The sequence below is a fragment of the Actinocorallia sp. B10E7 genome, assembly GCF_039871655.1.
GTDB lineage: Bacteria > Actinomycetota > Actinomycetes > Streptosporangiales > Streptosporangiaceae > Actinocorallia.
The window spans coordinates 621,041-732,218 of record NZ_JBDPLZ010000004.1 but is presented as its reverse complement, the minus strand read 5'-3'; the positions used below and the strand labels follow the sequence as shown (position 1 = coordinate 732,218).

General features: G+C 71.0%; 109 protein-coding genes, 8 tRNA genes and 1 riboswitch (2 of these 118 cut by a window edge). Of the genes, 68 read left to right on the top strand and 49 right to left on the bottom strand.

Going from position 1 to position 111,178, the window contains the following annotated elements; all coding sequences use genetic code 11:
• From ABGB12_RS17260 to ABGB12_RS17230, 7 genes are all read left to right on the top strand, one after another.
• Positions 1-553 carry the 3' portion of a cytochrome c oxidase assembly protein gene (locus ABGB12_RS17260; protein ID WP_347679001.1) on the top strand. Its footprint begins 242 nt before the window's first position, so the window shows 553 of its 795 coding nt (coding positions 243-795); its start codon lies beyond the left edge, outside the window; the stop codon is at positions 551-553.
• Between the two features lie 115 nt (positions 554-668).
• The gene (locus ABGB12_RS17255; RefSeq protein ID WP_347679195.1) at positions 669-1,853 is read left to right on the top strand and encodes a zinc-dependent alcohol dehydrogenase; all 1,185 of its coding nucleotides are present in this window, start codon (positions 669-671) and stop codon (positions 1,851-1,853) included.
• Positions 1,854-2,036: 183 nt separating this feature from the next.
• Complete coding sequence (locus ABGB12_RS17250; protein WP_347678999.1) at positions 2,037-2,486, top strand: DUF6234 family protein; 450 nt, start codon at positions 2,037-2,039, stop codon at positions 2,484-2,486.
• Between the two features lie 100 nt (positions 2,487-2,586).
• A complete protein-coding gene (locus tag ABGB12_RS17245; RefSeq protein ID WP_347678997.1) occupies positions 2,587-3,597 on the top strand; it encodes a permease in 1,011 nt (336 codons plus the stop codon).
• Positions 3,594-4,340, top strand: coding sequence for a TIGR03943 family protein (locus ABGB12_RS17240; protein WP_347678995.1), 747 nt, complete (start codon positions 3,594-3,596; stop codon positions 4,338-4,340). The genes ABGB12_RS17245 and ABGB12_RS17240 overlap by 4 nt, the downstream gene beginning before the upstream one ends.
• A gap of 85 nt (positions 4,341-4,425) precedes the next feature.
• Complete coding sequence (locus ABGB12_RS17235; protein ID WP_347678993.1) at positions 4,426-5,052, top strand: hypothetical protein; 627 nt, start codon at positions 4,426-4,428, stop codon at positions 5,050-5,052.
• 47 nt (positions 5,053-5,099) lie between these two features.
• Positions 5,100-5,990 (top strand): oxidoreductase, encoded by an 891-nt coding sequence (locus ABGB12_RS17230; protein ID WP_347678991.1) that lies wholly within the window; start codon positions 5,100-5,102, stop codon positions 5,988-5,990.
• A gap of 1 nt (position 5,991) precedes the next feature.
• Here ABGB12_RS17230 and ABGB12_RS17225 read toward each other — a convergent pair whose 3' ends face one another.
• Positions 5,992-7,125 carry a helix-turn-helix domain-containing protein gene (locus ABGB12_RS17225; protein ID WP_347678989.1) on the bottom strand — a complete coding sequence of 378 codons (1,134 nt, stop codon included), beginning with the start codon at positions 7,123-7,125 and terminating at the stop codon, positions 5,992-5,994.
• Between the two features lie 171 nt (positions 7,126-7,296).
• On the opposite strand from ABGB12_RS17225, the gene ABGB12_RS17220 reads away from it, so the two are divergent.
• The 7 genes from ABGB12_RS17220 to ABGB12_RS17190 all read left to right on the top strand — a co-directional run bounded on the left by ABGB12_RS17220 (position 7,297) and on the right by ABGB12_RS17190 (position 14,225).
• Positions 7,297-8,667: an NAD(P)-binding domain-containing protein gene (locus tag ABGB12_RS17220; protein WP_347678987.1), complete on the top strand. Its 1,371-nt coding sequence runs from the start codon at positions 7,297-7,299 to the stop codon at positions 8,665-8,667.
• A complete protein-coding gene (locus tag ABGB12_RS17215; RefSeq protein WP_347678985.1) occupies positions 8,664-9,512 on the top strand; it encodes an SDR family NAD(P)-dependent oxidoreductase in 849 nt (282 codons plus the stop codon). Before ABGB12_RS17220 ends, ABGB12_RS17215 begins: the two co-directional genes overlap by 4 nt.
• On the top strand, positions 9,509-10,840 hold the full coding sequence (locus ABGB12_RS17210; RefSeq protein ID WP_347678983.1) for an MFS transporter: 1,332 nt from the start codon (positions 9,509-9,511) through the stop codon (positions 10,838-10,840). Before ABGB12_RS17215 ends, ABGB12_RS17210 begins: the two co-directional genes overlap by 4 nt.
• Positions 10,837-11,553, top strand: a complete 717-nt coding sequence (locus tag ABGB12_RS17205; protein WP_347678981.1) for a TSUP family transporter — start codon at positions 10,837-10,839, stop codon at positions 11,551-11,553. The genes ABGB12_RS17210 and ABGB12_RS17205 overlap by 4 nt, the downstream gene beginning before the upstream one ends.
• A gap of 130 nt (positions 11,554-11,683) precedes the next feature.
• On the top strand, positions 11,684-12,571 hold the full coding sequence (locus ABGB12_RS17200) for a MerR family transcriptional regulator (RefSeq protein WP_347678979.1): 888 nt from the start codon (positions 11,684-11,686) through the stop codon (positions 12,569-12,571).
• A 127-nt stretch (positions 12,572-12,698) separates the two neighbouring features.
• Positions 12,699-13,691 (top strand): DUF523 and DUF1722 domain-containing protein, encoded by a 993-nt coding sequence (locus ABGB12_RS17195; RefSeq protein WP_347678977.1) that lies wholly within the window; start codon positions 12,699-12,701, stop codon positions 13,689-13,691.
• A 39-nt stretch (positions 13,692-13,730) separates the two neighbouring features.
• Positions 13,731-14,225 (top strand): flavin reductase family protein, encoded by a 495-nt coding sequence (locus ABGB12_RS17190; protein ID WP_347678975.1) that lies wholly within the window; start codon positions 13,731-13,733, stop codon positions 14,223-14,225.
• Between the two features lie 8 nt (positions 14,226-14,233).
• Here ABGB12_RS17190 and ABGB12_RS17185 read toward each other — a convergent pair whose 3' ends face one another.
• The 3 genes from ABGB12_RS17185 to ABGB12_RS17175 all read right to left on the bottom strand — a co-directional run bounded on the left by ABGB12_RS17185 (position 14,234) and on the right by ABGB12_RS17175 (position 23,016).
• Positions 14,234-16,579 carry a SpoIIE family protein phosphatase gene (locus ABGB12_RS17185; RefSeq protein ID WP_347678973.1) on the bottom strand — a complete coding sequence of 782 codons (2,346 nt, stop codon included), beginning with the start codon at positions 16,577-16,579 and terminating at the stop codon, positions 14,234-14,236.
• A gap of 4 nt (positions 16,580-16,583) precedes the next feature.
• The gene (locus ABGB12_RS17180) at positions 16,584-20,270 is read right to left on the bottom strand and encodes a HAMP domain-containing protein (RefSeq protein WP_347678971.1); all 3,687 of its coding nucleotides are present in this window, start codon (positions 20,268-20,270) and stop codon (positions 16,584-16,586) included.
• A gap of 217 nt (positions 20,271-20,487) precedes the next feature.
• Positions 20,488-23,016, bottom strand: a complete 2,529-nt coding sequence (locus tag ABGB12_RS17175) for a PEP/pyruvate-binding domain-containing protein (RefSeq protein WP_347678969.1) — start codon at positions 23,014-23,016, stop codon at positions 20,488-20,490.
• Positions 23,017-23,208: 192 nt separating this feature from the next.
• Between ABGB12_RS17175 and ABGB12_RS17170 the strand changes: the two genes are divergently transcribed.
• Both ABGB12_RS17170 and ABGB12_RS17165 read left to right on the top strand, forming a co-directional pair.
• Positions 23,209-24,204 (top strand): amidohydrolase family protein, encoded by a 996-nt coding sequence (locus tag ABGB12_RS17170; protein ID WP_347678967.1) that lies wholly within the window; start codon positions 23,209-23,211, stop codon positions 24,202-24,204.
• A complete protein-coding gene (locus tag ABGB12_RS17165; RefSeq protein WP_347678965.1) occupies positions 24,201-24,776 on the top strand; it encodes a TetR family transcriptional regulator in 576 nt (191 codons plus the stop codon). The genes ABGB12_RS17170 and ABGB12_RS17165 overlap by 4 nt, the downstream gene beginning before the upstream one ends.
• A gap of 149 nt (positions 24,777-24,925) precedes the next feature.
• Here the strand turns inward: ABGB12_RS17165 and ABGB12_RS17160 are convergent, their stop codons facing one another.
• From ABGB12_RS17160 to ABGB12_RS17140, 5 genes are all read right to left on the bottom strand, one after another.
• Complete coding sequence (locus ABGB12_RS17160; RefSeq protein ID WP_347678963.1) at positions 24,926-25,846, bottom strand: LysR family transcriptional regulator; 921 nt, start codon at positions 25,844-25,846, stop codon at positions 24,926-24,928.
• A gap of 12 nt (positions 25,847-25,858) precedes the next feature.
• Positions 25,859-26,995 (bottom strand): FAD-dependent oxidoreductase, encoded by a 1,137-nt coding sequence (locus ABGB12_RS17155; protein ID WP_347678961.1) that lies wholly within the window; start codon positions 26,993-26,995, stop codon positions 25,859-25,861.
• On the bottom strand, positions 26,992-27,180 hold the full coding sequence (locus tag ABGB12_RS17150) for a ferredoxin (protein ID WP_347678959.1): 189 nt from the start codon (positions 27,178-27,180) through the stop codon (positions 26,992-26,994). Before ABGB12_RS17150 ends, ABGB12_RS17155 begins: the two co-directional genes overlap by 4 nt.
• Complete coding sequence (locus ABGB12_RS17145) at positions 27,177-28,358, bottom strand: cytochrome P450 (protein ID WP_347678957.1); 1,182 nt, start codon at positions 28,356-28,358, stop codon at positions 27,177-27,179. The genes ABGB12_RS17150 and ABGB12_RS17145 overlap by 4 nt, the downstream gene beginning before the upstream one ends.
• 632 nt (positions 28,359-28,990) lie before the next feature.
• Positions 28,991-29,725: a hypothetical protein gene (locus ABGB12_RS17140; protein WP_347678955.1), complete on the bottom strand. Its 735-nt coding sequence runs from the start codon at positions 29,723-29,725 to the stop codon at positions 28,991-28,993.
• 760 nt (positions 29,726-30,485) lie between these two features.
• Between ABGB12_RS17140 and ABGB12_RS17135 the strand changes: the two genes are divergently transcribed.
• Entirely contained in the window at positions 30,486-31,058 is a 573-nt protein-coding gene (locus ABGB12_RS17135) for an HD domain-containing protein (protein WP_347678953.1), read from the top strand.
• Here ABGB12_RS17135 and ABGB12_RS17130 read toward each other — a convergent pair.
• Positions 31,046-31,516: an NUDIX domain-containing protein gene (locus ABGB12_RS17130; protein WP_347678951.1), complete on the bottom strand. Its 471-nt coding sequence runs from the start codon at positions 31,514-31,516 to the stop codon at positions 31,046-31,048. The two genes, ABGB12_RS17135 and ABGB12_RS17130, sit on opposite strands and share 13 nt — an antisense overlap.
• A gap of 4 nt (positions 31,517-31,520) precedes the next feature.
• Positions 31,521-32,261 (bottom strand): DUF5919 domain-containing protein, encoded by a 741-nt coding sequence (locus tag ABGB12_RS17125; protein ID WP_347678950.1) that lies wholly within the window; start codon positions 32,259-32,261, stop codon positions 31,521-31,523.
• A gap of 168 nt (positions 32,262-32,429) precedes the next feature.
• Here ABGB12_RS17125 and ABGB12_RS17120 point away from each other — a divergent pair, with 168 nt between their 5' ends.
• From ABGB12_RS17120 to ABGB12_RS17075, 10 genes are all read left to right on the top strand, one after another.
• Positions 32,430-32,744, top strand: a complete 315-nt coding sequence (locus tag ABGB12_RS17120; protein WP_347678948.1) for a hypothetical protein — start codon at positions 32,430-32,432, stop codon at positions 32,742-32,744.
• Positions 32,745-33,054: 310 nt separating this feature from the next.
• On the top strand, positions 33,055-33,231 hold the full coding sequence (locus ABGB12_RS17115) for a hypothetical protein (protein WP_347678946.1): 177 nt from the start codon (positions 33,055-33,057) through the stop codon (positions 33,229-33,231).
• A gap of 82 nt (positions 33,232-33,313) precedes the next feature.
• Positions 33,314-34,243 carry a hypothetical protein gene (locus ABGB12_RS17110; RefSeq protein ID WP_347678944.1) on the top strand — a complete coding sequence of 310 codons (930 nt, stop codon included), beginning with the start codon at positions 33,314-33,316 and terminating at the stop codon, positions 34,241-34,243.
• Positions 34,244-34,324: 81 nt separating this feature from the next.
• On the top strand, positions 34,325-35,170 hold the full coding sequence (locus ABGB12_RS17105; RefSeq protein ID WP_347678942.1) for an FtsK/SpoIIIE domain-containing protein: 846 nt from the start codon (positions 34,325-34,327) through the stop codon (positions 35,168-35,170).
• A 14-nt stretch (positions 35,171-35,184) separates the two neighbouring features.
• Positions 35,185-35,523: a hypothetical protein gene (locus tag ABGB12_RS17100; RefSeq protein WP_347678940.1), complete on the top strand. Its 339-nt coding sequence runs from the start codon at positions 35,185-35,187 to the stop codon at positions 35,521-35,523.
• A 78-nt stretch (positions 35,524-35,601) separates the two neighbouring features.
• A complete protein-coding gene (locus tag ABGB12_RS17095) occupies positions 35,602-35,910 on the top strand; it encodes a hypothetical protein (protein WP_347678938.1) in 309 nt (102 codons plus the stop codon).
• Positions 35,907-36,626 carry a hypothetical protein gene (locus tag ABGB12_RS17090; protein ID WP_347678936.1) on the top strand — a complete coding sequence of 240 codons (720 nt, stop codon included), beginning with the start codon at positions 35,907-35,909 and terminating at the stop codon, positions 36,624-36,626. The genes ABGB12_RS17095 and ABGB12_RS17090 overlap by 4 nt, the downstream gene beginning before the upstream one ends.
• Positions 36,623-38,188, top strand: coding sequence for a replication initiator (locus tag ABGB12_RS17085; protein WP_347678934.1), 1,566 nt, complete (start codon positions 36,623-36,625; stop codon positions 38,186-38,188). The genes ABGB12_RS17090 and ABGB12_RS17085 overlap by 4 nt, the downstream gene beginning before the upstream one ends.
• A 33-nt stretch (positions 38,189-38,221) precedes the next feature.
• Entirely contained in the window at positions 38,222-38,440 is a 219-nt protein-coding gene (locus tag ABGB12_RS17080) for a helix-turn-helix domain-containing protein (protein ID WP_347678932.1), read from the top strand.
• The gene (locus tag ABGB12_RS17075) at positions 38,440-39,633 is read left to right on the top strand and encodes a site-specific integrase (RefSeq protein ID WP_347678930.1); all 1,194 of its coding nucleotides are present in this window, start codon (positions 38,440-38,442) and stop codon (positions 39,631-39,633) included. Before ABGB12_RS17080 ends, ABGB12_RS17075 begins: the two co-directional genes overlap by 1 nt.
• A gap of 68 nt (positions 39,634-39,701) precedes the next feature.
• Here ABGB12_RS17075 and ABGB12_RS17070 read toward each other — a convergent pair.
• Both ABGB12_RS17070 and ABGB12_RS17065 read right to left on the bottom strand, forming a co-directional pair.
• A tRNA-Val gene (locus ABGB12_RS17070) sits at positions 39,702-39,773 on the bottom strand.
• A gap of 86 nt (positions 39,774-39,859) precedes the next feature.
• Positions 39,860-40,282: a TIGR02611 family protein gene (locus ABGB12_RS17065; protein WP_347678928.1), complete on the bottom strand. Its 423-nt coding sequence runs from the start codon at positions 40,280-40,282 to the stop codon at positions 39,860-39,862.
• A 280-nt stretch (positions 40,283-40,562) separates the two neighbouring features.
• Between ABGB12_RS17065 and ABGB12_RS17060 the strand changes: the two genes are divergently transcribed.
• Positions 40,563-40,982, top strand: coding sequence for an SsgA family sporulation/cell division regulator (locus tag ABGB12_RS17060; protein WP_347678926.1), 420 nt, complete (start codon positions 40,563-40,565; stop codon positions 40,980-40,982).
• 24 nt (positions 40,983-41,006) lie between these two features.
• Here the strand turns inward: ABGB12_RS17060 and sthA are convergent, their stop codons facing one another.
• From sthA to ABGB12_RS17045, 3 genes are all read right to left on the bottom strand, one after another.
• A complete protein-coding gene (sthA, locus tag ABGB12_RS17055; protein WP_347678924.1) occupies positions 41,007-42,416 on the bottom strand; it encodes a Si-specific NAD(P)(+) transhydrogenase in 1,410 nt (469 codons plus the stop codon).
• Positions 42,417-42,484: 68 nt separating this feature from the next.
• Positions 42,485-43,294, bottom strand: coding sequence for an aminodeoxychorismate lyase (locus tag ABGB12_RS17050; protein WP_347678922.1), 810 nt, complete (start codon positions 43,292-43,294; stop codon positions 42,485-42,487).
• Entirely contained in the window at positions 43,272-44,252 is a 981-nt protein-coding gene (locus ABGB12_RS17045) for an anthranilate synthase component I family protein (protein WP_347678920.1), read from the bottom strand. Before ABGB12_RS17045 ends, ABGB12_RS17050 begins: the two co-directional genes overlap by 23 nt.
• 128 nt (positions 44,253-44,380) lie before the next feature.
• On the opposite strand from ABGB12_RS17045, the gene ABGB12_RS17040 reads away from it, so the two are divergent.
• The 3 genes from ABGB12_RS17040 (at position 44,381) to ABGB12_RS17030 (ending at position 44,640) form a co-directional block, all read left to right on the top strand.
• Positions 44,381-44,452, top strand: a tRNA-Gly gene (locus ABGB12_RS17040).
• Positions 44,453-44,477: 25 nt separating this feature from the next.
• A tRNA-Cys gene (locus ABGB12_RS17035) sits at positions 44,478-44,548 on the top strand.
• Between the two features lie 20 nt (positions 44,549-44,568).
• Positions 44,569-44,640, top strand: a tRNA-Val gene (locus ABGB12_RS17030).
• A 355-nt stretch (positions 44,641-44,995) separates the two neighbouring features.
• Here the strand turns inward: ABGB12_RS17030 and ABGB12_RS17025 are convergent.
• On the bottom strand, positions 44,996-48,145 hold the full coding sequence (locus tag ABGB12_RS17025) for an efflux RND transporter permease subunit (RefSeq protein ID WP_347678918.1): 3,150 nt from the start codon (positions 48,143-48,145) through the stop codon (positions 44,996-44,998).
• A 333-nt stretch (positions 48,146-48,478) separates the two neighbouring features.
• On the opposite strand from ABGB12_RS17025, the gene ABGB12_RS17020 reads away from it, so the two are divergent.
• The 3 genes from ABGB12_RS17020 to def all read left to right on the top strand — a co-directional run bounded on the left by ABGB12_RS17020 (position 48,479) and on the right by def (position 50,611).
• On the top strand, positions 48,479-48,964 hold the full coding sequence (locus ABGB12_RS17020) for a MarR family transcriptional regulator (protein WP_347678916.1): 486 nt from the start codon (positions 48,479-48,481) through the stop codon (positions 48,962-48,964).
• 103 nt (positions 48,965-49,067) lie between these two features.
• Positions 49,068-49,919 (top strand): SDR family NAD(P)-dependent oxidoreductase, encoded by an 852-nt coding sequence (locus ABGB12_RS17015; RefSeq protein ID WP_347678914.1) that lies wholly within the window; start codon positions 49,068-49,070, stop codon positions 49,917-49,919.
• Between the two features lie 128 nt (positions 49,920-50,047).
• Positions 50,048-50,611 (top strand): peptide deformylase, encoded by a 564-nt coding sequence (gene def, locus ABGB12_RS17010; RefSeq protein ID WP_347678912.1) that lies wholly within the window; start codon positions 50,048-50,050, stop codon positions 50,609-50,611.
• Positions 50,612-50,655: 44 nt separating this feature from the next.
• On the opposite strand, the gene ABGB12_RS17005 is transcribed toward def, so the two are convergent.
• Positions 50,656-51,126 (bottom strand): hypothetical protein, encoded by a 471-nt coding sequence (locus tag ABGB12_RS17005; RefSeq protein ID WP_347678910.1) that lies wholly within the window; start codon positions 51,124-51,126, stop codon positions 50,656-50,658.
• Positions 51,127-51,321: 195 nt separating this feature from the next.
• On the opposite strand from ABGB12_RS17005, the gene ABGB12_RS17000 reads away from it, so the two are divergent.
• Together ABGB12_RS17000 and ABGB12_RS16995 are read left to right on the top strand one after the other, a co-directional pair.
• Complete coding sequence (locus ABGB12_RS17000; protein ID WP_347679194.1) at positions 51,322-51,684, top strand: PPOX class F420-dependent oxidoreductase; 363 nt, start codon at positions 51,322-51,324, stop codon at positions 51,682-51,684.
• A gap of 118 nt (positions 51,685-51,802) precedes the next feature.
• Positions 51,803-52,870 (top strand): MBL fold metallo-hydrolase, encoded by a 1,068-nt coding sequence (locus ABGB12_RS16995; RefSeq protein ID WP_347678908.1) that lies wholly within the window; start codon positions 51,803-51,805, stop codon positions 52,868-52,870.
• 8 nt (positions 52,871-52,878) lie between these two features.
• Here ABGB12_RS16995 and ABGB12_RS16990 read toward each other — a convergent pair whose 3' ends face one another.
• Complete coding sequence (locus tag ABGB12_RS16990) at positions 52,879-54,480, bottom strand: MFS transporter (protein ID WP_347678906.1); 1,602 nt, start codon at positions 54,478-54,480, stop codon at positions 52,879-52,881.
• A gap of 26 nt (positions 54,481-54,506) precedes the next feature.
• A complete protein-coding gene (locus tag ABGB12_RS16985) occupies positions 54,507-55,073 on the bottom strand; it encodes a pentapeptide repeat-containing protein (RefSeq protein WP_347678904.1) in 567 nt (188 codons plus the stop codon).
• 55 nt (positions 55,074-55,128) lie between these two features.
• On the opposite strand from ABGB12_RS16985, the gene ABGB12_RS16980 reads away from it, so the two are divergent.
• Positions 55,129-55,710: a class I SAM-dependent methyltransferase gene (locus tag ABGB12_RS16980; RefSeq protein WP_347678902.1), complete on the top strand. Its 582-nt coding sequence runs from the start codon at positions 55,129-55,131 to the stop codon at positions 55,708-55,710.
• A gap of 3 nt (positions 55,711-55,713) precedes the next feature.
• On the opposite strand, the gene ABGB12_RS16975 is transcribed toward ABGB12_RS16980, so the two are convergent.
• Positions 55,714-58,611: an AMP-binding protein gene (locus tag ABGB12_RS16975; RefSeq protein ID WP_347678900.1), complete on the bottom strand. Its 2,898-nt coding sequence runs from the start codon at positions 58,609-58,611 to the stop codon at positions 55,714-55,716.
• Positions 58,612-58,733: 122 nt separating this feature from the next.
• Here ABGB12_RS16975 and ABGB12_RS16970 point away from each other — a divergent pair, with 122 nt between their 5' ends.
• The 9 genes from ABGB12_RS16970 (at position 58,734) to ABGB12_RS16930 (ending at position 63,539) form a co-directional block, all read left to right on the top strand.
• On the top strand, positions 58,734-59,540 hold the full coding sequence (locus ABGB12_RS16970; RefSeq protein WP_347678898.1) for a lysophospholipid acyltransferase family protein: 807 nt from the start codon (positions 58,734-58,736) through the stop codon (positions 59,538-59,540).
• Between the two features lie 70 nt (positions 59,541-59,610).
• A complete protein-coding gene (locus ABGB12_RS16965) occupies positions 59,611-60,585 on the top strand; it encodes an alpha/beta hydrolase (protein ID WP_347678896.1) in 975 nt (324 codons plus the stop codon).
• On the top strand, positions 60,585-61,373 hold the full coding sequence (locus tag ABGB12_RS16960) for a TIGR03084 family metal-binding protein (protein ID WP_347678894.1): 789 nt from the start codon (positions 60,585-60,587) through the stop codon (positions 61,371-61,373). The genes ABGB12_RS16965 and ABGB12_RS16960 overlap by 1 nt, the downstream gene beginning before the upstream one ends.
• A gap of 71 nt (positions 61,374-61,444) precedes the next feature.
• A tRNA-Gly gene (locus ABGB12_RS16955) sits at positions 61,445-61,516 on the top strand.
• Positions 61,517-61,536: 20 nt separating this feature from the next.
• Positions 61,537-61,610: transfer RNA gene (locus tag ABGB12_RS16950), tRNA-Cys, on the top strand.
• A 1-nt stretch (position 61,611) separates the two neighbouring features.
• Positions 61,612-61,683, top strand: a tRNA-Val gene (locus tag ABGB12_RS16945).
• Positions 61,684-61,760: 77 nt separating this feature from the next.
• Positions 61,761-61,835: transfer RNA gene (locus ABGB12_RS16940), tRNA-Gly, on the top strand.
• A gap of 75 nt (positions 61,836-61,910) precedes the next feature.
• The gene (locus ABGB12_RS16935) at positions 61,911-62,951 is read left to right on the top strand and encodes an AI-2E family transporter (protein WP_347678892.1); all 1,041 of its coding nucleotides are present in this window, start codon (positions 61,911-61,913) and stop codon (positions 62,949-62,951) included.
• A 96-nt stretch (positions 62,952-63,047) separates the two neighbouring features.
• Positions 63,048-63,539, top strand: a complete 492-nt coding sequence (locus tag ABGB12_RS16930) for a DUF1269 domain-containing protein (RefSeq protein WP_347678890.1) — start codon at positions 63,048-63,050, stop codon at positions 63,537-63,539.
• 32 nt (positions 63,540-63,571) lie between these two features.
• Here the strand turns inward: ABGB12_RS16930 and ABGB12_RS16925 are convergent, their stop codons facing one another.
• From ABGB12_RS16925 to ABGB12_RS16915, 3 genes are all read right to left on the bottom strand, one after another.
• Positions 63,572-64,060 (bottom strand): potassium channel family protein, encoded by a 489-nt coding sequence (locus tag ABGB12_RS16925; protein ID WP_347678888.1) that lies wholly within the window; start codon positions 64,058-64,060, stop codon positions 63,572-63,574.
• Entirely contained in the window at positions 64,057-64,548 is a 492-nt protein-coding gene (locus tag ABGB12_RS16920) for an LURP-one-related family protein (protein WP_347678887.1), read from the bottom strand. Before ABGB12_RS16920 ends, ABGB12_RS16925 begins: the two co-directional genes overlap by 4 nt.
• Positions 64,549-64,649: 101 nt before the next feature.
• The gene (locus ABGB12_RS16915; protein WP_347678886.1) at positions 64,650-65,843 is read right to left on the bottom strand and encodes a helix-turn-helix domain-containing protein; all 1,194 of its coding nucleotides are present in this window, start codon (positions 65,841-65,843) and stop codon (positions 64,650-64,652) included.
• Positions 65,844-66,008: 165 nt separating this feature from the next.
• On the opposite strand from ABGB12_RS16915, the gene ABGB12_RS16910 reads away from it, so the two are divergent.
• Genes ABGB12_RS16910 through ABGB12_RS16900 form a run of 3 tightly spaced genes read left to right on the top strand, consistent with a single transcriptional unit; the run spans position 66,009 to position 68,654 of the window.
• Positions 66,009-67,304, top strand: a complete 1,296-nt coding sequence (locus tag ABGB12_RS16910; protein ID WP_347678885.1) for a HAMP domain-containing sensor histidine kinase — start codon at positions 66,009-66,011, stop codon at positions 67,302-67,304.
• Positions 67,305-67,359: 55 nt separating this feature from the next.
• On the top strand, positions 67,360-67,962 hold the full coding sequence (locus ABGB12_RS16905; protein WP_347678883.1) for an RNA polymerase sigma factor: 603 nt from the start codon (positions 67,360-67,362) through the stop codon (positions 67,960-67,962).
• A complete protein-coding gene (locus ABGB12_RS16900; RefSeq protein WP_347678881.1) occupies positions 67,959-68,654 on the top strand; it encodes a hypothetical protein in 696 nt (231 codons plus the stop codon). Before ABGB12_RS16905 ends, ABGB12_RS16900 begins: the two co-directional genes overlap by 4 nt.
• 38 nt (positions 68,655-68,692) lie before the next feature.
• Here the strand turns inward: ABGB12_RS16900 and ABGB12_RS16895 are convergent, their stop codons facing one another.
• The 9 genes from ABGB12_RS16895 to ABGB12_RS16855 form a co-directional block, all read right to left on the bottom strand.
• Complete coding sequence (locus tag ABGB12_RS16895; protein WP_347678879.1) at positions 68,693-69,805, bottom strand: ABC transporter substrate-binding protein; 1,113 nt, start codon at positions 69,803-69,805, stop codon at positions 68,693-68,695.
• A 40-nt stretch (positions 69,806-69,845) separates the two neighbouring features.
• On the bottom strand, positions 69,846-70,604 hold the full coding sequence (locus ABGB12_RS16890) for an ABC transporter permease (RefSeq protein WP_347678877.1): 759 nt from the start codon (positions 70,602-70,604) through the stop codon (positions 69,846-69,848).
• Entirely contained in the window at positions 70,601-71,392 is a 792-nt protein-coding gene (locus ABGB12_RS16885; protein WP_347678875.1) for an ABC transporter ATP-binding protein, read from the bottom strand. Before ABGB12_RS16885 ends, ABGB12_RS16890 begins: the two co-directional genes overlap by 4 nt.
• The gene (locus ABGB12_RS16880; protein ID WP_347678873.1) at positions 71,389-72,213 is read right to left on the bottom strand and encodes an ABC transporter permease subunit; all 825 of its coding nucleotides are present in this window, start codon (positions 72,211-72,213) and stop codon (positions 71,389-71,391) included. The genes ABGB12_RS16885 and ABGB12_RS16880 overlap by 4 nt, the downstream gene beginning before the upstream one ends.
• On the bottom strand, positions 72,210-73,214 hold the full coding sequence (locus ABGB12_RS16875; RefSeq protein WP_347678871.1) for a TIGR03842 family LLM class F420-dependent oxidoreductase: 1,005 nt from the start codon (positions 73,212-73,214) through the stop codon (positions 72,210-72,212). Before ABGB12_RS16875 ends, ABGB12_RS16880 begins: the two co-directional genes overlap by 4 nt.
• Before the next feature lie 11 nt (positions 73,215-73,225).
• Entirely contained in the window at positions 73,226-74,632 is a 1,407-nt protein-coding gene (gene hydA, locus ABGB12_RS16870; RefSeq protein WP_347678869.1) for a dihydropyrimidinase, read from the bottom strand.
• Between the two features lie 22 nt (positions 74,633-74,654).
• A complete protein-coding gene (locus tag ABGB12_RS16865) occupies positions 74,655-75,494 on the bottom strand; it encodes a nitrilase-related carbon-nitrogen hydrolase (RefSeq protein ID WP_347678867.1) in 840 nt (279 codons plus the stop codon).
• Positions 75,495-75,626: 132 nt separating this feature from the next.
• Positions 75,627-76,499, bottom strand: coding sequence for a 3-methyladenine DNA glycosylase (locus ABGB12_RS16860; RefSeq protein ID WP_347678865.1), 873 nt, complete (start codon positions 76,497-76,499; stop codon positions 75,627-75,629).
• 44 nt (positions 76,500-76,543) lie between these two features.
• Positions 76,544-76,753: a hypothetical protein gene (locus ABGB12_RS16855; protein WP_347678863.1), complete on the bottom strand. Its 210-nt coding sequence runs from the start codon at positions 76,751-76,753 to the stop codon at positions 76,544-76,546.
• Positions 76,754-76,941: 188 nt separating this feature from the next.
• On the opposite strand from ABGB12_RS16855, the gene ABGB12_RS16850 reads away from it, so the two are divergent.
• From ABGB12_RS16850 to ABGB12_RS16830, 5 genes are all read left to right on the top strand, one after another.
• Positions 76,942-77,226 carry a DUF397 domain-containing protein gene (locus tag ABGB12_RS16850; protein WP_347678861.1) on the top strand — a complete coding sequence of 95 codons (285 nt, stop codon included), beginning with the start codon at positions 76,942-76,944 and terminating at the stop codon, positions 77,224-77,226.
• A 128-nt stretch (positions 77,227-77,354) separates the two neighbouring features.
• Complete coding sequence (locus ABGB12_RS16845) at positions 77,355-78,179, top strand: helix-turn-helix transcriptional regulator (RefSeq protein ID WP_347679193.1); 825 nt, start codon at positions 77,355-77,357, stop codon at positions 78,177-78,179.
• A gap of 110 nt (positions 78,180-78,289) precedes the next feature.
• Positions 78,290-78,706, top strand: a complete 417-nt coding sequence (locus tag ABGB12_RS16840) for a hypothetical protein (RefSeq protein ID WP_347678859.1) — start codon at positions 78,290-78,292, stop codon at positions 78,704-78,706.
• A 124-nt stretch (positions 78,707-78,830) separates the two neighbouring features.
• A complete protein-coding gene (locus tag ABGB12_RS16835) occupies positions 78,831-80,945 on the top strand; it encodes an ATPase (protein ID WP_347678857.1) in 2,115 nt (704 codons plus the stop codon).
• A 37-nt stretch (positions 80,946-80,982) separates the two neighbouring features.
• Positions 80,983-83,289 carry a SpoIIE family protein phosphatase gene (locus ABGB12_RS16830; RefSeq protein ID WP_347678855.1) on the top strand — a complete coding sequence of 769 codons (2,307 nt, stop codon included), beginning with the start codon at positions 80,983-80,985 and terminating at the stop codon, positions 83,287-83,289.
• 23 nt (positions 83,290-83,312) lie between these two features.
• Here the strand turns inward: ABGB12_RS16830 and ABGB12_RS16825 are convergent, their stop codons facing one another.
• The 3 genes from ABGB12_RS16825 to ABGB12_RS16815 all read right to left on the bottom strand — a co-directional run bounded on the left by ABGB12_RS16825 (position 83,313) and on the right by ABGB12_RS16815 (position 85,510).
• Positions 83,313-84,584 (bottom strand): cytochrome P450, encoded by a 1,272-nt coding sequence (locus tag ABGB12_RS16825; protein WP_347678853.1) that lies wholly within the window; start codon positions 84,582-84,584, stop codon positions 83,313-83,315.
• A gap of 99 nt (positions 84,585-84,683) precedes the next feature.
• A complete protein-coding gene (locus ABGB12_RS16820) occupies positions 84,684-84,962 on the bottom strand; it encodes a hypothetical protein (protein ID WP_347678851.1) in 279 nt (92 codons plus the stop codon).
• Complete coding sequence (locus tag ABGB12_RS16815; RefSeq protein ID WP_347678849.1) at positions 84,959-85,510, bottom strand: hypothetical protein; 552 nt, start codon at positions 85,508-85,510, stop codon at positions 84,959-84,961. The genes ABGB12_RS16820 and ABGB12_RS16815 overlap by 4 nt, the downstream gene beginning before the upstream one ends.
• Positions 85,511-85,652: 142 nt before the next feature.
• Here ABGB12_RS16815 and ABGB12_RS16810 point away from each other — a divergent pair, with 142 nt between their 5' ends.
• A complete protein-coding gene (locus tag ABGB12_RS16810) occupies positions 85,653-87,623 on the top strand; it encodes a hypothetical protein (RefSeq protein WP_347678847.1) in 1,971 nt (656 codons plus the stop codon).
• A gap of 17 nt (positions 87,624-87,640) precedes the next feature.
• Positions 87,641-88,699, top strand: a complete 1,059-nt coding sequence (locus ABGB12_RS16805; protein WP_347678845.1) for a Swt1 family HEPN domain-containing protein — start codon at positions 87,641-87,643, stop codon at positions 88,697-88,699.
• 13 nt (positions 88,700-88,712) lie between these two features.
• Here the strand turns inward: ABGB12_RS16805 and ABGB12_RS16800 are convergent, their stop codons facing one another.
• The 3 genes from ABGB12_RS16800 to ABGB12_RS16790 form a co-directional block, all read right to left on the bottom strand.
• Positions 88,713-89,645, bottom strand: coding sequence for a hypothetical protein (locus tag ABGB12_RS16800; RefSeq protein ID WP_347678843.1), 933 nt, complete (start codon positions 89,643-89,645; stop codon positions 88,713-88,715).
• Positions 89,646-89,722: 77 nt separating this feature from the next.
• Positions 89,723-90,166 carry an NUDIX hydrolase gene (locus tag ABGB12_RS16795; protein ID WP_347678841.1) on the bottom strand — a complete coding sequence of 148 codons (444 nt, stop codon included), beginning with the start codon at positions 90,164-90,166 and terminating at the stop codon, positions 89,723-89,725.
• 49 nt (positions 90,167-90,215) lie between these two features.
• Positions 90,216-91,826, bottom strand: coding sequence for an alkaline phosphatase D family protein (locus ABGB12_RS16790; protein WP_347678839.1), 1,611 nt, complete (start codon positions 91,824-91,826; stop codon positions 90,216-90,218).
• A gap of 179 nt (positions 91,827-92,005) precedes the next feature.
• On the opposite strand from ABGB12_RS16790, the gene ABGB12_RS16785 reads away from it, so the two are divergent.
• The 9 genes from ABGB12_RS16785 (at position 92,006) to ABGB12_RS16745 (ending at position 101,448) form a co-directional block, all read left to right on the top strand.
• The gene (locus ABGB12_RS16785; RefSeq protein WP_347678838.1) at positions 92,006-92,779 is read left to right on the top strand and encodes a hypothetical protein; all 774 of its coding nucleotides are present in this window, start codon (positions 92,006-92,008) and stop codon (positions 92,777-92,779) included.
• Positions 92,776-93,867 carry a hypothetical protein gene (locus tag ABGB12_RS16780; RefSeq protein WP_347678836.1) on the top strand — a complete coding sequence of 364 codons (1,092 nt, stop codon included), beginning with the start codon at positions 92,776-92,778 and terminating at the stop codon, positions 93,865-93,867. Before ABGB12_RS16785 ends, ABGB12_RS16780 begins: the two co-directional genes overlap by 4 nt.
• On the top strand, positions 93,864-95,357 hold the full coding sequence (locus ABGB12_RS16775; protein WP_347678834.1) for a hypothetical protein: 1,494 nt from the start codon (positions 93,864-93,866) through the stop codon (positions 95,355-95,357). The genes ABGB12_RS16780 and ABGB12_RS16775 overlap by 4 nt, the downstream gene beginning before the upstream one ends.
• On the top strand, positions 95,344-96,645 hold the full coding sequence (locus tag ABGB12_RS16770) for an AAA family ATPase (protein ID WP_347678832.1): 1,302 nt from the start codon (positions 95,344-95,346) through the stop codon (positions 96,643-96,645). Before ABGB12_RS16775 ends, ABGB12_RS16770 begins: the two co-directional genes overlap by 14 nt.
• A gap of 3 nt (positions 96,646-96,648) precedes the next feature.
• Positions 96,649-96,776: riboswitch (cobalamin riboswitch) on the top strand.
• Positions 96,777-96,854: 78 nt separating this feature from the next.
• Positions 96,855-97,763 (top strand): ABC transporter substrate-binding protein, encoded by a 909-nt coding sequence (locus ABGB12_RS16765; protein WP_347678830.1) that lies wholly within the window; start codon positions 96,855-96,857, stop codon positions 97,761-97,763.
• A gap of 5 nt (positions 97,764-97,768) precedes the next feature.
• Complete coding sequence (locus tag ABGB12_RS16760) at positions 97,769-98,815, top strand: iron ABC transporter permease (RefSeq protein WP_347678828.1); 1,047 nt, start codon at positions 97,769-97,771, stop codon at positions 98,813-98,815.
• Positions 98,812-99,573, top strand: a complete 762-nt coding sequence (locus tag ABGB12_RS16755; RefSeq protein ID WP_347678826.1) for an ABC transporter ATP-binding protein — start codon at positions 98,812-98,814, stop codon at positions 99,571-99,573. Before ABGB12_RS16760 ends, ABGB12_RS16755 begins: the two co-directional genes overlap by 4 nt.
• Positions 99,570-100,253, top strand: a complete 684-nt coding sequence (locus ABGB12_RS16750) for an adenosylcobinamide amidohydrolase (RefSeq protein ID WP_347678824.1) — start codon at positions 99,570-99,572, stop codon at positions 100,251-100,253. Before ABGB12_RS16755 ends, ABGB12_RS16750 begins: the two co-directional genes overlap by 4 nt.
• An 82-nt stretch (positions 100,254-100,335) precedes the next feature.
• Positions 100,336-101,448 carry a hypothetical protein gene (locus ABGB12_RS16745; RefSeq protein ID WP_347678822.1) on the top strand — a complete coding sequence of 371 codons (1,113 nt, stop codon included), beginning with the start codon at positions 100,336-100,338 and terminating at the stop codon, positions 101,446-101,448.
• Here ABGB12_RS16745 and ABGB12_RS16740 read toward each other — a convergent pair.
• Both ABGB12_RS16740 and ABGB12_RS16735 read right to left on the bottom strand, forming a co-directional pair.
• Positions 101,400-102,017: a hypothetical protein gene (locus tag ABGB12_RS16740; RefSeq protein ID WP_347678820.1), complete on the bottom strand. Its 618-nt coding sequence runs from the start codon at positions 102,015-102,017 to the stop codon at positions 101,400-101,402. The genes ABGB12_RS16745 and ABGB12_RS16740 overlap by 49 nt on opposite strands.
• Before the next feature lie 143 nt (positions 102,018-102,160).
• Entirely contained in the window at positions 102,161-102,373 is a 213-nt protein-coding gene (locus ABGB12_RS16735) for a DUF2277 domain-containing protein (RefSeq protein WP_347678818.1), read from the bottom strand.
• A 57-nt stretch (positions 102,374-102,430) separates the two neighbouring features.
• Here ABGB12_RS16735 and ABGB12_RS16730 point away from each other — a divergent pair, with 57 nt between their 5' ends.
• Positions 102,431-103,177 carry a GNAT family N-acetyltransferase gene (locus tag ABGB12_RS16730; protein ID WP_347678816.1) on the top strand — a complete coding sequence of 249 codons (747 nt, stop codon included), beginning with the start codon at positions 102,431-102,433 and terminating at the stop codon, positions 103,175-103,177.
• A 7-nt stretch (positions 103,178-103,184) separates the two neighbouring features.
• On the opposite strand, the gene ABGB12_RS16725 is transcribed toward ABGB12_RS16730, so the two are convergent.
• The gene (locus tag ABGB12_RS16725; protein WP_347678814.1) at positions 103,185-103,904 is read right to left on the bottom strand and encodes an integrase; all 720 of its coding nucleotides are present in this window, start codon (positions 103,902-103,904) and stop codon (positions 103,185-103,187) included.
• 88 nt (positions 103,905-103,992) lie between these two features.
• Here ABGB12_RS16725 and ABGB12_RS16720 point away from each other — a divergent pair, with 88 nt between their 5' ends.
• Complete coding sequence (locus ABGB12_RS16720) at positions 103,993-104,325, top strand: PLD nuclease N-terminal domain-containing protein (RefSeq protein WP_347678812.1); 333 nt, start codon at positions 103,993-103,995, stop codon at positions 104,323-104,325.
• A gap of 7 nt (positions 104,326-104,332) precedes the next feature.
• Here the strand turns inward: ABGB12_RS16720 and ABGB12_RS16715 are convergent, their stop codons facing one another.
• Positions 104,333-105,976, bottom strand: coding sequence for a CocE/NonD family hydrolase (locus ABGB12_RS16715; protein ID WP_347678810.1), 1,644 nt, complete (start codon positions 105,974-105,976; stop codon positions 104,333-104,335).
• A 193-nt stretch (positions 105,977-106,169) separates the two neighbouring features.
• Here ABGB12_RS16715 and ABGB12_RS16710 point away from each other — a divergent pair, with 193 nt between their 5' ends.
• Entirely contained in the window at positions 106,170-106,976 is an 807-nt protein-coding gene (locus ABGB12_RS16710; protein ID WP_347678808.1) for an SAM-dependent methyltransferase, read from the top strand.
• Between the two features lie 3 nt (positions 106,977-106,979).
• On the opposite strand, the gene ABGB12_RS16705 is transcribed toward ABGB12_RS16710, so the two are convergent.
• The 6 genes from ABGB12_RS16705 to ABGB12_RS16680 form a co-directional block, all read right to left on the bottom strand.
• Positions 106,980-107,486 carry a hypothetical protein gene (locus ABGB12_RS16705; protein ID WP_347678806.1) on the bottom strand — a complete coding sequence of 169 codons (507 nt, stop codon included), beginning with the start codon at positions 107,484-107,486 and terminating at the stop codon, positions 106,980-106,982.
• 62 nt (positions 107,487-107,548) lie between these two features.
• Entirely contained in the window at positions 107,549-108,517 is a 969-nt protein-coding gene (locus tag ABGB12_RS16700) for an efflux RND transporter periplasmic adaptor subunit (protein WP_347678804.1), read from the bottom strand.
• Positions 108,518-108,523: 6 nt separating this feature from the next.
• Positions 108,524-108,931 carry a PT domain-containing protein gene (locus ABGB12_RS16695; protein ID WP_347678802.1) on the bottom strand — a complete coding sequence of 136 codons (408 nt, stop codon included), beginning with the start codon at positions 108,929-108,931 and terminating at the stop codon, positions 108,524-108,526.
• 10 nt (positions 108,932-108,941) lie between these two features.
• Positions 108,942-109,502 (bottom strand): hypothetical protein, encoded by a 561-nt coding sequence (locus tag ABGB12_RS16690; RefSeq protein WP_347678800.1) that lies wholly within the window; start codon positions 109,500-109,502, stop codon positions 108,942-108,944.
• A gap of 10 nt (positions 109,503-109,512) precedes the next feature.
• On the bottom strand, positions 109,513-110,781 hold the full coding sequence (locus tag ABGB12_RS16685; RefSeq protein WP_347678798.1) for an ABC transporter permease: 1,269 nt from the start codon (positions 110,779-110,781) through the stop codon (positions 109,513-109,515).
• Positions 110,778-111,178, bottom strand: partial view of an ABC transporter ATP-binding protein gene (locus tag ABGB12_RS16680; RefSeq protein WP_347678796.1) — the 3' portion only. It continues 346 nt past the right edge of the window; only the last 401 of its 747 coding nucleotides appear in the window; its start codon lies off the right edge, out of view — the gene reads right to left on this strand; its stop codon occupies positions 110,778-110,780. The genes ABGB12_RS16685 and ABGB12_RS16680 overlap by 4 nt, the downstream gene beginning before the upstream one ends.

The window sequence follows — 111,178 nt, the reverse complement described above, 5'->3', positions numbered from 1 at the left end:
GCCTCTGCTGCTCGTCCTGGCCCGTCCCGTCACCCTGGTGCTGCGGGTGCTGCCGCCCGGACGGACGCGCCGGACGCTGCTGGCCGTGGTGCAGTCACGGCTCGCGGCGGTGCTGGTGTGCCCGCCGGTCGCGGCGCTCATCGACTTCGGCGGGCTGTGGATGATGTACCGGACGCCACTGCTGGCCGCAACGCACGACCGGCCGTGGGTGCACGCGCTGCTGCACCTGCGGGTGTTCGCGGCGGGGATGCTGTTCACCACCGCGCTCTGCCGCCTGGACCCGATGCGGCACCGCTACTCCCTGGCGCTGCGGGCGGGGACGCTGGTCGTCGCGAGCGCCGCCCATGCCGTCCTGGCCAAGTCGCTGTGGGCCTCTCCGCCGCCCGGGCTCGTGTTCCCCGCGGCCGACCTGCGGACGGGCGCGCTGCTGATGTACTACGGCGGCGACCTGGTGGAGGTGGGGCTTGCCCTTGTCATCGTGCTGGGCTGGTACGCCGAAACGGGGCGGAGCCTCAGTCGGGAGCGGCGGCGGATGGACGCGGTGCCGGGCTGAACCCGCTGTGATCTGCGGCAAATTGGCGGATTGTAGAGATTGGCGAGGGCAACCCAGGGCAAAGGGGCCATAACGGGGCAAATATCCCAACAGTTATCGGACAACCGGGGGAATGATGAAGGCAGTGACCTGGCATGGCCGTCGCGACATCCGAGTCGACCAGGTGCCCGACCCGATCATCAAGGAGCCCAACGACGCGGTCGTCCGGGTCACTTCCACTGCGGTCTGCGGCTCGGACCTGCACCTCTACGAAACGCTCGGGCCCTTCCTCCAGGAGGGGGACATCCTCGGGCACGAGCCCATGGGCATCGTCGAGGAGGTCGGCCCCGAGGTCACGCACATCAAGCCCGGGGACCGGGTGGTGATCCCGTTCAACATCTCCTGCGGCCATTGCCCCATGTGCGACCGGCGGTACTACGCCCAGTGCGAGACGACCCAGGTGCGCGAGTACGACATGGGCGCCGCGCTCTTCGGCTACACCAAGCTCTACGGAGAGGTCGCGGGCGGCCAGGCCGAGTACCTGCGGGTCCCGCAGGCCCAGTTCGGCCCGATCCCGGTGCCGCACGGCACTCCGGACGAGCGGTTCCTGTTCCTCTCCGACGTGCTGCCGACGGCCTGGCAGGCGGTCGAGTACGCCGAGGTCCCGGACGGCGGCAGCGTCACCGTCCTCGGACTCGGGCCCATCGGCCAGATGTGCTGCCGTATGGCCCGGCACCGGGGCTACCGGGTCATCGGCGTGGACCTCGTCCCCGAACGGCTGGAGATGGCCCGCCGGCACGGCGCCGAGACCATCGACCCGAGGAGCGCCGACATCGTCGCCGCCGTCCGCGACCTCACCGGGGGTCGCGGCACCGACTCGGTGATCGACGCCGTCGGCATGGAGGCGCACGGCTCGCCCTTCGCCAAAGCCGCCCAGACCTTCACCTCCCTCCTCCCGGACCGGATCTCCGCACCGCTCATGACCCGCGCCGGAGTGGACCGCCTCTCCGCCCTCCACCTGGCGATCGAGGTGGTCGCCCGGTGCGGGGTCATCTCCCTGTCCGGCGTCTACGGCGGCATGTCCGATCCGATGCCCATGCTCCGCCTCTTCGACAAGGGCGTCACCCTCCGCATGGGCCAGGCCCATGTCCGCCGCTGGCTGGACGACCTGATGCCGCTGGTCACCGACGAGTCCGACCCGCTGGGCGTCCTGGACCTCGCCACCCACCGCGTCTCCCTGGACCGCGCGCCGCAGGCCTACGAGGCCTTCCAGAAGAAGCTCGACGGGGCCATCAAGGTCATCCTCGACCCGGCCCTCTGACCGCCGGCCGCTTCCGCGAGGACCGGGCCCCGGGCGTCCGTCACGCCCGGGGCCTTTACGTCGTAGATCTCTGAATTCCCCATTCCATCCGTCTTCGACGTTTGAGAGACCCGACCTCATGCCGATACCAAGAGTGATCAGAAATATCCGTCGGGTAGCGAGCAGAAGAGGGAGTGGTTCCGTGTGCCGACGCCCCGATCCCACCCTGGACACATCGAGGCCCGCTCCCCCGGATCCTCCGACCGGACACCCGTGAACTCCGCCGCCGGCCCCCCGGGGCGACCACGCCTTCCCTGGCGCGCCGACCTCCTCACCGCCCTCACCGGCCTGGCCCTGGAGTCCGTCGCCGTCTTCTTCGTGATCATCGCCTCCGGCCTGGCCAACAGCGTCGATCCCCACCGGTCCAACGGCGGGGCCGACCGCGCCGACCAGCTCCTCGTCCTCGGCCTCGGCATCCTGCTCTGCCTCGCCCTCCTGGTGGCCCTCCTCCTGCGCACCAAGGCCCCCATCACCTCCCTCCTCCATCTCCTCCTGGCCGGAGCCCTCCTCCTGGCCGTCCTCACCGTCCCCTCCTCCGACCCCTCCCCGCGCGGTCCCACGCCCGCCCCGTCGCCCGTCACCCGCACGCCGTAGCAGGACGGCCCCCATCGGGGCGGCACCCGGCGGAACCGGGCGGTTGAAATGAAAATAATTTTCATTATGATGTCCCGTCGTCGGTGTGAAGGAGGACGGGGTGACGGCTGGAACGCAGCGGGAGCAGGAACTGCCGCCCGCCGGGTGGGGGGTTCGGCGGACGGAGCCGGGGGCCGACGCGGCCTGGTGGTCCATCTCGATCGTCTCCCTGCTGGTGATCGGACGGATCTGGGTGGCCCCGTGGGTGACCCAGGAGGGGGTGCTGGCCTGGACGACGATCTTCATCGCGATCTGCGTGCAGGCGCTGCCGTTCCTGGTGTTCGGGGTGGTGCTGTCCGCCGGGATCACGGCGTTCGTCCCCGCGGAGGTGTGGAGCCGCGTGCTGCCCCGCCGGGGCGCGGCGGCGGTGCCCGTGGCGGGGATGGCGGGAGCCGTCCTGCCCGGGTGCGAGTGCGCGTCCGTGCCGGTGGCGGGGAGCCTGATGGCCCGGGGAGTCGCACCGGCCGCGGCCCTCACGTTCCTGCTGGCGGCGCCCGCGATCAACCCGGTCGTCATGGTCGCGACGGCGGTGGCGTTCCCCGGGCGGCCGGAGATGGTGGCGGCGCGGTTCGGGGCCTCGCTGGTGGTGGCGGTGCTCGCCGGATGGGTGTGGCTGCGCTTCGGCAAGGGCGAATGGCTGCGGATCCCGGGACGGCCCGAGCACGAAGGCGGACGCTGGGACGCGTTCCGGGTGGCGGTGCGGCACGACTTCATGCACGCCGGAGGATTCCTGGTGGTCGGCGGGATGGCCGCGGCCACGATCAATGTGGTGGTCCCCTCCGAGTGGGTGAACGGGGTGGCCGGGATTCCGTGGGCCGCGGTGCTGACGCTGGCCGTGCTGGCCGTGCTGATGTCGATCTGCTCGGAGGCCGACGCCTTCGTGGCGGCCAGCCTCACCTCGTTCTCCCCCACCGCGAAGCTGGCCTTCCTCGTCGTGGGGCCTATGGTCGACCTCAAGCTCATCGCACTGCAGACGGGGATGTTCGGACGGCGGTTCGCGATCCGGTTCATCCCGTTGACGTTCGTCCTGGCCGTCGCGGTCAGCGCTCTCGTGGGAGGGGTGTTCCTGTGAGCAGAGCCATGCAGAACCTGCTGATGGTGCTCGTCGGCGGGGCGGTCCTGTGGATCACCCTGGTCACCGGGGAGATCGTCAACTTCGTCAAGGAGGGGCTGCGCTGGCCGCTGGTCGCGGCCGCGCTCGTCCTGATCGTCCTCGGCCTGGCCGGGATGCGCCGCGACTGGCACGAACGACCCGGCGAGCACGACGGGCACGACGGGCACGAGGGCCACTCCCACGGTCCGGGCGGGCCGCGGGTCGCCTGGCTGCTGTGCCTGCCCCTCTTGGCGATCTTCGCCGTCGCCCCGCCCGAACTCGGGGTCTTCACCGCCACCCGCGCCGACGAGGCCCGGACGGCGGCGCCCCCGAAGATCCCGGTCAAGGAGGACGACTACGCGCTGCCCCCGGGCCCGGACCCGCTGCCCATGTCGATCGGCGAGTTCATGGGCCGGTCCTTCGAGGCCCAGATCGGCGGGCAGGTCACCCTCGCCGACCGCAGGCTCGAACTCACGGGCTTCGTCACCCCGGACAAGAAGAGCGGCGCCTGGTACCTCACCCGGCTCCAGATGAGCTGCTGCGCCGCCGACGCCCTGGCGCTGCGCGTCAAGATCCTGAACGCGCCGGCCCCGAAGAAGGGCGCGTGGGTGAAGGTCGTCGGGCTCTGGCGTCCCGCCGGGAAGCCGGGCGGCCAGGGCGTGTACGAGTTCACCGCCGAGACCGTCTCCCCGGCCGACAAACCAGACAACCCCTATGAATAACCTGCGGTTTCCCTCGAATGAGGAGAACCGATAACCCCATCAATCGGTACGGTAAGGGAGTACGCGCTCAGCAAGGAGACCGAAGATGTTCCTCCAGATCATCCAGGCACCGGCCGGAGACGCCGACGCCCTGCGCGCGGCGAGCTACCGGTGGGCCGACAAGCTGGGATCCACCTCCGTCGGCTGGCTGGGCTGCACCGGCGGGGTGACCGAGGAGGGCGTGTTCTTCACCGCCGAGCGGTTCGAGTCCGAACAGAAGATGTGGGTGGAGTCCGGGCGTCCCGGACGGCGGCGCTGGTTCTCCGAGATCCGCGCGGCCCTCACCGGCGACCCGGTCTTCACCAACTGCCGGGAGGTCGAGGTCTTCGCTCCCGACCCGACCGCCATCGACAAGGCGGGCCTCGTCCAGATCGTCCAGGGCCGGGTGCGGGACGCCGCGCTGATGCGGACCCTGATGCGCAGCATGGAGAAGGAGATGTTCCTGCACCGCCAGGACATGCTCGGCTCCACCCTCGCCTTCCACCCCGACGACGGCTACACCCATCTGCTGTACTTCACCTCGGAGGACGACGTCGCGGACGCGGAGCTGCGCGAGACCCCTCCCCGCATCAAGTCGGTGATGGACGCCGTCTACGAGCTCAACATCACGATGCCCTCGTACCATGTGCTGACCTCACCCTGGATGCACTCCCGCCGCGAGACCGACCGTTAGCGGAACGGGAGTATCGGGATCGGCCGCGCCGGGGCATGCTGAGCCTCATGACGAAATGGACGACCGACGACATCCCCCAGCAGAGCGGGCGGACCTATGTGGTCACCGGCGCCAACAGCGGGCTCGGTCTGGAGACCACCAGGGAACTGGCGGCCCGGGGCGCGCATGTGATCATGGCCTGCCGGGACCTCGCCAAAGGGCGGAAGGCGTGCGCGGAGCTGCACGGCGGGCAGGTGGAGGTCCGGCGGCTGGACCTGGCCGACCTGGACTCCGTGCGCGAGTTCGCCGGCACCGTGGAGAAGGCCGACGTCCTGGTCAACAACGCCGGGATCATGATGCCGCCCCTCCGGCGCACCAGGCAGGGCTTCGAGCTGCAGTTCGGCACCAACCACCTCGGGCACTTCGCCCTCACCGGCCTGCTGCTGGACCGGTTGTCCGAGGGGGACGCGCCCCGCGTCGTGACGGTCACCTCCGCCCTGCACCGCCGGGGCTCGATCGACTTCGACGACCTGAACGCCGAGAGGTCCTACTCCCCGACCGGGCACTACGCCAACTCCAAGTTCGCCAACGTCCTGTTCGGCCTGGAGCTGGACCGCAGGCTGCGCGCGGCGGGCAGCCCGGTCCTCAGCCTCCTGGCCCACCCCGGTTACGCGGCGACCAACCTGCAGTCCAGCGGCCCCACCGGCCTGCTCGGCCTGATCATGAAGCCCGGCAACCTGCTGCTGGCCCAGTCCGCCGCCCGCGGGGCGATCCCCCAGCTCTACGCCGCCACCGCCGCCGAGGCGGAGCCCGGAGGGTTCTACGGGCCCGACGGGCTCCAGGAGTCCCGAGGACGCCACCCGAAGCCCGTCCGGCCGGTGCGCTCCGCCACCGACCCGGAGCTCGCACGCCGGCTCTGGTCGGTCTCCGAGGAGCTCACCGGCGTCCGCTACCTCTGACTCAGGCCTGGGCCAGCCAGGTGCGGCACAGCCACCAGGCGTCCGCCGCGCCGAACGTGGTGGCCGGGTCCACGCCGGTGACGTCCGTGAACCGCTGGACCCGGTTGCGCACGGTGTTGGGGTGCACGAACAGCCTCCCGGCCGCCGCGTTGACGTCCCGGTCGGCCTCCAGCCAGGTGGAGACGGCCAGGGCGACGGACGCGGCGTTCGCGCCCAGGGTGTTCCAGTCCTGCCGGTGACGCTCCAGAAGCACCGCGGCGAGATCGGGCCTGCCCACCAGCGCGACCAGGGACGCCACCTCCGCGACATGCACCACACCCGACCGTCCCGAGGACTCGGCGGCGGCCAGCGCGTCGAGTGCCAGCCTCCGGGCCGCGGCCAGTTCCTCCGCTTCGACGGGTCCTGCCAGCCCCGCCGTCAGGCCGGACCGTACGGCGCGGGGCGCGGGGGCCCGGGCGAGCACCGCGACGAGCAATCCGTCGAGCCTGGCGCACAGCACCGGAGGGTACTCGCGGAGCGCCCGTTCCAGGGCCGCGGCGGCCGCCAGGTCGTCGGCGCGGGCGACCAGGGCCCACAGGCCGCCCGCGGTCGGCAGCCCCGCCTCGACGGCGGCCAGCGCGGCGGCCGAGCCGCCTTCCAGGAGCCGGCGCAGGATCACCGCGTCCCGCGCGTCCGTCCGCGGGTGCGGGTCGGCCTTCGCGACCCGGTGGGCGGTGATCAGCCGGGATCGCACGGCCTCCGCCCAGTCGTCGTAAAGCTCGCGGGCGTCCAGCAGGAGATCGGGGGTGACCCCGGCGGAGGGGGCCGTCTCCCTGGCCCGCGACCAGATCGTGCGTTCGGCGATGTGGATGGCTCCGAGCACCGCCTCGATCGGCACGCCCTGCCGGGCCCGGGTGACCGCCAGGTCCTCCACGAAGGACAGCTCCGCCTCGCTGGGACCGCGCCGGGCGGCGAGCGCCCTGGTCGCGGCGAAGAGCAGGGCGCGGGTGTGGCCGGTGATGTCGGCGGACGACAGCGAGGCGGCCTCGCGCACCATCGTGCGCACTCCGATCACCACGGACGGCAGCAGGTCGTCCTCGCCGACGATCCGCTCGATGAGATCGACGACGGACGTCCACTCTTCCCGGGAGCGCACTCCACCATCATGCTCCAGGTTGTGGGCCACCACAATCTACGCAGCAAAACAGGTGATAAGCGCCATATTCCAAGCCGGGATCAAGACCTAGATTGGTGCGAACCACAACTTCCAGCGGCCGGCCCTGACGCCGTCCCATCCCCACCCCATCCCTCGAGGAGCACGAGCGCCATGACCCCTCCTTGCCGTGTCGCCGTCATCGGCGCCGGAGCGGCCGGTCTCACCGCCGTCAAGGCACTGCTGGACGTCGGCGCCGAGGTCGTCGCCTATGAGAAGGGCGACCGGCCGGGCGGGCTGTGGGCTCGGGACAACGGCAGCGGCCTCTCCCCCGCCTACGCCTCCCTGCACCTCAACACCAGCAAGGGGCGCACCCAGTTCGCCGACTTCCCGATGCCCCGCGAGTGGCCGGACTACCCGTCGGCCGACCACATCGCCGGGTATCTCGCCGACTACGCCGAGAAATTCGGGATCACCCCCCATCTGCGCTTCCACCACACCGTCACCTCCGTCGAACGGGAGAACGGCAGGTGGAAGGTGACCGCGTCCGCGCCCAGCCGGGAGACCGGCTACACCGAGCGGTACGACGCCGTAGTCGTCGCCAACGGCCACAACTGGGACCCCCGCCTGCCCGACCCCGCCTACCCCGGCGAGTTCACCGGCGAGCAGATGCACGCCCACGACTACCGCGACGCCGAGATCTTCCGGGACAAGCGGGTGCTCGTGGTCGGCATGGGAAACTCCGCCATGGACATCACCGTGGACGCCTCGTACGTGTCGCGGGGGCCCGTACTCCTGTCCGCCCGCCACGGCGTCCACATCGTGCCCAAATACCTCTTCGGCCGTCCCTCGGACGCCACCGGCGGCGCCCTGGCCGCCCTGCCGTGGCGGCTGCGCCAGGCCCTGGCCGAGACCATGCTCCGGGTCGCCGTCGGCACCCCCCAGAGCTACGGCCTGCCCGCGCCCGCGGGCGGGCTCTTCCAGAACCACCCGACGATCAGCGACACGATCCTGCACCGGCTCACCCACGGCGAGGTGGCCCCGCGGCCCGGCGTCGAGCGCTTCGACGGGGACCGGGTCGTCTTCACCGACGGCACGTCCGACGCCGTCGACGTGATCGTCTGGGCCACCGGCTACCGGGTGAGCATCCCCTTCCTGTCCGAGCGCTGGCTGGGCGGCGACCCCGAGGAACTGCCGCTGTACAAGCGGGTGTTCCACCTGGACGACCCGAGCCTGGTCTTCGTCGGGCTGATGCAGTCCACCGGCGCGGCACTGCCCGTCGTGGAGGCCCAGTCGAAGCTCGCCGCCGCCTACCTGTCGGGCTCCTACGCGCTGCCCGACCCTCCGGAACGGCTGCGCTCGGTGGCCCGCGCCCTGCGGTACTCCACCGCCAGGTGGGGCCGGGACCGGCGCCCCCAGATGCGCATCGACTTCGACGACTACGTCGCCGACGTGCCCCAAGAGATCCAGGCCGGGCGGGACAGGCTCCTGCGCGGCGAGACCCGGCCGTTCGCCCCGACCCGCGGCAAGGAGACCTCCGCGTGAACCTCCCCCTCTCCATCCTCGACGGCGGCCACCGCGACGCGCACGGTCTGCGAGTGATCGTCACGGGCGCCTCCGGCACGTTCGGGCGGGCGATCTGCGCCCGCCTGAGCGGGCTCGGCGCCCGCGTCATCGGCCTGGACGTGGCCCCCCGCGAGGACGACCCCGTCGAGGTCGTCGCCTGCGACCTCACCGACGACGAGCAGGTCCCCGAGGCCGTGGCCGAGGCCATCGGAAGGCTCGGCGGGCTCGACCTGCTCATCAACAACGCCGGGATCGGCGGGCCCGCCCCCGCCGAACTCCCGCCCGGAGACGAGGTGCGCCGACAGCTCGACATCAACCTGCTGGGCGTCTGGCGGGTGACGGCCGCGTGTGTGGACTCGCTCGTCGCGTCCCGCGGCCGGGTCGTCATGCTGTCCTCCCGGATGGCGGTCATGCAGCTGCCGCTGGCGGCGGCGTACGGGGCGTCCAAGCGGGCGCTCGTGGCGTACGCGGACGCGCTGCGCATGGAGATCGGCACGCACGTCGGCGTCACCTGCGTCTACCCGTCGATGGTGCGCAGCCCGATCCACGACTCCACCGCCTCGGCGGGCCTCTCTCTGGAGGGCATGAGCCGCTACGAGCCGCTGGAGGGCGTCGTGGACACGGTGCTGCGGGCGGCCCTCAGCCGCCGGGTCCACCGCGACCTGCCGACCACGACCCGCGGGTCCGTCGAGTTCTTCCTCGCCCGCCACCTGCCCTCGGTGACCGACCGGATCATCTCCCGGACGCTCGCCGAACGCGTCCGCTCCGGAGCGTTCAAGGGTGTCGAGCTGGCCGCCGGGGTCGTCAGAAGGTTCGGCTCGTGAGTGTCGCGACCGAGGCCTCCCCTCGGACCGGTGACCTCGTCGAGTACTCCACCGGCTCCCTGGGCATGGGGGTGTGGGTCACCGTCCCCGGGCTGCTCCTGCTGTACTTCCTCACCCACACGCTCGGTGTCTCCCCCTTCCTCGCCGGCCTGGTCCTGCTGCTGCCCAAGGTCATCGACGCCGTCGTGCACCCGCTGTTCGGCACGCTGTCGGACCGGCAGGCGCGGCGGTCGGGGAACCGGCGCGGCCTGCTCCGCTGGGGGCTGCTGCTGGCCGTGGCGATGACCGCGATGTTCACCGTCCCGGCCGGATTCTCCGGAACGGCGGCCGCGCTGTGGGTCGGCGCCTGGTACATCGCCGGAAACCTGCTCTTCGCGTGCTTCCAGGTGCCCTACCTGACCACCCCGTCCGACCTGAAGATCGGCTACCACGAGCGCACCCGGGTGTTCATGTTCCGGATGCTCTTCCTCACCCTTGGCCTCCTCGGGGCGGGCGTCGTCGCACCGGCCATGGTCTCGGCGGGCGGGCGCGGCGACTACGTCAAGATGGCGCTGGTGCTGTCCGTCGGCATGGTCGTCACCGGGTTCGTCGCGCTGAAAGGCGTGCGCGACCTGACCACGCGGTGCGGGTTCCGCGCACCCGACGCGCGCGACCACTCGTTCCTGGAGGACATCAAGGTCGCCTGGCGGGACCGCGAGTTCCGGACGCTGGTGCTGTCGTACCTGTTCACCAGCACCACCACGCACCTCTTCCTCGCCGCGGTGCCCTTCTACACCGAGTACGTCTTCGAGAACAGCGGGCTCACCGCGGTGTTCATGGGAGCGTTCCTGGGCCCCGCACTGATCGCCGGACCCGTCTGGCAGCGGATCTCCCGCCGGATCGGCAAGCAGCGCGGCCTGCTGGTCTCCCAGGGGGTCTTCATCGCGGGCTCGCTGGCGCTGCTGGCGGGCGAGCGGCTCGGGGTCGCCGCCACCGTCGTCGTCATCGTGGCGCTCGGCTCGGCGTTCGCCGGGCTGCAGCTCTTCGCTTTCTCCATGGTGCCCGACGCGGTGGCCGCCGCCGAAGCGCAGGGCTCCTCCCGCGCCGGCGCCTACACCGGGGTGTGGACGGCGACCGACGCGACCGGCACCGCCATCGGCCCCTACGTCTACTCGGCGGTCCTGACCGTCGGCGGCTTCGTCTCCACCACGGACGGGCAGGACGTGGCGCAGGCGGGCTCGGCGCTCACGGCGCTGGTCATCGGCTTCACCCTGGTCCCCGCCGTCCTCATGGCCGTCGCGATCCTCTTCCAGCGCCGCTACTCCCTGGACGGATCCGCACCCCGGTGATCCAGGAGCTCCTCACCGGCACGCAACTCCTCGCGCTCGCCGGCATCTGGCTCGGTGCCACCGTCCAGGCCGCCACCGGCATGGGCTTCTCCCTGGCGGCCGCCCCCGTCCTCGTCCTCCATCTGGGCCCCCGCGACGGCGTCGCCGTCACCCTGGCGCTGGCGGTGCTCGCGTCGGTGGTCCCGCTCTTGCGCGACGGCCGCCACGCCCGGCCCTCCGACGTGTCCCGCCTGCTCGTGCCGACGCTGCTGTGCACCCCGCTCATCGCCCTGCTGGTCCGCGGCGCCGACACCCGCTGGCCGGCCCTGGCGTCCGGCATCGGCATCGTCGTCGCCGTGGGCATCCTGGCCCGCGGCGTGCGATGGTCCTGGCTGGCCCGCCCGGCGGGGGCCGTGGCCGTCGGCGCCACCAGCGCCCTGCTCAACGTCGTCGGCGGGGTCGGCGGCCCCCCGATCGGCATCTACGCCGCCAACTCCGGGTGGGCCGCCCGGACCAGCCGCGCCAACCTCTCGTTCTTCTTCCTCCTTCAGAACCTCGTGACGGCACTGGCCCTGGGCGTCGTCCTCCCCGGCCTCCCCGAACTGGCGGCCCTCGCCGGAGGCACCGTCTGCGGAACCCTCCTCGCCTCCCGGATGCCCGCCCGTACCCTGCGCGCCATCGTTCTCGGCGTCGCCTTCGCCGGTGGCGTAGGCCTCCTCGCAGGCTCCCTGTGACCTCCGCCCTCTGAGCCGTCTTCCGGCGCGGGCGGGGCTCCGCCGGTCCGCTCCATCCGTCCGTTCGGCCAAGATAGGAGAGGCCGAACGGACGGACACGTTGCTGGGGGGTTCCGTGGAGACGCCGGGGTTGAGCGTCGGTGCGGTGGCGAGGCGGCTGGGAGTGTCGGCCTCCACGTTGCGCACCTGGGACCGGCGTTACGGGATCGGCCCGAGCCGCCGCAGCGAGGGGTCGCACCGGCGTTACGACCCGGCCGACGTGGCGCGGCTCGAGGTGATGAACCGGCTGATCCTGCAGGGGGCTCCTCCCGGGGAGGCGGCGCGGGCCGCGCTGGGCGGGATGGAGGTGCGGGAGCGGGACCCGCGGGCGCACGGGGCCGGGGGGAACCGGCTGGCGCTGAGCACCGTTCCCGCGCGGACGCGCGGGCTGGCGCGGGCGGTGATGGCGTTGAACGGGCCGGTGGTCGCCGAGACGGTGCGCGAGGCCGTGGCGCGGGACGGGGTGGTGTCCGCGTGGGAGGAGCTGATCGCCCCGGTGCTGCGGAGCATCGGTGAACGCCACGCCGCGACGGGGGAGGCGGTGGAGATCGAGCATTTCCTCTCCGGGACGGCCCTGGCGGTCCTGGCCGCGGTGACGCCGCCCTCGCCGGGAGCGGGGGGCAGGCCCGTGCTGCTGGCCTGCGCGCCCGAGGACCAGCACAGTCTGCCCTTGTACGCGCTAGGGGCGGCGCTCGCCGAGCGGGGGATCTCCAGCCGGATGCTGGGGGCCCGGGTTCCGGAGAGGGCCCTGGGCGACGCGGTGGAGAAGATCGGTCCCGGTGCGGTGTTCCTGTGGTCCCAGATGCACCGCACGGGGGACGTGGGGGTGCTGGAGCGGATCCCCGGGAGGCGTCCGGCGCTGCGCGTGATCGCGGGCGGTCCGGGCTGGGGCGGGCCCCTTCCCGAGGGGGTCCGGTTCACCGAGTCGCTGCCGGACGCCGTGGAGGCCGTGGCCGAGGCCCTGGGAGTTCCGGGCTGACGGGTCCGGCTGATCCTTCGTCTGGCGGGCCGAGAGATCTGTCCGGTTTTTAACTCCCGGGCTTGCTCCGACCTCCCTCTCGCGACTATGAATAAGTTTTGAATAGGTTTTCGGAGGGGGAATCAGGATGATCACTTCGTACGAGCCGGCGCCGCCGACCCGCGCGACCCGCCCGCGGCTCGGCGCCTCCGCCTGCCTGCTCGGCGAACCGGTGCGCCATGACGGAGGGCACAGCCGCTGCAGGTTCCTCACCGACTCCCTGGCCGGGACGGTCGACTGGGTGACCGTCTGCCCCGAGGTCGAAGCCGGACTCGGCACACCGCGGCGACCCATCCGGAGGCTGACCGACGGAAGGGTGGTCGGCCGCGACACCGGGGCCGACCACTCGGCGGCGTTCGAGGAGGCGGCCCGCCGGCTCCTGCCCGGCCTGGACGGGCTCGACGGGTTCGTCCTGAAGTCCCGCTCCCCCTCGTGCGCGCTGTTCGGCCTTCCCCGCTACAGCGCGGGACTGCCCGGAGAGCGCACCGACGGGCAGCCCGTCGACCGCCGGGGCCGCGGCTTCTTCGCCGAGGCGCTGACCGCCGCCCACCCCCACCTGCCGGTGGAGGAGGAGGGGCGGCTGAACGACCCGACGCTGCGCGAGCACTTCGTGGAGCGGGTGTTCGCGCACGCCCGGCTGCGGGAGCTGCTGGACGGCCCGTGGCGCCCCCGCGACCTGGTGGCCTTCCACAGCCGCCACAAGCTGCAGATCCTGGCGCACGACCCCGTGCGCTACCGCGAGCTCGGCCGGATCGTCGCCCGGGCCGGCGTCGGCGACCGCGAGGCCCTCGCCGCGGAGTACCGGCGGGTGTTCGCCGAGGCGCTGGCCGTCCTGCCTGCGCGGGGCCGCCAGGTCAACGCGCTGCAGCATGTGCTGGGCCCGCTCGGGCACCGGCTGAGCCGCGAGCGCAGGCACGGGATCGCCGAGTCCATCGAGTCCTTCAGGGCCGGGCACGCGCCGCTGAGCGTGCCGGTCGCGCTGCTGCGGCACGACGCGCGGGCCGAGGACGTGCCCTACGTGGTCGACCAGACGTTCCTGGAGCCCTTCCCCGCAGCGCTGCCCCTGCGGCACCACCTCTGACGCGAGTGCACGGCCGGGGGCGGCGGGTATGACCCGGACATGGGTGATGAGCCGATCAGCAGGTTCACGGCGGGATTCGACACGCCGATGCTGGTGGTGACGGCGGCGTCCGGCGGGGAGCGCTCGGGCTGCCTGGTGGGGTTCTGGACGCAGTGCAGCATCCACCCGGCGCGTTTCCTGGTCTGCCTGTCCCGGGTCAACCACACCTTCGGGGTCGCGGCGCGGGCCGACTTCCTGGGCGTCCATGTGCTCGAACAGGGGGATCCCGGACAAATCGCCCTGGCCAGGCTGTTCGGCGAGCGGACCGGCGACGAGATCGACAAGTTCACCCGGTGCGCGTGGACCGAAGGAGCCGACGGGGTCCCCCTGCTCTCGGACGCCCGCCGGCGCATGGTGGGCCGCGTCCTGGACCGCGTCGACCTCGGGGACCACGTCGGCCACCTCCTGGAACCCGTCCACATGGAGGTGGACGGCCGGGGCGCCCCCCTCGGTCTGGCCGAGGTGCTCGGCATGGACGCCGGGCACCCGGCCTGAAGAAGCGGTTACGGCTTGACCTCCAGGGCGACCACACAGGTGTCGTCGTCCGTGTCGGACGCCCCCTTGCGCAGCAGGTCGTCCAGGTGCGGTTCGAGCTCCGCGTCGCGGACGGCGGCGATCATCAGGAGGTGGTCGAGCGCCTCCTCCACCGTGCTGTCGCGTCGCTCGATGAGGCCGTCGGTGTACAGCAGGATCCGGTCGCCCGGGGACAGCGGGACCACGCCCTCGCTGAAGTCCAGATCCGCCAGGACGCCCAGGACCACGCCGTCGACCGGTGGGAGCGGCACGGCCTCCCCGTCTCGCAGCAGGATCGGCAGGGGATGCCCGGCCCTGGCCCAGCGCAGCATGCCGTCCTCCGGGTCGAAGATGCCGCAGACCGCGGTGGCCGTGACGTTGTCGGTCAGATGGACGGTGACGTTGTTCAGCCAGTACAGCAGCTGGGCCGGGCCCGCGCCGGTCGCGGACAGGCCGCGCAACGCGTTGCGCAGCACCACCATGTCGGTGGCCGACTGGATGCCGTGGCCCGCCACGTCGCCGATCGACACCAGGACCTTGCCGTTCGGCAGCGTCAGCACGTCGTACCAGTCGCCGCCGACGAGCGCCTCGTTGCCGGCGGGCCGGTAGCGCACCCCGACCCGCAGCCGCGGGGTCTCCAGCGGGCCCTGGCTCGGCGGCATGATCGCGTGCTGGAGGCGGAGCGTGAGCCTGGCCTGCTCGGCCGCCTGCCGCTGGGTGTGGCTGAGCTCGTCCCGGGTCGCCTCCAGCGCGATCTCCGTCCAGTGCTGGGAGGAGACGTCCTGGTAGGCGCCGCGGATCGCGACGGGCCTGACCCCGCCGTCCAGGACGGGCTCGGCGGCCACCCTCATATGCCGGTAGGACCCGTCCTGGCGCTGCAGCCGGAACGACGCCGTCGCCGGATGCCCGTGGTCCAGGAGCGCGCGCAGGAACGCTCTGACGTCCGCCGCGTCGTCCGGGTGGGCGTAGGCGGGCAGCTCTCCCAGCGCGAGCGGGCCGGACTCGGGAGGCAGCCCGTGCAGCTCGAACAGGTGGTCGTTCCAGATGATCTCGCCGGTGACGAGGTTCTCCTCGAAACCGCCGATCCGGCCCAGCCGCTGGGCGTGCTGGAGCAGCTCGGCGAGCCTCGTGGACTCGTCGTGCAGCCGCCAGGTCACCAGCAGGTCCTCGCCTTGGCGCAACATGCTGTAGGTGGTGGGTCCCGCGAACGTCAGCTCGTCCACGCGCACGATCACATGGTCGCCGACGTGCCGCAGCGAATCACCCGTCGCGTGCACGTAGACGAGCTTTTCGAACAGCCCGCCGGCCCGCGCCGACATCGGGTACGTCTCCAGGAACCGGGTGCCGAGGATGGACGAGCGGGGCCGCCCGGCCAGATCGGTGAACCGCTCGTTCGCATGGTGGATGGCGAAGTCCGTGACGGCGTCCTCCTCCACCACGGGCTTGAGCACCATGGCCGAGTCCAGCATCGCGTCCGCGATCTCGACGAGCGGGGAGGTCTCCTCCGGCTCGGACCCGGGCCGGTGGTCCAGGGTGTAGGCGCACAGCTCGGCGAGGGACTCCAGTTGCCGGTGCACCGCGGGAGGCTGGGACTCCAGCCGGTGCGGCCAGCAGATCTCCAGCACGCCGAGCAGCCTGCCGCCGGTGCCCGCGGGCACCGCGACCCTGCCGCCGGGCGGCAGCTCGGCGCGGCCGATCGACGGCGGGTTCCGCTCCGTGCCCGGCAGCCACACGGGCCGCCGGTCGGTGAGCGCCTGGCGGGCGAGGGTCGCGACGGCCGGCGGGACATGCCTCCAGCGCCGTGCCTCCGCCGGGGTGAACCCGGCCGATCCGGCGAGCCGCAGCGAACCGTCCGCGTCGGCCGCCCACACCGCGACCGCGTTCGCCTCCAGCGGCGCCAGCGCGTACTCCAGCAGCGAGGCCGCCATCGCCTGGGTGTCGTCGGCGGCCAGCGCCGCGTTCTCGGCGGCCTTCAGCCTGTCCTCGGGCGCCGCCTCCCCGGCCCCGGCCTCGGCCGAGGAGAGGAAGGCGCGGGTGACGGCCGAGAGCTCGCCCTTGGCCGCCTGTCCCACGATGTCCGCCGCGATCTCCAGCTGGGTGCTGTCGGCGCGTTCGGCCAGCGTCTCCAGCTGCTGGTGTGCGGCGGCCAGGCCGCAGCCGAGCCGGTCGGCGAGCAGCCCGGCGGCCAGTTCGACCAGAGCCCGGCCGCCGGCGGAGTTCTGCGCCTCCCGCACCTCGCGGCGCAGCCGTTCGACGGTCGCGGCGAGTCTGCCGACCGCCTCGTCGACGGGAGGACGGGCCGGGTCCGGCCCCATGGCCGGGGTTTTCCCGATCATCGGCTCACCGGTCCAGCAGCCGCTGGATGGCGGCGATGAGGACCGTCGCGTCCACCGGCTTGGTCACGTAGTCGCTGGCGCCCGCCGCGAGGCTCTTCTCGCGGTCGCCCTGCATCGCCTTGGCGGTGACCGCGATGATCGGCAGCTCGGCGTAGCGCGGCATGTTCCGGATCGCGGTCGTCGCGGCGTACCCGTCCATCTCCGGCATCATCACGTCCATCAGGACGAGGTCGACCTCGTCGTGCGCCTGGAGGGTCTCGATGCCCGAACGGCCGTTGTCGGCGTGCAGGACCCGGATGCCGTGCAACTCCAGCATGCCGGTCAGCGCGAAGACGTTGCGGGCGTCGTCGTCGACGACCAGGACCGTCCTGCCGGTCAGGCCCGCCTCCGCCCCGACGGGCTGGTCCGGCAGCTCCCGTTCGGCCGGCAGCAGCGGCAGGACGTCGCCGGGAGCCGCCGCGGTGAGGTGCAGCGCGATGCGCTCGCGCAGCTCGTCCAGGCTCGGCAGCACCTCCAGCGGACGGCTGCGGGCGTGCCGCTGCAGGGCCCGTTCGCTCCCCGGATCCAGGCGGCGGTTGTTGTGCACCAGCACCGGCACCCCCGCCAGCGCGCTGTCGCCGTCGAACGCCTCCAGCAGGCGCAGCGCCTCCCCGCCGGGCATGTCGAGTCCGAGCACCACGCAGTGGCAGGGCTCGGCCGCCAGCAGCGACGCCGCCTGGGCGGAGCTGACCGCGGTGAGGACCCGGACCCCGCCGAGGTCCCGGCCCGCCAGCTCGGCGACCGCGCTCTCGGCGACGAGGGTCAGCAGGCCGCGCGGCTGCTCCTCCACCACCAGCAGCCGGCGGACCGGCTGGTCCGCCTCGGCCGCGCCGTGGTCGGCGGACGGGGCGCCGCCCGAGGACGGGCCCGGCACCGCGGGCGCCCGCTCCTCCGCGGCGGACGGGGACTCCAGGCCCGCCTCCGCGACCGGAAGGTACAGCGTGAACGTGCTGCCCTTGCCGGGGACGCTCTGCGCGGTGATCGCGCCGCGGAGCAGGTAGGCGATCTCCCGGCTGATCGACAGACCGAGGCCGGTGCCGCCGTACTTGCGGCTGGTCGTGCCGTCCGCCTGCTGGAACGCGCCGAAGATCGACTCCAGCTGGTGCTCGGGGATGCCGATGCCGGTGTCGGTGACCCGGAAGGCCACGGCGGGGCCGTCCCGGTCCATGTCCGGGGGCAGCTCCTTGCCCGACGCCGGTTCGATCCGCAGCTCGACGCTGCCCGACTCGGTGAACTTCACCGCGTTGGACAGCAGGTTGCCCAGGACCTGGCGCAGCCGGGCGTCGTCGGTGACGATCTCCTCCGGCACGCCCGGGGCGCTGGTGACCCCGAAGTCGAGGCTCTTCTGCACCACCAGCGGGCGGAACGTGGCCTCGACGTAGTCGGCGACCCGGCCCAGCGAGACCCGCTCGATGTTGACGTCCATCTTGCCCGCCTCGACCTTCGACAGGTCGAGGATGTCGTTGATCAGCTGGAGCAGGTCCGAGCCGGCCGAGTGGATGACGCCCGCGTACTCCACCTGCTTGGGGGTGAGGTTGCGGGTCGGGTTCTGGGCCAGCAACTGGGCCAGGATGAGCAGGCTGTTCAGCGGGGTGCGCAGCTCGTGGCTCATGTTCGCCAGGAACTCGGACTTGTACTTCGACGCCAGCGCCAGCTGCTGGGCGCGGGCCTCCAGCTCCTGCCTGGCCTGCTCGATCTCCAGGTTCTTGGTCTCGATGTCGCGGTTCTGGCTGGCCAGCAGCGCCGCCTTCTCCTCCAGCTCCGCGTTCGAGCGCTGCAGCTCCTCCTGGCGGATCTGCAGCTCGTGCGAGCGGGCCTGGAGCTCGGCGGTGAGCCGCTGGGACTCGCCCAGCAGCTCGTCGGTGCGGGCGTTGGCCACGATGGTGTTGACGTTGACGCCGATCGTGCCGGTCAGCTGCTCCAGAAGGGCGCGCTGCACGCCGGTGAACCGGTGCAGCGAGGCCAGCTCGATGACGCCGAGGACCTGGTCCTCGACGGTGATCGGCAGCACGATCAGATTGACCGGGGCGGTACCGCCGAGCGCCGAGGAGATCAGGTACCCGGCGGGCACGTCGTCCACGGCGATGACGCGGCGCCCGCGCGCGGCCTGACCCACCAGGGACTGTCCGAACTTCAGCGTCCGGGGCGCGCCCGGCTCGCCGGCCAGCCCGTAGGAGGCGATGAGGCGCAGCTCCGGCTCGTCGGCGGTCTCCTCTGCGAGGTAGAACGCGCCGTACTGGGCGGAGACGAGCGGCACCAGCTCGTCCATGACCAGGTCGGCGACGATGGGGAGGTCGCGGCGGCCCTGCATCAGCCCGGAGATGGCGGCGAGGTTGGTCTTCAGCCAGTCCTGCTCCTGGTTGGCGCGGGTCGTCTCGCGCAGGGAGCGGACCATCGAGTTGATGTTGTCCTTCAGCTCGGCGACCTCGCCGGACGCCTCCACGGTGATGGAGCGGGTGAGGTCGCCCTGGGTCACGGCACTGGTGACCTCGGCGATCGCGCGGACCTGGCGGGTGAGGTTCCCGGCGAGCCCGTTGACGTTCTCCGTCAGCCGCTTCCAGGTGCCGGACACGCCCTCGACCTCGGCCTGGCCGCCGAGCCTGCCCTCCGAGCCCACCTCGCGGGCCACGCGGGTGACCTCGGCGGCGAACGAGGAGAGCTGGTCGACCATGGTGTTGATGGTCGTCTTCAGCTCGAGGATCTCGCCCCGCGCGTCGACGTCGATCTTGCGGGTGAGGTCGCCCTGGGCGACGGCGGTGGTGACCTGGGCGATGTTGCGGACCTGGTTGGTCAGGTTGTTCGCCATCGAGTTGACGTTGTCGGTGAGGTCCTTCCAGGTGCCGGCGACGTTCGGCACCCGGGCCTGGCCGCCGAGGTTGCCCTCGGTGCCCACCTCGCGGGCCACCCGCGTCACCTCGTCGGCGAAGACCGACAGCGTGTCGACCATCGTGTTGATCGCCCCGGCGAGCGCGGCGACCTCGCCCTCCGCCTCGATGGTGATCTTCTGCGACAGGTCGCCCTTGGCGACGGCCGTCGCGACCTGGGCGATGGAGCGCACCTGGCCGGTCAGGTTCGAGGCCATGACATTGACGTTGTCGGTGAGGTCCTTCCAGGTGCCCGAGACGCCCCGGACCCGGGCCTGGCCGCCGAGTTTGCCCTCGCTTCCCACCTCGCGGGCCACCCTCGTGACCTCGTCGGCGAACGCCCCCAACTGGTCGACCATCGTGTTGATGGTCTCCTTCAACTCGAGGATCTCGCCCCGCGCGTCGACGTTGATCTTCTGTGTGAGGTCGCCTTTGGCGACCGCGGTGGTCACCTGCGCGATGGACCGCACCTGGGTGGTGAGGTTGCCGGCCATGGCGTTGACGGAATCGGTGAGGTCCGCCCAGGTCCCCGACACCCCCGGAACCTCGGCCTGCCCGCCCAGCCGCCCCTCGGTGCCGACCTCGCGCGAGACGCGCGTCACCTCGGAGGTGAACAGCGACAACTGGTCGACCATGCCGTTGAAGACGAGTGCGATCTCGCCGAGCAACCCGTCCCCGTCGCTCGGCAGCCGGGTGCCGAAGTCGCCGTCCCGCACCGCCGTCAGTCCCGCGAGCAGTTGCCGCAGTTCGGTCTCCGCGACGCCGGCCACACTGGTGGTAGTGCTCATACGGCACCTGCTGTCATACCTGGTATTCCGTCTCCGCCCAGTCCCCGGGTGAGCCACAGCGGCATCACCGTCCTGGGCCTTTCTCAGCTTAGGGGAGGCTTATTCATCCCGAACCCGACATTCATCTGAGAGGCTCTCTTCGGGTTGATATGCATTTCAGACCGTGGAGAAAACAAACGGGTCAAGGTCCTGGATCGTTCCCACGGCGTCCCTCGCCTCACCTTTTCCTCTCCGCCCGCACCTCTCCGGACTCTGCCGGATCCGTCCGGCCCGCGGCCGTCGGCCGCTCGGTCAGGACGGTGCCCGCGGCGCCGTCCAAAGTGATCCGACGGCCGGTGCGGATCACCTGAGTGGCCCCGGCGACGCCGATCACGGCGGGAATGCCGTACTCCCTGGCCACGGTGGGGCCGTGGGAGTTGGGACCTCCCGTCTCGGTGACCAGCCCCCCGGCCGTCATGAACAGCGGCGTCCAGCCGGGGTCGGTGGACGGCGCCACCAGGATCTCTCCCGGCTCCAGCCTGGCGCCCGAAGGGTCGAAGATCACTCGGGCGGGGCCGGTGACGGTGCCGGCGGCTCCGGGCATCCCGACGAGAGTCCCGTCCCCCGGAGAAGCGCTCCGGATGAGCGTCCCCACATCCGTGCCGTCGGACAGCAGGACGTCGGGGACGCGGCGCCGCCGGCTCTCCCGCTCGTACACCGCGCGCCGTGAGGCGACCAGTTCCTTCATCCCGGTGCCGGCCGCGGCCGCCCGCGCCTCACGGAAGTCCAGGAACATGATGTCGTCGGGGCGTTCGAGAAGACCGAGCCCGGCGAGTTCCGAGCCGGCCAGCAGGAGCTGGCGCCGCGTCTCCCGCAACGCGTAGGTCCAGACGAACTTGGGCAGCTCCCGCAGCCCGCTCACGGCCCGGGCCCGCCCCAGCAGGAACCCGGCGAGCCGGGCCCGGACCGGCCTCCGCGGGCGCGCACGCCGCACCAGTTCGTCGATCTTCTCCTCGGCCGCGCGCGCCGCCGCGGCGAAGCGCCGATCGGGGTCCTGTTCGGGATCGGTGACGCGCAGGTAGTTGGCGATCGCCGTGAAGACCGGTTCCGGATCCTCGTCCCAACGGGGAAGACCGACGTCGATCTCGGCTGCCGCGCGCTGCCCGTATTCGCCGAGGAATCCGTCCAGCCCGATGTCGGGCAGCTCTCCCCGGCGGTACATGGCGGCCAGTTCGGCGGGCGGTGTGTCCACCAGGAGGTCACGGTGCTCGCGCGCGCCCGCCGCCAGCCGCCACAGCTTCAGATCCATCTCGGTGGTGACGTTGTACGGCATGCCGCGGAGCACCGTCTTCACCTCGCCTTCGGAGGCGATCCCCCTGAGCAGACGTACGGGCATCTCACCGGCGAGGATGCCCGCGTAGACGGGCCAGAGCATCGTGTCCACCAGCGTGCGGTTCACCAGCACCGCGTGGGCCCGCCCCACGAACCGCAGCCGCTCGTCCACCGTGGCCGAACCGGCGGGCGGCCGCACGTCCAGCCTCATCCTCTCCGCCGTCTGGAACGCCCGGGCCCGGGCGGCGTCCGGACGTGCGAGCGTCCGCGCGATCCCGGCGACCACGGACGGGCACAACCTGACCATGAACCTCACCACCGAACGCGGACTGACCGGGAGACCGAGCCGCGGGCGGAAACGCGGATCGCGCAGCACCCGGTCGAGGGCCGCCTCGACCCCCGGCCCTTCGATCCGCATCGTCTTGACCAGGTACCCGCGGGCGGCCCGGCTGCGCACGTAGCGGGTCGCGTCGGCGAAGATACGGCCACCCACCTCGACGATCCCCTCGGGGCCGTCGATCGGATCGATCCCGTCCCCGATCCCCAGCGCCTCCCACCACGCGGCCATCGTCATCTTCATCACGGACATGCCCATGGGGGTGAACGGCCGGTGCATGCCCTGAGCGGGGCTGAAGTTGAGATACACCCTGGGCAGCGGCCGTCCGGCATCCGGCGGGAGGGGGAACAGGCCGGTGACCGGCCGGGACTGCAGTATCCAGAGCACGCCGTCGGAGTCGATCGCCCACTCGATGTCCTGCGGCGAACCGAAGTGCCGCTCTATCCGCAGCCCCGCCGCGCGAAGCTCCTCCAGGTGCGCCGTGCCGAGGCAGCCGCCCCCGGACACCGTCGGCACCTGCTTGTCCATCACGTAGTGATCGGGCACGACGGTGCCGCTGACGACGGCGGTGCCCGGGCCCGGAGCCGCGTCGACGGTCATCCGGCTCCGGCTTCCGGTCACCGGATCGGCCGTGAACAGGACCCCGGCCACCTTCGCGTCGATCATGCGCTGCACGACCACCGCCATCCGGACGGACGCGTGGTCGACGCCGTGGGCCTCCCGGTAGGCGACCGCGCGCTCGTTCCACAGCGACTCCCAGCAGCGCCGGACCGCGTCGATCACCTCGTCGGCGCCGCTCACGTCGAGGAAGGTCTCCTGCTGCCCGGCGAAACTGAGGTCGGGCAGGTCCTCGGCGGTGGCGCTGGACCGCACCGCCACCGCCCCCGCGCCCAGCTCCCCGTAGGCGTCGGCGATCTCCGCCCGCAGCCCGGCGGTCATCCCGCCCCCGTCCCGCCCCGAGTCCTGGACGTCGGTCGTGACGCAGAACCCCTCGGGCACCCGCTCACCCGCCCCGATCAGCTCCCCGAGCCCCGCGGCCTTGCCCCCCACCAGCCCGATCATGCCCAGACCGACACGCCCCAGCCCGATCACGTTCATCCCGCAATCCCCCCGCGGCCTCACCGAACGGCCTTTCGATCCCGCCCCTCCCCTACCCGGGCACAGCACAGGTGTCCCGCCCGCGAGAACACTTCTTCCGCTGCTGCCCGCCCGCGCCTCGGGTCTTGCCCTTCTTCCAAATATGACAGTAACCTCCAAAAGAAAGCTACCGTCACGTTGGAGGGGATGGTCGTGCGTACGATCGCGGTCGAGGAGCACTACGCCACCACGGCGTTCTTGGAGGGTCCCGGACACACCCTCCGGGAACAGGCCGCCGCCGCGAGCGAGCACCCCGAGGTCTCAGCCGGGTTCATCGCGCTCATCGCGCAGCTCCGCGATCTGGGCGACGGCAGGATCGCGGCCATGGACGCCGCGGGGATCGACCTGCAGGTGCTCTCCCTGACCTCCCCCGGCTTGGAACAGGCCGACCCCGACGAGGCGGTCTCGATGGCCAGGGAGGCCAATGACGCGCTCTCCAAGGCGATCCGCAGCCACCCGGACCGGCTCGCCGGGTTCGCCGCCCTCCCCACCGCCGTCCCCGACCTCGCTGCCGACGAACTACAGCGGGCGGTCGAGGAGCGCGGTCTCGTCGGCGCTCTGATCAACGGCCACGTCCGGGGCCGCTACCTCGACGATGAGTTCTTCTGGCCGATCCTGGCCCGTGCGGAAGCCCTCGGCCGCCCGCTGTACCTTCACCCCACGCCGCCGCCGTCCTCGGTCATCGCGGGCATGTATCGCGGAAACTACCCCGAAAGCGTGACCGCCACGCTGGCCACAGCGGCCTGGGGCTGGCACATCGACACCGCGACGCACCTGCTGCGGCTCATCCTCAGCGGCGCCTTCGACCGCTTCCCCGGCCTGCAACTGGTGGTCGGTCATCTGGGTGAGGCCCTGCCCTTCCTGCTCCCCCGCATCGACCGCAGCCTGCCCCCGCAGATGACCGGGCTCGACCGGACCGTCGGCGACTACCTGAGGACCCACGTCCACTACGCGATCAGCGGATTCAACTGGACCCCGGCCTTCCTCGATCTCCTGCTCCAGGTGGGAGCCGACAGAATCCTGTTCTCGACCGACCATCCGTACAGTTCGATGGCGCAGGCACGCGCCTTCCTCGACCGGCTTCCCGTCAGCGCGACCGACCGCGAGCGGATCGCGCACGACAACGCAGAAAGGTTGTTCGCGCTGTGAGCGGACTACGCGAGCGCAAAAAGGCCCTGACACGGGCGTCGATCCAGCGCAACGCATTGCGGCTGTTCCGTGAGCGGGGGTATGAGGCGACGACGGTCGCCCAGATCGTTACGGCGTCGGAAATCTCCGAAAGCACCTTCTTTCGCTACTTCCCCACAAAGGAGGACGTGCTGCTGTGGGACCGGTTCGACCCCATCATCTATGAGGCGCTGCAGGACCAGCCCGCTCAGACCCGGATCATCCCCGCCCTGCGTGCGGCGATCCGGGAATCCCTGGACAGGGTCCCGGAGGCCGAACGAAGGGAGATACGGGAGCGGACCGAGCTGATCCTCTCGACTCCGGCCCTACGGGCGATGATGGTGGACCGCCTCGAGGAACCGATGCGGACGCTGATGGAGATCGTGGCCGCCAGGAGCGGACGTGCGGCCACCGATCCGGAAGTACGCGCCGTCGTGGGCGCGATCATCGGCGTCGGCCTCACGGTGCTTCTGACCGCCCCGCAAACGGGCGGCGACCTCGTCGCACTCCTGGACGAGGGATTGGCCGCACTGGAAACGGGCCTCCGCCTGTAGGCGAACGAATGCCCGCCGCCAGGCCAGGACAAGAAGATCAGCGACCGGATGGCCGACGGGGCGGCTACGGCCGATGACCTCGGCGATGGCGCGGATGGTCACGTCCTTACCACCTCACTCGCGCCCTCGCGAGCCTGCGCTGAGGCGTGTCAGGGCCTCGCCGCGTCGAACAGGAGCTGGCGCAGCCAGGAGATGAAGTAGTGGTCGCCCAGATGCGGGTTCCATACCATGTCGATGCCCAGTCCCGGGAGCGGGAACGGGAACTCCTCGATCCGCAGGTCGACGAGCGTCCGCATCTCGGCGGCGACTCGGTGGCGCAGGAGCGCGACACCGCCGGCGCGTCCGACCAGGTACGGGACGAGCAGGAAGTCGGAGATCAGCAGGCCGACACGGTAGGCGACCTGCTTCTCGTCGAGCACCGAGTACGGGAAGACCCGCCGCTCGGTGTCGACGACGATGTGCGGCTGCGTGGTCAGCAGGTCGAACGCGCTCGCCTCCGGTGGTGTGTCCGCCGAGGCCACCACCACGATGCGGTCGTCGTACAGGCGCTCCCGCGGGTACGGCGACGTGGACCCCTCAGAGAGCAGCACGACGTCGACACCGTGCTCTGTGAAGGTGGCCTCGGTCGGCACGGTGATGGTGCGCACGCGGAGGGTCGTATTCGGGGCTCGTTCCGCCATGAGTCGGGCCAGCCGCGCCCCGAGGACGAAGGCCGTGCTGGTGGTCATCGCGACGGTGATGACACGGCGATCCGTCGCCGGATCGAAGCCGGGGAAGTCGACCACGTCCACGGCCTGCTGGAGCGTCGCCCGCAGCGGCCCGATCAGCTCGAGCGCGCGCGGGGTCAGCGTGGCGCCGCTCCCCTGCCGGACGAGGAGGTCGTCGCCGAAGAGGCGCCGCATGCGGCCCAACGCGTGGCTCATCGCCGACTGCGTCAGACCGACGCGCTCAGCCGCCTTCGTCACCGAGCGCTCCTCCAAGAGCGCGAGGAGAGGCACCAGCAGGTTGAGGTTGACCGACGCCAATCGATCCAACCGGGAACCCGCCGCGCCCTCTCCGTCGTCGCTCATCGCGACGGAACCCTACACGGCTTCCCGGCTCACGCGACGCAGCCGCGGGATCGGGATCCGGTAGTTCAGCGCCGCGGCCGCTCCGGAGCCGTCGCCGTGCGACCAGCGCATCAGCGCCGGACCGCCGGGCCCTCCCTCGACGTACGTCGGCTCTCCGTCCAAAGGGAGATAGCCGACGGCTTTGAGGTTGAGCCCGAACTGCTCGGTCCAGAAGTACGGCTGGAACTGGAGCGGTGGCGTGTCGTCCCCCCGGACGAGGGCGGCCGCCGCCACCTTCGCCTGCTCGATCGCGCTGCTCCACAGCGGGACGCGGCGCAGGCCGTAGGGCGTCGGGAACGCCGCCAGGTCGCCGACGGCCGCGATGTCGGGGCGCACCAGTCCACGCGAGTCGACCTGGACGACGCCCTGGTCGGCCAGGCCTGTGCCCGCGAGCCACTCCGTGTTGGGGACGTCGCCGACCGCGGACACCATCAGTTCGGCCTCGACGACGGCGCCACCGTCCAGAACGACGCGGGTTTCTCCCGCACGCTCCTCGATCCGCGCAAATCCGGTCTCTACGATGGTGAGCCCACGCTCCAGCGCCGCCTTGACGAAGATTTCGGCCAGGTATGGGCCCAGCTGCTGGATCAGCGGCACGCCTTGGGAGACGAGGGTGACCTGGCAGCCCGCGGCCAGACAGCCCGACGCGATCTCCATGCCGAGCGGGCCTCCACCGACCACGGCGACCGATGGCCGTCCGGCGAGGCGCTTGCGCAGGGCGAGCGCATCGTCGAGGCCTCGCAGGGTGAACTCCTCAGGAGCGTCGGACAACCGCCGCGCACGGGATCCGGTGGCGAGGACGACACGGTCGTAGGAGAGCGCCGAGCCGTCGTCGAGCTTGACGAGCCGGCGGTCGACGTCGAGTCCGGTCGCGCGTACGCCCAGGAGTTCGGTGGCGCCATGGGTGGTCGGCGCGAGCTCGTGGGACGACATGTCGGCGTCGTCGAGCAGCAGCGCCTTCGACAGAGCCGGACGGCTGTACGCCGCGTGCGTCTCGTCGCCGACGACGGTGAGCTCGCCGTCGAAGCAGGCCTCACGGAGCGTGTCGGCCGCCGTGAGGCCGGCGATGCCGTTGCCGACGATGACGACCCGCTGGATCGGCGTGCTCATGCGAGGCGCAGGGCCGCGACCGGGCAGACCCGGACAGCGGCGTTGGCCGACGCGACCTCGGCATCGCCGATCTCCTCGCGGTCGAGGACCAGCTCGCCTTCGTCGTCGAGGTGCATCAGGTCGGGCGCGGCCTCCTCGCACAGGCCGTGCCCCTCACAGCGCGGACGGTCCAGGACGATCTTCATGCCGACGCCACCTCCAGGACGGGCAGTTCTTCGATGCTGCGGGTGATGTTGCTGGGGACCCGGACCTCCGGGCCGACGACCAGGCGACCGACACGGCGGGCCAGCGCGCCGATGACGGCTTGCCCCTCGAGGCGGGCCAGCCCCTGTCCGGCGCAGCCGTGCGGGCCGTACCCGAAGGAGAGGTGGTCGACCGGGTTGCGCTCGACCAGGAACTCGTCGGGGTTCTCGTAGTGGCGGGGATCCCTGTTGCCGGCGCCGAGCAGGACCGCGACCTTCGCGCCCTGCGGGACCAGGACGCCGTCGATCTCCACGTCCCGGGTCGCGCGACGTCCCCAGACGTGGAGCGACGACCAGTAGCGGAGCACCTCGTTGAACGCGGCCGGCACCAGCGACGGGTTCTCCCGGACCAGCGCGAGCTGGTCGGGATGCGCCGCGAACAGGGCGACGACGTTGCCGATGGCGGCGATCGTGGTGTCGACGCCCGCACCGAGGTATTGGTGGATGATGTGGCCCGCCGAGCCGGACGGGATCTCGCCGCGCGCCTCGGCCTCGAAGATCCCCCGTCCGACGGAGCCGGGCGCCAGGTCCTCGGCGGTGACTGTCGAGCACCAGGCGTACAGCTCCCCGGCGATCGGGAAGCTCTCCGCGGTGCGCTGGTTCATGGGGCCGATGACCTGCATCGCGGCCTGGCCCCAGCGCAGCATGTTGTCGCGGACGTCGCCGGTGAACCCGATGAGATCCGAGACGACCTCGAGCGGCAGCGCGCGGGCCAGTTCGTCGATGGCCTCGAACGAGCCCTTGCCGACCAGCCTCTCGACGAGGGCGTCGGCCTTGGCGTCGATGCCGCCCTTGAGGCCGCGGAGCGCCCGCGGCGACAGGTTCGCGGTCAGAGCCGCCCGCAGCCGCGTGTGGACCGGCGGGTCCGACGCGAGAGACGTGCCGGTCAGCGCCTCGTTGACCATCGGGTTGAACCCGATCGCCCCTTCGGAGGAGAAGCTCTCCCAGTCACCCAGGGCATTGCGGATGACCTCGTACCTCGTGAGTGCGTAGACGCCGTTCGCCGGGAGGTGGACGACGCCTCCGAGGTCGCGCAGCGCCGCGTACGAGGGGTACGGGTCGATGAGCACCTCGTCGTCGAACAGGTCGAGATCGGAGACAGGGGGGACTGAGTCGGTCATCGGCTCACCTCAGGTCGGTAATTCGGTGAACCCATTGAAGTGACCGCATTCACATTAAGCAAACACATGTTCTACATGACTCGACATGCATGTGATGCATATAAAGCTCGATCGCCGCCGCCTGCTCGGGGGTCCGGCCGACCACTGAAATGCGGCAGCGGGTCACGTCCAGCGGCCCGGAGTCGCGACCCGCGCGACAACGCCTCACCGTCGCGCCCGCACGGGACCAGGCTTCGGTCCGGGGCAGCGGCCCGGTCAGGTACTCGTCAGAGGTCGAGCAGAAGACACCGGCAGCGGAGAGACGGTGGCGTCCGGCCCTCCGGGCGCTCACCGCAGGCGCGGATGCGGCCAGGCCTTCGAGGAGCCGCCGCTGCACTTCATAGCCGTACGAAGATCAAAAAGGCCGGTTCCCGTAAGGGGAACCGGCCTTTGAGCTGGTGGGCGATACTGGGTTCGAACCAGTGACCTCTTCGGTGTGAAGCACCCGCCGCACTCGCCAGACCTGCGCCCATCCCCAGCTCAGAGGGCTTGAACCGTGCGTAGACGTGCAGTGCTGAGATTGTCCGAGCAGGTTGATTGTCACCCAGTTAGTCACTCAACCGGCAGCCCTAGCTCCCGATCAGGGACAGGGTCTACTCTGGCAAATATTCTTCAATTTCCACTAGCAGATCAATTGCACATTTTGGAGCAGTAAGCACTCTGGCGAGCACTCCAAGACTGCGGGATGCTTGATGAATATTGGCAGGATGAGAATCTTTCAGGTCATCCGAGACGCGACCGCCCATATACATTTCTTCTTCAAGGAAATATAGCCCACTACCCTCACTTACTTCATTGAAAGAGTTCAGCGTTTCCATCATCTTGTCAAATTTGTTCACCAGGGAAACTGGTATCCAGTCTATTTCAGACTCCATACTTCTTGTATAGATTTCCTGATTAAAGTAGGTCCACTTCTGTTGCATTTCATTAATTATATGAGCGGCAGAATTTCCTGGCATTACAGAGAGGTCCGACCAGCTATCAACAATCTCTTGGCATTCAATTCTAATTTTCTGCATATCGATATCCGTCGCCCTATCAAGGGCGTACCGTTCAAGCTCTTCGGAATGCTTGCGAACTTGAACACCTTTTTCTTCCGCTATCAGCATTCCGGATGGACTAAGACTCTCGACTGCCACTTTAAGATTATTTATCACCTTTCGGGCAAGTGCTACAGTTCTACGTTTTTCAATCAAGAGTGCTTGCTGCGTTGATATTTGCTGAAGAAAGATAAGTGCTACCGGAATGCCGAATAGCGCACCACAGATAGCCGATAGCATATTTGTCAAGAAAGACCTTTCTTCCCACCACCCATTGAAGTCTCCCACTATTCCAAATGTGGCAAGAAGTACAGCGCAAGGCCAGGAGGCATAAAGCAACCTCTTAAGAGAATTCGCAGTATTTGACCACATAGCAGACAGATTATCCATTTTGCCCTTTTTGTCGTGATTGCAAAATATTCTATGCACATTTAAGCATCTGAGGTTGAACGGGGGCTTAAGAATGACAACTTAGGATCATGTCTCTGGTTGCCTGACATGAACGGAGCTAACCAGCACCTTCGCCCAAGGTCTTCCCGTCTGCCGTCGTCCCGCCCGTAGGGGTAGCGGGCCGTTGTCGGGGCCGCCATGGCGGGCGCTCGGGTCAGGGGCGTGATGGAAGCTTGGCGGCCCCGGCGGCGGTCTGCTAGGGCTTGTCCCGGGACGTCGGCAGACGGGAAGACCTTCCACCTCAGCCACCCGCCTACCTCAACGGCCGCGGCCTCCTTCCCGGAGCCGGAGGACCCCGCCGGAGGCATCGGTTTTTGCCCCGGCCCCGTGGTGCGGCGCGCGTGCGCCGTCCAGTTCGGCCCCGTGACCCGAGCACCGCGCCCCCCTGTGACTTCGGCTCGCGGCCCGTCTTCCTCGTCCGCGCCTGCCGACCGGCGCCGGCGGGCCCGGCCACGTAGCGGGAGTGGAGCTGGCCGGGGCCGCGCCGAGTCGGCGGCGCGTGCGGCCCGGTGAGGGCCGCCTTGAGCATGAGAAGAAAGTTTGCACACGCAGCTCTCACCAGCTGGTCGTAGTCCTGGAGTGCTCAAGGGAGCTGAGAATGACGGGGGCTCTCTGTATGGTCGAGGACATGTCACTCCTGTCCTGGGCCACTGAAGTGGCTGAGCGTGAGCTCTCCACGGTCCTGCCTCGACGGTGGGCACACGTGCAAGGCGTTGCCAGACAGGCTCGGACTCTTGAGCAGGTGATCGGGCCTGACACTGAGTTGCTGGTGAGTGCCGCCATCGTGCATGACGTCGGCTATGCGCCTGGTCTGGCTGCTACGGGATTCCATCCGTTGGACGGAGCTCGGTTTCTGAGAAGTGCCGGAGCTCCTGAACGGCTCGTCAACCTGATCGCGCACCACTCATGTGCTGTCCGTGAAGCTCGGCTTCGTGGGATTGAGGATGACCTCACGGAGTTCGCTGATGAAGCCTCGGCTGTCCGTGATGCGCTCTGGTACTGCGACTTGACGACTTCGCCGGATGGCGAGTTGGTCTCTGCTCAGGCTCGGATAGCGGAAGTCAAGGAGCGGTACGGGCCTGAGAGTCTCGTGACCAGATTCATCACTGAAGCGACAGCGGATTTGATGGCTGCGATAGGTCGGACAGAGCAACGGCGTCAAGGCAAGTAGGGCGTACTTCTACCGCTTAGAGCGTGCTCGATCCGAAGGAGCATCGACGGATGGATGCTCAAGGAGTCCAGCTTCTCCGGGCTTACCCAGTGAACCGTTCTTGATTCTGAGCTGGTGCGGATGGTGCCACCGGTCGGCTTCGCGTGGAAGCAGATCGAGAACTCCTGACGGACTTCGCCGTCGTCGTATGCAATGACGTGGTTGGGGTCGGAGTAGATGCCGCTTAGTCCGATGATCTCGACGTCAAGGCCTGTCTCTTCCTTGACTTCACGGATACACGCTTCGGTGACTGTCTCTCCGATGTCCTGCGCTCCGCCGGGCAGCGCCCACAGGTGGTTGTCCGAGCGCTCGATGAGGAGCAGTTCACCCGCATCGTTGCGGACTGCTGCCGCTACCGCCACAACGATGCTGTTGGCGCGTGGAGCTGCCGGATCGTAGTAATAGTCGGTCTTGGGCACCTGATCACTCTACTGGCTTGCCGGTCAGCCACACCGCTTCGAAGCTGTCAGTGTAGGTGCCGAACAGATCGCCTGCGGACAGCCGGCGAAGGTGGAGAGCCGGAGCGTGAGGCGCTGTCTTCCCGTAGACGTGCGGGTTCACCAGCATCTCGTTGTCGAACCGGTAGATCGAGTTGTAGAGCACGGTGCCGTGCGTGCGAACCTCGATCCCGTCCATGCCGAACAGCGGGCGGAAGAACGCGAGCGCGTGCCCGATCTTCGCTGAGATCGCGTGCTCGCCGATTCCCTCGTCCAAGCTCCGCTGCGTGACGGCGGGGCTGTCCGGCTCCCCGAGAAGAATTCTGATCTGGGCTCCGTCTTCGGCCTTGCGTTGGAGCCTCCGAATCAGGTCATGCTTCTCGGTCATGAACATGCCGACGTAGACCAGGATCTCGATGTGCTCGACGGCTTGGTCTAGGAGCCTGTCCCAGAGGTCAACCGGAACCATACCGCGGTGTGCGTAGACCTTGATGATTTCCGACTCGTTGACCTGGTCGGCCCGGTGGTCGGGCAGCGCGTTCGGCCAGAGGTAGGTCTCGCGTTCCTTGAGGAGCGCGGCTATCTGATGGCGGTGTCGCGGATAGGGAACTCGAGTCTGGGTGAGCCATCGCTCGACCGTCTTCGGGGAAACGCCCAGAGTCTCCGCAAGCTGTTGCGGAGTGATGCCTTTGGTCAGCAACGCATCGCGGAGTCGCTCGTTAGCCATCGCACGTCCAGTTCCTAGGGGGACGACTAGGGACGACTTCACCATACGACAGATGTCCTCGAAAAGTCCCGCTCTGGGCGTGAAGTAGTTCGCCCTCTCCGAGAGATCTTTATGCCCACAGGGAGTTCGCATCACAGGGATGTGGCCCTTGAACAGGAGGTGGGCTCTGTGAAGCTCTACTTGGACACCACCGGGATGCAACTGACGGTGACGAAGGAAGCGGTGGAGAAGACCGACCAGAACGGGCGTCAGAAGACCGAGCGGGACACCGGCCGGCCGATGTGGTCGACGCAGGCTCTCGCGCTGGACGAGGACGGCGGCAACGTCATCACCATCACCACGGCCGGTGAGCGGCCCAACGTGAAGGTCGGGACGATGATCGTCGCGTCCAAGCTGGAGGCTCTGCCGTGGGCGACCAACGGTCGTAGCGGTGTGGCTTTCCGTGCGGTGGACATCAAGCCCGCTGGTGCTCCGGTCAAGTAGACCGCTCTTCGAACTCCGGTCGGTCCGGTGTTCCTGACAGTGCCTTGAGGCACTGAGCGCCACCAACGAGTTGCCCGGGGATGGTTCTGGCTCCTACAGACCCCGGTCAACACCCCCGCGACGCGGGCCCATTCGGATCCCTATCTGTCTGGTCCTGCGTCGTTTTCGTCTCTCCCCCCTCTTCGACAAGGGGTGTGCCCATGGCACCGATCGTCAGTCCGCCGCCTGAGCGGACCTCTCAAGCCCTCTGGCCCAACGGAGAGCCGGACAGCGTCCGGCGGGCCTTCGACGACCGTGAGGAGGAATCACGGTGATGCTCCTGATCGCGATCGCCATCACCTGCGCGATTGGCCTTCCGCTTCTCTTCGTGACCTTCTTCTACCGGGTCGCCATCCCGCTCGTGGCCTACGTCCGCGACGCCGAGACCGGCGAGTACAACGCCGTCCCCTACCAGCCCACCAAGCGTCCTGACCGCACAGCGGTCTGACCACGCAAAAGCGGGGCCGCACTGGCTCCTACACCTTACGGCCCCGCTCCTTCGACCCCTGCCTTGAACAGGAGGAATCGTCATGCCCAAGTCTAGCTTCGGCTTCTCCGGCCGCAATGGCCGTCGTGGTGGCGGAACCGTCACCGTCATCGAGCAGCAGGTGAAGCGCAACCACGCGCGCACCGCGAAAGTCACCTTCTTCGTGCTCCTGCCCGTCGTCGGGCTGCTGACCGCGACGATTGCGGCCTACTACCTGCCGCCGATCGCGGCGTTCCTGCTGGGCATTCTCATCGGTGCCCTGGTCGGCGCTGTGGCCGGCGCCTTCATCATCGCCTGGCCCGTGCTGCGGGTCATCTGGTGGTGGACCCCGGAAATCCTCGGCGTCCTGGCCGTGGGTCTGGCGTGGGTCAACCTCGTCGATCTGCTCAACCCGGTCCTCGCGGGTCTGGTGTTCGCCATCCCGGCCGCCATCATCGGCCTCATCCCTCAGCCGCGGCGCCTGGTCGTCGCGTTCGGCTGGTGCCTGATCTCCCGGCACCGTCTGCGGGCCTGCTTCAACGAGTTCATCATCTCCAACCGCACCGGCTCTCTTCCGCTCATCCTGTGGGCCAAGCCGCTGCCGGTCGGTGAGCGCATCTGGGTCTGGCTCCGGCCCGGCCTCTCGCTCACCCAGCTCACCGGCAACCTGGACCGGATCGCCGTTGCCTGCTGGGCCAACACGGTCACCGTGGAGCAGGCCTCCGGCTCCAATGCCGCGTTCGTGCGGTTCGACATCAAACGCCGCGACGCTCTGAGCGGCGTCATCACCTCGCCCCTGGTCGACCTCGTCGACCCCGATACCCCGGCTTCGTCCGCTCCCGTCCCGGCCGTCATCCCCACGGCCCTGGACCTGGACGACATCCCCGCCGAGGACTTGGCCCCGGCCACCAAGCCCGCTCCCAAGCGGACCAAGGCTCCGGCTCCGGCCGCTGCGGCTGCCAGTTCCGGCAGCGACCTCGACGACTGGCTCTGACCGTCGTCTCGGGAGAGCACGGCACGCCTGCGTGCTCTCCCACCCCTCATTCCTGATCACTCAGCCTAAGGAGGGCCATCCATGGCCTACTACTCCCCGGCGACGGTCCCCGTGGGGCCTGCCATGACCATGTACGACCCGGTGTTCCTCGGCCTGTACGAGACCGGTGAGCTGTGCACGACCGTGCTCTACAACCGTAACCTCCTGGCCGCCGGTGAGCCCGGCGGGGGCAAGTCCGGAGCGATGCAGGCCATCGCCTGCCACGCGGTCTTGTGCGACCGCACCCGCCTCGTGCTGATGGACGGCAAGCAAGTGGAGCTCGGCATGCTCCGGCCCCTGGCTGATGAGTTCGTCGGCGCCGACATCGACCACGCCATCACCACCCTCAAGCGCCTCCAGCAGGTGATGAACAACCGCTACACCTGGCTGCTGGCCCACGGCCGCCGCAAGATCGAACGCCACGACGACGTGAGCATCATCGTCGTCCTCATCGACGAGATCGCGTTCTTCTCCGCCACCATCGGCACCAAGCAGCAGCAGGAAGAGTTCATCTCCCTCCTGCGAGACCTCGTCGCCCGAGGAAGGGCCGCCGGAATCATCACCGTGGCCGCTACCCAGCGGCCTTCCGTCGACATCATCCCGACCTCGCTGCGGGACATCTTCGGGTTCCGGCTCGCGTTCCGCTGCACGACCCCGAACAGCTCGAACATCATCCTCGGCCACGGCTGGGCCGAAGCGGGCTTCAACGCCGCCACCATCTCGCCGACCAACCAGGGCTGCGCCTACCTCATCGCCGAAGGGGGCTCTCCGCGGCTGATGAAGGTCGCCTACCTCTCGGACGCTCACATCGCCCAGATCGTCGACTACGCCACCTGGATCCGGGCCACCGGCCGCCCGGCCGATCCCTCCCACGTCCTCGCCGCCTGAACGGAGTATCTCCCGTGATCATCAAGGCTTACCACCCCAACGGCACCCCGGACCTGCGCCGCTGGCTGGTCCAGTGCGACGCCTGCCCCGCCCAGGGGCCTCTGCTGGGTTCGGAGGAGTGGTTCATCCCCAAGAACCCCGACATGTTCATGTACTGCCCCGGCTGCGCCGACTACTTCACCATGCGCCTCATCAGCACGGGCTTGAGCTGCGCCGGATGCGGCAACCCCAACCTGAAGCTCAAGCGCGTCGGCCACCACCCCAGCTCGCGCACCCAGGACGCGGTCTGCGGGCACTGCGATTCCTACCTCAACCCCTACACCGGCTGGCACTTCATCGACCCGCCGTTCTAGGTCCGGCTGGGGCCGGCCATCCGCCAAGACACCCGGCCCCCGCCTTCGTCCCTATCCCTGCGTGAGGAGAGGACTGCCATGCAGCCTACTCAGGGCACTCGACGCCCCCGAACCCGCAACGTGGTCGAGAACGACCAGTACGCCGCGTTCCTGCGGCGCATCATCCGCGCTTACGGCCGCCGTATCGCCTCCGGCGACATCGAAGCCCTCACCGACCTGGCCGCCCTGTCGGCCGAACTCGACCACGCCACCGCCCAAGCCGTCATCGGCCTGCGTGCCTACGGCTACTCCTGGGCCGAGATCGCCCGCACCCTCGGCGTCACCCGTCAAGCCGCCCACCAGCGGTGGGGCAGCCTCGCCGAGATCGTGACGGAGGAAGCGTCATGACCACCAAGAACCGGGCCGAGAAGACCGAGAGCCTCGTCCAGCTCGCCATCCTGCTCCTCGTCGGAGGCATGGCCGGTGCCGCCTCCTTCACCCACGTCCACGACTGGACCATGGACAACAGCCCCGCCGGTACTGGCGACTGGTTCGGCTGGGCCAACGCCGTCATCTCCGAACTCACCCCCATCGCCGCTGGACTGGAGATCCGGCGCCGCAAGCGCAATGGCCAGAAGGCCAGCTACCCCTTGGCGGTCCTCGTCGCCTCTGCGGCCTTCTCCATCTCCGCCCAACTCGCCGTCGCCAAACCCGGCATCACCGGCGGCCTGATCGCCGCTCTTCCTGCCCTGGCCTTCCTGGCCCTGACCAAGCTCGTCATGTCCCGGCCCGCCACCCCGACCGCTCCCGTCGCTGAACCGGCCACCGAACCGGCCGTCACCCACACCAGCGGCGACCTCGTCGAACTAGAGCCCGCGCCTTCTGCGGAGACCGCTCCCCACGATGACGGCCTGGCCGTCGTCGACGAACCTCCTCACCACCTCCTCGCCGGTGCCCGCATGGCCGCCTTCTCCCACCGGCAGACCACCGGACAGGCCATCACCACTGATGCCCTCGCCGACCATCTCGGCATTCCCAAGGGCACTGCCGCTCAGCTCCTGCACCACCTGGGAGCCGAGAGCGGCCACGTCAACGGCTTCCCCGTTCTGGAGGGCCGCGCGTGACCGACTCCAGCGCTTCGATGCTGGCTCCCGCACCCGGAACCCTCACCGGCCCGGGTACGGGGGCGAACACCGACACGCACCCCTCGACCACCATCCGCACCGCCCTCGCTCGCGCTGGCCGAGACGACTACCACCGCTGGCTGGAGCACGTCACCTCCGCCGCCGGATGCGCCCACCCCGTCCGGCTGCGTGGAGACCTCGCGACCGTCGACACCCGCACCGGCGAGGTCCTGGCCGTCACCCCCACCGGCGCCCTGCCGGACGGGGTGATCTACAAGGCGTGCGGCAACCGCCGCCACACCGTCTGCCCCTCCTGCGCCACCGTCTACCAGCACGACGCCTTCCACCTCATCCGCGCCGGACTGACCGGAGGCAAGACCGTCCCCGAATCGGTCACCCGGCACCCGGCCGTCTTCGCGACCTTCACCGCCCCCTCCTTCGGCCCCGTCCACTCCCGATTCGTGCGCTCCTGCACCTGCCGGGACAAGGCCTCCTGCCGCTGCCGGGCCGAACCCTGCCACGCCCGCCGCAACGCCGAGACCTGCCCGCACGGGGTGCAGCTCGTCTGCTGGCGTCGGCACGCCCCCGGAGACGAGCAGCTCGGCTGGCCACTGTGCCCCGACTGCTACGACCACGACCACCACGTGGTGTGGAACCACCACACCGGCGAACTCTGGCGCCGCACCAAACAGGCGGCAGAGCGTCACCTCAACCAGCTCGCGCGCCGCCGTGGCCTGCCCAAGGTGCGGCTCTCCCACGGCAAGGCCGCCGAATACCAAGCCCGCGGCGCCGTGCACTTCCACGTACTGCTGCGCCTGGACGGCCTCGACCCCGACGACAAGTCCGCCATCATCCCGCCTCCGGCGGGCCTGGACGCCCACGACCTGGTGGAGGCCGTCGAACACGCCTCCATCCAAGCCTTCGCCACCGCGCCCCATCCGGTCCGGCCGGACGGCTGGCCGATTTACTGGGGGGATCAGCTCGACGTCCGCCCTATCACCCTGTCTGGCACCGGAGATCAGCTCTCCGACCAGGCTGTTGCCGCCTACCTGGCCAAGTACTCCACCAAGGGCACCGAGGCCACCGGGCACGTCTCCCGCCGCCTGGACGGCGAGAGCATCGACCTGTACGCCAACCCCACCGGCACCCACCCGGAACGCCTCATCGCCGCCGCCTGGGACCTAGGCCAAGCTCCCGGCTTTGAGGGGCTGCGCCGCTGGGCGCACATGCTCGGCTTCGGCGGCCACTTCCTGACCAAAGCCCGCCGCTACTCCATCACCTTCACCCAGATCCGCACAGACCGCGCCGAACACCGCCGCCACCTCGCACGTACCGAGACACGCGCTGCGGCCCTCGACCGTCAAGACCACCTTGACACCGAAACCGAGGACACGACCCTGGTCGTCGGATTCCTCACCTACGCCGGTACCGGCTGGCACAGTGCCGGTGACCAACTCCTGGCCAACACGGCCGCGGCACAATCCCGCGAATACGCCCGAGCAGGACGCGAAGAACTCGCCTTCGAACAGGCATGCAGTTCGTCCACGCCGCTCGCCGCCTGAACCACCCTTCGGAACGCGAACGGAGAACCACCCATGGCAACCCCTGACCTGCCCGGCCCGGCTCCCCTGGCTCGGGCGCTCTACCGCGTCGAAGAGGCAGCCGAGCTGCTCGCCCTCTCCCGTCGCCACCTGTACGAAGAGATCCGCTCCGGCCGCCTGCGCACGGTCAAGGCCGGCCGAGCTCGTCGTGTCCCGGCTTCGGCCATCGCTGATTACGTCGCGCTCCTGGAGCAGGAGACGAGGGCCGCCTGATGACCAAGCGACGTAGCAGAGGGGACGGCGGCCTTCACTGGGATGAGGCCCGGCAGCGTTGGATTGCTTCGGTGACGGTCGGCTACTCCCCCAACGGGAAGCGGATCGTGCGCAAAGCCAGTGATCCGAGGAAGTCCGAAGCGCTGAAGAAGCTGAAGCAGAAGGTGCGGGACTACGAGGACGGTCTCAGCCTCTCCCCTGGCCGTGAAACGGTCGCTGACGTTGTGCGGGACTGGCTTGAGTTCGGGTTGACCGGGCGGTCCGCCAGTACCGTCCAGACCAAGCGGACCTTGGCCGAGAAGCACATCGTGCCGTTGATCGGTGCTCGGAAGGTGAAGGAGCTGACGGCCGAGGACGTTGATCGTTGGCTGGCTGGAAGGGCCGCTGAGGTCAGCACTCGGACGCTTCAGGAGCTGCGGTCGATTCTCAAGCGGGCCATCACTCGGGCTCAGGCTCGGGACAAGGTGAAGCGCAATGTCGTGCTGCTCTGTGAGCTGCCGAAGGGCCAGAAGCCGGGCCGTCCTTCCAAGGCGTTGAACTTCGTCCAGGCCGAGGCCGTGCTGACGGCGGCGGAGAGCGCCAAGCCCTGGCTGAGGGCTTATGTCGTCCTGTCGCTGCTGACCGGGGCCCGTACCGAGGAACTGCGGGGATTGACCTGGTCGCATGTCGACCTGGAGGGAAGTCCTGAGGCACCCGGCACGCCCGGACAGCCTCCCACGATCATGGTCTGGCATTCGGTACGGGCGGGCGGCGATACCAAGACCGCCAAGTCTCGTCGCACCCTCCAACTGCCCCAGCGGTGTGTCTCGGCCTTGATCGCTCATCGGGAGCATCAGGAGATCATTCGTCGGGCGGCCGGGAATTGGTGGCGGGAAAACGATCTCGTCTTCTCGACTCGAACGGGGACGGCGTTGAGCGCGGTGAACGTCCGGAGGGAGTTCCGGCGGGTGATCGTCCGGGCGGGCTTGGTCGGCAGGGAGTGGACGCCGAGGGAGATGCGCCACAGCTTCGTCTCGCTGCTGTCGGCTGAGGGGATGCCGGTGGAGGCCATCGCCCGGCTCGTCGGCCATGCGGGTGGCTCGGCGGTCACGGAGAAGGTCTACCGGCAGCAGATCAAGCCCGTGATCCAGGAGGGCGCCGCAGCCATGGACCGCATCTTCCCTGAGGCCGGCCAGGGTTCCGGGAGGGCTTAGTCACCCAGTTAGTCACTCAGGAACGTCGAAGGCCGGTCCCCGTGAGGGGAACCGGCCTCTGACCTGGGTGGGCGATACTGGGTTCGAACCAGTGACCTCTTCGGTGTGAACGAAGCGCTCTCCCACTGAGCTAATCGCCCGTCCGCTTCGCGGTTTCCCGCGCTGCGTGCTCGCCTAGATTAGCGCGAAACAGGGGTGGTTCGCACATCGGTTGCGCGAAAGACGGTCAGCGGGTGTTGGGGCGGCTCCAGTCGACGTTCCAGGGAAGTTCGGTGCCGACGATGTAGAGGTAGGCGATGACGGCCGCGGCGCAGACCAGGCCGACCAGGACGGCCAGGATGGTGTTGCGGCGGCGGGTGCGGGGGTCTAGGGCCTTCTCCTTGGCCTTCTCGGCTGCGGCCTTGGCCTTGCCGAGGGCGCGCTGGGCCCAGACGAACTCGGTGGCCAGGATCGCGAGGCCGACGACGATGGCGAGCATGCCGGGGCCCGGCATCACCATCATGACGACACCCGCCAGCAGCACGACCGAGCCGACGGTGAAGACACCCACGCGCCAGGTCGTGTAGAGCAGGGGATTCTGGCGCATGACCTCGCGGAAGCGGTGGTAGCGACCGCTCCCCTGGAGCTCTTTTTCCTGATCGATCGACACGCTTTTACTCTACGGGAAGGGGCGGACCGCCAACCGCCGATCCACCGGAGCCTTAAGGTCAAACCTTACCCAGGCACCAAAGATCGTGATTGCCTTTCGTCGCTGTTTGTCCTGGTCATCGGCGTGTCGGCCGCTGCGGGGCGGGAGTTCTCGCAAACGGGTGCTGGGAATGTTCTGACGACTTCCAGCAGTTACGCGTCATAGATCAGGGGGACATCCGTTGGGAGAGGCGCAGTCCTCATCGAGTGCTCAGCATGGGCCCGACGCTGAAGGAATGGCGATGAACAGCAGCACCACCATCTCCGCCGAGCTTGGCCTTCGTCTCGTCGTGCCCGACCGCTCGACGGTTCCGTTGTCCGCGACGCTCGAGTACGCCGCCGACGATCCGTACGCCATCAGGATGGCCTTCCACGTGGGCAACGAGGACCCCGTCGAATGGATCTTCGCCAGGGAGCTGCTGACGGTCGGCATCGAGCGCCAGGCCGGGTTCGGCGACGTCAGGGTCTGGCCCGCCGGGCCGGAGAACGACAGGACGCTGCAGCTGGCCCTGTCCTCGCCGTTCGGGGACGCCCTGTTCGACGTCCCGCTGATCCCCATGGCCGACTTCCTGCACAAGACGTACGACATCGTGGCGGCGGGCAGGGAGTCGGAGTTCGTCGACATGGACACCGAGCTCGAGCACCTGCTCTGGTCCTTCTGAGGCGGCCCTCCCCCGGACCCCTCCTCAGCCCTCCCCGGTGAGCCTGGCGATCGCCCGCATCTTGTTCATGGCGTCCAGCGCCGCCACCTTGTAGGACTCCGCCAGCGTCGGGTAGTTGAAGACCGCGTTGACCAGGTAGTCGACCGTCCCTCCGCAGCCCATCACGGTCTGCCCGATGTGAACCAGTTCGGTGGCGCCCGTCCCGAAGACGTGCACGCCCAGCAGCCTGCGGTCCTCCGGTGAGACCAGGAGCTTGAGCATTCCGTAGGAATCGCCGATGATCTGCCCTCGGGCCAGCTCCCGGTAGCGGGAGACGCCCACCTCGAACGGCACCCGTTCCCGAGTCAGCTCGTCCTCGGTGCGTCCCACGAAGCTGATCTCCGGGACGGTGTAGATCCCGATCGGCTGGAGTTCGTGCAGGTCCGCCACCGGCTCGCCGCAGGCGTGCTGGGCGGCCAGCCTCCCCTGCTCCATGGACGTCGCCGCCAGGGCGGGGAAGCCGATCACGTCGCCGACCGCGTAGATGTGCGGGACCTCGGTGCGGTAATGGTCGTCCACCGTGATCCGCCCCCGGGTGTCGGCGGCCAGTCCGGCGGCCTCCAGGCACAGTTCGGCGGTCTTGCCCTGCCGTCCGGCCGAGTACATGACACAGTCGGCGGGGATGCGCTTGCCGCTCTCCAGGATGGTCAGCGCCCCTCCTCCGCGGCGCTCCACGGCCGCCACGCTCTCGCCGAAGCGGAACGTCACCGCGAGGTCGCGCAGGTGGTACTTGAGCGCCTCGACGATCTCCAGGTCGCAGAACTCCAGCATGCGCTCGCGCCGTTCGACCACGGTGACCTTGGTGCCCAGGGCGGCGAACATCGAGGCGTACTCGATGCCGATGACGCCCGCGCCGACCACGACCATGGTGTCGGGGACGCGGTCCAGGTGCAGGATCGCGTCCGAGTCGATGACCGTCCGCTCGTCGAACTCCACGCTGTCCGGACGGGCCGGGGACGTCCCCGTCGCGATGACGATCTTCTCGGCGGTGACCTTCCTCTCCTCGCCCTCGACGTCGACGACACCGATCGTGTGCCCGTCCAGGAAGCGGCCGGTGCCCCGCAGGAGTGTCACCCGGTTGCGGGTGAGCTGGCTGCGGATCACCTGGATCTCACGGCCGATCACATGCTGGGTGCGCATGCCCAGGTCGCCGACGGTGATCTCCTCCTTGACCCGGTAGCTCTGGCCGTAGAGTTCGCGCTGGTTGAGGCCGGTGAGGTAGAGCACCGCTTCGCGCAGGGTCTTGGAGGGGATCGTCCCGGTGTTGATGCAGACGCCGCCGAGCATGTCGCGTTTCTCCACGACGGCCGCCCGCCTGCCGAGCTTGGCCGCGGCGATCGCCGCCTTCTGGCCGCCCGGTCCGGATCCGACGACAAGGAGATCGAAGTCGTACACACCGCCCAGTCTGGACCCCGGGCCGCTGCGAAATAAGGCCTTTGACGTAACAAGGACCGCACCTCGTCTTAAGGGTCGGCCCTTTCCGCGGAGCGGAGCGCGAAGATCTCCTGGGCCTTGCGGGTGAGCGGGCCGACGGGCAGCTCTCTGCCGTCGACCAGGGCGATGGGCTGGACGTCCCGTGTGGTGGAGGTCAGGAAGGCCTCCTCGGCGTCCTGGAGCGCCTCCAGGGGCACGTCCACCTCCTCCGCGCCGACCCACTCCAGCGCCAGCGCCCGCGTCACCCCGGCCAGGCAGCCGCTCCGCAGCGTCGGGGTGACCAGCCTGCCGTCCAGGGCCAGGAAGATGTTCGAGCCGGTGCCCTCGCACAGGTTCCCGGCGAGGTTGCCGAAGACCGCCTCGTGCGCGCCGCGCTCCTTGGCGTAGGCCAGGGCCAGCACGTTGTCGGCGTAGGAGGTCGTCTTGAGGCCGACGAGGGGGCCGCGCTCGTTGCGGGGCCAGGGCACCACGGAGACCGCGGCGGTCTGCGGGAACGGCTTCTGCTCACCCGCGATGATGATCGTCGTGGGGCCGTCGGCGCCCCGGTCGGAGCCCAGCGGGCCGGGCCCGCCGGTGTAGCTGATCCGCAGCCGGCCCAGCTCCCACGGCTCGGCGGCGGCCAGCACCTCCGCGATCCCGGCGCGGAGGAACTCCTCATCCGGCTCGGGCAGCCCCAGGCCCCGCGCCGAGAACGCCAGGCGCTCCAGGTGGCGGGTCAGCGCGAACGCCTCGCCCCGCACGAGCTTGACCGTGTCGAACACGCCGTCCCCCACGGTGAGCCCGTGGTCGAAGACGCTGACGGTGTCCCTGCCGAGCTCACCGTTGATCCAGACCTGCACCCGCCACCTCCAGGAGATTCTTCGCCTTCAGCTCGGTCTCCCTCCATTCTCTCGCGGGTTCGGAGTCCCAGGTGATGCCCGCTCCCGTGCCGAACCGCAGCAGCCCGTCCTCGATCCAGAACGTGCGGATCCCGACGGCCAGCGCCGCCGTCCCCCGGTCGGCGTCCACCCAGCCGACCGCCCCGCAGTACGGGCCGCGCGGCACCGGCTCCAGCCGCTCGATCAGCTCCAGCGCCGACGACTTGGGCGCGCCCGTCACCGAACCCGGCGGGAACGTCGCGGCGATCAGCTCCGGCCAGCCGGCGGACGTGCGGGCCCGGACCGTCGAGACCAGGTGCACCAGGCCGGGGTGCGGCTCCACCACGCACAACTCGGGCACCTCGACCGTTCCGGGGCGGGCCACCCGGCCCAGGTCGTTGCGGACCAGGTCGACGATCATGACGTTCTCCGCCTCGTCCTTGGGCAGCAGGTCCGCCTCGGTCCGCCCCGTTCCCTTGATCGGCCGGGACTCCACCAGCTCGCCGTCCCTGGACAGGTACAGCTCGGGGCTGGCGCAGGCCACTTTCAGGTCCGGCAGGTCCAGCGTCATCGCGTGAGGGGCCGGATTGCCCTCGGCCAGCCGCCGCCCCAGCCCCGCGACCTCCCCGCGGACCGGCGCGGACAACACCCGGCACAGGTTCGCCTGGTAGACGACGCCGTCGGCGATCGCCGCCCGGATCTCCGCCACGCCCCGCTCGTAGCCGTCCCGGTCCAGGGAACTGCTCCACTCGCCCGGCGCCGCCCACTCCCCGTCGGGGTGGGGCGCCGGGCGCACGTGCTCGAACCGCGCGCAGGTCACCTCGCCCTCGTAGGTGACCACCACCGCCCACCACCCCCGGGTACCGAGCACCGAAAGATCATCGGATGTCTCGGCCAGGCCCGTCGCCAGCAGCCCGTTCACATGGGCGAACGCCTCCATATCGCCAGTCTCCCGCCCTTCCCGGCCTGGCGCATCCCGCCCTTCCCGCTTTTCGGTTTGGCACCCGGCCCAGAGTTTGGCTATGGTTTTCCTCGTCGCCAACGGGGGGAAGTCCCCGGAAAGCACACGCGGAAGTGGCTCAGTGGTAGAGCATCACCTTGCCAAGGTGAGGGTCGCGGGTTCGAATCCCGTCTTCCGCTCGGAGCGGTCGCGAGACCGAACCACGGTGGAGTGGCCGAGAGGCGAGGCAACGGCCTGCAAAGCCGTGTACACGGGTTCAAATCCCGTCTCCACCTCGCAGCACCAGCGGTATCCCGGACGATTAGCTCAGCGGGAGAGCGCTTCCCTGACACGGAAGAGGTCACTGGTTCAATCCCAGTATCGTCCACAAGTCGGCCCCGCCCGGTCGTCGAGCTCAGCTCGATCTCCCGGCGGGGCCACACTGTTTTCCGGCGGTACGCCGCCCGGTGCCGCAGCAGGCCGGGTCGCCCGCGCGCTGAGATCATCGCCACATCCGATGTCCGTCTGATCCTCATCGGCGTCCCAGGGAGAGCCCGCCGCCGCCAAGGCCCGCGGTCGCCCCTCCACCATCGACGCGGAACTCCTCGAAGCCGCCTGATCCCAGCCGCCCGTGCCGGGCCCCGGATGTCCGTCGACGCCCTGCGCCGTCCATGAGCACGGAACCGGGCCCGCCGGACCCCGGCGGGTGGGCCCTGGAGGCGGGCCCACCCGTCAGTGGCGGGTCAGAGGACGGGCTGCAGGTTCCCGTCGGCCTCGCTCTCCTCGTCCGTGTCCCGGGGGCTCGCCTCCGCCTCGGCCTTGGCGGCCTTGCGGGACCGCCGGGTCTCGCGGCGGGTCTCGACCATCGTGTACAGGGTCGGGATGAGGACCAGGGTGAGGACGGTCGAGCTGAGCAGGCCGCCGATGACGACCACGGCCAAGGGCTGGGAGATGAAGCCGCCTGAGGCCGTCAGGCCGAGGGCCATGGGGATCAGGGCGAAGACGGTGGCCAGGGCCGTCATCAGGATGGGGCGGAGCCTGCGGCGGCCTCCCTCGGTGACGGCCTCGACGACGCCCATGCCCTGAGCCCGGTACTGGTTGATCAGGTCGACCAGGACGATCGCGTTGGTGACGACGATGCCGATGAGCATCAGCATGCCGATCATCGCCGCCACGCCCAGGGGGACACCGGTGATCCGCAGCAGCAGGACCGCGCCGGTCGCGGCGAAGGGCACCGACACCAGCAGGACCAGGGTCTGGCGGATGCTGCCGAAGGCCGCGACCAGCAGCAGGAAGACGATCACGATGGCGGCGGCCATGGCCAGGCCCAGCTGGGCGAACGCCTCCTTCTGGTCCGCGGTGACCCCGCCCAGCGTGTAGGTCACGCCGTCCGCCGGCTTCAGGGAGTCCAGCTCGGCCTGGACCGCCTGCGAGGCCTTGGTCAGGTCGTCTCCGACCGGGACCGCGGTGACATTGCTGGTGCTCTCACCGTCCTGCCGGGTGCGCTCGACCGGGCCGTTCACCTGGGTGACGGTCGCGACCTGGGAGAGCTGGACCACTCCCCGCGCGCCCGGGACCCGCAACTGCCTGAGCTCCTCGACCGAGGCCGGGGACCGCACCGACGTCCTGACGACGACGTCGGTCTCGCCGCGCTCGAGGTTCACGGTCGTGACCGTGCTCCCCTGGACGGCCTGCGCCACCACCTGGGCCAGGACCGTGTCGTTCAGCCCCATGCGGGCCGCGGAGTCCTTGGCCCGGACGCTGAGCAGCGGTGCGCTCTCGGCCAGGTCGTTGCTGACGCCCTTGACCTCCCGAACCGAGGACAGGGCGTCCTGCACCTGCTGTACGGCGGCCGCGCGCGTCGCGTCGTCGGGGGCGTCCACCCGCACCTTGACGACGTTGCCGGCGCCCATGCCGGTGTTGGCGGCGACCTTGAGCTCCCCGGCGCCCGTCAGCGCCTTCAGCTTCTCCTCCAGAACGGACTGGACCCGCTCGGAGTCGGCGTCCTCGGTGAGGGCCACGTTGTAGGAGGCCTTGCTCGCGCCGCCGCCCGTCAACGCGCCCATGGCACCGCCGGGAGAGCCGACGACCACCTGGTAGGACTCCACTCCCTCGACGCCCTCCAGGACCGCCTCGACCTTGCGGGACGCCTCGTCGGTGGCGCTCAGCGCGGTGCCCGACGGCATGACCTGGGTGACGCTCAGCGCCCGGGTGCCCGAATCGCCGATGAAGCTGGTCTTCAGGCCCACGCCGAGCACCCCGGTGAAGAGCATGATGATCACGGCCAGCGCCAGCACGCCCCAGCGGAACCGGACCGCCCAGCCGATCAGCGGCACGTACAGCAGCTGCAGCAGGCCGGTGCGCTCCTCCTCCTCGGCGCGGCGGCGGAAAACCTCGGGGTCGGCGCCGACATCGGGGGTCTCCAGGAACCAGTAGGCCAGCACCGGGATGATCGTCAGGGAGACGACCAGGGAGGCGAGCATCGCCACGGTGACGGCGACGGAGAACGAGCCGAACAGCTCGCCGACCACACCACTCACCAGGGCGATCGGCAGGAACACCGCGACGGTCGTGAGCGTGGAGGAGGTCACCGCGCCGGCGACCTCGCGGACCGCGCCGATGATCGCCTGGCGCTTCTCCTCGCCGTAGCCCAGATGGCGCTTGATGTTCTCCAGCACCACGATCGAGTCGTCCACGACCCTGCCGACCGCGATGGTGAGGCCTCCCAGGGTGAGCATGTTGAGCGAGTAGCCGTTGAACCTCAGCACGATCAGCGCGACGACCAGCGACAGCGGGATCGAGATCGCGGTCACCAGGGTGGAGCGGGCCGACCGGAGGAAGACCACGATCACCAGGACCGCCATGACCAGGCCGAGCAGGCCCTCCTCCAGCAGACCGAGGACCGCCTCGCTGACGACGGGTCCGGTGTCGGAGACGACGGTGAGCTCCGCCCCGCCGCCGAGCGCCTTCTCCAGGCCGGGCAGCAGGTCCCGCACGTCCCCGGAGACGGACGAGGAGCTGCCGTCGCGGTCGAGGATGAGGGAGATCCCGAGGCTCTCCCTGCCGTTGGTGCGGGTCAGGGAGGCGGCGTCGGCGTCGGCGAGGGTGACCGCGGCGACTGAGCCGAGCTTCACGGGGGACCTGGCCCCGGTCAGCCAGAGGTCCTTGATCTGCTGGACCGAGGTGATCGGACCACCGACCTGGACGCTCAGGCTCTGCCCTCCGGCGGTGATGGAACCACCCGGCACGATCCGTCCCGCGGTGCTCAGCGCGGTGCCGACCGCGGAGGCGTCCAGGCCGCTCGCGGCGAGCCTGGCGGCGTTCGGCACGATCTGGATGATCTGCTCTCGCCCGCCCGAGACGGTGACCTCGCTGACGCCGTCCACGGCCCGCAGCTCCGGCACCGCCTTCGCCTCGACCTCGGCGGCGAGCCCGTCGAGGCCTGCCTGCCCGCTCCCGGGGGTGACGGCGAGCGTCATGGTCGGCATGTCCTCGGTCGAGAACGTCACCACCTCGGGCGTGACACCGCCGGGCAGCCTGCTCGAGATCCGGTTGACGGCCTGCTGGACGTCCGTGACGAACGCGTCCGTCCCGGCGCCGTACTCGAACGCCAGCGCCACGGTCGCCATGCCCTGCCGCGAGGTCGCCGTCATCGACTCCAGGCCGTCGAGGCCCTTGACCGCGCCTTCGATCGGCTTGACGACCTGCTCCTCCACGACCTCGGGCGAGGCGCCCGGGTAGGGGGCCATCACGATCGCCGCGGGGACCGAGATGTTCGGCAGCAGCTGCTGCTTCAACGTGGGGATCGCGTACGCGCCGAGCGCGAGCACGCCGAGGGTGATCAGCAGCACCAGCTTGCGGTGGGCAAGACTGATCTTGGAAAGCCAGGACACGGTGGAACTCGTTTCACGCGGTGGACGGACTCAGGACTCACCGTAAGGCAAGGCCAAGGCAGGGTCGGTCATCCTGTGGACGGCCGTGACCCGCCGGCGCCGCTCTTTCGGAACGGGTGGAATTCATCGGTTCGCTTCGAGGGGCCGCTTTCAGGCCGGGGAGGAATCCGATCCCGCCGGAGGCGGGGCGCAGGGCGAGGCCCGGGGCGTCCGCCAGAGGACGGACCGCCCCGGGCTCCGGTGTTCCGCCGCCTGAGCCGCCGCCCCTTAGGCTGCACCTGGCGCCGGTGCGCGAGGAAGGCGCGGAACGCCCGGGAAGCGAGGAGGACCACGGTGGCGGACGAGGAGATCGGCCGGGTCGAACGGGAGCTGATGACGCTCGGACGGCACGCCTCCATGGGCGCCATCGGCGACTGCGCCCGGCAGCCGGAGGAAGGGCGGCTGGAGCGCAGCGCCTACATCCTGATGAGCCGGATCGAAGCCTCCGGACCGCTTTCCATCGGCCAGCTGGCCGACGCGTTCGGGCTCGACGCCTCCACCGTCAACCGGCAGACCGCGGCGATGCTGCGCACCGGCCTCGTCGAACGCATCCCCGACCCCGACGGCGGCCTCGCCCGCAAGTTCCGCATCACCCCCGAGGGCCTGGCCCGGCTGCACCACCACCGGGCCTGGCTCACCCGGGGCCTCCGGCGCGTCCTGACCGACTGGACGGACGAGGACATCCGTGTGCTCGCCGACGTCCTCACCCGGTTCAACGAGAGCGTCGAACACGTCCAGCGACTGCCCCAGATGGTGCAGGACGCCGCGGCCGGGGAGTGAGCCCGGCCGCAACGGCAGGTCATCACGGACCTCGCATACCTCAACGCCCCATTCCCGAAACAGACCCTTTGAACGGGAAGAAGCCGGTGTTACCGTCACCGGCATGTTGCGAATGCGGACCCCCTCCCTGCTCGGACGCCGCGTACTCATCACGGGCGCGGCCCGCGGCATCGGCGCGGCCCTCGCCCGCCGCCTGCACCAGCGCGGAGCCCGCGTCCTGCTCACCGGCCTCGAGCCCGAGCTGCTGGCGAAGGTCGCGGCCGAATGCGGCGACGCCCCCTGGCTGCCCGCCGACGTCGCCGACCGCGCGGGGCTGACGTCCGCCGTCGACGACCTCGCCGAGATCACCGGCGGCCTGGACGTCGTCGTCGCCAACGCGGGCATCGCCTGCCAGTGGCCCGTCCTGACCGGCGATCCCGCCATCCTGGAGAAGACCTTCCAGGTCAACGTCCTCGGCACCTACAACACGCTGCGCGCGGCCGGACCGTACATCTCCCACCCGAGGGGCTACGCCTTGGCCGTCTCGTCCCTGGCCGCCGCCGTCCGCGCCCCGCTCCTGGGCGCCTACAGCTCCTCCAAGGCCGCCGTCGAGGCCCTGGGCGACACGCTGCGCGTCGAACTCCGTCCGACCGGCGCCAAGGTCGGCGTCGCCTACTTCGCCGAACTCGACACCGACATGACCCACCGAGGCTTCGACACCAAGGCCGTCACCGCCATGCGCACCGCGGGCTCCACCTTCACCGGCGTCACGCCCCTCAAAGCCGGCATAGACGCCCTGGAGACCGGCATCGCCTGGCGTTCCCGCCGCATCTACGCCCCCCGCTGGGTGGGCCCCGTTCTCCCCGCCCGGGCCTTGGCCCAGCGCGTCTTCGAACTCGTCATCGCCCCCTCCGTCCCCGAAGCCGTCCGTCTGGCCTCCGAGGAACACCCTCCTTTCACCACCCCCCAGCCCTGACCGGCCCGGCCGACGCGATACCGGCCTCCCCCGACGGCGGCAGCCCCGCCGAAGTGCTCGTCTCTCCTCTGCGCCGGCTCGCACCGGATGCCCGGCAGGTGCTCCGTACTGCAATAACATGAGCCGAAATGGATCTCGGTGAAGGGAACGGAATGTCGGGGAAAGTGCGGCCGATCACGCTCATCGGAGAACCGGTCCTGCACCGGCCGCTCAAGGAGGTCACCGAGTTCGACCAGTCGCTCAGGGACCTGGCCGACGACATGTTCGCCAGCATGTACGCGGCGAACGGGGTGGGCCTGGCCGCCAACCAGATCGGCGTCGACCTGCGGGTCTTCGTCTACGACTGCCAGGACGCCGAGGGCGAGCAGCACAAGGGGGTGGTGGTCAACCCGACCGTCGAGTTCCCCGACCGCGACCGCGTCCTCGACCACGACTCCGAGGGCTGCCTCTCGGTCCCCGGCCCCTACGCCGACGTCGCCCGGGTCGCTCATGTGCACTGCCACGGCTTCGACCTCGAGGGCAACCCGATCAGCCTGCACGGCACCGGCCAGCTCGCCCGCTGCTTCCAGCACGAGACCGACCACCTGAACGGCAAGCTCTACGTCGACCGCCTCTCGGCCAAGGCCCGCAAGCAGGTCATCAAGGAGTACGAGGCGCGGCGCGCCCAGGCCGCGGCCGAGCAGTCCTCCTGACCCCGCCCCGCGGGCGGCGTCTCCCCGTGCCGGGTGCCTTCGGCTCAACCGGGCGAGAGGGAGTCGCGGAGCATGCGGGTGATGCCGTCCAGCTGGACCACCGCCTGGCCGAAGAGGGCGCGGGCCTCCTCGAGCTGCTCCAGCGCCGAGCCGAGCTCGGCGCGGTCGTCGGCCAGGAGGATCTCGGCGAAGAGCACCGAGGTGCTGGCCAGCAGCCCGGTGGCGGCCCCGCGGGAGGCGGCCCCGGGAAGGCCGGTCAGCTCCCGGACGGTGCGCATGAGGCGTTTGAGCGCCACGGTGCGCTGCTGCCCTTCCGGGAGGACCGAGCGGTAGCCTTCGTCGAAACGAGACCAGTCCTTGCAGCGGCCTCCCGAACCGGCGGCCAGCTCCACCGCCGCCATCAGGCGGCCGGCCAGGCGGGCCGGGTCCGAGGAGGGCTCCGCCTCTCCCGGGCGCAGGAGCGCCAGCGCCCTCCCTGCCGCCTGAGGATCGAAATCGAACCCGTGATTCGCCATCGGTGTCCCTCCGTCTCCTGTACACCGGGTGCGTCGTGCTCCCGGAGTGGTCTCACGGATGCCATGGTCCGTCACCCGGCCCGCCGACAACGAACCGAACCAGATTCTGGGGACAAGCCGGCCCGGTCGGCCCCCGGCGCGAGGAACACGCGCGAGAAAACGAAGGAGAAAGCGGTGCTTGAGTTCGGCCCCGAGATGCTGGCCTTCTGGCGGGAACGGCATCTGTGCACCCTGACCACGCTCAGGCCCGACGGCACGCCGCACGTGGTGCCGGTGGGCGTCACGCTCGACCCCGAGGCCGGAGTCGCCCGGATCATCTGCGACGGCTCCTCGCGCAAGGCCCGCAACGCGGCGCGGGAGGGGGCGCGGGCGGCGGTGTGCCAGGTGGACGGCGCCCGCTGGTCCACCCTGGAGGGCACGGCCCGGGTCCTGCGCGATCCCGAGTCCGTCGCCGACGCGGTCCGCCGCTACACCGAGCGCTACCGCCCGCCCCGGGAGAACCCCGGCCGCGTGGTGATCGAGATAAGGATCACCCGCGTTCTGGGAAACACGAACTGAAGCCCTGCATCCCCGCGGTTGAACCGGCCAAAGCCGATCACGACTCAGGCATGGAGTGAACGGAATCCGGTTAGGGTTCCGGTGTGACCACCGGCGCAGACTCCCGAGGAGACTCCGAGTGAAGATCCGATTCGGCGTGGTGGCCGCCGCCGTGGTCACCTGGAGCTTCCGTGACGTCCCGCCCGCGCTGGGAGCACTGGATCCCGGGCCCAGGGTGCGCCGCTCGCCGCACTACCGGGACGGCGCGTTCCACAATCTCGACAAGGGCGGCTCCACCCAGCCGGACACCCGGCTGGCCGCCCGCGACATGCTGCGCCGGGAGCAGCGCAGGCCGCTGCTCCCGGTCCCGGTGGTGACCCCGAGATTCGGCCCGCCCGGCGACCTGGAGGTCTGCTGGCTCGGCCACGGCACCTCGCTGGTGGACATCGAGGGCAAACGGGTGTTGTTCGACCCGGTCTTCTCCGAACGCTGCTCCCCCAGCCGGCTGCTGGGCCCGCAGCGGGTGCACGAGGTGCCGGTGCGGGTGGAGGACCTGCCCAGGGTCGACGTGATCGCGATCTCGCACGACCACTATGACCACCTGGACCTGCCGTCGGTGAAGGCGCTGCTGCACACCCAGACCGCCCCGTTCGTGGTGCCGCTGGGCGTCGGCGCCCATCTGGAGTTCTGGGGCGTGCCGCCCTCGCGGATCATCGAACTCGACTGGGAGGAGTCCGCGGTCGTCGCCGGACTGAAGATCACCGCGACCCCGGCCCACCACTTCTCCGGCCGCGCCTTCAAACGCAACCCGACGCTGTGGTGCTCCTTCGTGGTCGCGGGCGGCAGGCGGAGGCTCTACTACAGCGGAGACTCGGGCTACTTCCCGGGTTACGCCCGGATCGGCGCCGCGCACGGCCCGTTCGACGTCACCCTCATCCAGGTCGGCGCCTACAGCACGGCCTGGCCCGACATCCACATGACCCCGGAGGAGGGTCTGGCCGCCCACCGCGACCTGCGGGGCGATCTGTTCATCCCGGTGCACTGGGGCACCTTCGTGCTCGCCCCCCACTCCTGGAACGACCCGCCGAACCGGGTCCGCGCCGAGGCCAAGGCCCTGGACCTCCGCGTCGCCATCCCCCGCCCCGGCGAGCGGATCCCCGTCGACGCCCCGCCCGACCCCGACGGCTGGTGGGAGCCCCTCGGCTGACCCCGCCCTCAGACGGGGCGGGACCGGTCCGGGGTCCCGACGGTTTCGGGGACGGCCGTCCGCGAGGCCCGGACGAACAGGCACGCGGCGGCGCCCAGCAGGATCGCCACGACGGCGAAGGCCTGGGTGGGGCGGATGGCGTCGATGAAGGCGGTCCCGAAGACCTCCTCGGCCAGCCGGGCCACCTGCGGCGGTGCCCCCTCCAGCGCGACCCGGTGGTGCGCACCCAGCTCCACGCCCCCCTCGACGGCCCGGGACAGTCCCGCGACGAAGCCCTCGCGCAGCGGTTCGGGCAGTTCGCCGGAGCGCTCCACGGCCTCGGCCCTCAGGGAGGAGGCCATCTGGCTCTGCAGGATGGCGCCGGCCACGGCACCGCCCAGTACCGAGCCGATCTGGCGGACGGTGTTGTTCACCCCGGCGGCCGACCCCGCCATGGCGGGCGGGATCTCGCGCATCGCCTCGGTGGCCATCGGGGCGAACACGCAGCCGATGCCCAGCCCTGCGACGAGCAGCGGGGGGAGGAGGACCGCCCAGTGGGCGTCCAGGCTCAGCGTCAGTGTCAACCAGGCCAGCCCCAGCGCGTACAGGAGCATCCCGAACAGCAGGATGCGCTTGCCGCCGATCCGGTCGGCGAGCCTGCCGGCGGCCGGCGCCAGCAGCATCGACACCACCGAGCAGGGCGCCAGCACCAGTCCCGCCTTCATCGGCGAGTAGCCCAGCACCGACTGCAGATAGAGGGAGATCGGCAGGAACATCCCGATCATGCCGATGGACACCGTCATGCCGACGAGGCTGAGAATCGTGAAGTTCCGCTGCCGCAGCAGCGAGAACGGCACCAGCGGTTCGGCGCCCTGGCGGCGCTTCTGCTGGATCGCGAACAGGCACAGGAGCACCGCCGACGCCGCGAACGACCCCTGGATCAGGCCGCCCCACCCGTAACGCTGGCCCTCGGTGAGCCCGAAGGCCAGGAAGAACAGCCCCAGGGTGGCCAGCAGGACGCCGGTCAGGTCCAGCCGGTGCTCCTCGGAGTACCGGACGTCCGGGATGACCGTCACGGCCAGGACCAGGACCAGAACGCCGATCGGCACGTTGACGAAGAAGATCCACCGCCAGTCCAGCAGGGTGACCAGCACGCCGCCGATGGTCGGCCCCGCGATGGTGGCCAGCCCGGCGACCCCGCCCCAGATCCCCATCGCCGCGCCCCGCCGGTCCGCCGGGAAGGTGGAGATGATCAGCGCCATGGTCTGCGGCATGAGCAGCGCGGCGCCCAGCCCCTGCAGCACCCGGGCGGCGATCAGCTGCCAGGGCGCCTGCGCCAGGCCGCACAGCAGCGAGGCGGCGGTGAAGACCGCCACGCCCAGCATGAACATCCGCCGCTGGCCGTGCAGGTCGCCCAGCCTGCCCGCGGTGATCAGCAGGACCGCGAGGACGAGGGTGTAGCCGCTGACCACCCACAGCACCTCGTCCAGGGAGGCGCCCAGGCGGTCGATCATGCTGGGGAGGGCGATGTTGACGATGGTCAGGTCCAGCAGGGTCATGAAGAACCCCAGGGCCAGCGTCAGCAGGATCGCCCAGGGGTGGCCGTGCCAGCGGCTCAGGGGGAGGTTCACGGCCGACGACGATACGCCATCGCCGTTCAGCGGTCCCTGATCTTCAGTCCCAGCGCCCCTGCGAGTTCGATCGCCTGGTGCGGGTCGATGACCGCCCCGTTGAGACGGGTGTTCCGCGGGTCCAGCGTGGACAGGTCGCTGCCCCGCAGGTCGCAGTTGTCGAAGACGGCCCGGTCCAGGCGGGCCCCCGACAGGTCGCAGTCCCGCACCGCCCCGTCGACGAAGCGCGCGCCGCCCAGTTCGGCCCCGCACAGCCGCACCCCGTGGATGGAGCAGCCGCTGAGGTCGGCCTTGGCCAGGCTCACCGACGACCAGTCGCCGCCCTCGGCCCGCAGCAGCCCGTACTGGCAGGACTCGAACCTGCTGCCGGCGAACCGGCACCGTTCGAACGTGGCATCGAAGAAGTCGCAGTTCACGAAGGTGCAGTCGACGAATTCCGCGTCCCCGTGCGCCGAGGCGTTGAACCGCACGTCACGGAAGGTGCAGCCGGTGAAGGAGGCGCCCCTGTTGGCCACCTCGGTCATGTCGTCCGCCACGAAGACCCGGTCGGTGAAGGTCTCCCCGGCTTCGATCTCCCTGCCGTTCCAGTCCATGACCTCAGGGTACGTTCCGGGAAGGTCCTCCCCCGGCCCGGCCTACGATCGGGGTATGGACTCCGAAGACTGGGACCGCAAGTACGCCGAGCAGGAGATGCTGTGGTCACTCGAGCCGAACCGGTTCGTGGCCTCTGAGCTGGCCGGGCTCCCGCCGGGCCGGGCCCTGGACCTGGCCTGCGGTGAGGGCCGCAACGCGCTCTGGCTGGCCGCGCGCGGCTGGCGGGTCAGGGCCGTCGACTTCTCCCCCATGGCCATCGCCAGGGCGAAGGAACTCGATCCGGAGGGCTCCGTCGAGTGGGAGGTCGCCGACCTGACCTCCTACCCCTTCCCCTCCGCGGAGGAGGACCTGGTGCTCGTCTCCTACCTGCACCTGCCGCCCGCCCAGATGCGGCCGCTGCTGCGCGACGCCGCCCGCGCGCTCGCGCCCGGAGGCGTGTTCTTCTTCATCGGCCACGACCTGAAGAACCTGACGGACGGTGTCGGCGGTCCCCAGGACCCCGAGATCCTGCACACGCCAGAGGCCGTCGCCGACGCGCTGTCCGGGCTCGAGGTCGTCCGGGCCGAGAGCGTCACCCGTCCCGTCGGAGAGCGGACCGCCGTCGACACCCTGGTGACGGCGAAGGCGCCCGGCTGACGTCTACAGCGCGCGCAGCCGCTCCCTGTCGGCGTCGGTGAGGGGCCGGTAGCGTCCGCCGGAGTCCCGGAAGAAGACGGTGCCGTTGTCGGGGATGCCTTCTTCGCGCAGTGCCCGGGTGAGCAGGCGCGCGTAGGCGCTGGTCTCGATCTCCTCGACGACGCGGATGAGGTCGGGCCCCTCCTCGGGGAAGGCCGCGGTGAAGTCCTCGGGCGAGACCGTCGTGCGCAGCGTGACGGCGGCGGCGAGCAGTTCGAACCGACCCGCCGGGATGCCGTACGCCACGGCCAGGTCGACCCCGGGCACGTCCCCGATGCGATCGCGGACGCCGCCCGTCGGCACCGTCCCGCGCGGTGTGCGGACGAGCTCGGACGTCCGGCCCACCATCCAGTAGTCGCCGTCCTCGTCCCGCTGGAAGAGGTCGCCCGTCGCCGTCCAGGAGTCGCCCGGCTCGAAGACCCCGCGCAGGGGTTCGGAGGAGCCGGCGCCCCGGGCCAGCAGCAGGCCCGTCTCCCCCGGGCCGCAGCGGACGGCGAACCCGTCCTTCCCGGGGACGATCAGGGCGCGGTCGAGGTCGTACCGCACGATGCGCATCCGGGCGCTGCCCGGCAGCGGACGTCCCAGCGACCCCGGCTTCTTGCCGGTCAGGTTCACCAGCACCGCCCCGCCGGAGCTTGAGGCGTAGAACTCCAGGACGCGGGCCGGTGCGAACCTCGCCTCCAGCCGCCGCCACAGTCCGCGCGGCATGCCCGAGCCGATGAACAGCCGGACCGAGTGGTGCCGTTCCCCCGGGTGCGGCGGAGCCTCGACCAGCCCGTGCAGCAGCGTCCAGGTGTAGGAGACGACCGTGACGCCGTACCTGCGGGCCTCCTCCCAGAACGTGGCCGGGTCGTAGGAGGTGGCCAGCGCCAGCCGCGCACCGCCCGCGATCGCCCCACCGAGGCTCATGAGCAGCGCGGACGGATGCGACAGCGGGGCCAGGCTGTAGACGGTGTCGGCCGGGGACAGCGCCGCCGACGAGGCGGTGCCGAACGCCGACAGCGCCCAGCGCCGGTTGGTGATCCGGCTGGCCCTGACGTCCTCGCCCGACCCGGTGAACAGGATGAACGCCAGGTCGCCGGCCCGGCCGGGGTTCGGCTCGTACCAGCCGGGCGGTTCGGCCTCGCCGGGGTCGACGCGCTCCAGGTCGGCCGGCCCCGCATCGCGCTCGCCGCCGCCCAGCAGGTGCACCTCGACGCCGTCGACGAGCCTGGCGTGCTCGGGGTCGGCGACGACCCTGGTGACCCGGCCCAGCGCCAGTTCCTGCGCCAGGTCGCCGTCGGGGCGCAGCAGCACCGCGACCGCGCCGATCCGGTTCAGCGCCGCGACCAGGCCCAGCGCGCTGGGCCTGGTGCCCATGAGCACCCCGATGTGCTCGCCCTGGCGCACCCCGATGGAGATGAGGCCGCGCACGACGCCGTCGATGCGGCGTTTGACGGCCGCCTGCGTGTGCGCCCTGTCCTCGAACAGGAAGAAGATGTCGTCGGGCGCGCGCCGGGCGTTCTCGTCGAGCAGCAGCCCCAGCGACACCCGGGTGTCGCCGGCGATGCGCTCCAGCCTGGCCAGCCGGGGCAGCAGCTCGGCGGCGGCCTCGCCGAACCCGACCACGTTCTTCACCGCCGCGGCGGTGGTGTCGACGGCCGAGCGCACCGCGCCGGCCCCCACCTGGACGGCGAGTTCCATCCCGTAGGCGATCCGGCCCTTGCCGAGCTCGTCCTCCTTCACCGGCCCGACCTCGGGCGGCACCATGCCCTGGCCGGCCCGCCAGTGCACCCAGCCCGCGACGACCGGCCAGGTGGACGCCGCCGCGTGCGAGCCGGCGACCAGCCCGAAGTGGCCGGTGCGCTGGCACGCCTCGTACACCTCGGCCCGGGGCGCGGCGCGGACGATGCCCCCGATGGTCAGGGGCGGGGCGATCTCGTCGACCTCGCCGACGAAGGCGAGCACCGGGCAGGAGATGTCGGCGAGGGTCACCAGCCTGTCGCCGATGACGAAGCCGCCGCGCAGCATGCGGTTGTGCGCGACGAACTGGCGCAGGAAGTCGGCCAGCGCGGGACCGGGCCAGGCGACCCAGCCCTCGCTCTGCATGAAGCGCCGCTGCCGCTCGCGCGGGGCGAGCACCTCGCGGTCGTGCAGCTGCAGCAGGAACTCCAGCCGGTTGCGGATGGACTTGGTGGGGCTGAGCGCCTGGAAGGCCGAGCGGGTCACCCAGCCGGGGATGGACAGGCCGGACAGCCCGGGGAGGTCGCCGAGCAGGTCGACGAACGGCCTGCGGGGGATCCACTCGGGCACGCCGAACGGGTTGGCCGCGTCCAGGTCGGCGGGGCTGCCGAAGGTGATGAGCGACTCGATGCCCTCGCTGCGCCGGTAGGCCGCCGTCTGGTAGGCGAACATGCCGCCCTGGGAGTACCCGGCGAGGTGCACGTCCCGGCCGGTGACCTGCTTGATGCGGTCGATGGCGTCGCTGACGGCCAGCACGTGGTCGGCGAGGGAGCGCCGCAGGCCACCGGGCTCCCGTTCGGGCCTGCCGAAGTCGACGACCCAGGGGTCGAGGCCGAGGTCGTGCAGGACGGCGACCGCGCTGGCCGCGGGCGCGATGTCGTAGATCTCCGCGGTGAGCATGAGCGGCGGCACCAGCAGGACGGACGGCCGCTCGCCGAGGGTGTCGGGGAAGTAGCGGCGCAGCCGGTAGACGGGCTGCTCGGCCACCACCCGGTACGGCGAGGCCTCCTCGTCCGTGCGCAGCCCGCCGAAGCGGGCCACCTCCAGCGCGTTCTGCGCGGTCGCGCTCAGCCCTCGCGCCAGCCGGTCCCCCAGCCGGACGAGGTTCTTGGGCAACGGTGCCGTCAGACGCTCCCTCACACGGGACATCGTCGCCGTTTACCCGGCCCCGGTCAACGGCCGACGTGCCGGTGACGAACCACACAGGCCGCCCTCGGCCGTTGTTGATTCGGTGTCGAATAGCGGGCCGTAGGCTCGAGGACATGTCCGCCCCGACCACCTGGACCCCGCCGCATCCGGCCCTCTTCAAGGCCCTGGACGTGGCGCTGGCTCCCATACGCGCTCTGAACGCCCCCGTCTTCCACGGCATCGAGAACGTGCCGCGGCAGGGCCCCGCCCTGCTCGTCGGCAACCACACGGTGATGCCACTTCTGGACGTGCCGGTGATGATGGCGGAGATCAGGGCGAGACGCGGGGTGTGGATCCGCTCGATCGCCGACCACGTCCACTGGCGGGTACCGCTGTGGCGGGACATCCTGCGCGTCGGCGGGTGCGTCGACGGCACCCGGGAGAACTGCCGCCGGATGCTGGCGGACGGCGAGACCGTGCTGGTGTTCCCCGGCGGCGCCTACGAGGTGACCAAGTTCCACGGGCAGAAGTACCAGCTCGCCTGGCAGGAGCGGCTCGGCTTCGTGCGGATGGCGATCGAGGCGGGCTGCCCGATCATCCCGTTCGGCGCCGTCGGCGTGGAGGACCAGTTCCCCATCCTGGTCGACTCCGCCCATCCCCTGCAGGCGCCGGTGCGGATGCTCAGCCACCGGATCCTGCGCCGCCGGGACCTGGTCTTCCCCGTCCTCGGCCTGGATCCGCGCCCGGAACGCCTCTACTTCTCCTTCGGGGAGCCGATCGACACCACCCAGTGGGCCGGGCTCGAGGACGACGTCATCGCGCTCACCCAGGCGCGCGACCTGGTCCGCAAGACGGTGGCGGGGCTGGTGGACGACCTGCTGGCCGAGCAGTCGGCGGATCCGGGACGCCGGCCCTGGGGAAGACTGTTCAGTAAGCAGTGAATTACCCCACAATCGGGTAGGCACGGTGCCCCTTCCGTGCCAGCATCGCTCCGAGCCCGGAGGAGGCCCCATGCGTCCCGTGCCCCTGGTCATCGAACGGCACCCGCACGTCAGCTGGCGGGCCAAGGCCCTCAACGCCGGGGTGAGGGCGGTGCTGACGCCCGCGATCCGGCGGGTCCCCCAGGGCCCGATCGACTTCCGCCGCGCCGCCTCCCTGGACCGTATGGCCCGGCGCGCCCGCCCGCCGAAGGGCACCCGGATGGAGCGCGTCCGGCTGGAGGGGTTCCACGCCGAATGGGTGCACGGCCCCGGGGTCGGCCGCGACCGCTCCCGGGCGATCCTCTACTTCCACGGCGGCGGCTGGATCTCCTGCGGGCTCAACACCCACCGGCGCATGATCGCCCGGCTGTCGGCAGCCGCCGGGATCCCCGCCCTGTCCGTCGCCTACCGGATGCTGCCCGAGGTCACCTTCGCCGACGAGGCCCTGGACTGCCTGGCCGCCTACAAATGGCTGCTGGAGCAGGGCGTCGAGGCGCGGAACGTCATCATGTCCGGCGACTCCGCCGGAGGCTACCTGACGTTCGCCACCGCGCTGCTCGCCCGGGAGGAGCGCCTGCCGATGCCCGCCGGGCTGATCGCCCTCTCCCCCATGCTCGACATGGACCTGACCGCCAAGGCCGCCCACCCGAACGTGGAGCTCGACCAGGTCAGCCTCATGCCGCTGCTGGACGCCTTCATCAGCGAGATCCTCGACGGCCTCGACCCGCTCGACCCCCGGGTCTCCCCCGTCCACGCCGATCTGAGCGGACTGCCGCCGTCCTACCTGTGCTGCAGCTCCAGCGAGGTGCTGGCCTGCGACTCCGAGCTGATGGCCGAGCGGCTCGCCGCCGCGGGTGTCCCGACGGTCCTGCAGACATGGGCGGGGCAGCTGCACGTCTTCCAGATGTTCGGGTCCGCGCTGCCCGAGTCCAGGGCCGCCATCGCCGCCTACGGCGGCTGGGCCCGCGAAGCGCTGAGACTGGCGGAGGAGAGGGAGGCGGCCTGATGGAGATCTTCGAGGACCTGCTGGCCGAGGGCGAGGAACTGGACGCCCTGGTCCGCGGCCTGGAGCCGGAGCGGTGGTCGCTGCCGACCCCCGCCGAGGGCTGGACCGTCGCCCACCAGATCGCCCATCTGGTGTGGACCGACCGGCAGGCCGTGCTGGCCGCCACCGACCCCGAGGCGTTCCGCGAGGCGGTGCGGTCGGCGCCCCCCGACCTGGTGGAGCGGGGCGCCGACCCTTCGGCCCACCCGCCGGGCGGCCTCCTGGAAGCCTGGCGGGCGAGCCGCGCCGAGGTGGTCGAGGCACTGCGCGCCGTCCCTCCCGGCGGACGGGTGCCCTGGTTCGGGCCTTCGATGGCCGCGCCCAGCATGGCCACCGCCCGGCTCATGGAGACCTGGGCGCACGGCCAGGACGTCGCCGACGCCCTCGGGGCCGACCGGCGGCCCACCGGCCGGCTGCGGCACGTGGCGCACATCGCCGTCCGTGCCAGGGACTACGCCTTCACTGTCAACGGCCTGACCGCGCCGGAGCAGCCCTTCCGCGTCGTCCTGGAGTCCCCCTCGGGGGACCAGTGGTGCTGGGGGCCGAGCACCGCCTCCCAGACGGTCACCGGCCCGGCCCTGGACTTCTGCCTGCTGGCGGTGCGCCGCCGCCACCGGGCCGACCTCTCCTTGGCCGCGCGGGGCGGGGACGCCTCCCGCTGGCTCGACCTCGTCCAGGCCTTCGCCGGCCCTCCGGGCCCCGGAAGGCCGCCCGCGAAGGCGTCCCCGGCGGCTTCGAGTACGCACTGAGGGCCGAGTTCCTGTAGGGTTAACGACGTCGCCACGGGGAAGCCCGAAAGGGAAAAACCGGCGGATGACAGGCGGAAGTGGCTCAGTGGTAGAGCATCACCTTGCCAAGGTGAGGGTCGCGGGTTCGAATCCCGTCTTCCGCTCGGAGAGGCCATCGCCTCGCGGTGGAGTGGCCGAGAGGCGAGGCAACGGCCTGCAAAGCCGTGTACACGGGTTCAAATCCCGTCTCCACCTCCACGGACGATTAGCTCAGCGGGAGAGCGCTTCCCTGACACGGAAGAGGTCACTGGTTCAATCCCAGTATCGTCCACTGCACGGTCCACCCGGCCGGTGAGCATCGCTCATCGGCCGGAGGGCCGAAGCGATCCGGGGGATCATCTCCCCCACGCGGAAGTGGCTCAGTGGTAGAGCATCACCTTGCCAAGGTGAGGGTCGCGGGTTCGAATCCCGTCTTCCGCTCCACGTCGAACACTCCGGCCCCGGCAATCTTTGCCCCGGCCAGACCTTCCGGCTGCCGATCCGGGGAACAGAACCGGCATGCCAGTAGCCTCCCCGTCCCACCGGTACTCACCAGGTTATGTCCTGCTGCTGGGCGCCGCCGCCGCGGTGATCGTCCTGGCCGGGCTGCGGGCCGTCTCCTCGGTAGCGGGGCCGTTCTTCCTCGCGCTCGTCCTCACCGTCGCGGTCACCCCGCTGCGCGCCATGCTGATGCGCCGGGGCCTGCCCTACCTGGTGGCCGCGCTGCTTCCCCTGGCCGTGGTGCTGCTGGGCCTGCTGGCGATGGCACTGGCACTGGCGCTGTCCGGGGCCCGGTTGGCCGCGCTGATCCCCGGCTACACCACCGAGCTCGCACAGAGCGGAAACCAGATCATCGAGCTGATGACCCGGTTCGGGATCACCACGACCGAGGCCCAGCAGTTCGTGGCCGGCCTCGATGTCAACAAGCTTCTGCCCTACGTCCAGTCGTTCATGAACGGGCTGCTGGGCGCCCTGTCGTCGGTGGTGCTGGTGGTCATCCTGCTCTACGGGATGAGCCTGGACGCGGTGGGGCTCAGCCGGGCGCTGGAACGTCTGTCCGCCGAGCGGCCGGAGCTGGTGGCGGCCCTGCGCGACTACGCGCGCGGCACCTACCGCTACCTCCTGGTCACCACCGTGTTCGGGGTGATCGTCGCGGTGCTGGACGTCGGCGCGCTGGCCTGGCTGGGCGTTCCGGCCCCGCTGGTGTGGGGCCTGCTGTCGTTCATCACCAACTACATCCCCAACGTCGGCTTCGTCATCGGCCTGGTGCCCCCGGCGCTGCTGGCCTGGCTGGAGAAGGGCTGGGTCACCGCGGTGTGGGTGATCGTGCTCTACTCGGTGATCAACTTCGTGCTGCAGTCACTGGTCCAGCCGAAGTTCGCGGGCGGGACGGTGGGACTGTCCATCACCGCCACCCTGCTGTCCCTGGTGTTGTGGAGCCTGGTCATCGGACCGCTCGGCGCGATCCTGGCCGTTCCGCTCAGCGCGCTGGCCCTCGCCCTCTTCGTCGACCCCGACCCCGGCAAACGCTGGCTCCGGCCCCTGCTGTCCGGGCGCTGAGCAGGACCGGGGCGAGATTGCCGCCCGGCGGCCCGGGTAGAAGACGATCACCGGTCGCGGGGGAGCCCGCGGCCTGTGGACATTCGGGGGGAAGACATGAGCAGTCTCATCGCGATCGCCTATCCGGAGGTGGCGACCGCCTTGAAGGTCCGTGACCGGCTGATCGGCATGCGCCGGGAGCACCTGCTCCAGATCGCCGACGCCGCCGTGCTGGAGAAACGGCCCGACGGTACGGTCAGGCTCCACCAGGTGCACGGGGCGTCGATCGGAGCCGCCTGGGGCCTGCTGTGGGGCGGCCTGATCGGGCTGCTGCTCTTCGTCCCGCTGCTGGGCGCGGTGCTCGACGCGGGGGCGAGCCCGGCGGCGGGCGCGCTGAACGAGCACGGCGCCGACGAGCGGTTCGTCAAGGAGCTCGGGGCCGCGCTGCGGCCCGGCGGAGCGGCCCTGTTCCTGCTGCTGGCCCAGCAGCCCCCGGAGCTGGTGCTCCCCGAGATCTCCGAGTACGGGGGCGAAGTCGTCCGGACCTCGCTGAGCCCCCTGCAGGAGACCTGCCTGCGCGAGGCCTTCCAGGCCGCCCGCGCCGCCTGACCGCCGCCGGAGGCCCCGCCGGCCTCCGGCCCTCACCCGCCCCGGGGTTTCCAGGCGCTCACGATGAAGGAGATCGCGCTCGTGACGATGACCAGGTCGAAGACCATCTGCACCGTCACGACGGCCCGCGCGCCCTGGGAGATCGGGGTGATGTCGCCGTACCCGACGGTGCACAGCGTGGACACCGTGAAATACAGGGAGTCCATCTTGGTCTCCAGCCCGGAGAAGCTCCCGGCGTTGCCGTAGTAGATCAGGGAGAAGAACAGCACGACCAGGTTCACCACGCCCAGCAGCGGGGCGAACCGCTCGATCATGAGGCGGTCCTCGCCCAGACTCCGGCGGGCCTGCACGACCAGCACCAGGGCGATCAGGCCGAGCGCCGCCAGCAGGACGAGGGCCCGGACGGCCGGTGTCCCCCCGCTCAGGTCCTTGCGGGTCATCGGCACCGAGAAGTAGAGGATCCCGAATCCGACGGTGCTCAGCACCATTCCGGCCCAGGAGCGCAGGCGTCTCAGCGTCATCGGTCCGGCTCGTCCCGGGCGAGGGCGTCGATCGCCACCGCGGCCGCCAGGACCAGCGGGACGTCGAAGCCCTGGGAGACGTCGACGGTGTAGGTGTCGCGCAGCCGCAGCCACTTGCGTGAGACCAGGGCGACACGGACGTCGTCGGAGTCGCGGACGACCTCGTACTCCTTACCGAGGAAGTCGCCGGTGACGGTCCACTCCTCGCCGCCCCTGAGGTCGACGCAGAACCGGTCGCGGACGAGCCTGACCTTCTTGTGCACCTTGGCGACGGCCCCGCCGTCACGTTCGACGACCATGGTCTCGCGCAGCGCGACGATCTTCCTCCTGATCGTCAGGAGCACCTCGCCGGTGTCGTCCTTCAGCTCGTAGGTCTGGCTCACCGGCAGCATCTTGCCGTCGAGCAGGAACACCCTGGCGCCCCGCTCGTCCTCGATCCAGGAGTCGTCCCCGATCGAGAAGGCCTTGTCCTGCACGCGGTACCGCATGACCGGGCTCCGTTCGTCGTTGACCGGAGCCCTACCCGTCCCGTCCTCGCGGAGCGGCCAAACGATGCCGAACTGTGGGCAACTGGCGGCAAAGTCGGGGTTCAGCCGATACGGACGGCGTCCAGGGCCAGGGCGAGCAGCACCACGTCGCGGGGCTCGTCCAGCTTGCGGGAGGTGATCTGCTCCAGTCGGCGCAGCCGGTTGAGGACGGTGTTGCGGTGGCAGTACAGCCGCCTGGCCGCCTCGGTGGTGGAGCCGACCTCCAGCCAGCAGGCCAGGGTGTCCAGCAGCGCGGACGCCTCGTGCTCGGGCAGCGCCAGCACCCCGGACATGATCTGGCGGCGGAGCAGTTCGGCCAGGTCGGGCGCGGCCAGCACGAACGACCGGACCAGATGCTCGTCCAGGGCGATGACCCCGCGGTCGCCGGGGCGGCGCCCGGCCAGCGCGGTCTCGGCCAGCCGCCGGGCGAAGCCCAGCGAGGCCAGGCCGCGCACCTTCGGGCTGAGCCCGATCGGGCCCTCCAGCTCGGCCTCCAGCGCCCGGGAGATCCGGCGGGTCTCCTCACCGCGCACGGTGATCACGGCGAGGTCCCCGTCGGCGCCGGGCGACCACACCACCCTCGAGCCGTCCAGGGTCTCGGGATGGCGGAACAGCCCGCCGCGCGCCGGGCGGGCGTACCGGGTGACCGCGACGGCGTAGCCGCCGTCCTCCTCCAGGCCCAGCGCGTCGTGAACGGCACCGACCAGCCCCGGATCCGGCTCGTCCGCCTCCAGGAGGCGGCCCAGCAGCATCCTGGCCCGCTCGTCCTGGAAGCGGCGCTGCTCGGCCTGGGCCTGCCGGTAGGCCTCGGCGGCGACGTCGGCCTGCCGCTCTATGCCCGCCCAGATGTGCATGCTGCTGCGCATCAGGAGATCCAGCCGGCCGGGGGACTCCTCGCGCACGGTCTTCACCATCTCGTCCCACACCAGTTGGACCGACAGGTGGTAGGCCTTCACCAGCTCGTCCAGCGGGACGCCCTGGGCCGCGCGGCGCCGGCCGGTGAGCGCCGCCTGGCTCAGCTCGCGCCGCTCCGGGCCGGGCTCGGGAATGGTGGCCAGCCCGTAGGTCAGGCCGAGCCTGACCGATTCGAACTGCTCGGCCTCGGACACCAGTCTCGCGCTGGAGGGGCAGGTCGCCCGGATCCTGGCCAGGAGCCGGCCGGCCAGTGTGGGGATGTCCGAGGCCAGCCGCTTGGCGGCCATGCCCACGACCTCCCGATGGGTGTCGTCCCGCTCGATGAGACCGAGTGCGCCCAACGTGTCCTCCCTGAGACGGTCATCCAGCTTGCCCAGATGGTGGACCCGCGCGCAAGACCTCCCGTTAAGTAATCGGATTATCACTTTGGGTATCCTCGAAGGGGGATCCTCGGGGGAGGTCGGACGCTGAGATCGATTCGTGCTCGCTACACGCTGCTGGTCACCATGCTGGTCGCGTTGCTCCTGCTGCTGCTCGGCACGGCCGCCGACCAGTACATCCGCTATTCCCTCAAAGGGGAGAACTACCGGGAACTCCAACGGACGGCCCTGGTCTGGGCGTCCCGCTACCGGCAGGGCTCGCTCCCCTCCCCCATCCCCACGGACGAGGGCGAGGCGAGCATCATCCAGGTGGTGAACGCCTCCGGCAAGGTGATCGGGACGAGCGAGGCGATCTCCGGGCGGCCCCCTTTGAGCGGGGTGCGGCCCCCCACCAATGACCGCATCGGCAACTTCATCGAGTGCGACCGGGACGACTGCCTGATGATCTCGGCCCTCCGGGTGAGCGAGCGCGAGGACTCCCCGGTCATCTATGCCGCGACCGCGGCCCCTCCCCTCCTCACCGGCCACCGACTGGAGTACACCCTCCTCCTGGCCTTCCTTCCGCTGCTGGGGCTCATCTCCTGGTCCGTCTGGCTGCTGACGGGCAGGACCCTGCGCTCGGTCGAGGAGATCAGGACCCGCATGGCCGCGATCACCGCCTCCGACCTGGGCATGCGGGTGCCCGTCCCCGAGAACGCCGAGGAGATCGCCGGGCTGGCGCGCACCGCCAACGACACGCTCTCCCGGCTGGAGAAGTCGGTGGAGGAACAGAGGCGGTTCGTCTCCGACGTCGCCCACGAACTGCGCAACCCGATAGCCGGCCTCAGCCTCCGTCTGGAGGAGGCGCTGCTCGACCGTGAGAGCGCCGACCCCTGGGAGGTGATCGAATCCGGCCTGGTCTCCTCCGAACGACTCTCCGCGATCGTCGACGATCTGCTGACCATCGCCCGGCTCCAAGCCAAGGCCCCGGAGATGGAGCCGATCGACCTGGGCGACTTCGTGGTCGCCAGGGCCCTGATCCACCCCCAGATCAAGGTGGACGCCGAACCCGGCCTCCTGGTGACGGGCAACCGGATCCGGCTGGCCCGGCTGCTGGCCAACCTCCTGAACAACGCCGTCCGCCATGCCGAGTCCAGGGTGGAGGTCAAGGTGGAGCGGGAGGGCGACCACGCGCTGCTGTCCGTCACCGACGACGGCTCGGGGATACCGCCGAAAGACCGGGAAAAGATCTTCGAACGTTTCGTCCGGCTGGAGGAAAGCAAGAAACGTGATCCCGCCGGGACCGGACTCGGCCTCCCCATCTCCCGGGAGATCGCCGAGGACCACGGCGGCAGCCTCGTGGTGGCCGACAGCGAGCGGGGTGCGCGCTTCGAACTGCGCCTGCCGTTGATCGAGGACTCCTCCGCCCTTCCGCCTCCATGAAAAAAATCACAGGATCCGGTGTGACATTCGGGGCCTTCCGTGCGCTTGACCATCCGTGGAACCGGAGGACCCCGATCTCGGCGAGCTCGTGCTGCTCGCCCAGAGGGGTGATGTCGACGCCTTCGACAGGATCTATACGGACGTGCAGCCCCGGCTGCTGCGCTACCTGAGGACCCTGGTCGGGGACGAGGCCGAGGACGTGGCGTCCGAGGCCTGGCTGCAGATCGCCCGTGACCTCGGAAAGTTCTCCGGGGATTCGGCGGGATTCCGCGGCTGGACAGCACGTATAGCCCGTAACCGGGCCATGGACCTGCTGCGGCGCAAGCAGCGGCGTCCGGTGGAGCCGGTGCCGCTGGACCGGCTGGTGGAGCTGGTCGGCTGCTCGGACGGGCCCGAACAGCTCGTCCTGGACGAGCTGGCGACCGACGCGGCCATCCGGTTCATCGCCTCGCTCCCCCGCGACCAGGCCGAGGCCGTGGTGCTGCGCGTGCTCTTCGAACTCGACTCCGCGGGCGCCGGGCAGGTACTGGGCAAGCGGGCGGGCGCCGTCCGCACCGCCGCCTACCGGGGACTGCGCAATCTGGCGAAGAAACTGGAGCGGTTTTCCGGGGAACCCGTGACGCGACGGATGACGGCGGCGCTAGAGGACACGACATGAACAGAGACAAAACGCCGCTGGACCGGGTGTTGGCCGCCCTCACCGTTCCGGCGCACCGAAGTGAGCTGGACGGCAGGGACCGGGCACTGGCGGCGTTCCGGGAGGCGGTGGCCCACCCGCTCCCGGCGACCCAAGGGAACCCCGTGAAGAGCACTCTGGCCAAGCTGCTGACCTTGAAGGTCGGCGTCGCGGCGCTCTGCGTGACGGTCCTGGGCGGCGGCGTGGCCCTCGCCACCGGAGCCGTCCCCCTACCCGGCAAAGACGAGAAGTCGGTCTCCCACGACAGGGACGTCCGGCTGGCGCCCAAGAGCGCTCCCTCCAACACTCCTTCCACCGGATCCCCGACGGCGCGGCCCACCCCGTCCGGCTCCCCCGAGGTCCGCCTGGCCGCGTTGTGCCAGCGGATCCTGCGGGACCCGAAGGGCCGCGAGTGGCGTCTCAAGCCCGCCGAAACCCGCGGCGCCGCCTATGCCGCCCTCGTCAAGGCCGCGGGCGGCAAGGACGAGGTGTACGACTACTGCCTCTCCTTGAAGCTCCCGAGCGCCGAGCCGAAGGCCTCCAGCCGCTCCTCGGCCAAACCCACCGACAAGCCCGGCAACAGTCCCAGCGTCCGTCCCTCGAAGAGGCCGACGAGCAAACCCGACCGGCCCAGCACCACCCGGTCCACCAGCACGAAGACGACCAAACGCTAGATGTTCGGCGGCCCGAGCCGTGGGCCGCCGAACACACCTCACTTGCCGCCGGGCTCCAAAGTGACCGCCTCCGGCTTGTAGGACTCGCCCTTGGTGTCCTCACCGGCCAGCCCGGCCAGCGCCTTCTCCACGTACTCGTTGGTGTAGGCCAGGCCTTCGGGCTCCTTGGTCAGGACCGTCTGCCCGTCGGCGTTCTTGGTCTCCAGGGACAGCTGGACGGTCCGCTTCCAGTCGGTCTCGTCGATGTAGCCGATGCCCTTCGGGGACGGCCAGACCAGCTTGTTGCTCTCGACCGTCTGCCACAGCTGGTGGCTGGCGCCGAGCTTCGAGCCCTTGGCCACGACCAGGTCGCGGCACTCGGCGGCGTTGTCGCGGCAGTACATCCAGCCCTTCATGCTGGCCTTGAGGAACTTGACCGTGGTGTCCTGGTAGGTCTTGTCCTCCAGCCGCGAGGTCGACGCCCAGATCGCGTCCTGCAGCATCGAGGTGCCGACCTCGTTCCAGTCCAGGACGGTGAAGTCCTCCGGCTTGTACAGCTCGCCCGTCTTGGGGTTCTCCGCCTCCAGGAGCTGCGCGTACTCGTTGTAGGACATCGCCTGGGCCGCGTCGATGTCGCCCTGGAGCAGCGCCTGCATGTCGAACTGCTGCTGGACCAGCTGGACGTCCTCGCCCGGGTCGAGCCCGGCCTTGGTCATCGCGGCGAACAGCTCGTACTCGTTGCCGAAGCCCCAGTTGCCGACCTTCTTGCCCTTCAGGTCCGCGGGGGTCTTGATCCCGCTGTCGGCGAAGGAGACCTGGTAGGTGCCCGAGCGCTGGAAGATCTGGCCGACGTTGGTGATCTGCGCGCCCTGCTCGCGGGAGGCCAATGCCTTGGGCACCCACGAGATGGCGTAGTCGGCACGGTTCTGGGCCAGGACGGTCTGCGGGACGATGTCCACCCCGCCCTCGAGGATCTCGACGTCGAGGCCCTCCGCTTTGTAGAAGCCCTTGTCGAGGGCGGCGATGTAGCCGGCGAACTGGGCCTGGACGAACCACTGCAGCTGCAGTCTCACCTTGGTGGGGCCGGACGTGCTCTCACCGTCCTGGGTGTCGGCGGTGCCGCACCCGGTGAGCAGCAGGCCCGCGGTCAGCAGGCCGAGGATTCTCTTCACGTGTTCTCTTTCCTCCGGAAAGGGGGCATGGGGTGGGAGGTCAGGCGGCGGACCGCTTCCACGGGGTCGTCAGGCGTTCGATCGCCAGCGCGGCCGCGTAGAACAGCAGTCCGAGGACGCAGGCCCCGGCCACGAAGGCCCAGGCCCGGGGGTAGGCGGTGTTGGCGGCGGCCGAGGTGATCCGCGAGCCCAGGCCGTCCTGCAGGCCGCCGAAGTACTCCGAGACGACCGCCGCGATGACCGCGAGCGAGGACGCCTGGCGCAGCCCGGTGAAGAAGAACGGGAGCGCGCCGGGCAGCCGGACGTGCCGGTTGAAGGCCCACGGGCCGGCCGCGTAGGAGTCCATCAGCTCGGTGTGCGTCGGATCGACCTCGCGCAGGCCGCGCAGGGTGTTGAGGAACACCGGGAAGAAGACCACCAGGGCCACCACCGCACGGCGCGGGATGCTGCTGGTGGACTCGAACATATTGTTGAGGATCGGCGCCAGCGCGATGATCGGCAGCGCGTTCAGCGCGGCCACCAGCGGCATGGAGACCTCCCCGAGCCCGGTGAAGCGGGTCGCGGCCAGCGCGGCGAGCAGGGCGAACACCGTGCCCGCGACCAGGCCGACGAGCGTGTTCAGCCCGCTGGCCAGCCCGGTCTCCACGATGGTCTCGAAGTTCTCGACGAGTTCGGTGAAGACGGCCGAGGGAGCGGGCAGCACATAGGGGGCGACCCTTCCGACCTTGACGAACGTCTCCCACAGGACGAGGGCGCCCACTCCGACGACGGCGGGCGCGAACACCGCACGGACGTTCACGACGGCTCCACCTGCGCCGGAACCGCGGGGGCGGCCGGGGCGCGCAGGGCACGCCGCACCTCGGTGACGGCCTCGAAGAACTCCGGGGCCTGCCGGGTCGCCTCGGTGCGCTCTCCCAGCGGGACGTCCACCACCTCGGTGACGCGTCCGGGCCTCGCGGACATGACCACCACCCGTCCGGAGAGGAACACCGCCTCGTCGATGGAGTGGGTGACGAACACGACGGTCGTGCCGGTGGCGGCGCAGATCCGCAGCAGTTCACCCTGGAGGCGTTCGCGGGTCATCTCGTCCAGGGCTCCGAACGGCTCGTCCATGAGCAGCAGAGGCGGCGCGTCGGCGAGCGCGCGGGCGATGGAGACACGCTGCTGCATACCGCCCGACAACTGGGCCGGGTAGTGCCCGGCGAAGTCCGAGAGGCCGACGAGTTCCAGCATCTCCAGCGCCCTGGCGCGCCGTTCCGAACGTCCCGTGCCGCGCAGTTCCAGCGGGAGTTCCACGTTGCGCTGCACGGTGCGCCAGTCGAACAGGCCGGCTTTCTGGAAGACCATGCCGTAGCGGCGTTCCTTGCGTGCCTGCGCCGCGGTCCTGCCCGCGACCGTGACGGTCCCGGTGGTCGGCGGCAGCAGGTCGGCGATGAGCCGCAGCAGGGTGCTCTTGCCGCAGCCGGACGGGCCGATCAGCGACACGAACTCCCCGGCCTCGATCTTCAGGTCCCCCGCAGCGACCGCGGTGACCTCGTCGGGCCGGCCGGGGTTGAACACCTTGGTGACTCCGGACAGCTCGATCACGTGGCGGCTCCTCTGACGAACAGGCGCTGGGCGAGCACCAGCAGCCCGGTGACGGCGAGGCCCAGCAGGACCGCGCCGAGCATCGCGGTGTAGACCTTGGCCGGGTCGGTGGTGGCCTCGCGCGAGTACTCGATGACCAGGCGGCCGATGCCGCCCTTGGTTCCGGTGGAGATCTCCCCGACCACCGCGCCCACCACCGCGGCGGCCCCGGCCAGGCGCAGCGAGGGGAACAGGAACGGCGTCGCGGCGGGAAGCCGCAGCTTGACCAGGGTGTGCCACCAGCCCGCCGAGTAGCTGCGCATGAGCTCCACCGCCTCGGGAGGCGGCGACTGCAGGCCGCGCAGCAGGCCGACCGCGACCGGGAAGAACGCCAGGTAGGCGGCGATCACCGAGACGGTCGCCCACTGAGGCATGATCGTCCCGCCCCAGCCGGCGATGAGCGGGGCCAGCGCGACCAGCGGGACGGTCTGGGAGAGCACGACGTAGGGCAGCAGCCCGCGCTCGGCGAACCGGAACCGCTCCATCAGGACCGCCAGCGCCAGCCCGAACAGCGCCCCGGCGGCGAACCCTGCGGCGACGATGCCGAGCGTGGTCAGGCACGCCCCGAGCAGGACCCGCCAGATCGGGTCCCCGCCGGTCAGCTCCGGGTCGCCGAGCCGGGCCAGGACCGTCCACAGGTGCGGCATGGACAGGTCGCTCGCCCGGGGCAGGATCCGGACTCCGGCGACGGTCGTCCCGTCGTCGGAGCCCAGCCACTTGTAGAGCTCCCAGACTCCGGCGGCCGCGGCCACCAGGCTCAGGGAGCCGAGGACCCTTCTCACAGCCCGGCCACCGCCGGGATGATGTGCTCGCCGTAGGCGGCCAGGGTGTTCTCGTTGTCGTCGTGCTGCAGGTAGACGGCGAACTGGTCGACGCCCAGGTCGCTCAGCTCCTTCAGCCGGGCCAGGTGGTCCTCCACCGGCCCGAGGACGCAGAACCGGTCGATGATCTCGTCGGGCACGAAGTCGGTGTGGGTGTTCCCGGCCCGTCCGTGCTCGGCGTAGTCGTAGTCCTTGCGGCCCTTGATGTAGTCGGTGAGGGCCTTGGGGACGGCCGAGCCGTCGGCGCCGTAACGTTCCAGGAGGTCGGCGACGTGGTTGCCGACCATGCCGCCGAACCAGCGGGTCTGCTCGCGCTGGTGCGCCAGGTCGTCTCCGACGTAGGCGGGGGCGGCGACGCAGAAGGTGAGGGAGTCCGGGTCGCGGCTGGCCTTCTCGGCGGCGGCTTTGACCGCGCCGATCGTCCAGGCGGCGATGTCGGGGTCGGCCAGCTGCAGGATGAAGCCGTCGCCGACCTCCCCGGTCAGGGCCAGGGCGCGCGGCCCGTAGGCGGCGACCCAGACCGGCAGCGACCCGTCCTTCACCCAGGGCAGGTGGATCCGCTGTCCCCGGACGTCGGCGACGCGGCCCTCTGCCAGGTCGCGGACGGCCTTGACGCAGGAGCGCAGCTCGGCGATGGTCGTCGGCTTGAGACCGAGGGTGCGCAGCGCCGAGTCGCCCCGGCCGATGCCGCAGACCGTGCGGTTGCCGAACATCTCGTTGAGGGTGGCGAAGTGCGAGGCGGTCACCGACCAATCCCGGGTGCCGGGGTTGGTGACCATGGGACCGACCATGACGCGTTCGGTCCTCGCCAGGATCTGGCTGTAGATGACGAAGGGCTCCTGCCACAGCAGGTGGGAGTCGAAGCTCCACACGTGGCTGAAGCCCGCCTGCTCGGCCATGACCGCCAGGTCCACCACGGACGAGGCGGGCGGATCGAGCTGGAAGACTGCTCCGATGTCCAACTGGTTCCCCCTTAGACCAGGTACTGGGACAGACCGCGGGGCAGGTAGCGCCCGTGCCCCTTGCGTCCGTGGAACGTGCCGTTCTCCAGCAGCACGGTGCCGCGGCTGATGACCGTGTCGACCTTCCCGGCGATCTCGAAGCCCTCCCACGCGGAGTGGTCCATGTTCATGTGGTGGGTCTCGGCGCTGATGCGGGTGCGTCCGTCCGGGTCGTAGACGACGATGTCGGCGTCCGAGCCGGGCGCGATGACGCCCTTGCGCGGGTAGAGGCCGAACATGCGGGCGGGCGTGGTGGCGATGGTCTCCACCCAGCGCTCCAGCGAGAGCTTCCCCTCCACCACGCCCTGGTAGAGCAGGTCGACCCTGTGCTCGACGCTCCCGATCCCGTTGGGGATCTTGGAGAAGTCGCCCAGGCCCAGCTCCTTCTGGTCCTTGAAGCAGAACGGGCAGTGGTCGGTGGAGACGACGGCCAGGTCGTTGGTGCGCAGGCCCTGCCACAGGTCGCGGGCGTGCGGCTCGTGCTTGGAGCGCAGCGGCGTGGAGCAGACCCACTTGGCGCCCTCGAACCCGGGGGCGCCGAGCTGGTCCTCCAGTGTCAGGTAGAGGTACTGCGGGCAGGTCTCGGCGAAGACGTTGCGGCCGGCGTCACGGGCCTCGGCGACCTTCGCCAGCGCCCCGCTCGCCGACAGGTGGACGATGTAGAGCGGGGTGTCCCGGGCGACCTCGGCCAGGTAGATGGCGCGGCTGGTGGCCTCGGTCTCCAGCGCGGCCGGACGGGTGAGGCCGTGGTGGATCGGATCGGTCTCACCGCGGGCCAGGGCCTGGGCGACCAGGACGTCGATCGCGGGCCCGTTCTCCGCGTGCATCATGATCATGGCGCCGTTCTCGCGGGCCCGCTGCATCGCCCGCAGGATCTGGCCGTCGTCGCTGTAGAAGACGCCCGGGTAGGCCATGAACAGCTTGAAGCTGGTGATGCCCTCGTCGGTGACGAGGGAGTCCATCGCCTTCAGCGAGGCCTCGTCGACGCCGCCGATGATCTGGTGGAAGGCGTAGTCGACGTGGCACTCGCCCTCGGCCTTGGCGTGCCAGGCGGCCAGCCCGTCCTGGACGCTCTCGCCGGCGCGCTGCACGGCGAAGTCGATGATGGTGGTGGTGCCGCCCCACGCCGCGGCGGCCGTGCCGGTGGCGAACGTGTCGCTGGCCGCCGTCCCGCCGAACGGGAGCTCCATGTGGGTGTGGGCGTCGATGCCGCCCGGGATCACGTACTTGCCGGTGGCGTCGATGACCCGCCCGCCGGTCTCGGGCGCGGTGCCCGGGAGCGTCAGCGCCACGATCTTCTCGCCGTCGACCAGCACGTCGGCGGCGATCGCCCCGGACGGTCCCACGACCGTGCCGCCTTTGATGAGCAGTGTCGTCATACGTATGCCTCCTTGACCCGGGTCACGGGGCGGTCAGGTCGCCGTAGGCGTCGGGGCGGCGGTCGCGGTAGAAGGCCCAGCGGTCCCGGACCTCGGCCAGGAGCCCCAGGTCGAGGTCCCGGACGATCAGGTCCGGCTCGTGCCCGTCGCCGACCTCGCCGACGAACCCGCCTTCGGGGTCCACGAAGTAGGAGGTGCCGTAGAAGTCGTTGTCGCCCAGGTCCTCGATGCCGACCCGGTTGATGGCGCCGACGAAGTACTCGTTGGCCACCGCGGAGGCCGGCTGCTCCAGCTTCCACAGGTAGGAGCTCAGGCCCCGGCTGGTCGCCGACGGGTTGAACACGATCTGCGCGCCGTTCAGGCCCAGCGCGCGCCAGCCCTCGGGGAAGTGCCGGTCGTAGCAGATGTAGACGCCGACCTTGCCGACCGCGGTGTCGAACACCGGGTAGCCGAGGTTGCCGGGCCGGAAGTAGAACTTCTCCCAGAAGCCTTTCACCTGCGGGATGTGCGTCTTGCGGTACTTGCCGAGGTAGGAGCCGTCGGCGTCCACCACCGCGGCGGTGTTGTAGAGCACGCCCGGCTGCTCCCGCTCGTACATCGGCAGGACCATCACCATGCCGAGTTCGGCGGCCAGCGCCTGGAAGCGCTCGGTGGTCGGGCCTGGGATCGACTCGGCGTACTCGTAGTACTCCGGGTCCTGGACCTGGCAGAAATAAGGCCCGTAGAACAGCTCCTGGAAGCAGATGACCTTCGCGCCCTCCGCGGCGGCCTGGCGCGCGTACTCCTCGTGCGCCTTGATCATCGATTCCTTGTCGCCCGTCCAGTTCGTCTGGACCAGGGCGGCGCGGATGACATCGGACATGCCCTCCCCCTCTCCAAGCCGGGTCAGCGAGATACCCGGCGTCAGGTGTAGGGGACCGTATGTTCGGCAAAGGACACCGCAATTACGCGTGCGTTCCAGGCGCGTTAATGCCTTCTCCCGCAGGATCCGGGCTCAGGCGGGCAGGCGGTCGTGCTCGCGCAGCAGCCGGTCGCACTCGGCCAGGAGCCGTTCGCGCAGCGGGACGGCGGCCTCCGCGAAGTCGCGCTGGTGCGCGGCGTACTCGGCGCGCCCTTCCGAGGTCTCGACACGGATCGGCTCATATCCCAGACCGCCCAGGTCGTAGGGGCTGGCCCGCATGTCGACGGCGCGGATCCGCCTGGCCAGGGCGAAGCAGTCGGCGACCAGTTCGCCGGGGATGAGCGGGGAGAGCTTGTAGGCCCACTTGTAGAGGTCCATGTTGGCGTGTAGGCAGCCCGGCTGCTCCAGCTCCTCCCGGTTGTCCTTCGAGGGCTGCAGCACGTTGAGCGGACGGGCCGGTCCGGTGAAGAAGCGGAAGGCGTCGAAGTGGCTGCACCGCACCCCGCGCTGGTCCAGCAGCGCGGAGATGCGCTCGGGAGGCAGCCGCAGCGGCCAGGACGAGTGCCGGATCTCCGTCGGCTCCAGCCGGTAGACCATGGCCCACTCGTGCAGGCCGAAGCAGCCCAGATGCGCCGGGCGGGCCGAGATCGCTCCGAGCAGGTCGCGGGTCCACCGCACGAACGCCCGGCGGCGCGGCAGCAGCGCCGCCACGTCGAGCGTGGCGCCCTCGGGGGTGTCCACATACCCGGGGCCGTGGTCCGTCGCGCCCGCCAGCACCACGCCGGCGCCGGGGTGCCAGGTCAGCAGCCGTCCGGGGCGGTGCCCGTAATAGGTGAACAGGAAGTCCTCGACAGGATGGGCGCGGCCCTCGCGCCGCTGCGCCAGGTAGCCGCCGATCAGGGACTCCAGCCGGGTCCGGTGCGCGGCGGCCCTGGACCGCCATTCCTGCTCGTCGAGAACGCTCACCACCCCTGCATGGTAGGAACCACGCGCCGTGGAGGCGAACCGCGTCAGACGCTCTGCTTGAAGGAGGCGAGCATCGCGTGCGCCACGTGGGAGTTCATCTTGATCAGGACGGCGGGCTGGCCGCCGGAGTCCACGTAGGGGGAGACGCTGCAGGTGTTGCTCACGCCCCGGCTGAGCAGCCACTCCTGCATGGAGCGCTGCAGCTCGCCGGCGAGCGTCACGGCCTGCTGGTCACTTTCGCTGAGGTATCCCATCCTGGCCTTCCGAGGGGAGAGAGAAGTCACCAAAAGCGGCCGGACGGACCGCGATCAAGCCTGACTCCGGAGGTTTTCCATGATTATCTTCCGAGCTGGCCGGGCTTCGCGCAAGCGCAACTGATAAAACAAATACAAGTACAGATGCACGTGCAGATACTCTGCGTGAGAATCCGCTGAGGAGACGTATGGGGACCCTCCGGCCCTTCAACGGCATGCCGGCCCAGGCTCTCACCGCCGCGAGTTGGCGGAAGAGCAGGCACAGCAACCCCCAGGGCAGCTGTGTCGAGGTGGCCGCCCTCCCCGGACCGGAGATCGCTCTGCGTAATTCCCGCCATCCGGCCGGACCGGCCCTGATCTTCACCGTGGCGGAGCTGTCGGCGTTCGTCCAGGGCGCCAAGGACGGGGAGTTCGACGACCTGATCGTCCCGCGTGAGGGGCTCGGAGATGCCAGACTGAGCCCGACCGCCTGATCTCTCCCACGGGAGGGCCCGTGCCACCCGCGCCGCACCCCGCCTCCTTCGCCTCCCCCGACCCCCGCCCCGTCCGTTCCGGTACCGCCGACCCGTCCCCCGCCCGCACCGGCCCGACCGCCCTGCGCATGATGGTCGGCGCCCAGTTGCGGCGGCTGCGGGAGGGCAGCGGGATCAGCCGGGAGGAGGCGGCCGACGCCATCCGCGCCACCCACTCCAAGATCAGCCGACTGGAGCTGGGCCGCAGCGGCTTCAAACGGCGGGACCTCGTCGACCTGCTCGACCTCTACGGCGTCACCGGGGCCACCGAGCGCCAGACCCTGCTGGAACTGGCCCGACAGGCCGGCGAGCCGGGCTGGTGGCACCGGTACCAGGACGTCATGCCCGGCTGGCTGGAGCCCTACATCGGGCTGGAGCAGGCGGCGTCGGTCATCCGCAGCTACGAGGTGCAGTTCGTGCACGGGCTCATGCAGACCGAGGACTACGCCCGCGCGGTGATCTCGATCGGGGCCGAGCACATGCCCGAGAACGAGACGGAGCGGCGGGTGATCCTGCGGCTGAGCCGGCAGCGGCTGCTCACCGCCGCGGACCGGCCCAGGCTGTGGGCCGTGCTGGACGAGGCGGCGCTGCGCCGTCCGCTCGGCGGCCGGACGGTCATGCGGGGCCAGCTGCGGCATCTGCTGGAGCTGACCGAGGACCCTGCGGTCACGCTGCAGGTGGTGCCGTTCCGGGTGGGCGCCCACCCGGCGGCAGGAGGCCCCTTCACCATCCTTCGCTTCCCCCAGCCGGACCTGCCGGACGTGGTCTACCTCGAGCAGCTCAGCAGCGCCCTGTACCTGGACAAGCCCGAGGAGGTCCGCGGCTATCTGGGCACGATGGACCGCCTGTGCCTGGTGGCCGAGAGCCCCGAGCGCACCAGGGAGACCCTGAACGGGCTGCTGCGGGAGCTGTGAGCCGCCGCGGGTGAGGGGAAGCGCGTACGGGGAGTTCGGGACATCGCTCCCTGTCCGTCGGGACAGTGTTCTTCCTATCGTCGGAGACGCCATCCGAACGGGAGAGAAAAGTGAACGCTCAGCACCTGCAGACCCTCGCCTGGCTCATCATGGGCTCGACCGGGAGCACTCCCGGCGTGCTCGGCACGGAGGGCGGACGGCTGCGTTTCGAGGCCCACGGGCGGGGGGCGCTCACCATGGGCCAGCTGCGCACCCTGGAGCAGCGCACGGGCCATTCCGGGCTGACCGACCTGCTCACCATGGGCCACTCCCTCGTCCTCTTCGACGTCCCGTTGCAGGAGGTGGGGCAGGTGCGCTTCCCCTGGTACTACTTCGGCGGAGGCATGAAGCTCACGGTCGCCGGCTCTCCCTACCGTTTCTCCTTCCTCCAGCCGCAGAACGCCCAGACCACCCCGTCCCACGTCGCGGGGATCGGCGCCGGACGGGCCAGCGGGCGCGCCTGGAAGTCCGCGCTGGCCGGCCTCTGAAGATTTCCCCAACAAACAACATTAAGTGGATTTTATAGAATTAGCGGACATCGATTTCCCGGGAAAACCCGGTCGCCGTTCCCGAGCCGGAGTTAGGATCGACGCGGCGCTCCAGGGAGGTCGCATGACCCACACCGTCGAACGGAACCCGGGAAACCTGCCCGCGGAGATCTCCAGCTTCGTCGGGCGGCACGAGGAACTGGACCGGCTCTCCGCCCTGCTCCGCCGCTCCCGGCTCGTCACCGTCACCGGGATCGGCGGCGTCGGAAAGACCAGGACCGCACTGCGCGCCGCCGAACTGGCGGGCGCCCGGTTCCCCGACGGGGCGTGGCTGGTCGACCTGTCCGGCCTGCAGGACCCCGACCTGCTCCCCCACACCGTCTCCCGTGCCCTGGGCGTGGCCGACCAGAGCGCGCGCCGCCAGATGGAGGTGCTCGTCGACTTCCTCTCCGAACGTTCACTCCTGCTCGTCCTCGACACCTGCGAGCACCTGCTCGACGCCTGTTCGGCCCTCGTCGAGACGCTGCTGCCCGCCGCGCCCGGCCTGCACGTCCTGGTGACCGGCCGGCGGCAGCTCGGCCTGCCCGGCGAACAGGTCCTGGTCCTCGAGCCGCTGCCCGTCCCGTCCGAGGCGGGGCCGGGCCCCGGCGGCGAGGACGCCGGGCCGGAGCACGACTCCGTCATCCTGTTCGCCGACCGGGCCGCGGCGGTCGACCCCGCGTTCTGTCTCACCGGGCCCACCCGCGACGCCGTCGCCCGGCTGTGCCGGCGACTCGACGGCATCCCGCTCGCCATCGAACTGGCCGCGGTCTGGCTGCGCACCCTCACCGCCGAGGAGCTCGCCGACCGGCTCGCCCGCCGGTTCTCCCTGCTGACCGGGGGCGACCGCGGCCTGGCCCGGCACGAGACCATGCGCGCGGCGATCGGCTGGAGCCACGAACTGCTCACCCCGCCCGAACGGCTGCTGTGGGCACGCCTGTCGGCCTTCCCCCACGACTTCGACACCGCCTCCGCCATCCGGGTGTGCGCCGACGAGCGGCTGCCCTCCGCCTGGATCCCCGGACTGCTGGAAAGCCTGGTCGAGACCTCGATCCTGCTGCGCGAGCCCTGCGAGGGCTCGTTCGGCGGGGGCTCCCGCTACCGGCTCCCCGTGCCGATCCGCGAGTACGGCGCGGACTGGCTGACCGAGCTCGGCGAACGCGAACGCGTCCACCGGCTGCACCGCGACTGCTTCCTGGAGCTCGCCCGGCGCTACGAGGCCGAATGGCACGGCCCCACGGAGGTCGTGTGGTGCGGCCGGATGCAGCGCGAACTGCCCAACATCCGCGCCGCTCTGGAGTTCTGCCTGGACCGTCCCGGGGAGCACGCCTTTGGGCTGGAGATCTTCGGCTCCCTGTTCCTCTTCTGGCTGCCGTGCGGGCACATCCGCGAGGGCCGCCTCTACGCCGAACGGCTGCTGGCCCTCGACCCCGCTCCCGGCCCCGTCCTCACCAAGGCGCTGTGGGCCGTGGCCCGGCTCGCCATCGTCCAGGGGGACACCGAGGCCGGCCGGCTGTACCACGAGCGGTGCCTGCGCCACGCCGAGCGCCAGGGCGACCCGTCCGCCCTGGCCACCGCCGACTACATCGCCGGCACCATCCGCATGGTCCGCGGCGAGTTCGACTCGGCGGTGCGGCTGCTGGAGAGCGCCGCCAGGCGGTACGAGAGCAACGGCGAGCAAGGCGACCTGACCATGACCTACTTCGTCCACGCCCTGGTGCTGGTGCTGCGCGGGGACGTCGACGACGCCGTCGCCATGTCCGAACGGTGCCGTTCATCGGCGCTGCGGCACCTGGACGGCTGGGGGCTGTCCTTCGCCGACTACGTCCGGGCGCTGGCCGAACTGCGCCGCGGCGCCACCGGGAGCGCCGTCGAGTACGGACGCGCCTCGCTGCGGTTCAAGGCCAGGCTGGGCGACAGCGCCGGCTGCGCTCTGGCCGTGGACGTCCTGGCCCTGGCCGCCGCGCTCGGCGGCGACGCCGAGCGGGGGGCCCGGCTGCTGGGGCTGGGCCAGGAGATCTGGCGCACGTTCGGGATCCCCGCGATCGGGTCCGAGGGCCTGAGGCGCACCCGCGACATGTGCGAGTCGCTGGCCAGGCAGGAACTCGGGGACCACGCCTATGAGCGGGAGCACGCCCTGGGCCGCGCGCTGAGCCTGGAGAGAGGTTTCGCCTACGCGATGGGTGAGGACTTCTGTTGACCCGATACACCACCCTTCCCGACCGAGGTGAGGCCTGATGGGAGCACGGCCGGAGCTCGACGACCTGATGCGCAGGCGAACGGCGGCGGGCCGCGGATCCGACCCCACCCGCTGGCTGGCCGAGACGGCCGCGTCGCGCGGGGTCGACTTCGCCCTGATGTACGTCGCCGACCGGGTGCTCACCGGCGCCTCCGAGAGCATCCGCAGGGACGGTGAGGTGCTGCTGCGCCGCACCGCGTCCGTCGGCGGGGACAAGGTCCTGGCCCGCCTCTTCCCCGAACGGGAGCGGGTCCGCTGGCCCCGGGACACCCCCACCCTGCGCGCGCTGCTGCGGGGGGAGTCGGTGCGCCTGGCGGTGGCGGACGGCGAGGGCGCCGCGCGGCTCGCCGCCGAGCTGGGCGAGCCGAGGCTGGCCGAGGCCGCGCGCACCCGCGCGGTGGTGCTGCTGCCGCTGCTGGACGCCGACCGGCTGATGGGCGCGGCGCTGCTGCTGTCGGCGGCGCCGCTGCCCGGCGACCGGATCGACGACCTGGCCGAGCTGGCCCGCTGGAGCGGCCAGGCCCTGGGCGCGGGACGCGAGCTGCGCGGCGGGCTCGCGCTCATCGCGGAGCTGGAGCGGACCGTCCTGCCGCCGGAGGAGACGAGCCGGCCCGGCGTGGAGGTGGCGGCCAGGCTGAAGCAGCCGCTCGACGGGCACTGGTGCGACGTGCTGGACCTTCCCGCCGGGCGCACCGGCCTGGTCGTCGGGGAGACGGGCGGCCCCGGCCCTCGGGCCGCCGCCCTGCTGCTGGAGCTGCGCGCTCAGATCAGGGCGCTGGCTCTGGCCGAGGTTCCGCCGGGGCACCTGCTGGACCTGCTGGACCGGCTGGTCCGGCGACAGGGCCACGCGTCGGACGGCTCCGGCGCCGGCTGCCTGTACGCGGTGCACGATCCCGCGGCCGGCGAGTTCCAGATCTCCTCGGCCGGCCGGATCACCTCGGTGCTGGTCCGTCCGGACGGCCAGGCCGAGCTCCTCGACCCGGAGCCCGCGCCGCCCCTGGGGTACGGGCAGAGCGCCTACCCGACCCGGTTCCTCTCCCCCGAGCCCGGGTCCCTGCTGCTGTTCGGCACCAGGGGCCTGACCCTCGTCGGCGGCGACCTCATGGGGGTCGAGCGCCCCCCGTCCGGCCCGCCCAAGCTCACCGAGGCCTCGGAGTTCACCGGGATCGGCGGCCTGTCAGGGCTGTGCGAACGGCTGCTCAAGAGCGCCGGGCGGGACGCGGTCGCGCTGCTGGCGGTCCGGCTGCCCGCGCCCGCCTCCCGTCCGGGGCGCGAGAGGTCCTCCGCGGCCTCGGGGTACCGGCCCACGCACGACGGCGAGTTCGTCGGCCGCACCTCGGAGCTCCACGAGGTGCGGCGGATGTTGGAGGACTTCCGGCTGGTGACGGTCACCGGGGCTCCCGGCATCGGCAAGTCCCGGCTGGTCTCGGAGAGCGCCGCCTCCCTCACCCACGACTTCCCCGACGGTGTCGTCAACGTCGACCTGACCTCGGTGAGCTCGCCCGCCGACGTCTCCCGGGCCGTGGAGGGCGCGCTGCGCGAGTCCGTCGGCCTGTCCCTGGTCGAGCTCACCGACCGGAGGCTGCTGCTGGTGCTGGACGGCTGCGACGGACTGCTGGACTCCTGCTCCCGGTTCGTCCGCTCCCTGCTGCGGGCCGCGCCGAGGCTGCGGGTGCTGGGAACCGGACGGCAGCCGTTCGGGCTCACCGGCGAGCATGTGCTGCCACTGCTCCCGCTGGGCCTGGACTCCGCGGTCCGCCTGTTCGTCTCCCTCGCCGGGGCCCGGCCCGCCGATGAGGATCCCTCGGACGTGCGACGGCTGTGTTCGCGGCTCGACGCGGTCCCCCTCATGGTGGAGCTCGCCGCCCGCAGCGCCCACCCGGGCCTGTCCGCCGCCGAGTTCGCCGGGCGGTTCGATGTGTTCGGGGACTTCGACGGGTTCGGTGACGAGGCCGCCGCGGCGGCGGCCCGCGCCCGCGTCGAGTCGAGCCACGAGTTGTGCACCGAGGAGGAGCGGCTGCTGTGGGCGAGGCTGTCGGTGTTCGACGGCCGGTTCGACCTGCACGCGGTGGAACGGGTGTGCGTGGACGAGCGGTTCTCCGCCGAGGAGATGCTGCCCGCGCTGTCGGCTCTGGTCGGCAAGTCCGTCGTCGTCGGCGAGGTCGGACGGCGCGGACGCGGTTACCGGCTGCTGCACGGGGTGCGCGGCTACGGCAGGGAACGGCTGCGCGAGCTGCCGGGGCACGAGCTGCTGTTCGGCAGACGTGACGAGTGGCTCGCCGAAGCGGAGGGCTGGAGTCGTTAGGCTCCCGCCACGGGCTTCCCGGGTCAGGCGGGCCGCATCTCCTTCACCACCACCGGGACCCCGTCGCGGGGCCGCATCGCGGTGATGCTCCGGGGCTGGACGGGCGCGCCGGTGTGCTCGAGTTCGGCCCTGGCCAGCAGCCGCGCCAGGGCGACCTTGATGCCGGTGGTGGCCAGGGCCGAGCCGATGCAGCGGTGCTGGCCTCCGCCGAACGGCAGGAACGACGCGGGAGTGGCCGGGGTGTGGCCGGGCGAGGCGGGGTCCCACCGGTCGGGGCGGAACGTCTCGGCGTCGGGCCAGACCGACTCCATGCGGTGCGTGACGTAGGGGCTGTAGATCAGCATGGCTCCCGCCGGCACCCGGTGGCCCTCGAACACGAAGTCCTCCGCCACCTTGCGGGCGCTCATCACGACCGGGGGGAAGAGCCGGAGCGTCTCGTTGACGACGTGGTCGAGGTAGACGCAGTCCCGCAGGGTCTCGGCCGTGAGCGGTCCCGGAGGGAGTTCCCGCCGGGCGCGCTCCCACACGCCCTCGGTGGTGAGCATGAGGTGGACGGCCCAGCCGAGCGCGGCGCTGGTGGTCTCGTAGCCGGCCGCCATGAGGCTGATCGCCTGGTCCTGCAGTTCGACGTCGGTGAGCCCGCCGCCCTCCTCGTCGCGGGAGTCCAGCAGCAGTCCCAGCACGTCCTGGCGGGGGGTGGGGTCCATCCGGCGGTCGGCGATCTCCCGCATCAGCCGGTCCAGCACGGCCGCGCGGGCCTCGATGACCCTGCGCCAGAACGGGTTGGGCACCGAGCGCAGCGCGACGAGCTGGCTGTAGGGGCGGTCGATGCCGTCGAGCAGGGTCTGCAGCTCGCCGCTGAGGAGGTCCTCGTCGGCGGCGAGCCGGTCGCCGAACAGCAGCTGGACGGTGGTGCGGCGGGTGAGCTCGCGGAAGGAGGCGTAGGCGTCGAGGGTCTCGCCCTCCCGCCAGGTGTCGAGGAGCGCGTCGGTGTTCTCGGCCATCCGCGCGATGTAGCCGTCGATCCTCCGGCGGTGGAAGGCGGGCTGGACCAGACGTCTGCGGCGTTTGTGCGCCTCGCCGTCGGAGGCGATGAGCGCGGTCTCCCCGTTGACGGGGACGAGCACGTCGAAGGCCTCGCGGACGGTGAACAGCCCCGAGTTCCCAAAGAGAAAGACATTTGCCTCAGGGCCGAACATAAGCACATATTTCACCGGCCCCCAACCAAAACCGGCGATGTTCCCAGAAGCGCTCTGGACCCGCTGCAAACCCTCATAGGGATCACGCGCCAGCATCAGCCCGAGCCGCGCCAATGCCGGAAAGGAGGAAAGCCCGGGAAGGTCAGTAGCACGAAGAACACCCGATTCGTCGCTCACCGCGCCACTATCGCATGGTCAAGGGAATTCCAGAGTGGTTTCCCGATCACGACCCTGTCTCGCCTCGAGCAGCCACGGACCGAGCAGTTCGTCGGGGTCGAGCCCCGCCGCCCGCAGCCGGCTCACCGCCGCCGGGACGCCCATCGGCTGCCGCTCCCCGGGGACCGGCGCGGTCCGGCCCCGGCCGGTCAGCCTGCGCCACCCCGCGAACACCGCGGTGACCAGAAGGAACGTCACGACGAAGAGCAGCGGCAGGATCATCAGGTCCGCCGGAAGGGACGCTCCGTCCTCGATCATTCGGCCCTCCCCTGCCGCGGCACCAGGGTGTGCGCTGTGACCGGGCCACGCCCCGCGTCCCTGGTCAGCACCTCCTCCAGCGCGTCGCGCACCCCTGCGAGCCCGGTGACCAGCCGCTCGTGCGCCCGGGCCAGCTCGCCGACCCGCGAGGCCACCTCCCGCTCCAGGGTCTCGGCCACCCGGTCCTCCAGCTCCCGCGCCCGCTTGCGCGCCTCGGCGACCAGCCGCTCGGCCTCCGCCGTCGCCTCCCGCAGCCGCTCCCCGGCCTCCTCACCCATGCGGTCGGCCAGCTCCCTGGCACTGAGCAGGGTCAGCTCGGCCTGCTCCGCCGACTCCGCCCTGCGCTGCTCGGCGGCCTCGCCGGCCAGCCGCAGCAGCCGGGCCGCCCCGCTCTCCCCCGACGGGGAGGAGCCGATCACGGTGACCTCTCCCGTCCCTCCCGAGCGCATCCGCAGCTCCCGGCGCACCTCGGCGACGAACGCGTCCACCTCGCGGCGGGAGTATCCGAACACCCGGATCCCGAACTCGGGTTCTTCTGCATCGCCCATGACGCGCAGATTATTGAGCGCGGCACCGACGCGGCCCATGACTCGGGCCCGGCGGGCGCAATCTTTGCCCAAGAGGGGCGTCACAGGGAGGAAAGCACATAGGATTTTGGGGCCACCCGATCCCCGACCCGTCACTGGAAATATGCCGACCATCAGGCTTTACCAGGCAGTTCTGCGAGATCCGGGGCCGACCCTGGGCAAACGGCTGCGCCGGGCCTTCAGCACCTGGCTGACCGGGCAGGGCTTCCCCGAGATCCCGATCAGCCCGCATGTGGAGTACACCCACCGGGACATGCGCGCCTGCCTGGAGGCGCGTCCCGGCTGCGGCCGCTTCGTCCTGCAGGGCTCCCGGCTGCGCACCCGGGTCACATACGCGCAGAGCGGCGGGCGGACGACGGGCTGGGCGGTGGTGACCGTCGAGCAGCACACCGGCCCGGCCGTGGAGGCCTACGCTCCGGGCTTCATGCCGGCCTATCTGGCCACCGAGCGCGTCACCGACGGCGCGGTCCAGCTCTCGGGCGCCGCGGAGGAGGCCGACGAGGACGGCGTGGTGCACCTGCTGGCCGAGCTGGCCAGGCCGCGCCGCCGGGTGCCGGTCGTGGTGGTCTCGGTGGACGCCAGGAATCCGCAGGCGGCGCGGGCCAACGCCGACTACCTCGCGGCCAGGGTGGCCGGGACCGCCCAGGTGCTGTGGCTGGCCGACCTGCGCGCCCAGGACAGGTTCAACGACGGCGTCGGCGACGACTGCGCGGTCTACGGCGGCGGGGTGCGCACCTACCTGGCGGGCTGGCGGCCGGGCGCGGAGACCTACCCCGACCGGCACCGGGTGATGGGCGGCCGGATGTTGCGGGACCGGGGCGAGGGCGCGCTGGACCTGGCGGCCGGGTACATCATCGGTGAGACCGCGCCGCAGAAGCTCCCCGACGAGCTGCGCGAGCCCTACCGGATCGTCGGCCGGATCCTGCAGGGCGAGGCCCCGCTCGAGGCGCTGCGCGCGAGCGGGGCGGTACGGCCGCGGCCCGCGCCGCCGCCCTTCGCCGACTCCGAGATCTACCGCAAGATGATGGCGCTGGCCACGGCCAAGACCACCGAGGTGGTGCCCCGTCCGCGGCCCCCCGAGCCTTCGCCGGAGCCCGCGCCGCAGCCCGTCCCCCAGCCGGCCCCCGCGCCCTCTCTCGACCTGGAGCTGCTGGCCCAGACCGTCGCCGACCGGGTGGCCGAACGGCTGGCGGGCCTGGCCGACACCGTCGCGGGAACGGTCGGGGCGGGCCTGCACGACGAGCTGGAGAGCATGCTGGAGCTCATCACCGCCGACCCCCAGGAACTGGTCCGCCAGATGCGGACGATGAGCGCGCATGTCGCGACCCTGACCCACGAGCTGAAGGAGGCCAGGGACGGCCGCCGCCACGCCGACTCCCGCAGGGACGAGGCAGAGAGCGAGACCGCCCGGCTGGAGGACGAGGTGGAGCGGCTGCGCCGCCACCAGGCGGGGCTGGAGCGCGACCTGTCGGAGGCGACGGCGCGGGAGCGGCGGCTGGCCGAGCGGGTCCGGCGGCTGGAGGCCGAGCTGCTCGCCCGCGACCGGCGGCTCGAGGTCGTCGAGTCCCCGCCGGAGTCCCCCGCCTCGCTGGTGGACGCGCTGCACGCGGCCGAGTCGCTCACCCACGTGGTGATCGGCGAGACCACGCATGAGGCGGGCCTGCTCGATCTGGCCTACCCGGGGCTGCGCCGGGTGTGGGCGGGCAAGGCGTGGGACGCTCTGTGCGCGCTCGACGACTACGCCAGGGCCCGTTCCCGCGGAGACTTCCAGGGCGGCTTCCGCGACTGGTGCATGGCCGGCACCGGAGGCCGCCGGGTCATCTCCGCGGCGCTGCTGGCGATGAAGGAGTCCGACTCGGTGTCCGGGCGGGAGAAGTTCGCCGCGCCCCGCACCTTCCCGGTGCCGCCCGAGGTGGACTCTTCGGGCAAGGTGTTCATGCCCGCCCACATCAAGCTGCGCAAGACCGGTACGCCCGCGCCGCGTATCCACTTCCACGACGACGCGGGCGGAGCCACCGGAAAGGTGTGGATCGGGTATGTCGGCGACCATCTCCCCAACACCCGCACGAACTGATCGGTTAGGCTGCCCCGGTGGCGGGCAACGAGGAGCGCGTCGGGCGCGGGCTGGAACTGGTCGGCCGCGGGCTGCGGCCCTACGTGGACCGGCAGATGGCCAACCGGCACGGCCCCGGCTGGCTGGAGGAGCGCTCGCGGCGGGACTCCGAGCGACTCGGCAAGCCGGTGCGCCACCAGCTCGAGGACACCCGTCTCCTGCTGACCCTTCTCACCGAAGAGGCCTTCTTCGCTGAGATCATCCCCCCGCCGGGCACCGAGCTGGCCGCGGAGGTCATCGGGATCGGCGACAGGCTCGGATTCCGCCCCTTCCGGGACGCCGAGGCAGCGCAGGCCCTGCGGGTCATGGCCCAGTTGCTGCGGCTCGTCGGGGCCCGCGACCTGTCCGCCGAGACACAGGCGCTCCTCCTGCCGCCCAAACCGGCCGGGACCGAACCCGGCCCGCCGGTCTCGGCCGAGAAGAAGGCGGAGAAGAAACGGGTCCCCTTCGGGCGTAAGCCCAAGAAGGCCCCCACCGCGACCGGGGCCTCCAAGACCCCCGCCAAACCCGCGGCCAAGTCCTCCGGCAGAAGCCTGAGCGTCCCCCAGCTGCGTTTCGCCGCGCTGCTCGTGGGCGGGCTGGTCCTGCTCGCCCTCGTCCAGCTGTACGGGCCGGAAGACGCCCTCGACGACCCCTATGAGGGCGTCCACGCCGATCGCCCCCTGGGCTCGGAACTCGCCTCGTACCAGAACATCGAGCTCGTCAAGGGTTTCCATCTCGCGCTGCTCGACGACCCGGGGCGCCCGCGGAAAGGCGCTTTCCGAGGCGACCTCTTCTACACCGCGGGCATCCTCACCGCGAGCGACCGGAGGCTGGCGGTCCTGCCTCCCGGAGACAAAGGCTCCTACCGGGTCTGCCGCGACACCGAGCCCCGCGGTTCGGAGCTCTCCGCCGAGGAGATCACCAAGGGCCGCCGTTTCTGCGTCACCACCGACAAGGGGGCGATCGGCCTGTTCACCGTCACCGGCCGCGTCCAGAAGCCCGAGCCCGCGGTGCGGCTCGACCTGACGGTCTGGAAGGGACCCCGCCCCGAGTGACGTCCCGGCGCGCTCAGGCGTCGGGCCAGAAGGCGGCGAAGAGTGCGTCGTCACGGCCCACCGACCAGCCCCCGCCGCGGAGGTGGGCCAGGACGTCGTTGACGTGCTCGGCGGAGACGCGTTCCCATCCGGTCTCCCAGTCGCGTTCCACAGGGCCGAACAGCTCCCGGAACCCGGTGTCGGCCCAGGGGCCCCGGACGGTCGGAGCCGGACGCCAGTCGCCGTCGCCGAAGCAGGGGTGCTCCGTCACGTCGAAGGGCTGGTCGTCGGCGGGGCGTACCGCGTTCCACAGGTCCTGGGTGGAGCGGGTGCGCAGGAAACGCTCGTCCACGTCCTCGTGGGCGCGGCAGACGAGTTCGATGTAGTAGTCCAGGCAGCGGCGGCGGTCGTCGACCCGGAGCCCCATCTCGCGGGCCTCCCCGTAGGTGCGGGCGCCGAACGCCGCCTCCAGGTGTGCCACCGCGTCGCTCGCCTCGTCGCGGTACATGATGTGCAGGTCCTCGCCGTGGACGCCGAGGACGAGCTCGGTGTCGGACGCGCCCTTCTCCTGCGCGGACGGCCCCGGCGCTCCGGGCACGGAGTAGTCGCGCTTGTCCCCGGGGAAGAGCGGCTCGCCCGTGTAGACGCCCGCCAGCCGCCCGGTGCCCTTGGGGAGGGCGAGGCGGCGCGGCGGCGGGGAGGAGGGCAGCCACGCGTCGGGGGCCCCGCAGCTGTAGAGCATGACGCGGGTGCCGGTGCCGTAGTAGGCGACGCTCCAGCCGCGCTCCAGCCAGGAGTCGACGGTGGACAGGAAGTGCGCCCGGCCCGGCGTGCTGTTCAGCCGCGCCTCACGCCAGGCCTCGAGCGCCATCCGGCGGGCCTGCGCCGCGGGCAGCTCGCGCACGGGCCCCGACGGCGGCTCGGGCGCGGCCGCCACGGGGTTGCTGAGCTCCGGCACGGTCGGCAAGGGCCGCTCCTCGGGACTGGACGGCGACTCGACATTCTGTTCTATCTCATGGATGCGCGTCTCGCCAGGGCCGTGCCTCAACCGCCCCGTGCGTCCCGCCACATCCTCAGTCCCACGTTCACCAGGTCGACGTGCTCCAGCGAGGGCACGTCCTCCAGCGGGAACCATTCGGCCCGGTCGGTGGAGTTGTCCACCTCGTGCCGCAGCTCGCCGCCCGTGCGCTCCACCTCGTAGACGATGCGCAGGCTCTGGTGGTCGACGATCTCGCCGTCCCAGTCCCGTTCGGGGATGTGCAGGGAGTGCACGCCCAGCAGGCCGACGACGCGGCCGGTGTAGCCGGTCTCCTCGGTCAGTTCGCGCAGCGCGCCGTCCACCGGGTCCTCACCGTGCTCCAGGCCCCCGCCGGGCAGCGTCCACCGGGGAGTGTCGCCGCCGATGAACCGGGCGAGCAGGATCCGGTCCTCCTCCACGCAGATCCCGTAGGCGGCCACCCGGAGATTCTTCCTGATCTGGTGCGTCACGCCCCGAGTCTCTCATTCCCGGGGCGTGACGGCGGTCCGCCGGTCCCGGTCAGCCCCAGGCGCGCTTCAGCTTCTGCGAACCCGACGCGGTGGTGAACGAGACGGCCTTGCGCGAGGTGGCGGTGGGGCTGGTGCGGTCGGACAGGAAGTACCAGTCCATCCGGGTCTGCTCGCGCCGGACGGTGAGCACCCCGTAGCCGTGGGAGTCCAGTTCCGACCAGCGGATGTGCCGGTTGGTGGTGGCGATCGCGGCCTCGGCGGCCAGCGAGGCGGTCCGCGGCGGCACCTGGAGGATGTCGTCGATGTTGTTGCTGGTCACCGACGGCACTACGAACTCGGTCGCGACGGCGGGGGTCAGCGGGTAGCTGCCGGCCTTCCAGGGGACCTCGATGGCCCAGCTGGTGTGGATGTCCCCGGTGAGGAACACCGTGTTGGTGATCTCGTTGTCCTTCAGGTGGCCGAGCAGTTCCCTGCGGTCGTCGGTGTAGCCGTCCCACTGGTCGGGGTTGAGCGAGTAGCCGCCGGAGGGCAGCCCGAGGAGCTGCGCGAGCGGCCCGAGCACTTCGGCGGGCAGCGAGCCCAGCACCAGCGGTCCGATCATCACCGAGTTGCCGACCAGCCGCCAGCGGGTCCGGCTGGCCGACAGGGTGGACTTCAGCCACTCCATCTGCGGCCCGCCGGTGATGGTCTGCTCCGGGTCGTCCACGGCCGTGCCCGAGGTCTGCTCCGAGCGGTAGCTGCGCAGGTCCAGCATGGTCAGCTCGGCGAGCTTGCCGAAGCGCAGCGTGCGGTAGATGACGCCGCCGTCGCGGAGGCGGACCGGCATCCACTCGTCGTAGGCCTGCCGGGAGGCGGCCTTGCGGTCGGCGTAGGAGCCCTCGGTGGCCGGGTCGTGGTTCTGCGCGCCGTCCGACCAGGCGTCGTTGGCGATCTCGTGGTCGTCCCAGACGATCATCCACGGGTGGCGGGCGTGCAGCGCCCGCAGGTCCGGGTCGGTCTTGTACTGGGCGTGCCGCTGCCGGTAGTCGGCCAGGGTGGTGATCTCCTTGGCCGGGACGTGCTGGCGCAACGCGCCGCCGTCACCGGTGCCGAACTCCTTGGGCGCGTACTCGTAGATGTAGTCGCCCAGGTGGATCACGCCGAAGAGGTCGTCGCGCCCGGCCAGCAGCCGGTAGGAGCCGAAGTAGCCGGCCTCCCAGTTGGAGCAGGACACCACGGCGAACGTCAGCGAGTCCACGTCGGCGTTCTCGGCCGGCGCGGTGCGGGTGCGCCCGGCCGGGGAGAAGGCGTCCAGGTAGGAGAACCGGTAGTGGTAGGCGGTGCCGGGCCGCAGGCCCTGGACGTCGACCTTGACGGTGTGGTCGCGTTCCGGGCCGGTGTCGAGGACGCCTTCGGCCACCACCGCGGTGAAGGCCTCGTCCTCGGCGACCTGCCAGCCGACCTGGACGGCGGGTCCGGCTCCGCTGCCGGGCAGGGATTCGGGGGTCGGCGTCACCCTGGTCCAGAGGATGACGGCCCGGGGCAGCGGGTCGCCCGAGGCGACGCCGTGCTGGAAGTAGGGGGTGGTGGGGGCGGCGTGCGCGGCGGCAGGGACGAGTGCGGCCACCGCGACGCCCGCGCCGCCGAGCTTCAGCGCTTCACGGCGATTCAGATGGGTCACGAGAGCCGAAACTAATTCGCCTTCACCACGCGGAGAAGGCCCATCGGCCAGCCGCCATCGGCCGTTCATCAAGGTTTAGCCGGTTCATCCGATTCGACCTTTCATCGGCGCCGCCGCGACACGCCTGTGATTGCTGGAAAACCCTGGAACTCAAGGGAAGATCCGCTACTGTCTGCGCCATGTCCGACTCCCCCGATCAGCTGGAACGGCGCATCAGCGAACTGCGCACGCGCGTGCGGCGGGCGGTGGCCGACGGGGACCGGTCGCTGGCCCGGGAACTGCGCGCCGAACTGCGCCGCGCCGAACGGCTCTGGGACAGCGCGGTCATGGCCCCCTCGGCCCCCGAGCCCGCCCGGGTCATCCCGGTGCGCGAGCAGGTCCACCACGCGCTGAACCTGCTGGGGGTGCCCGCGGCGCCCAAGCTCATCCTCGGCGTCCACGAGGCCTTCTTCTCCGGTGAGCTGGCCTCGGGCCAGCTCACCAGCCTGCGCCGGGACGAGGAGCGGTCCTTCCGCTCGGGGCCGCACACCCGCCCCTTCTACCTGTGCGCCGCGCTCACCGCCGACCTGCTGGCCCCCGCGCGGGGCCTGCTGGCACTCAGCACCTGGCCGGCGGCCCGGCGCATGATCGGTCCGCTCAGTCCCCGGGTGGACTTCCTCACCGCCGCGCTGCGCGTCACCGAACACCTGGAGCGGCTCGACGCCGAGCCGGGCCCGGCCGCGCGCAGGCTGCTGTGGCGGTTCGCCGCCGGAATCCCCCGGGCCACCGGCCCGCGCGGAGCCGTCGAGCCGTCCGGCGTGCGCGCCGCCGCGCACGCCGAACTCGACGTCCACCTGGCGGCCGACACCGCCTGCCGAGAGGAGGCCGCGGAACGCGCGGCCAAGCTCGACCCCGTCACCCGACTCTTCGGCGCCCGTCTGCAGGGCGCACGTGCCGTAGGAAACCGTTCATGACTTCGAGCTCCGCCGTCGACCTCAGGCTCGACCGCATGCGCGGCAGTACCCCGCCGCGCAACCACGACGCCCGCAGCATCGCGGCGCTCACCACCAACCCCGGCTGCGCGCGCCGCGCGGTACTGGACGCCGCCGGCGCCGACAAGGGGGAGATCGCCCGGTATCTGGGCCAGAGCATGCCGTTCGGCCAGTCCCAGTTCGCCATCACCCGGGGCAACGCCTTCGAGACGCTGGTCAAGAACGACGGCTGCGCCCAGCTCTACGGGCTGCTGCGCGACAGGCTCGGGCTGCCGGTCGCCGAGTCCTCCTACGCCGACCTGGAGGAGGTCGGCGGCAACGTCAGCCGCGAGGTGCGCTACACCCGCACCAAGCAGCTGCTCAAGCGGGCGGTCGAGGGCGAAGGCACGCTCTTCGACCACCCGCTGCTGCGGCTGGAGGTCGGCGGCCACCTGGTCTACCTGGAGCCCGACGTCATCGCCTTCCGGCTCCAGGACCGCTTCCACGTGGTGGAGATCAAGTCCTTCCCGGTCATCGACGGGCGCGCCGACCCCGACCAGGTCGCCGCGGCGGCCCGCCAGTCGGCCGTCTACGTGCTGGCGCTCCAGCGGATGATGGCCGAGCTGGAGCAGCCGGAGGACCTGGTCGCCGACCAGGTCGTACTGGTCTGCCCGGAGAACTTCTCCAACCGGCCGACCGCCACCCTGGTCGACGTCCGGCCGCAGCTGAGCGTGATCCGGCGGCAGCTGCGCCGCATGCGGCGCATCGAGGAGCTGCTGGACGCGCTGCCCGAGGACCTCTCCTTCGAGCTCGACGAGAACCTCTCGCAGTCGCTCACCCGTGTCCAGGCCAGGTACGCCCCCGCCTGCATGTCCACCTGCGACCTGGCGTTCTTCTGCCGGTCCGAGGCCCGCGCCTGCGGCGCCACCGAGGTGCTGGGCCGCCAGCTCGGCGACCAGCTCGGCGGCCTCACTCGGATCGAGGACGCGCTCGCCCTGGCCGACGGCGGTCTCACCCCGCCGGAGGGCCTGGAGGAGATCGCGGCGGAGCTGCGCGAGGCCCGGCGGCTGCTGGCGGAGCTGCGCGCATGAGCCTGCTCACCGCTCTGGCCCGGATGGAGGCGCTGCGGGACGGGCGGGCGGTGCCGCTGGCCACCGTCCGGCACGTCCGGCTGGCCGAGCATCCCACGGTGCTGGTCCCGCTGCGGCTGGCCGGGGAGGCCGCCGCGCCGCTGGCCGTGATGGCCGGCACCCGCCGGGAGGAGCCGCGCCTGTTCGTCGTGCCGCAGCCGCGCAACCGCGACCTTCGGTTCGCCTTCTTCGCCGATCTCGCCGGGCTGGTACTGCAGGCGGTCGCCGCCGCCCAGCTCTCGGCCGAGACACTGGAGATCAAGCGCGGCGAGCGCAAGGGCGAGACCTACCAGCGGTTCCTCGACGCGCCTCAGCTGCTGGTGCCCAACCAGGGCGGCATCGAGTTCCTGCGGCTCACCGGCCGCTCCACCCGCTTCCGCCAGAGCGAGGGCGAGTGGCCGGTGCCCGAGGAGGTGCCGCTGCTGGGCCGCTGGCTGACCTGGTTCGCCGACCGGTCGGACTACCCGGGCTCCAGCGTCCTGTGCGCGATGACCGACCTGCTGTCCCTGCACTGGGCGACCGGGCAGAGCCCGCTGGAGGACGGCAACCTGGCCGCGCAGCTCGCCTGGATCGACCCGCCGCCCGGGCGCACCGGCCCGGAGGCCGCGCTGGAGGCCGAGGACCCGCTGCTGCATCCGCCCGCGGGCCCCACCACCGACCCGTCGTTCGACAACGAGGTGCTGGCCCCGTTGATGGCCGCCTACGACCTGGCCGAGGACGACGGCCCGGCCCGCCAGTTCGCCGCCGAGCGCGTCGCCAAGGCGCTGTCCACCCAGCTCGAGCCGACCTGGGAGCTGATGTGGCGCGGGGTGGAACTGCTGCGTTCCCTGCCCGAGGCGCCCAGCGTCCCCCAGCGGTTCGAGGGCGACCGGCAGTCCTTCACCAATTTCGAGGAGTCGCTGGCCGAGGGCGCGCCGCAGGCCCGCAGGGACGGCGCGGTCGCGGCCGCGCGGCGGCTGGCCTCGCTGGAGGGCGCCGCCTCCCGGTACGCCGTCCAGCGGGCCCTGGACGACCCGCTGGTGCTGGCCGAGCACCGGCTGAACGGCGAGGCCTTCAGCGGCGAGGTCGTCTGGACCGATCCGGAGAACGTCAACTCCAAGGGTCTGCGCCGTCCGCTGGTGCGGATCGCCACCGATGACAGGCTGCGCGTCGAGCCCGGCAAGGTCGTGCACAACACCGCCCGCTCGCAGAAGGCCGAGGTGGTGGAAGCGGGCGAGGGAGAGGTGCTGCTGCGCATCGAGAACGGCATGGGCAACTCACGCAAGCCCAACCCCGGCTCGATCCCCGAACCCGGCGACCGGATGTGCTTCACCACCTTCACCGACGAGTTCCGGCCGGGCGCCAATCTGCCCGATCCGGAGGAGACCCCCTGGACGCACGGCGGGCCGCCCGAGCCGTACGAGCCGCCGAACGAGACCGTCGCCGAGGAGATGAGCCATGAGTCAGCCTGAGTCGCCCGGCGCGCGAGCCGACGCGGTCGTCTCGGACGTGCTGGCGCTCCTGACCGGCGGCGAGCACCGCGGTGTCGTCGTGGACTCCCCGCCCGGCGCGGGCAAGTCCACGCTGGTGGTCAAGGCCACGCTGCACCTGACGGACGCCGGCGAGCGGCTGATGATCGTGGCGCAGACCAACGAGCAGGTCGACGACCTCATCGAGCGGATCTGCGCCAAGGCCCCCGAGCTGGTGATCGGCCGGCTGTCCGCCGGGGACTACCAGCCCAGCGAGCGGGTCAAGCGGCCGAACGTCCTGGTCAGCCCGAAGTCCGAGGCGCTGGCCGGGGCTCCCGTCGTCATCGCGACCGCGGCCAAGTGGGCGACGCTCGGCGAGGGCACCTGGCCGTGGGCGATCATCGACGAGGCGTACCAGATGCGCTCGGACGCGCTGCTGCGCATCGCCTGCCGGTTCGAGCGCGCGCTGTTCGTGGGCGATCCGGGCCAGCTCGACCCGTTCTCGACCGTGGACGCCGAGCGCTGGGCGGGCCAGTCGTGGGACCCGACGCAGTCGGCGGTCTCGGTGCTGCTGGCGCACAACCCCGACCTGCCGGTGCGCCGGCTCCCGGTGTCGTGGCGGCTGCCCGCGTCGGCGGCGCCGGTCGTGTCGGACGCGTTCTACCCCTACACCCCCTTCGAGGCCGGCACCGGGCCCGGTGACAGGCTGCTGCGCTTCGGGGCCAGAGGCATGGGCGCCCACGACGACGTGCTGGACATCGCGGCGGCGTCCGGGTGGGGGCTGTACGAGCTGCCCGCGCGGCACACCATCAGGACCGACTCCGAGGCGGTGGCCGCGACGGCGGCGCTGGCCGTCCGGGTGCTGCAGCGCGGCGCGGTGGCCGTCTCCGACGGAGAGGAGTCCCCGGTGACGGCCGAGCGGATCGCGGTCGGCGCGGCGCACCGCGACCAGGTCGCGGCCATCAAACAGCTGCTGCGCGGCACCGGCATCACGGTGGACACCGCCAACCGGCTGCAGGGCCGCGAGTACGACGTGACGGTCGTCCTACACCCGCTGTCGGGGCGGCGTGACGCGACCGAGTTCCACCTTCAGGCCGGACGGCTGTGCGTGCTCGCCTCCCGGCACAGGCACGCCTGCCTGGTGGTGGCGCGGGCCGGCATCCCGGAGCTGCTGGACGCCCACCCCTCGACCGGGCCGGTCCATCTGGGGGTTCCGATCAAGTTCCCGGACGGCTGGGAGGCCAACCAGTCGGTGCTCGCCCATCTGGAGTCCTACAAGGTCGCCGTCTGACGCCTTTCCGCAGGCTGATACGGTTCAGCCGCACATGGGAGCGAAGTCCGGTGAGATTCCGGCGCTGTCCCGCAACTGTGGTGGCCCCCGAGGCCCGAGCCAGGACGCCTTCCGTGCGCGCGACGAACCGGCCCTCGAGGAAGGGTGAGCCGTCCCTTCCGGGCAAGCTCACCTCCCTCCGGGGTCCCCCCTTACGGAAGGTTGTGAAGATGCGGCGCATCATCGGCGCGCTCCTGCTCCTCGTACCGCTCGCCGCGGGCTGCGGAGGCTCCGAAGGCGCGGACGGCGAGGACCGTCCGGCCACCGGTTCCCTGACCGTCGAGGCGGCCAACGGCGAGGTGACCCTCCCCTCCGCCGCGAAGCGCATCGTCTCGCTCTCCCCCACCGGCACCGAGATGCTGTTCGCGATCGGGGCGGGCGGCCAGGTCGTCGCGGCCGACGACTACTCCACCTACCCGAAGGAGGCTCCGCGCACGGAGCTGTCGGGTTTCCAGCCGAACGCCGAGGCCATCGCCGGGTACAAGCCCGACCTCGTGGTCATCGCCACCGACCAGGGCGGCATCCTGGCGGCCCTGGAGAAGCTGAAGATCCCGGTCCTGCACGAGCCCGCGGCCGAGAAGCTCGACGACTCCTACGACCAGATCGCCGACCTGGGCACGGTGACCGGGCACGAGAAGGAGGCCGCGGACCTCGTCTCGGACATGAAGAAGCGAATCGACGCCGCGGTGAAGGCAGCGCCGAACGGCTCGGGCCTCACCTACTACCACGAGCTCGACCAGAGCATGTACACGGTGACGTCCAAGACGTTCGTCGGCCAGGTCTACTCCCTCTTCGGGCTGCAGAACATCGCTGACAAGGCCGACAAGCAGGGCAGCGGTTATCCGCAGCTGTCCGCCGAGTCGCTGGTCAAGGACGACCCGAAGTTCATCTTCCTGTCCCACCCCAAGGGCACCGGCGACTCGCCGGAGACCGTCGTGAAGCGGCCCGGCTGGGCCGGTCTGACCGCGGTGAAGGACGGGCACGTCTTCACCCTGGACGACGACATCTCCTCCCGCTGGGGCCCGCGCCTGCCCGACCTGGTCGAGGACATCTCCGAAGCCGTCAAGCGGGCGGCCTGACCGTCATGCGGCTCCGCCCCCGGCCGGTCACGCCGCCGTCCGCGCGTGAGGCGCGGACGCGGCTCCGGCCGCTCCCCCTGGGCGTCGCGGCGGCGCTGCTGCTGGGCGCCATGGCGGCGGGGCTCCTGGCGGGCGCCGTCCCCCTGCCGCCAGGCGAGGTGCTGCGCGCCGTCCTCGGCCTGGACACCGGCCTGTCCCCCATGGAACACGCGCTGCTGTTCGAGCTGAGGCTGCCGCGTGTGCTGCTGGGCGCGCTGGTGGGCGGGCTGCTGGCGGTCGCGGGCGCCGGCTACCAGGGGGTCCTGCGCAACCCGCTGGCCGACCCGTACCTGCTGGGCGCCTCGGCGGGGGCGGGGCTCGGCGCCACCCTGGTGATCGTCCACCTGCCGGTGCCCGCCGCCGTCGGGGTGCCGCTGGCGGCGTTCACCGGGGCGCTGGCGGGCGTGGCCCTCGCCTACGCGATGGGACGGGCGGCCGGGCCCGGCACCGGGACCCTGATCCTGGCCGGGGTCGCGGTCTCCTCGTTCCTGTCCGCGGCGCAGACCTTCGTCCAGCAGGCCGGGGTCGACGAGCTGCAGCGGATCTACTCCTGGATCCTGGGCGGGCTGTCCGGGGCGTCCTGGGACACCCTCTGGATGGTCCTGCCCTACGCGGCGGTCTCGACGGGCGTGCTGCTGGTGCACGGCCGCCTGCTGGACGTGCTGGCCGTCGGCGACGACGAGGCCGCCTCCCTTGGCGTGAACGCCGCCCGGATCCGGCTGGCTGTGCTGGCCGCGGCGTCGCTGGCCACCGCCTCGGCCGTGGCGGTCAGCGGGCTCATCGGGTTCGTGGGCATCGTGGTGCCGCACGCGGTCCGGCGGCTGGCGGGCGGGTCCTACCGGGTCCTGCTGCCGCTGTCGCTGCTGGCCGGGGGCGCCTTCCTGGTCCTGGCCGACCTGCTGGCCCGGACGCTGCTGTCCCCGGGCGAACTGCCGCTCGGCGTGGTCACCGCGTTCGTCGGCACCCCGTTCTTCCTGGCGGTGCTGCGCTCCACCCGGGGCGGGGCATCATGATCGTCGTGGAGGGGCTCGGGGTGGCGCGGGACCGCTGCCCCGTGCTGCGGGAGGTCGGGCTGACCGCCGGGGAGGGCTCCTGGACCGCGGTGATCGGGCCGAACGGGGCCGGCAAGTCGACCCTGCTCCAGGCGATCGCCGGACTACTGCCGCACACCGGGCGCATCCGGCTGAACGGACGGGAGGGGCTGCGCGGACGGGAACGGGCGCGCACCGTCGCCTACGCCCCGCAGAACCCGGTGCTGCCCGAGGACCTGACCGTCTTCGACTACGTGCTGCTGGGCCGCTCCCCCTACATCCCCTACCTGGGCCGGGAACGCGCCCGGGACCGGGAGGTCGCCGAGCGGGCGCTGCTCCGGCTGGACCTGGAGCGGTTCGCCGGGCGGCGGCTCGACCGGATGTCGGGCGGGGAGCGCCAGCGGGTGGTGCTGGCCCGCGCCCTGGCCCAGGAGGCGCCGATCCTGCTGCTGGACGAGCCGACCACCGCGCTGGACCTGGGCCACCAGCAGCAGGTCCTGGAACTGCTGGACGAACTGCGCGTCACCGAGGGCCTGACCGTGGTCACCACCCTGCACGACCTGGGCACGGCCGGCCAGTACGCCGACACCCTGGTGCTCGTCTCCGGCGGCCGGATCGCCGCCTCCGGCCCGCCCGCCGAGGTGCTCACCGCGGAACTGGTCGGCGCCCACTTCGGTGCCAAGGTGAACGTGACCGCCGGGCCGGACGGACGGCCCGTACTCTCCCTGGAGCGGCCATGAGGATCGAGACGGTGTGGCGCGCCGAAGAGGACGCCGAACTCCCCGCGCTGGTGTGGCGGCCGGGCCCCCGCAGGATGATCTCCTCGGGGCTGCTCGGCGGCGGGATCGGCCCGGCCGGCTGGGTGCTCAACGCCCAGGTGCCCGGGGACTACTCGCGCATGGACCCCCTGGTCCACCTCCGGGAGCTGGCCGCGCGGTTCGGCCTGGACGGGCCGGGCGTCGGCCTGCTGACCGCCGCCGAGATCCGCGCCTTCCGGCAGGGCCGCGACGGGGGCGTCTCGGCCACGGCGACCGTCGGGCTGCGGGTGCCGACCTGGGCGGCGTCCCCCGAGGGCAGACCCGACCCCGTCCTCGCCCCGACCGTGCCGGAGCAGTTCAGGCCGGGCACCATCAACATCGTCGTGTCCGTGCCCGTGGCACTCGACGACGCCGCGCTGGTCAACGCGGTGCTGACCGCGACCGAGGCCAAGACCCAGGCGCTGCTGGAGGCCGGGTACGACTGCTCGGGCACCGCGAGCGACGCCGTCTGCGTCGCCGCCGCCCCGCATGGAAGGCCCGAACCGTTCGCCGGACCCCGATCGGTGTGGGGATCGCGGATCGCGCGGGCCGTCCACGCCGCGGTTCTGGAGGGCTCGCACGACTACACCCGACGGCTGGCGGGGGGACCTTCTTCCCCGTGAAATCTCCGGGAATTGGGTTAGAGTCGGGCCGAGAGGATCAAGAGGATCCCCCAGGGAATCCCCCCAGAGGCCGAGGAGCGCCATGACCATCGCCCTGGTTCTGCTCTGCGTGGCGGTCGGGGCCCTGGAGCTGTACGCCGGGCGGCAGGCCAAGTACCAGACCGAGGCGTTCCTCAACCGGGTGAAGGAGCTGCACTCGCTGGTCAGGCGGCAGAACCAGACCCTGGAGAGCACCGGAAAGCAGTTGTCGGAGGAGCTCGGCGAGGTCAGGCAGCGGCTCCTGCCCGGACTGGACCTGCGGGTGAACCAGCACGGCGGGCGCATCGACGAGCTCGCCGCCCTGCTGCACCGCACCGAGGAGTACATCCGCGCCCAGGCCATCCGGCTGCACGAGCTGGAGAAGCAGCGCGACGCCCTGGCCGAGCTGCGCGGCAGGCTCGCCGACATGGAGAACACGTCCTTCCCCGTCGCGGTCCCGGCGATCGCGGGCCAGGCCCCGCCCGACACCAGGGTGGAGGCCGCGCTCACCCGGATCGCCGACCTGGAGCACAACCGGGCCCAGATGCTCGGCCTGCAGCGCGACCTGTCCCTGGCCCTGGAGGAGGTCGAGGGGGTCGTCGCCGACCTGCTGCACCACACCTCCGGTGAACTCGACCGCGCGATCACCGCCACCCTGGAGCCGGGCACCGAGCCGATCACCACGGTGGGCGGTTCGCTCATGTGCTCCGACCCCGCGCTGCGCGATGTCCTCGCCGACGTCTACGAGCGGTGCGTGGAGGGCAGCGGCCTGAGCGTGCAGTTCAAGACCGTGGAGGACCGGCTCACCCGCTACTACCTGACCGGGCGCGTCCTGGAGGAGCTGGGCGGCGGCTACACCGCGCTGCTCATCTCGCTGACCATGGACGTGGGCTCGCCGTCGCTGCGCCGCAGGCTGCCCAGCGACGAGGCGTCGGTGAAGGCGATGCTGCGCGCCCTGTACGAATCGGCGGGCGCGGTGGCGCGGATCGGCCCCCTGGTGGTCGGCCGCACCTCCGACGCCCTGGTGTGCGCGGTGCTCACCCACGCCCAGAGCCTGGAGTTCGACCGGCACGGCCTCCTGGCCGACCCCGCGCAGACCGCGGCCCGGCTACGGGAGCTGCCGGTGCATCAGTTCTGGGACCTGACGGCCTGGGCGGGCAGGCCCGCCGCCGGGTAGGCCTGGACGCCGACCGTCCCGCCTCCCCCGCCCGAACGGCCGGCTCCGCCGTTCCCGTCGAGCCTGACCAGAAGCCGAGCCACCGGCCCGCGGGTCGCGGGGTCGAGTTCGACGCCCAGCCCGAAACCGCTCTCGGCGTCGAGGAAGACCACGTCCTGCAAAGCCCTGGCCGCCCGTACGGCGGGGCCCGCCGAGTCGGCGTCCTCGGGGTCGTAGAGGGTGTCGTAGATCAGTTTGCGGGCGTAGCGGACGAGCGAGCCCGCGTCCACGACCCGGCTGCCCACCGCGCCGACCGGCCCGGCGATGGCGATGCCGATGACTCCGCCGCCCTCGCCCCGGACGAAGATCTCCCGTTCGGGTTCCCGCCGGGCCCGCTCCTTGCGCACCTGGAGGCCGAAGCCCGCGCCGTCGACGAACACCGGCACCGGGAACGGCGCGGGACGGGCGGAGACCCTGACCTCGCCGGGGGTCACGGTGTAGCCCGGGAGATACAACTGCAGTCCTTTGACCAGCAGCTTCCACACCGCCCGACCCGACAGTTCCTTACGGAACCCTTCCTCTGTCGACATCTTCGAGGAACCGAGACCACCGGCCGACACATGACCCATGTTCACCATCGTGGGGTCGTGCACCATTTCCGCACAAGACTTTCTGGAACGCCCTGAGAAACGAAGAAAGCTTCCCCGGGCGTCCGGACACCGTCCCGCGCGGGTCAGTCCCGGCCGCGCACCCGCAGGCCTGCCAGCAGTTTCTCGGTGGCCCGCGCCACCTCTTCGACCGCCGCATCGAAGGCCTCGGCGTTGTGCGCGGCCGGGCTGCGGAATCCGGAGACCTTCCTCACATACTGCAGGGCCGCCGCCCGCACGTCCTGTTCGGTGACTTCTTCGGCGTAAGGCGGCCGCAGCGTCCTGATGCTCCTGCACATCTCTCCATCATCGGTTATTCCGGCGTGCCGCGTGATGCTTCCGTCTACGGTTTGACCGTGATCGAGCTTTCGGAGAACGACAAGGTCCGCGGCTGGTTCCATCCGGAGGTGCCCGGACCGCTGATCGGCCCGCACGTGCTGCGGACGGGCCTCGGACGGATCCTGGTGGACGACCCGGCCGATCCCGGAACTGTCCTGGCCGAGGCCGGAGGCGACAACTACGACCTGAGCGGCGACCCGTCGGGGCTCGACTGCGAGAAGCTGCCGCAAGGCTTCTACCGTACCGATGAGGACTTCGCGCCGCTGCTGGCCGAGCGTTCGGGCGATCTGTACCGCTGGCCGCGTGTCATCTACGAACTGGCCGCGGAGCCGCGCCCCGTGCCGGGGGTGGCCGCCGGTCTGCGCGTCCTGGAGCCCCGCGACACGGCCGCGCTGGAGGCGCTCTCGCCGGAACTGCAGTGGATCACCGAGACCTGGGGCGGGCACGAGGGCGCAGCCGCCTCGGGGCTGGCCGTGGGGGCCTTCGCCGGCGGGCGGCTGGTCTCGGTGGCGCTCCCCTTCTACCTCGGCGAGCGGTACGAGGACATCGGCGTGGTCACCGAGGACGGCCACCGGGGGCGCGGACTGTCCGCCGCCTGTGCGGCCAGGGTCGTCGCGTGCGTCCTGCGCCGGGGGCGGCGGCCGTCCTGGTCGACCTCCCCCGACAACCAGGCCAGCCGCCGGGTCGCCGCCAAGCTCGGCTTCCGCTTCGTCCGCGAGGACCAGTTGTACGTCACGGGCTTCCCGCCGCCCCCCGGCTCCTGAGGACGGGTCAGAAGACGCACAGGGCGGCGGTGGCGTCGTCATGGCGCTTGTGGCGGGGCCAGCGTTGACAATGCGGGTCGGCGAGCTCGCTCTCACGGGTGCGGCGGAGGAGTTCGCCGGGCCCCTCACCGCCGAGCACCCCCATGAGGTCCTGCCAGCCCAGGAGCCGGAACCGGTCGGCGAGCCTGGTCGCGCCGTCGGTGAGCAGCGCGGCCCGGCGCAGGGCGCCGGCCGGACGGGCCCCGGTGACGGCCCGCGCGGCGGCCCCGGGGTACGCCGCGGCGTACGTCTGCGCCCGCGCCGTCGACACGACCTCCAGGCTGTCGCCGGAGTCCAGCAGCAGGGTCGAGTCCGCCAGCACCAGATGCTCCACCGCGCCGCGGTGCTCCCGCAGCGCCACCACGGTCGCGGCCGGGGTGGCCGGATGCCCCAGGTCGCAGGTGCGGACGTGCCGGGCCGCCACCGCGTCGATCGACCGTGCCAGCAGCGGGCGCAGCCTCTCGCCTCGCTCCTCCGGCCTGCCCGGCGGCTCCTCCAGCAGCCGGGCGAGCAGTTCCAGGCCGAGGGTGCGCGCGTACCAGGCGGTGCCGTGCCGGCAGCCCAGATCCGTGCCCGGCGGCAGGCTGCAGCCGTCGAGCACCACCACGGCCCCCTCGGCCGCCGCCACGAAATCCTCGTTCGGCCAGTCCCGTCCCGGGACCGCCTCCGTCGCCCAGCTCACCCGCATGCGTGTCCCTCCTCCTGGGAGAGACGCTGTTTCCGGTGCCGGAGTTCGACTACCGTTTTCCTCTCAGATTCTGTGGAAGGGCCCGACCGTGCCAATTCTCTTCGGAGGCTTCAGCCTGCTTCTGCTGGCTCTGTGGATCTACTGCATCTTCGACGTGGTGACCACCGACGCCCGGGACTGCCGGAACCTCCCGAAAACGCTCTGGCTGATCATCGTGCTGGTGCTGCCGGACCTCGGCTCGATCGCCTGGCTCATCGCGGGCCGTCCGCGGATCGTCGTCCGCCCGGACGGGAGGGAGAAGCGGGCGGCGCCGGTGCCGCCCGACGACGACGAGGAGTTCCTGCGCGGCCTGCGCGAGCGGGTCGAGGAGCAGCGGCGCAAGGCGCGCGAGCAGCAGGACCGGACGGACGAGCAGGAGTGAGCCCCCGCTAGGCGCGCGCGGCCAGGGGCAGCAGGACCGCCGACGGATGCTCCGGGTCGTGCAGGACCTCCTGGTGCTGGACGACCAGCCGGGTGGCCGAGCCCAGCGGCTCGCCGCCGCCGGTGTTGCGCGCGAACCTCGGATGCGAGCCGCTCGCCACCTGGACCCGTATCCGGTGCCCGGCCCGGAACCGGTAGGCGGTGGGCCACATCTCGACGGCGACCTCGACGGCCTCGCGAGCACCGCCCGCCGCGGAGGCCGGGTCCGGGACGAGCCTGCGCAGCCCGTCGCAGACGTTCACCGAGCGGCCCCTGGCGTCGACGTCGCAGAGCCGGACCAGCAGGTCGGTGTGGCCGCTGTCCGAACGCAGGTACACGCGTGCCGAGACGGGGCCGATGACCTCGAGGTCCTCGGCGAGCGGGGCGCTGGTGAACAGCAGGACGTCGGACCGCTCCTCGATCTCGCGCTGGTCCCTGGGGCCGGCGCCGGGGCCGAGCAGCGGACCGCCCGCCCCGGGAGTGGGGTCGGCCGGATCGTAGGTGAAGGCCGAAGGCGGGCTCTCCTCCGGCTCGTCCACGGCCAGGACCCCGCCCCGGTGCAGGTGGAAGGCGGTGGGCGCCGCCGGCGGCGGCCAGTCCGCGTAGTCCCTCCACTCCTCCGCGCCCTGGACGTACAGGCGGACGGACGCCTCCCGGCGGGGCTCCCCTCGCAGACATACGGCGAACCATTCCAGCGCGTCCCGGACCGCCGCGCCGAACAGGCCGGGGGACATGTGGCTCCACGGCCCGACGGTCAGCCGCGGGTCGCGTCCGGCGTCGCGCAGCGCGCGGTAGTCCTCCAGCTGGGAGGCGAGGAACAGGTCGTGCCAGCCGCCGACCATGCTCACCGGCGCGGTGATCTCCGCGACGCGGGCGCGGTGGTCGCGTTCGGGCACCCAGTAAGGGTCGTCGGGCTCGGAGTGCTCCAGCCATTCCCGGAACCAGGGGACGGCCTCGCCGAGGACCGCGGTGTCGGCCTCGTTCAGCGGGAGCAGGCCGAACGCGCGCTCCAGCCGCCTGCCACCGAAGAGGCCCTGCGACCGGGCGCGCAGGCCGCCCGAACGCTGCCGGGCCATCATCGTCGACCACGACAGGCAGCCGCGCAGGGTGAAGGCGCCCCCGAGGTAGGTCTGGTCCCGGAACTGGGAGGCGGTGACGAACGGGGCCATGGCCGAGATCCGGTCTCCGGCGTCGGGGGCGAGCGCCCACTGCGCGTAACCCAGGTAGCTCGGGCCGAAGGTCACGACCCGGCCGTTGAACCAGGGCTCCTTCTCCAGCCAGGCGAGGGTGTCCAGGCCGTCGCGGCGCTCGTCGCCGAACGGGTCGAACTCGCCGCCGGAGTCCTCGGTGCCGCGCACCGCCTGGACCAGGACCTGGTAGCCGCGTTCGGCGAACGTCCTCCCGGCGAGGAGGGCGACCCAACCTCGCCGTCCGTAGGGGCTGCGGACCAGGACGGTGGGCGCTCCCGGCACCCTGCGCGGCAGGTACAGGTCGGCCGCGAGTTCCACGCCGTCGGACATGGGCACCGTGAGGCCGCGGCGGACCTCCACGTCCCGGGTGAGGGCGGGCGGCAGCCCGAGGAGGCGTTCGGTGATCCTGCTGACCGCTGGCATGCGCCCACCTTCCCGTAGAACCGCCCCGGACGCTAGATGTACCTAATTGCGCCATTCGTCCGAAAGATAATGACCTATTAAACGGTGGTTGTGAGGTTTCTGGTGAAGTCGATGGCCAGAAAGATAGTCACTGCATAAGGTGAACCCGCACAGGCCCTTTCCCCCTCTGCGTCAGCATCAGCTAGGAGCAACCGTGGCCGACGAGCACGCTCCCCCCGGCATCGACATCCACACCCCGAGTTTCGCGCGGGTGTACGACTACTTCCTCGGCGGCAAGGACAACTTCGCCTCCGACCGCGAGGTCGCCGATCTGGTCATGCAGTTCGTGCCCGAGGCCCCCGTCGTGGCGCAGGGCAACCGGGTCGCCATCGAAAGGGCGGTGCGCCACCTGGCCGGCCGGGGCGTCACCCAATTCGTCGACATCGGCTCCGGGCTCCCCACCGCCAGCAACGTGCACCAGTACGCCACGGAGACGGACCCCGAGGCGAAGGTCGTCTACGTCGACAACGACCCCATAGTGCTGGCGCACGGGCGGGCGCTGCTCACCGAGGACGGGATCGCCACATTCATCCAGGGCGACCTGTACGAACCGGAGAAGATCTTCACCGACCCGCGCCTCACCCGCCTCATCGACCTCGACCGGCCGGTCGGGCTCATCCTCGCCGCGATCATCCACCACGTGCCCGACGAGAACGACCCGCGCGGCACCGTCATGCGCCTGCACGAGTTCCTCGCCCCCGGCAGCCACATCATGCTCACCCACCTGCACGACTCCGGGGACGACCCCCGGGTCGCCGAGGCCAGGAAGATCCTGCAGGCGGGCCTGGGCGGCTCGCACTTCCGCAGCGCCGAGCAGATCCTCTCCTTCATGGACGGCCTGACCGTCCTGGAGCCCGGAGTGGCCGACTGCACCGCCTGGCGGCCGGACGGGCCCGCCGGGGAACTGGAGCACCCCCTGCACAACCAGATGGCCGCCGTCCTCGGACGCAAGGACGCCTGACGCCTAACGCGCTGCCGTCACGGTGATCTGGTCGCCCCGGACGGTCACCGCGGCACCGGGCTTCAGGTCCTCGACGGCGCCCTCCTTGGAGACCGTCACCCTGGTCTGGTCACCGACCGTCACCTTGACGGTCCGACCGTCGGCGGTCTTCACCTCGACTGTGTCGCCGGAGACCTTGCCGACAGTGCCCGAGGTGAGGCCGCCGCCTCCCGGGAAGCCGCCTTGGCCGGGACCGCCCTGGTCCTGCCGTCCCGGCCGGACTCCCTGTCCGGGGAAGCCGCGCCGTCCCTGGTCCTGGGCGATGGACGGCACGTCGTCGTCACCGCCGCCCCATGCCTTGTCGGCGTGGACGCCGCCGATGAATCCCGCGACCGCCACCACACCCGCGCCCAGGCACAACGTGACCATGGGGAGTCTCGCCCGGGGCGGGTGGGCGGCGAGCGCCTCCTCGAGGGACTCCTCGAAGGGGGGCTCGTCCAGTAGTTCCTGCGGACTCATCGGGTCGGGCATGGGAGGCAGGATCCGGCCGCCGTCTGGGGAAATTCTGATCGGCGGATGAGAGGACGATGAGATCAGCCGGTCTTCACCTCGACGGTGACCGGCGCCCCGACCCTCGTCTTGGCGGGGGTCCGGTTCAGGGAGACCAGCACCTGGTAGCGCACCACGCTGGTGGAGGAGGCCTGGAAACCCCCGCCCGGACCGGCCGCGGCCGTGTCCGAGGAGGAGACCGGGGTCGGAGAGACCGAGATGATCTTTCCGTTGACCTTCTCGCCCAGCGAGTCGAAGACGACCGTCGCCTTCTGGCCCTTCTTCAGCCTGGGGGTGTCGGCCTCGCTGAACTCGGCGCTGATCCGCAGGTGGGCGCCGTCCGTCAGGGTGAACACGGTGGTGCCGGACTGGACCTCGGCGTCCACGGTGCCGGACAAGGCGGTGATCGTCCCGGCGAAGGGGGCGTAGACCTTCGTCCCGGCCACCTCCCGCTGCGCCTTGGTGTAGGTGTTCTTGGCCTCCACCAGGGCGGCATAGGCCTCGGCCGTCGTCTGGGCGGCTTCCGTCCGGCCCTGCGAACCGTTGCCCGAGCCCTGCGTGCCCTGCCCCTGGCCGCTGTTCGCGTCCGAGGTCTTCGAGTCCTCGTCCTCCGGAGCCGTCACGTCCTTGCCGGACTTGACGTCCTCGTAGTCGTCCTGCGCCGCGACGTAGGCGGTGTAGGCCGCGGAGAGGTTCTCCCGGGCGGCGGTGGAGTCGACCGCGCCCAGCAGGTCGCCCTTGACGACCTTGTCCCCCGCCTTGACGTTCAGCTTGGTGATCACGCCGCCGGTGGCGAACGCGAGTTCGCGCACCCGCGCGCTCTGCACCGTCCCCGAAGCCGAGACGCTATCACCGGTCGACACCTGGACGGCCGTGGCGGAGGCGGACGGGGCGGCAGCCGCCGGGGCGGAGCCCGCCCCGTCCCCGCCGGAGCAGGCCGCCAAGCCCGCCCCGGTGAGCACCAGGCTCAGCACTCCGCCCGCGACGGCGGCCTTCTTCCTCTTGAGCTTCATCGCCCCTCAGCCGCCGTCCTGCGGCTGGCCGCCCGGGCCGCCCTGCGGAGCCTCGGGCCGCAGCGAGGCGCAGGTCTTCATGGCCGCCTGCATCTCCGTGGACATGCTGGGCCCGCCCGAAGGACGGCCGGACGGCCGGTCCGTCGGGTTGCCGGAGGGCTTGTCCGTCGGGTTCCCGGACGGGCGGTCGGTGGGCATGCCCGACGGGCGGCCCGTGGGCATGCCGGGAGGCCGGCCGCCCCCGTTGCCCTCGGGCATCGTCACGCCCTGCTCCTTCAGGCAGTCCTGGAAGGCGGACATGTCGGTGCTGTTGCCGCTGTCGCCGGAAGTGCCATCGCCTCCACCGCACGCGGAGGTGAACAGCAGGGCTCCCGCCAGCGCGATGCCGCCGGTCAGCCGAATGATCTTGTTCATGGGGGCCTCCTCAATTTCCGCTCTGGGGTCTCATGCCGCCGAAGCCGCCCATACCGCCGCCTTCGGTCACGGTGGAGGCGGTGACCGTGCCGTCATCCGCCGTCTCGCCCTGGACCACGACGCTCGCACCGGACTTCAGGTCCTTCGCCGAGCCCTCCTCGCTCAATGTGATCTTGGTGTCTCCGCTGGTCTTGACCTGCACCGTCTTCCCGTCGGAGGTCTTCACGTAGATGACCCCGTCCTTGACCTCGGCGACCGTCCCGGAGGTCATGCCGCCGAACGAGCCGCCCGGCCCCTGGCCGCTCTGGGAGCGCTGGCCGTTCTGGCCGCCGCCCGCCGCCGTCGGGGCTCCGCCAGACTCCTCCGCGCCCCAGGTCTTGTGCGCCTGGATCCCGCCGATGAAGCCGGCGACCGCGATGACGCCCGCGACGAGGACGGTCGTCGGGCCCGGCCTCCTCCGCTTGGGCGCGGCCTTCAGCTCGGTGTTCAGGTCGCCCTGGAAAGGGCTCTCGTCGAGCACGGTCTCCTCCGGGTCGTCGCTCCGGTGCCGCGCCTTCTTGATCGCGTTCATACGGTGTCTCTCACTCGTGTCGCAGGGCTTCGATGGGCCGCAGGTCGGCCGCCCGGTTCGCGGGATAGCTGCCGAAGAACAGGCCGATGACCACCGACACGCCCAGGGCCAGGAAGACCGAGGACGGCACGATCACCGGCTCCACGCCGACGATCTCGAACCGGCTTCCCGCCACGCCGACGACGACCCCGAGCACCCCGCCGAGGAGCGACAGGATCGTCGCCTCGATGATGAACTGGCCGAGGATCGCGCTCTTGGGCGCGCCGATCGCCTTGCGGATGCCGATCTCGCGGGTCCGCTCGGTCACCGTGACGAGCATGATGTTGGTGACCCCGATGCCGCCGACCAGGAGGCTGATCGCGGCGACCGCGCCCAGCAGCACCGTGAAGGTACGGTTGGAGTCGGCGACCGCCGACTGGACCGTCGCCTGGTTGTAGACGGTGAAGTCCGTCGTCGAGCCGGTGATCCCGTGCCTCTGGTTCAGGATCGAGGTGATCTCCGACTGCGCGGCGTCGACCGTGTCGGCGCTCTTGGCCTGGACCACGATCTGGCTGAGCGAGCCGTAGCTGGTGAGCGTGCCCTGGACCGCCGTGATCGGCGCGATCGCGACGTCGTCGGCGTCCTGGAAGCTGCTCGACGACGAGCCCGCCTCGGCCAGCACTCCCACGACCGTGAAGAACACGCCGTCGACGTTGATCTTCTTGTCCAGCGGGCTGACCCGGCCGAAGAGCTCCTCGGCGACGGTCCGGCCGAGGAGCACGACCTTGTTCGCGGCGTCGACGTCCTGCTGGGTGAACAGGCTCCCGGAGCTCAGGCTCTTGCTCGTGGCCTTCAGGTAGCCGGGGTAGGTGCCGACGAACTGGCTGATGCTGTGGCTGGTGCCCTCGTAGGTGGTGGTCACCGAGTTGGCGTTCACCACCGGAGAGGAGCTCTCGACGTTCGGCGCGTTCTCCGGGTCGACCAGCGCCCGGGCGTCCTCGAGGGTCAGCTGCTTGGCCTGGGTGCGCGGTCCGCTCTGGGTGGACTGCCCTCCCATGCCGCCGCCTCCCATGCCTCCTCCGCCGCCGCCCCGTCCGCTGGTGGACGAGGAGACGGTGAGCGTGCCCGCGCCCAGCGAGGAGATGCTGCTGGCGATCTGCACGGACGATCCGTTGCCGACCGCGACGAGCAGGATCACCGCGGCGACGCCGATGAGGATGCCCAGGGTGGTCAGCGAACTGCGCAGCTTGTTGGCACTCAGCCCTCGCAGGGCGAAGCGGAAGACCTCGTAGAGCCTCACTGGACTCCCCCGGCCTGCAGGAGCCTCGGCGGGGGTCCGTCGGCCGGCGCCTGCCTGCGGTCCTCGATGATGTCGCCGTCGACCAGCTTGAGCACCCGCTTGGCCCGCGCCGCGACCTCGTCCTCGTGTGTGATCAGGGCGATCGTGCGGCCCGAGACCGACACCCTGTCCAGCATGTCGAGCACGTCACCGGTCGACTTGGTGTCGAGGTTCCCGGTGGGCTCGTCCGCCAGCAGCAGGGACGGGGAGGTGGCCAGCGCGCGGGCCACCGCGACCCGCTGCTGCTGGCCGCCGGACAGCTCGTTCGGCTCGTGGCCGACCCGGTCCCCCAGGCCGACCAGCTCCAGCGCCGCCGTCGCGCGCCTGCGCCGCTCGGCGGGCTTGACCCCGCCGTAGG

What these genes read in the sequence shown, in the direction of transcription:
- ABGB12_RS17255 (WP_347679195.1), top strand. Translation starts at nt 669, where the DNA reads ATGAAGGCAGTGACCTGGCATGGCCGTCGCGACATCCGAGTCGACCAG.
- ABGB12_RS17235 (WP_347678993.1), top strand. Translation starts at nt 4,426, where the DNA reads ATGTTCCTCCAGATCATCCAGGCACCGGCCGGAGACGCCGACGCCCTG.
- ABGB12_RS17230 (WP_347678991.1), top strand. Translation starts at nt 5,100, where the DNA reads ATGACGAAATGGACGACCGACGACATCCCCCAGCAGAGCGGGCGGACC.
- ABGB12_RS17220 (WP_347678987.1), top strand. Translation starts at nt 7,297, where the DNA reads ATGACCCCTCCTTGCCGTGTCGCCGTCATCGGCGCCGGAGCGGCCGGT.
- ABGB12_RS17195 (WP_347678977.1), top strand. Translation starts at nt 12,699, where the DNA reads ATGATCACTTCGTACGAGCCGGCGCCGCCGACCCGCGCGACCCGCCCG.
- ABGB12_RS17190 (WP_347678975.1), top strand. Translation starts at nt 13,731, where the DNA reads ATGGGTGATGAGCCGATCAGCAGGTTCACGGCGGGATTCGACACGCCG.
- ABGB12_RS17185 (WP_347678973.1), bottom strand. Translation starts at nt 16,579, where the DNA reads ATGATCGGGAAAACCCCGGCCATGGGGCCGGACCCGGCCCGTCCTCCC.
- ABGB12_RS17180 (WP_347678971.1), bottom strand. Translation starts at nt 20,270, where the DNA reads ATGAGCACTACCACCAGTGTGGCCGGCGTCGCGGAGACCGAACTGCGG.
- ABGB12_RS17175 (WP_347678969.1), bottom strand. Translation starts at nt 23,016, where the DNA reads ATGAACGTGATCGGGCTGGGGCGTGTCGGTCTGGGCATGATCGGGCTG.
- ABGB12_RS17160 (WP_347678963.1), bottom strand. Translation starts at nt 25,846, where the DNA reads ATGAGCGACGACGGAGAGGGCGCGGCGGGTTCCCGGTTGGATCGATTG.
- ABGB12_RS17155 (WP_347678961.1), bottom strand. Translation starts at nt 26,995, where the DNA reads ATGAGCACGCCGATCCAGCGGGTCGTCATCGTCGGCAACGGCATCGCC.
- ABGB12_RS17150 (WP_347678959.1), bottom strand. Translation starts at nt 27,180, where the DNA reads ATGAAGATCGTCCTGGACCGTCCGCGCTGTGAGGGGCACGGCCTGTGC.
- ABGB12_RS17145 (WP_347678957.1), bottom strand. Translation starts at nt 28,358, where the DNA reads ATGACCGACTCAGTCCCCCCTGTCTCCGATCTCGACCTGTTCGACGAC.
- ABGB12_RS17135 (WP_347678953.1), top strand. Translation starts at nt 30,486, where the DNA reads ATGACGGGGGCTCTCTGTATGGTCGAGGACATGTCACTCCTGTCCTGG.
- ABGB12_RS17125 (WP_347678950.1), bottom strand. Translation starts at nt 32,261, where the DNA reads ATGGCTAACGAGCGACTCCGCGATGCGTTGCTGACCAAAGGCATCACT.
- ABGB12_RS17110 (WP_347678944.1), top strand. Translation starts at nt 33,314, where the DNA reads ATGCCCAAGTCTAGCTTCGGCTTCTCCGGCCGCAATGGCCGTCGTGGT.
- ABGB12_RS17105 (WP_347678942.1), top strand. Translation starts at nt 34,325, where the DNA reads ATGGCCTACTACTCCCCGGCGACGGTCCCCGTGGGGCCTGCCATGACC.
- ABGB12_RS17095 (WP_347678938.1), top strand. Translation starts at nt 35,602, where the DNA reads ATGCAGCCTACTCAGGGCACTCGACGCCCCCGAACCCGCAACGTGGTC.
- ABGB12_RS17090 (WP_347678936.1), top strand. Translation starts at nt 35,907, where the DNA reads ATGACCACCAAGAACCGGGCCGAGAAGACCGAGAGCCTCGTCCAGCTC.
- ABGB12_RS17080 (WP_347678932.1), top strand. Translation starts at nt 38,222, where the DNA reads ATGGCAACCCCTGACCTGCCCGGCCCGGCTCCCCTGGCTCGGGCGCTC.
- ABGB12_RS17075 (WP_347678930.1), top strand. Translation starts at nt 38,440, where the DNA reads ATGACCAAGCGACGTAGCAGAGGGGACGGCGGCCTTCACTGGGATGAG.
- ABGB12_RS17060 (WP_347678926.1), top strand. Translation starts at nt 40,563, where the DNA reads ATGAACAGCAGCACCACCATCTCCGCCGAGCTTGGCCTTCGTCTCGTC.
- ABGB12_RS17045 (WP_347678920.1), bottom strand. Translation starts at nt 44,252, where the DNA reads ATGGAGGCGTTCGCCCATGTGAACGGGCTGCTGGCGACGGGCCTGGCC.
- ABGB12_RS17015 (WP_347678914.1), top strand. Translation starts at nt 49,068, where the DNA reads ATGTTGCGAATGCGGACCCCCTCCCTGCTCGGACGCCGCGTACTCATC.
- def (WP_347678912.1), top strand. Translation starts at nt 50,048, where the DNA reads ATGGATCTCGGTGAAGGGAACGGAATGTCGGGGAAAGTGCGGCCGATC.
- ABGB12_RS17005 (WP_347678910.1), bottom strand. Translation starts at nt 51,126, where the DNA reads ATGGCGAATCACGGGTTCGATTTCGATCCTCAGGCGGCAGGGAGGGCG.
- ABGB12_RS17000 (WP_347679194.1), top strand. Translation starts at nt 51,322, where the DNA reads ATGCTGGCCTTCTGGCGGGAACGGCATCTGTGCACCCTGACCACGCTC.
- ABGB12_RS16985 (WP_347678904.1), bottom strand. Translation starts at nt 55,073, where the DNA reads ATGGACTGGAACGGCAGGGAGATCGAAGCCGGGGAGACCTTCACCGAC.
- ABGB12_RS16980 (WP_347678902.1), top strand. Translation starts at nt 55,129, where the DNA reads ATGGACTCCGAAGACTGGGACCGCAAGTACGCCGAGCAGGAGATGCTG.
- ABGB12_RS16970 (WP_347678898.1), top strand. Translation starts at nt 58,734, where the DNA reads ATGTCCGCCCCGACCACCTGGACCCCGCCGCATCCGGCCCTCTTCAAG.
- ABGB12_RS16965 (WP_347678896.1), top strand. Translation starts at nt 59,611, where the DNA reads ATGCGTCCCGTGCCCCTGGTCATCGAACGGCACCCGCACGTCAGCTGG.
- ABGB12_RS16960 (WP_347678894.1), top strand. Translation starts at nt 60,585, where the DNA reads ATGGAGATCTTCGAGGACCTGCTGGCCGAGGGCGAGGAACTGGACGCC.
- ABGB12_RS16935 (WP_347678892.1), top strand. Translation starts at nt 61,911, where the DNA reads ATGCCAGTAGCCTCCCCGTCCCACCGGTACTCACCAGGTTATGTCCTG.
- ABGB12_RS16930 (WP_347678890.1), top strand. Translation starts at nt 63,048, where the DNA reads ATGAGCAGTCTCATCGCGATCGCCTATCCGGAGGTGGCGACCGCCTTG.
- ABGB12_RS16925 (WP_347678888.1), bottom strand. Translation starts at nt 64,060, where the DNA reads ATGACGCTGAGACGCCTGCGCTCCTGGGCCGGAATGGTGCTGAGCACC.
- ABGB12_RS16920 (WP_347678887.1), bottom strand. Translation starts at nt 64,548, where the DNA reads ATGCGGTACCGCGTGCAGGACAAGGCCTTCTCGATCGGGGACGACTCC.
- ABGB12_RS16910 (WP_347678885.1), top strand. Translation starts at nt 66,009, where the DNA reads ATGCTGGTCGCGTTGCTCCTGCTGCTGCTCGGCACGGCCGCCGACCAG.
- ABGB12_RS16900 (WP_347678881.1), top strand. Translation starts at nt 67,959, where the DNA reads ATGAACAGAGACAAAACGCCGCTGGACCGGGTGTTGGCCGCCCTCACC.
- hydA (WP_347678869.1), bottom strand. Translation starts at nt 74,632, where the DNA reads ATGACGACACTGCTCATCAAAGGCGGCACGGTCGTGGGACCGTCCGGG.
- ABGB12_RS16865 (WP_347678867.1), bottom strand. Translation starts at nt 75,494, where the DNA reads ATGTCCGATGTCATCCGCGCCGCCCTGGTCCAGACGAACTGGACGGGC.
- ABGB12_RS16855 (WP_347678863.1), bottom strand. Translation starts at nt 76,753, where the DNA reads ATGGGATACCTCAGCGAAAGTGACCAGCAGGCCGTGACGCTCGCCGGC.
- ABGB12_RS16850 (WP_347678861.1), top strand. Translation starts at nt 76,942, where the DNA reads ATGGGGACCCTCCGGCCCTTCAACGGCATGCCGGCCCAGGCTCTCACC.
- ABGB12_RS16845 (WP_347679193.1), top strand. Translation starts at nt 77,355, where the DNA reads ATGATGGTCGGCGCCCAGTTGCGGCGGCTGCGGGAGGGCAGCGGGATC.
- ABGB12_RS16835 (WP_347678857.1), top strand. Translation starts at nt 78,831, where the DNA reads ATGACCCACACCGTCGAACGGAACCCGGGAAACCTGCCCGCGGAGATC.
- ABGB12_RS16830 (WP_347678855.1), top strand. Translation starts at nt 80,983, where the DNA reads ATGGGAGCACGGCCGGAGCTCGACGACCTGATGCGCAGGCGAACGGCG.
- ABGB12_RS16825 (WP_347678853.1), bottom strand. Translation starts at nt 84,584, where the DNA reads ATGCTGGCGCGTGATCCCTATGAGGGTTTGCAGCGGGTCCAGAGCGCT.
- ABGB12_RS16820 (WP_347678851.1), bottom strand. Translation starts at nt 84,962, where the DNA reads ATGATCGAGGACGGAGCGTCCCTTCCGGCGGACCTGATGATCCTGCCG.
- ABGB12_RS16815 (WP_347678849.1), bottom strand. Translation starts at nt 85,510, where the DNA reads ATGGGCGATGCAGAAGAACCCGAGTTCGGGATCCGGGTGTTCGGATAC.
- ABGB12_RS16810 (WP_347678847.1), top strand. Translation starts at nt 85,653, where the DNA reads ATGCCGACCATCAGGCTTTACCAGGCAGTTCTGCGAGATCCGGGGCCG.
- ABGB12_RS16785 (WP_347678838.1), top strand. Translation starts at nt 92,006, where the DNA reads ATGTCCGACTCCCCCGATCAGCTGGAACGGCGCATCAGCGAACTGCGC.
- ABGB12_RS16780 (WP_347678836.1), top strand. Translation starts at nt 92,776, where the DNA reads ATGACTTCGAGCTCCGCCGTCGACCTCAGGCTCGACCGCATGCGCGGC.
- ABGB12_RS16775 (WP_347678834.1), top strand. Translation starts at nt 93,864, where the DNA reads ATGAGCCTGCTCACCGCTCTGGCCCGGATGGAGGCGCTGCGGGACGGG.
- ABGB12_RS16770 (WP_347678832.1), top strand. Translation starts at nt 95,344, where the DNA reads ATGAGTCAGCCTGAGTCGCCCGGCGCGCGAGCCGACGCGGTCGTCTCG.
- ABGB12_RS16765 (WP_347678830.1), top strand. Translation starts at nt 96,855, where the DNA reads ATGCGGCGCATCATCGGCGCGCTCCTGCTCCTCGTACCGCTCGCCGCG.
- ABGB12_RS16760 (WP_347678828.1), top strand. Translation starts at nt 97,769, where the DNA reads ATGCGGCTCCGCCCCCGGCCGGTCACGCCGCCGTCCGCGCGTGAGGCG.
- ABGB12_RS16755 (WP_347678826.1), top strand. Translation starts at nt 98,812, where the DNA reads ATGATCGTCGTGGAGGGGCTCGGGGTGGCGCGGGACCGCTGCCCCGTG.
- ABGB12_RS16750 (WP_347678824.1), top strand. Translation starts at nt 99,570, where the DNA reads ATGAGGATCGAGACGGTGTGGCGCGCCGAAGAGGACGCCGAACTCCCC.
- ABGB12_RS16745 (WP_347678822.1), top strand. Translation starts at nt 100,336, where the DNA reads ATGACCATCGCCCTGGTTCTGCTCTGCGTGGCGGTCGGGGCCCTGGAG.
- ABGB12_RS16740 (WP_347678820.1), bottom strand. Translation starts at nt 102,017, where the DNA reads ATGTCGACAGAGGAAGGGTTCCGTAAGGAACTGTCGGGTCGGGCGGTG.
- ABGB12_RS16735 (WP_347678818.1), bottom strand. Translation starts at nt 102,373, where the DNA reads ATGTGCAGGAGCATCAGGACGCTGCGGCCGCCTTACGCCGAAGAAGTC.
- ABGB12_RS16725 (WP_347678814.1), bottom strand. Translation starts at nt 103,904, where the DNA reads ATGCGGGTGAGCTGGGCGACGGAGGCGGTCCCGGGACGGGACTGGCCG.
- ABGB12_RS16715 (WP_347678810.1), bottom strand. Translation starts at nt 105,976, where the DNA reads ATGCCAGCGGTCAGCAGGATCACCGAACGCCTCCTCGGGCTGCCGCCC.
- ABGB12_RS16705 (WP_347678806.1), bottom strand. Translation starts at nt 107,486, where the DNA reads ATGCCCGACCCGATGAGTCCGCAGGAACTACTGGACGAGCCCCCCTTC.
- ABGB12_RS16700 (WP_347678804.1), bottom strand. Translation starts at nt 108,517, where the DNA reads ATGAAGCTCAAGAGGAAGAAGGCCGCCGTCGCGGGCGGAGTGCTGAGC.
- ABGB12_RS16695 (WP_347678802.1), bottom strand. Translation starts at nt 108,931, where the DNA reads ATGAACAAGATCATTCGGCTGACCGGCGGCATCGCGCTGGCGGGAGCC.
- ABGB12_RS16690 (WP_347678800.1), bottom strand. Translation starts at nt 109,502, where the DNA reads ATGAACGCGATCAAGAAGGCGCGGCACCGGAGCGACGACCCGGAGGAG.